The sequence below is a fragment of the Streptomyces sp. NPDC034043 genome (assembly GCF_055575675.1).
This window is the reverse complement of record NZ_JBVISF010000008.1, coordinates 55,537-167,452: the sequence shown is the minus strand read 5'-3', so window position 1 is coordinate 167,452 and position 111,916 is coordinate 55,537. Positions and strand designations below refer to the sequence as shown.

The following is a 111,916-nucleotide window of genomic DNA, read 5'->3' as shown; positions in this document are numbered from 1 at the left end:
GCGGGCTCTCCGACCCGGAGAAGCACCCCGCCGACCCCCGCCCCCCGGAACGGCGGTGACGCGCGGGGCCCGCCCCTGTACGGGGGCGGGCCCCGCGCGGGGCCGGTGCGTCCGGGGGCGGCTCAGCCCGGGATGAGGCCGTCGTCGCTGAGCATCTGCCGCACCTCGTCGAGCGTGGCGTCGGGTGCCGGCAGGATCAGCTCGGAGGGCTCCAGCGCCTCGTCGGGCAGCGGGCTGCCGAGGTGCCGGACGGCGTCGAGCAGCGCGCCCAGCGTGCGCCGGAACCCCTCCTCGTCGCCGCCCTCCATCTCCTCGAGGAGCTCGTCGTCCAGCTTGTTCAGCTCGGCGAGGTGACTGTCGGCCAGGCTGACCTGGCCCTCCCCCATGATGCGGACAATCATGACGGGCCCCTGTCCTACTGCTTGTCGAACCGGTGCTGGCCCTGCTGCGGCTGCGCGGTGCCCGGGGCGCCGCCCTCGATGGCCTGCTGCTGGGCGGACGGGCCGCCGGCCAGCTCGGCCTTCATCCGCTGGAGCTCCAGCTCGACGTCGCTGCCGCCGGAGAGGCGGTCCAGCTCGGCCTGGATGTCGTCCTTGGAGCCGAGGCCGCTCTGGTCGTCCAGGGCGCCGGAGGCCAGCAGCTCGTCGATCGCGCCGGCGCGGGCCTGGAGCTGCGCGGTCTTGTCCTCGGCCCGCTGGATGGCCAGACCGACGTCGCTCATCTCCTCCGAGATGCCGGAGAAGGACTCCGCGATGCGGGTCTGCGCCTGGGCGGCCGTGTAGGTGGCCTTGATGGTCTCCTTCTTCGTACGGAAGGCGTCCACCTTGGCCTGGAGGCGCTGCGAGGCCAGCGTCAGCTTCTCCTCCTCGCCCTGGAGGGTCTGGTGCTGCACCTCCAGGTCGCTGACCTGCTGCTGGAGGGAGGCGCGGCGGGACAGGGCCTCGCGGGCCAGGTCCTCGCGGCCCAGGGCGAGGGCCTTGCGGCCCTGGTCCTCCAGCTTGGCGGACTGGCTCTGGAGCTGGTTCAGCTGCAGTTCCAGCCGCTTGCGGGAGGTCGCCACGTCGGCGACGCCGCGGCGCACCTTCTGGAGCAGCTCCAGCTGCTTCTGGTACGAGTAGTCGAGGGTCTCGCGCGGGTCCTCGGCCCGGTCCAGGGCCTTGTTCGCCTTCGCGCGGAAGATCATCCCCATACGCTTCATGACACCGCTCATGGGCTTCGCGCGCCCCCTTCTAGACGGACTGTGCTCCAGGTCACCGACAAGACCCACAGTACGGGCCCTGTCTCCATTACCGCACTGTTCGAGTACGGATGCGCTCCTCCTCCAGGACGAGTACCCCCGCCGCCGTGTCAGGCGTGAGGAGTAGGTGATCCCCGAGATCCGGCACCCGGGACCGCAAGAGGTGCGCACTCGGTAGACGCCCGCCGTTGCCGGATCGTTCCCCGACGGGGTGGGGACGATGGCCCCGACCACGTACCCTTGGGTTTTGTGTTTGGTAGCCGCTCCTCCAAGGAAGAGAAGGCCTCCGCCACCGACAAGGTGAGCGCCGGACCTTCGCAGCCCCGTGACCCGCAGGCCCCGAAGGGCCGCCCTACGCCGAAGCGTGCTGTGGCCCAGTCGCAGCGCAAGGCCGTGGTGGCCTCGACCGGCAACCGCAAGGAGGACGCCAAGCGAGCCCGCGAACGCCGCCGGGAAGAGATGGTCAGGCAGCGCGAGGCGCTGGCCAACGGCGACGAGCGCTACCTGCCCGTCCGGGACAAGGGGCCGGTGCGCCGGTTCGTCCGCGACTTCGTGGACTCCCGTTTCTCGGTCGCCGAGATGTTCCTGCCGCTGGCCGTGATCATCCTCGTCCTGAGCATGATCCGGGTCCCGTCCATCCAGAACATCGCGCTGATGCTGTGGCTCGGCGTGATCGTCCTGATCGTGCTCGACTCCATCGGCCTGTGGCTCCGGCTGCGCAAGGCGCTGGGCGAGCGCTTCCCGGACGAGCCGCGCCGCGGCGCCGTCGCCTACGGCCTGATGCGCACCCTCCAGATGCGTCGCCTGCGCCTGCCCAAGCCGCAGGTCAAGCGCGGAGAGCGGCCCTGACCGGAGCGGCGCCCGGAGCACCGGGGGCATCGTCGGGGGAGGGCTTCTCCGAAGGAGCCCGGCTGTGGCTGGAGGGCCTGGGCGGACTGCGCAACGCCGTCCGCCAGGAACTCGTCGGCCGGCAGGTCGAGGAACAGATCACGCACCGCTTCCCGGTGGGGCAGCGGCTGCGGGTCCTCGACGTCGGCATGGGCCAGGGCACCCAGGCGCTGCGCCTGGCCCGGGCGGGACACCGCGTCACCGGCCTGGAGCAGGACGCCGCCATGCTGGCCGTCGCGCACGCGGCGCTGGCCGCGGAACCCGCCGGGATCCGCGACCGGGTCGAGCTGGTGGAGGGCGACGGCCGGGAGACCGGCGCGCACTTCGAGCCGGGCAGCTTCGACGTGGTGCTGTGCCACGGGGTGCTGATGTACGTGTCGGAACCCGACCCGATGCTCGCCGGACTGGCCCGGATGCTGGCCCCCGGCGGCCTGCTGTCCCTGCTGGTGCGCAACGGCGACGCGCTCGCCCTGCGGCCCGGACTGTCGGGCGACTGGCCGGGGGCGCTGGCCGCCTTCGACACCGTCGACTACACGAACCGGCTGGGCCTGCGGGTACGGGCCGACCGGCTGGCCGACCTCACGGCCACGCTGTCGGGGATCGGCGCGCCGCTGCACACCTGGTACGGGGTGCGCGTCTTCACCGACGGCACCGAGGCCGCCGCGGAGCTCCCGCCGGACGACGAACTCGAACGCCTGCTGGCCGCCGAGGAGCGGGCCGGCCGCACCGACCCGTACCGCGCGGTCGCCGCGCTGCTGCACCTGTGCGGCGTCCGGGGCTAGGCCGTCTCTTCCGCGTCGGCGCGCCCGTACGTGCGCCAGGAGGACGCCGGAACCCCGGGCATCACCCGGGGTTCCGGCGTTCTTCGAGGCGGGCCCGGCCGGAGCTCAGGCCTCGGTGGCCGCCCGCAGGCTCATCGGGTAGATCTCCGTACCGTCCTCGAACAGGGTCACCCGTTCCGCCCCGCCGTCCAGGAGCTCCTTCCAGACCTCCCCGATCCAGGACTCCGCGTCCCCCTGCGTGGTGAACTCCTCCGGCTCCACCGCCGGGGCCACCTCGCTGCCGTCGGCCGCCTCGAACCGCCACGTCCACGCCATGTCCGCCTCCGTTGCTCGTCCGCGATCTCACGCTTCTCGCCTTGAGTGTGCCCGCAGAGTAGCCGGGCGCGCACCACTACCGGCGACGCGGGAGGATCTCTGTGTGGAACTCACTCTGCTCGGCACCGGTACCCCTGAAGGACTGCCCCGCCCCGGCTGTCCCTGCGCCGCCTGCGCGGTCTCCGTGGGCACCCGGGCCCGCGGCGCGACCTCCGTCCTCGTGGACGGGGCGCTCCTGCTCGACCTGATCCCCGGGGCGGTGCTGGCCGGTGCCCGCGCGGGGCATTCCCTGGCCGGCGTACGGCAGGTGCTGCTGACGCACCCGCACGACGGGCCGGCCGTGGAGCTGCCGCCCGGGCTGCCCGCCGCCGGGCGGGTCCCGGACGGACGGGAGCTCGCGGTGATCAGCGGGCACCGGGTGCGGGCGGTGCCGATGGACGCGCCGGGCACCGGGTACGAGGTCACGGGCCCCGACGGCGGCCGGCTGCTGTACCTCCCGCCGGGCGGGGCCCCGGCCGGCACCGACGCGCGAGCCGCGCGCCGCCCGTACGACGTGGTCCTCGCGGACGTGCTCGGCCGGCCGGAGGCCCTGGCCCGGCTGCGCGCGAACGGCGCCGTGGGCCCGGCCACCGACGTGATCGCCGTGCACCTGGACCACGACACCCCGCCCGGCCCCGAGCTGGAGCGCCGGTGCGCGGCGGCCGGGGCCCGCGCCGTGCCGGACGGCACCACGGTGGTGGCCGGGGAGTACCGCGCGGTACCGGACGTGCCGCGCCGCACCCTGGTGCTGGGCGGGGCCCGCTCCGGCAAGTCCCTCGAGGCGGAACGGCGGCTGGCCGCGTTCCCCGAGGTGCTCTACGTCGCCACCGGCGGCACCCGCGACGGCGACGCCGAGTGGGCCCAGCGGGTCGGCCTGCACCGGGAACGGCGCCCGGCCACCTGGCGGACGGTGGAGACCTGCGAACTCGTACCGCTGCTGGAGCAGGCCGGCCCGCCCCTGCTGATCGACTGCCTCGCGCTGTGGCTCACCGACGCCATGGACCGGGCCGGGGCGTGGGACGACGCGGTGTGGGCCGCCGAGGGCCGCAAGCGGCTGCGCGCGCGGGCCGACGAGCTCGTGGCGGCCCTCCGCGCGAGCCGCCGGCCGGTGGTGCTGGTGAGCAACGAGGTGGGGGCCGGAGTGGTCCCGGCGACCGCGTCGGGGCGGCGGTTCCGCGACGAGCTGGGCCGCCTCAACAGCGCGGTGGCGGGCGAGTGCGAACACGTCCTGCTGGTGGTCGCGGGGCAGGCCCTCGTCCTCAAGGAACAACCGGGGTGAAGCGGAGCCGGTACACCCCCCGAGGGAGGGTCTGGACCGCTGTAATCTCTGGCAGATGACCACGCTGAATCTCGACGACTTCTCCGATCTGATCGAACGCCCCGACGGGGGCGTCCGGCGTGACGCCGAGGAGCGCCGTGAGCGGCTGGCCGTGCCGCCCGGTGCCCTGGGCCGGCTCGACGAGCTCGCGGAATGGCTGGCCGCCGCGCAGGGGCGGGTACCGGTCAGGCCGATCGAGCGGCCGCGCGTCGTCCTGTTCGCCGCCGACCACGGGATCGCCGCCCGGGGCGTCTCCGCCCGGCCCGCGGGCAGCGCCCACGAGCTGGTGCGCGCGGTCCTCGACGGCACCAGCCCGGTGTCCGTGCTGGCCGGCCGGTTCGGCGCGGGCGTGCGCGTCGTGGACGCGGGCCTGGACTGCGACCCCGGGCTGCTGCCCGAGGACGTGGTACGGCACCGCGTACGGCGCGGCAGCGGCCGCATCGACGTCGAGGACGCGCTGACGGCCGAGGAGGCCGAGGACGCGCTGCGCCTCGGCATCCAGATCGCCGACGAGGAGGCCGACTCCGGTACGGACCTCGTCGTCCTCGGCGACCTGAGCGTGGGCGGGACGACGGTGGCGGCCACCCTGGTGGCCGCGCTCTGCGGGACGGACGCGTCCGTGGTCACCGGACGCGGCGGCCTGCCGATCGACGACCTCGCCTGGATGCGCAAGTGCGCCGCCATCCGCGACTCCCTGCGCCGGGCCCGCCCGGTGCTCGGCGACCAGCTGGCGCTGCTGGCCGCGGTGGGCGGCGCGGACGTCGCCGCGATCACCGGCTTCCTGCTCCAGAGCGCGGTGCGGCGTACGCCGGTCATCCTCGACGGGGTCGTCTCGGCGGCCTGCGGGCTGGTGGCCCAGCGGGCCGCCTTCCGCGCCCCCGACTGGTGGCTGGCCGGACAGTCCAGCGGGGAGCCGGGCCAGGCGAAGGCCCTGGACCGGATGGCACTCAACCCGGTGCTCGACCACGGCGTCACAGTAGGGGAAGGAACCGGGGCGCTGCTGGCGCTCCCCCTGGTCCAGGCGGCCGCCGCGCTCGCGGCGGAACTCCCGGAGAGGGCCGCTGCGGAACAGCCGACGGACTGAGACACCGGGCACTACGGGCGGCCTGACCAGTCCGCAGTGCTCGCACTGCACTGCGGACCGGTGACGCCCCATATCATCGCTTTTCATGGGAGAGGTCCGCTTGACCAGCGCAGAAACCGACCGGAGCCCGCTTCAGGCTTCCGGCAAGGGTTCCAACAACAAGAAGGAGCAAGGAGGGGAAACGGCCGCGAAGCCGGAGAGCCGCAGGGGCACTCCCGGGTCGCGGCGCGGTGCCGCCTTCGCGGTCTGGTACCTGCGGGCCGTCACCTTCGTGAACTTCCTCAGCGCGGTGTGGCTCTCGCTCGGCCAGGACCTGCGCCGGCACAACACCGCCGATTTCTACACCCCGTACCTGCTGACGGCCGGCTTCGCCTCCGGCCTGTTCTCCCTGCTGCTCGCGGTCACCATGGGCCGCCGCAAGCGGGCCGCGTGGATCCTGAACCTGGTGGTCAGCGGGATGCTGCTGCTGGCCTTCGCGGTCGCCGCCTTCGCGCCCTGCACGGGCGGCGAACTGAACATGTGCTACCCGGAGTTCCGCCAGCACGCGCAGAACTGGGTGTCGCTCGCCCTCACCGCGGCCTTCGTCGTCGCCCTGCTGCTGGGCCGCCACGAGTTCTACGCGAAGGGCGACCGCTCCAACCCGAAGCTCGCCACCGCCGTGGCCGCCGTCGGCCTGCTGGTCACCTCGTTGATCGCCGCCCTGCTGGTCGGCGCCACCAACACCGACGCCGAACGGGCCGACGCCACCTTCCTCGCGCGCTGGCGGTACGGCGTGATGCGGCTGATCACGCTGGCGCCCGACGACAAGGCCTACCGCGCGATCACCACGCCCGCCTGGGTGGACGTCTTCATCAACGTGATGTCGATGCTGCTGCTGCTCGCCGTGCTGTTCGCGGCCTTCCGCTCGCGGCGCGCCGTCGACCCCCTCACCCCCGAGGACGAGGAGCGGCTGCGGGCACTGCTCGCCAAGCAGGGCGACCGCGACTCGCTCGGCTACTTCGCCCTGCGCCGCGAGAAGTCCGTGATCTGGTCCCCGACCGGCAAGGCCGCCGTCACCTACCGCGTCGTCGGCGGGGTCTCGCTGGCCTCCGGCGACCCCATCGGCGACCCCGAGGCCTGGCCCGGCGCGATCGAGCCGTGGCTGGCCGAGGCCCGCGAGCACGGCTGGGTGCCGGCCGTGATGGGCGCCAGCGAGGAAGCCGGGCAGATCTACGCCCGGCACGGCCTGGACGCCCTGGAACTGGGCGACGAGGCCATCGTGGAGACCGACGAGTTCACGCTGGAGGGCCGCGCCATGCGCACCGTCCGCCAGGCCTACAACCGGGTCAAGCGGGCCGGCTACACCGTCCGCATCCGCCGCCACGCCGACATCCCGGCCGATGAGATGGCCGTGCTCCTGGAGCGGGCCGACGACTGGCGCGACGGCGCGACCGAACGCGGCTTCTCCATGGCGCTCGGCCGGCTGGGCGACCCGGACGACGGCCAGTGCGTGATGCTGGAGTGCACCGACGGCAACGGCGACCTGCGCGCCGTGCTGTCCTTCGTGCCGTGGGGCCCCAAGGGCTTGTCCCTGGACCTGATGCGCCGTGACCGGGACTCCGAGAACGGCCTGATGGAGTTCATGGTCATCGAGCTGCTGGAACGCTCGAAGGAGATCGGCGTCGCACAGGTCTCGCTCAACTTCGCGATGTTCCGTTCCGTCTTCGAGCGGGGGTCCCGGCTCGGCGCGGGTCCGGTACTGCGCATGTGGCGCTCGCTGCTGAGCTTCTTCTCCCGCTGGTGGCAGATCGAGTCCCTCTACCGGGCCAACGCGAAGTACCGCCCGATCTGGGAGCCGAGGTTCATGCTCTTCGAGAAGAGTTCGGACCTCCTGCGGATCGGTATCGCGGCGGGCCGGGCCGAGGGCTTCCTGGAGGCACCCGGTCTGCCCAAGTGGCTGCACCGCAAACACCTGGAGACGATTCGTTGACGTCGCGGAAGACGGAGGTCCGGCGGTTCGCCCGCCGCGAGTGGGCCCCCGCCGCGGACCTCCGTCTTCCAGATCGTGCAGAACACCTCCTGACCGCCGTCGCCGCCCTCGTCGCCCACTCCCCCTGGACCCGCACGGCTCTGGTACGAACCCGTACCGTGTCCGGGTGACGACAGACCTCGGACCCCTCGCCCCCACCCGGCAGTGGATGCGGGCGTATCCGCTCGCCACCGACGGCCTGCTCGCCTTCGGGGCGCTGGTCTCCATGGTCGTCGGCTCCTTCGCCGACCCGCACGGGCCGCACGGGCCCACCTTCGGCACCCGCACGCCCGAGCCGTTCTCCCTGCTGCTGATGCTCCTCGGCGCGGGCGCCCTCGTGCTGCGGCGCCGACGGCCGCGTACGGTACTGGCCGTCACCTGCGGACTGTCGCTGCTGGAGCTGGTCAGCGGTGACCCCCGGGCACCCGTCGCCATGAGCGCGGTGATCGCCCTGTACACGGTCGCCGCGCTCACCGACCGGCCCACCACCTGGCGGATCGGGCTGCTGACGATGACCGGCCTCACCGCGGTGGCGATGCTGGCCGGGCCGATGCCCTGGTACGCCCAGGAGAACATCGGGATCTTCGCCTGGACCGGGATGGCCGCGGCCGCCGGGGACGCGGTGCGCAGCAGGCGGGCCTTCGTCGACGCCATCCGGGAGCGGGCCGAACGGGCCGAGCGGACCCGTGAGGAGGAGGCCCGGCGGCGGGTCGCCGAGGAACGGCTGCGGATCGCCCGGGACCTGCACGACGTGGTGGCCCACCACATCGCCCTGGTCAACGTCCAGGCGGGGGTGGCCGCGCACGTCATGGACAAGCGGCCCGACCAGGCGAAGGAAGCCCTGGCCCACGTACGCGACGCCAGCCGCTCGGCGCTGAACGAGCTCCGCGCCACCGTCGGGCTGCTGCGGCAGTCCGGCGACCCGGAGGCGCCGACGGAACCCGCGCCGGGGCTGGCCGTACTGGACGAACTGCTGGACACCTTCCGGCACGCGGGGCTGCCGGTGACGGCGACCGTCCAGCTCGGAACCGGCACCGCGCCACTGCCGGCGGCGGCGGACCTGGCGGCGTACCGGGTGATCCAGGAGGCGCTGACCAACGTACGCAAACACGCGGGCCCGGGCGCACGGGCCGAGGTCAGCGTGGTGCAGGTCGGGAACTCGGTGGAGGTGACGGTACTGGACGACGGGGGCGACTCGGCGGACTCGGCGCCCCGGCAGAGCGACCCGGGCGGCGGCCACGGCCTGCTCGGCATGCGCGAACGCGCCGGCGCCCTGGGCGGCTCCTGCGACGCGGGCCCCCGCTACGGCGGCGGCTTCCGCGTCCACGCGACCCTGCCGGTGTGAGGGGGCGGGGGGCGGGGGTGCGGCGCGGGTCGACTGTCCGTACCCCCTTGGACGGTCTCAGGGCTGGTTTGGGGGCTTCCCGTCAGTCCCATCGTCCTTCCGGTTAGGCGTCCGACGGCCGTCTGGGGCTGAGCCACCGGCCCATGACCGGGACGCTCCTTTCCATGATCAAGTTCAGGTAGGGTCCAGCTCGCCAAAGAAATCGAAGACTTGGGGGAGCTGGGCGATGAAGCGTTGGATGAAGAAGGCATCCGTCGCGGTGGCGGGGGTTCCCGTGGCGCTCCTGGTGGCGGCCTGTGCCGGGGAGAAGTCCCTGGAGGAAGCCGCGAAGGGTACCTGGGACTGCACGATCACCGCCGGTGCCCGCGGGATGTCCGCGACGGTGACCGTTGGGGACGGGACGTACCAGGTGAGCAAGGGCGGGGGCAAGGGCAGCTCCGGGACGTGGCAGCTTTCCGGAGGCAAGCTGGAGGTAAAGGGTGACGACGGCCCGTACCACGTGAGCGGTGTGCCCGGGGAGACGAAGGACCTGATGGGCATGGAGTTCGGTGAAGGCAGTGGCAAGAAGCTGTCGCCGTGGAGCGTTGGCTGGAAGGGCAACACCGTCACCTTCCCGTACCACGGAGCAAAGGTGACCTGCCAGAAGATGTAGGTCCTGAGGCGCCCGGCTCCATGACCGGTGGCGAGGAACATCGACCCCGGGGACACCAACGGACCGGGGTCGCGCCGGCTTGGGTGCGGAACGAACGGAGAAGACACATCGCAAGCCTTGAGGTCGCTCGCCCCATGTCCCTGGCAGGGCCGCTCGCGGCCGGTTTGGTGCTCGGCCTGCTGGGGCCTGTTTCCGAGAAGTGGGACAACCCCGTAAGTCTGGTCGTGAACGCCGTCTTCTCCGGCGGGTGGTCGTGGGCCTGTTACGCGTTCCTGGTGGGCTACTCCCGCCGGTCCAAAATCGAGTCGGCCCTGCTCGCGTCTTTCGGACTGGCCATCGGAGTGACCGTCTACTACCTGTTCAAGGATCTCAGCATCGCCGATCCCGAGGGGATGGAGGTCGGCGCCTCCGGTGGAGGGTCGCTCTCCAGCATCATGGTGTGGGGAACACTGGCGTTCGTGTTCGGGGCGCCTGTCGGGTTCCTTGGAAACGTGGCGCGGACTCCGGGGCTTGGCGGCCTCTTCTTTCGGCTTCTCATTCCGGTCGTCGCGTTCTACGAGACTTCCATGCGACTGGACGCGGAGGCTCGCGGGCAGAGCGCGGTGGTCCTGAGTGCCTGGCACACCGTTCGGGTCATCGCCGTTGCCGTCGCGTTCGCTCTGGTCGCGCAGGTTGTCCGCAGTTGGTGGCGGGACCGACGCGCGTGAGTCGGCCCGTCAGCACGACTTGCGCCATGGGCCCAGTTCGTACTTCTTCTGTACGGAGCTGAGCTTCAGGCGGCGGGACTGTTTGCAGAAGCGGGAGGTGGGGAGCTCGTACTCCGCGTGGAAGACGGCCTTGCCCGCTTCGATGAAGGGGGTCAGTTCCTCGCACTCGTCGTACTGGGCGCACTGTTCGTTGACCGCGAAGTCGTAGACGCCGACGAGCTCCGGGATCTGGTCGAGGTCGTTCTTGAGGCCGACCGCCAGGCCCCGGTCGTGGGCGAGCCGCGCGATGAGGCGGTTGAACTCCAGTTGGTCCCCGGCGGTGACGGGAAAGCCGGAGTCGTTGCGGTAGGCGTCCATGTTGTCGGGTTCCACGGCGTCGAAGCCCTTGTCGCGGCACATGTCGAAGCGCTTGGCCATCAGCGGTTCCAGGTCGGCGGTGCGGCGGATGTCGAGCCAGCGCTCGCCCTTCCAGCCGTTGCCCTTGCCGAGCGTCGATTCCGGGAAGTCGTCCTTGTCCGGGCGGAAGTCCTCCCAGGCTCCGGCGGAGATGTAGCAAATGGTGCGGCGGCCTTCGGCCTTCAGGGCCGCCACCTGCTCCTTGGTGGTGTTGAACCCGTCGACGTCGTACACCGGCACGTCCACCGACGTGTCCAGCTCGCCGCTGAGCTGCCACTGCCAGGGCGTGCCGGGGCGGGGCTGCCAGCGCTCGCCGGGCGCCTGGGATGGCCAGGGGTCGGGGCCCTGGTCGTCGTCCGGTTCGGCGGTGCAGGCGGTGAGCAGCAGCAGACCGGCCGTGCAGGCCGCGGCCAGGGCGGTGCCGAAGCGCTTCATCCGGCGGCCTCCAGGGCGTACGGGAGGGTGCCCCACGGGTGCGCTCCGGTGCCGGGGACCGCGCAGTGCACCCCCGCGTGGCGCTCGGCCGCGAGCTGCGCGGCGGGCGCGTCCGGCGGGACCGCGTACACGAGGTGGCAGAACCGCTGGGCGGGGTGGTCGGCGGTCCACGACGGCGGGGTCGCGGCCGGGTCGCGGTAGGCGTCCCAGGGGCCCTCGAAGGTGACGAGCAGGTCGGCGAGCCGGGCGTACCCGGGGTGCGGGTGGACGCCGTGGTTCAGGACGAGGGTACGGGCCCCCGCCGCCCTCGCCGCGACGGCGAGCCGCGCGTAGTGCGGCAGCGATTCCGGGTCCGAGGCGGCCTGGTCGAGGAAGACGCCGTCGGCCCCGTACCAGTCGCGGTGGCGCAGCAGGTCCCGGACGACGGCGGCGTGCGGGCGCCTCCCGTAGTCGGTGTCGGTGTAGCCGAGGACGGGCACGCCGGCGTCCCGGAGCCGGGCGGAGACGGCGGCGAACCGTTCGTCGGGGGCCTCGCCGGGCCCGCTGTCGGGGTTGAGCACCACCGAGTGCAGCTGCCCGGCGGAGCGGATGAGCCGCTCCCAGTCCTCGGGCCGGTCGGCGGGGTGCTCGTAGAGCGGCACCAGCAGCATGGGGTCCTTCGTCTTCTCGTACGGGCGGGCGGATGGACAGGGCTCAGCGGTGTGCCGTCGCCCGGCCGAGGAGCAGGCAGACCAGCACGGCCAGGACCGCCGCGGCGGTGCCCGCGACCACGACCTGGACCAGGCGGGGCTGTCCCGTCCCGGCGAGCAGGGCCAGGCTCTGGGCGAAGGCCGCCCCGGCGCAGACCACGGCGGCGGGCCGGACCGCGCCGAAGGACTGCAGGAGCAGCCCGGTCCACATCACGGCGCCGAGCAGCAGCAGGGTGGCGACGCGGAGCCCGGTCAGGCCGGGGGCGTGCGGCCACAGCAGGGTTCCGGTGACGCCCAGGGCGAGCAGCACCGCCAGGTACAGGGCGAGGCACCGGGCCAGGGTGAGGAGCATGCGGCGCCGGAACGCCCGGGGCGAGCGGGCCGCCCGCAGCCCGGCGAGGCTGCCGCTGCGGAAGCGGTGGAGCAGCCATTCGGCGGGGCCCATGCTGAGGGTGAGGGCCACCGCGGAGGGCGCGGCGACCGCCTCGGCGGGGCCTCCGCTGAGCACCTCCCCCAGCGCGGCGTACAGCACGAGCAGGCCGGTGCCGAGGCCGAAGACCCCGTAGGGCACCGAGTCCCCGATGCGGGGCCCGCGGCGGGCGTGGTCCTCCTCGGCGCCGCGCAGCATCCGCCAGCGCACGGGGCCGCGTTCGCCCGGGCGGCGCTCCGCCCAGCGGTGGATCCTGCGCACGCCGGCCCGTACGCCCCGGGCCAGCGGCAGTTCCCGCAGGGCGAGGGTGCACGCGGCCAGCAGGGACACCGCGAGCAGGGTGACGCGTACCGGTACGGGCAGGCCGGTGGAGAGCGCGAGGACCGCCCCGGCGGCCATGGGGGCGAGCGCCGCCAGCAGGACCCGCTCGCGGCCCAGCACCAGCAGCACGGTGGCGGCGCCGACGTACGCGGCCTGCCCGGCGGCGAAGGCGTACGAGAACGGCGGCCCGCCGGGGACGGCGAAGGCGGCGGCGGTGCCGAGCAGCGCCCCGGCGGGGGCTCCGACGAGGAGGGTCCGGCCGGCGGCGGCGCGGTCGCCGAGGCCGAGCCAGGAGTAGGCGCGGTGGGACAGGCTCTGGTCCCAGACCCAGCCGATGAGGGCTCCGGCGAGCAGGGTCAGGGTGCCGGCGGGCAGACCGAGCCGGTCGGGCGGCCCTTCCAGCAGCGGTGCGCCGAGGACGTAGGCGAGGCCGGGCAGGGCGAAGATCAGCCCGCGCAGCAGGCAGGCGGTGAGGGGGACCTTCCAGGGGTCGGGGAGCCGGTCGGGCTCGGGGAAGGAGCGGGGGACGCGGGCGTAGAGCTCCTCGGCGAGGGCGAAGGAGTCCTGGCGGCCGTAGGTGAGCCGGATGTACTCGTCGGTCATCCCGTCGGATTCGAGGATGGCGGCGATCTCGTCGGGGTGGACGGCGGCGGCGACGAACACGTCGATGCGCCGGGCGAGTTCGTCCATGGGGTCGGTGGCCGGCAGCCCGGGCCCGCCGGGGCGGGGCCGGGGCAGGTCGGGCAGGGTGTCGGTGCGGCCGGCGGGGGCCGGGCGGCCGACGTGGACCCAGGAGCCTTCCGGTCCGGGCGGCTTGAGCCAGAGGGATCCGCTCACCAGGTGCTCCCGTCGGCTGCCAGCTCCTTGTTCCAGGGGTCGTTGCACCAGGGGTCGGCGAGCCGCTGGGTCCAGTCGTCGCCCGCGCGGACGGGCGGCACGGGCTGGCCCGCGAGCTCGCGGTAGATGTGCCGGAAGCCGTCCACGGACTGGTGGAGGGTGAACTTCTCGACGACCCTCTTGCGGGACATCCGGCCCAGTTCGGCGCGGCGTTCGTCGTCGCGGAGCAGGGCGAGGGTGGCGCGGGCCATGGTCTCGGGCTCGCGGGGCGGGACGACCAGTCCGGTGTCGCCGACGGCCTCGCGGACGCCTCCGACGTCGGTGGAGACGGTGGTGCGGCCGCAGGACATGGCCTCGATGATGCTGAAGGGGAAGCCCTCGCTGATGCTGGAGAGCATGACGACGGAGCCGGCCGCGTAGGCCTTGGCGACCTGGTCGACGCGGCCCTCGTAGGTGATGCCGTCGCCGACGCCGAGTTCGGCGGCGAGTTTCTCCAGGCGCAGCCGGTAGTCCTCGCAGCCGGCCGGGACCGGGCCGAAGAGGCGCAGGCGCAGGGCGGGCAGCTCCTCGCGCATGAACGCGTAGGCGCGGATCAGGGTTTCGAGGTCCTTGATCGGGTCGATGCGGCCGCACCAGCTGAGGGTGGGCACCTCCGGTTCGGGGCCGGCCTCGGGGAAGGCGTGCGGGTCGACGCCGTTGTAGACGGTGCGGATGCGCTCGGAGTCGGCGCCTCCGCGTTCCTCCCAGCGGCGGTTGTACTGGTTGCACGGGGTGATCAGGTCGGCCTGCCGGTAGCCCTCGGAGTTCAGCTCGCGGTAGAAGCCCAGCATCAGGGCCTTGACGGGCCAGCGCTGGGCGGCGCTGCGGTAGCCGAGGTAGCGCTCGCGCAGGTAGATGCCGTGCTCGGTGAGGAGGAAGGGGACTCCGTCCAGTCGTTTGGCGGCGAGGGCGGGGAGGGTGGCGAGGCCGCTGCTGACGGCGTGGGCGACGGAGTCGGGCGGGATCCGCACCGACAGCGGGCGCAGGGCGTGTTCCAGCAGGTCGGTGGCGGTGAGCGCGTCGTGGATGGTGGGTTCGGCGGCGGCGGTGACCAGGCCGGGGCGGGTCCATAGGGTCATCAGCAGGCGCAGTACCGATTCGGAGCGCAGGGCCGGGGCGAGGCGGCCGGCGCGGGCGAGGCGGGCCAGTTCGCCCAGGGCCTCGGAGAAGCCGCCGTGCCCGGGGTCGAGCAGGGAGAGCAGGAGGTTCTCGTAGGTTTCGGTGAAGCGGCGGCGGGCCCTGCCCCGCAGGGCCGAGCGGCGGGTCCGGGCGGGCGCCGGGCCCCAGAGCGGGACGGCGGTGTGCCGGTAGACGTTGCGCGGCAGTTCCCAGGTGACCGGCTCGCGTCCGGAGCCGGTCAGGGCTATGACGTTGAAGTCGACCTCCGGCATGCCGCGTACCAGTTGGTCGCACCAGGTGCTGACGCCCCCGTGGACGTGCGGGTAGGTGCCTTCGGTGAGCATGGTGACATGGCGCCCATGGCTCATGCGGTGTGTCCCCCCAGGACGGAAAAGGGGCCGGCGCCCGTGGGTGCTTCGCGGAGCGCCGGCTCTCGGTGTTACGTGTGCTGCGAGTCGTACGGGCGGTGCGGTCGGTACGAGTCGTGCGGGTGGTACGGGCGGTGCGCGTCATGCCGGTGGTGCGGGCGGTGCGGTCGGTACGAGCCGTGCCGCCGGTGCAGCCGGGTCAGAGGAGCTTGAGCGTGACCGCCGACTGGAGCGGCTCGGGAGCCGTCCAGGCGGAACGGGTTCCGGCGTAGGCGGTGCCGAAGTCGGTGGTGCCGAGCAGCATCTGCTTCTTCGTCCCGTTGGGCGCGGTGACCGGGGCGACGACGCCCGGCGGCGCCTTCACCACCACGTCCTTGCCGATCTTGTAGGCGCTCACCTTGCCCGCGGCGACCGCCTGGTTCCAGGCCGCGCGGCGCCGGAGCTCGACGCCGGTGTCCTTCATGCTCTGGTTGACGATCGGCGCGCTGGGCGCGTAGAGCGAGCGGTAGGTGTCGAGGACCTGGTTGAGCACCGGGTACAGGGTGCGGTCCTCGGCGAGGTTGGACTGGTGGACGTAGTGCGGACGCGGGTCGTTGGCCAGTACGTGGCGCAGGGCGGTGCGCGCCTCGGCCGGGACGATGTGCTCCAGGTAGCCGGTGCCGGTGTCGAGCGGGGCCGGCAGGCAGGTGGATGTGTCCGGGTTGTCCTCGCAGATGCCGCTGCCGCCGTGGGCGCGGCTGGTGTAGATCCAGTTGTACTCGTCGGCCATCTCCGCGTTGGTGCCCGTGTTGTAGTACACGTTCATCGGGTGGCGGGGGACGGTGAGTGCGGCGCCGAGCGCCCGCTGGTCGGGCTCGCGGGAGTTGTCGCTGCCGGCCCACTTGACGCCGTTGTCGGCGAGGGCGCCGGCCAGGTTGGGGTTGTCCTGCGGCTGCTGCGGGAGGGTCTTGAGACCGGAGTGCTCGCCGGTGACGAGTTCGGAGCGGTCGATGGTGATGCCCCTGGCGAGGGCCCAGTTGTTGTTGTCGCGGATCTGCGCGGAGATCTCGGCGCGGCTCATCCACTTGACGGCGCCCTGGGCGTCCTTCGTGCAGGTCCAGGGGCTGACGCTGGTGTCCTGGACGCAGCCGAGGAAGGGGTGCGTGTAGGTGTGGTTCATCCAGCGGTACTTGGCCCGGTCGGCGACGAGCTGGGCGGTCAGCGCGTCCGTGCCGCCGTTCTCGGCCTTCCACTCCTCGCCGGCGCCCGCGTTGAAGAGCATGTCCAGCTTGAAGTTCTTGGACGTCTGCCACTGCGCCGCGTACTGGGCGTCGGCGGCCGTCATCCGGATGGTGCTCTCCTTGCCCTCGCCGCCCGCGCAGGCGTAGTCGCCGGGCGTGCAGTTGAGCTCCATGCTCCAGCGGGCGTCCGGGGCGAACACGTCGTCGACGTGGACCGCGAAGTAGCTGCGCTCCTGACCGAGGTGGACGCCCTGGGTGAGCCAGTCGACGATGCCCCGCGCCAGCAGCCGGAACTGCCGCTGGTGCTGGTTGTAGCCGAAGGTGACGACCAGTTCGCTGCGGCCGTCGTGGGTGTACTCGCCGACCAGCGAGGCCCGTCCGCCGCCGACGGGGGCGTCGAGGTAGCTGGTGTAGCCGGCGCGGGGCCTGCCCATGAACCCGAAGCTCTCCGGAACCACGGCGGAGTTGTCCTCGAAGGTGACCTGTCCCCCGAGGTAGCCGAAGGGGCCCGCCTTGCCGGCCGCGGTGACGGCGGCCTGGGTGCCGTCGAGCTGCCCGCTGTACCCCCCGTTGTCCGTGTACTCGAGCCCGACCCCCGGATGGGCCCAGGTGTAGGCGTCGACCTGGCGGATCCCGTACGCCGTCTCGTACGCGGTGAGCGCCGCCATCTCGGCGGAGCCCTCGCCGAAGGGGTTCTCGTTGGGCAGGACGACCCCCTGGTACTTGGCCCGGGGCCGGCCGTCGACGGTGTCGGCGAGGAACGCCGCGTTGATGACGGGGCGGCCGGCACTGGTCAGATCGACCCGGGTGTAGGGGACCCCGGTGTCCTTGAGCTGCGCGGTGATCGCCCCCACCGAGCTGCCGCCGTCGTCGACGACGAGCACCTTCAGGTCGATGCGCGGTGTCACGACCGCCGCCCGGGCGGTCGCGGCGGGTACTGCCACGGACATCAGGGCTGCCGCAGCCATCGCCGCGGCGACCCTGTTCATCCGGTTCTTGTTGACCATTTCGGCCTTCCCCCCGCAGGCATCCCTCGACGTCGGCCCGTGGCGGAAGGCCGGGCCGGGGAGGCACTGTGGAAATCATGCAAAAGGACCCCACGTCCCCTTGCGAGAGTGACCCGAGTCTCCAGGACCTCGTCAGGTCTAAAGGGCAAACCTGGAGCAGAGTCCACAGATGGGTGAACCTGGCGTCGTATTGATCGAACAACTTGACAAACCCTGGAGTGACGTACGGGCGAGTACGTACGCGTAGGCTCATTTCCGGCGGCCGCCGGGCCCTAATACGATCGCTGCGGAGCGGCCGGTGACCCCGACGCGACCCAAGCGCCCACTCACACAAACGGAAGCGAGACCTCACCACCGTGACTGCTCTGACTCTCAGCACTGCCGGCGCCGCGACGCTGCGCGCCGACGCCCTCGTGGTCGGCGTGGCGAAGGGCCCGAAGGGGCTCGTCGTGGCCGCCGGCGCGGAGGCCGTGGACAAGGCGTTCGACGGAAAGCTCGCCGCCGTGCTCGACTCGCTGGGCGCCACGGGCGCCGAGGGCGAGACGACCAAGCTGCCCGCCCCGGCCGGCCTCAAGACCCCGGTCGTGCTGGCGGTCGGCCTCGGTACGGCCCCGGAGCAGGACGAGCCCTTCGACGAGGAGGCCCTGCGCCGCGCCGCCGGCTCCGCCTCCCGCGCCCTGCACGGCTCGAAGAAGGCCGCCTTCGCCCTCCCCCTGGACGACGCCTCCGCCGTCACCGCCGTGGCCGAGGGCGCGCTGCTCGGCGCGTACGCCTTCACCGCCTACCAGGGGGGCGAGAAGAAGGCCTCCAAGAACGGCGGCCCCAAGCAGCCGCTGGCCGAGGTGGCCCTGCTCGGCGCCAAGCCGCGCGACAAGGAGCACAAGGCCGCGGCCGAGCGCGCCGTCGTCGTCGCCACCGAGGTCAACGTCGCCCGCGACCTGATCAACACCCCGCCGAACGACCTCACCCCCGAGGCCTTCGCCGCCGTCGCCTCCGCGACCGCGAAGGAGAACGGCGTCAAGGTCCAGATCCTCGACGAGAAGGCCCTGGTCAAGGGCGGCTACGGCGGCATCATGGGCGTCGGCAAGGGCTCCGAGAACCCGCCGCGCCTGGTGAAGCTGTCCTACACCCACGCCAAGGCGGAGAAGACCCTCGCCTTCGTCGGCAAGGGCATCACCTACGACTCGGGTGGCATCTCCCTGAAGCCGGCCGGCCACAACGAGACGATGAAGTGCGACATGGCCGGCGCCGCCGCCGTCTTCGCCGCCGTCATCGCCGCCGCCAAGCTCGGCCTCCAGGTCAACGTCACCGGCTGGCTCGCGCTCGCCGAGAACATGCCCTCCGGCTCCGCCACCAAGCCCGGCGACGTGCTGCGCATGTACAGCGGCAAGACCGTCGAGGTCCTGAACACGGACGCCGAGGGCCGCCTGGTCCTGGGCGACGCCCTGACCAAGGCCTCCGAGGACAACCCGGACGCGATCGTCGACGTCGCCACCCTGACGGGCGCGATGGTGCTGGCGCTGGGCGACCGCACCTTCGGCATCATGGCCAACGACGACGCCTTCCGCACCTCGATCCACGAGATCGCGGAGGAGGTCGGCGAGGCCTCCTGGCCGATGCCGCTCCCCGAGGACCTGCGCAAGACCATGGACTCCCCCACCGCCGACATCGCCAACATGGGCGTGCGGATGGGCGGCGGCCTGGTGGCCGGCCTCTTCCTCCAGGAGTTCGTCGGCGAGGGCATCACCTGGGCCCACCTGGACATCGCCGGCCCGGCCTTCCACGAGGGCTCCCCGTACGGCTACACCCCGAAGGGCGGCACCGGCTCCGCCGTGCGCACCCTGGTGCGGCTGGCCGAGCGCACCGCCACCGGTGACCTGGGCTGACGTACCGCCCCCGTCGCACCGGCGCCCCACGTACCACCCCGTGAGACGCCCCTTGTGACGCACACCGCGCCCCGGGACCGCGATCGCGGTCCCGGGGCGCGTTCGCCCTGGAAGAAACCTAGGGAATCAGTAGGTTTCTACGCAGCGGTAACCCGGATCTCGGGCAGAACCACGGTCCACACCCGGGGCCCGGCGTCCCGCGTCCCCCCGACAAATGCGAAGATGGGTTCTCGGCAGGACAGGGCCCCCACCACAGGGCCGAAGAAACAAGCGGCCGATTACCAGCCGCCGCCCGGTCACAGAGGACCGGTGCCCGGCGCACATGCATGGAGGACGTGACGTGGCGAACGACGCCAGCACCGTTTTCGACCTAGTGATCCTCGGCGGTGGCAGTGGCGGTTACGCCGCGGCGCTCCGCGCATCCCAGCTGGGTCTCGACGTTGCGCTGATCGAGAAGAACAAGCTCGGCGGCACCTGCCTGCACAACGGCTGCATCCCCACGAAGGCTCTGCTGCACGCCGGTGAGATCGCGGACCAGGCGCGCGAAGCCGGACAGTTCGGCATCAAGGCCTCTTTCGAGGGCGTTGACATCGCCGGGGTGCACAAGTACAAGGACGAGGTCATCTCCGGCCTGTACAAGGGCCTGCAGGGGCTGGTCGCCTCCCGCAAGGTGACCTACATCGAGGGTGAGGGCCGCCTCTCCTCCCCGACGTCCGTCGACGTCAACGGCCAGCGCGTCCAGGGCCGCCACGTCCTGCTGGCGACCGGCTCCGTGCCGAAGTCGCTGCCGGGCCTGAACATCGACGGCGACCGCATCATCTCCTCGGACCACGCTCTGGTCCTGGACCGCGTGCCCCAGTCCGCGATCATCCTGGGCGGCGGCGTCATCGGCGTCGAGTTCGCCTCGGCGTGGAAGTCCTTCGGCACCGACGTCACCGTCATCGAGGGCCTCAAGCACCTCGTCCCGGTCGAGGACGAGAACAGCTCGAAGATCCTCGAGCGCGCCTTCCGCAAGCGCGGCATCAAGTTCAACCTCGGCACCTTCTTCGACAAGGCCGAGTACACGGAGACCGGCGTCCGCGTGACGCTGGCCGACGGCAAGACCTTCGAGGCCGAGGTGCTGCTGGTCGCCATCGGCCGCGGTCCGGTGTCCCAGGGCCTGGGCTACGAGGAGCAGGGCGTCGCCATGGACCGCGGCTACGTCCTGGTCGACGAGTACATGCAGACCAACGTGCCGACGATCTCCGCGGTGGGCGACCTCGTCCCCACCCTGCAGCTCGCGCACGTCGGCTTCGCGGAGGGCATCCTCGTCGCGGAGCGCCTGGCCGGTCTGAAGACCGTCCCGATCGACTACGACGGTGTCCCGCGCGTCACGTACTGCCACCCCGAGGTCGCCTCGGTCGGCATCACCGAGGCCAAGGCCAAGGAGATCTACGGCGCGGACAAGGTCGTCGCCCTGAAGTACAACCTGGCGGGCAACGGCAAGAGCAAGATCCTCAAGACCGCGGGCGAGATCAAGCTCGTCCAGGTCAAGGACGGTGCCGTGGTCGGCGTCCACATGGTCGGTGACCGCATGGGCGAGCAGGTGGGCGAAGCCCAGCTGATCTACAACTGGGAGGCCCTGCCGGCCGAGGTCGCGCAGCTCATCCACGCGCACCCGACCCAGAACGAGGCCCTCGGCGAGGCCCACCTGGCCCTGGCCGGCAAGCCGCTTCACGCACACGACTAATCGTCACGGGCGCGACGACCACTTCCGCACTTTCGTTAGGAGCAACTGAAACCATGCCGGTTTCCGTAACCCTTCCGGCGCTCGGCGAGAGCGTCACCGAGGGCACTGTCACCCGTTGGCTCAAGGCCGAGGGCGAGCGCGTCGAGGCCGACGAGCCGCTGCTCGAGGTCTCGACCGACAAGGTCGACACCGAGATCCCCTCCCCCGTCTCCGGCATCCTGGCCTCCATCAAGGTCGCCGAGGACGAGACCGTCGAGGTCGGCGCCGAGCTGGCCGTCATCGACGACGGCTCCGGCGCTCCGGCCGCTGCCGCCGAGCCGGCCGCCGAGCCGGCCGCGGCTGCGGCCCCCGCCGCCGAGGCCCCCGCCGCCGAGGCCCCGGCCGCCCCCGCACCGGCCGAGACCCCGGCTGCCGCCGCTCCGGCCCAGGCCGCCTCCGGCACCGACGTCGTGCTGCCCGCGCTGGGCGAGTCCGTCACCGAGGGCACCGTCACCCGCTGGCTGAAGGAGGTCGGCGAGTCCGTCGAGGCCGACGAGCCGCTGCTCGAGGTCTCCACGGACAAGGTCGACACCGAGATCCCCGCGCCGGTCTCCGGCACCCTGCTGGAGATCCTGGTCGGCGAGGACGAGACCGCCGAGGTCGGCGCCCGTCTGGCCGTCATCGGTGTCGCGGGCGCCGCTCCGGCCGCCGCCCCTGCCGCCGCCGCTCCGGCTCCGGCCGCCGCCCCGGCCGCCCCGGCTCCGGCTGCCGCTCCGGCTCCGGCCGCTCCGGCTCCGGCTCCCGCTGCCGCCCCGGCTGCTCCGGCCGCCGCTCCGGCTGCTCCGGCCCCGGTCGCCGCCCCGGCTCCGGCCCCGGCCGCTCCGGTCGCCGCCCCGGCTCCGGTCGCCGCCCCGGCCGCTCCCGCCGCCGTCTCCGGCGACGAGGGCGCGTACGTGACCCCGCTGGTGCGCAAGCTCGCCTCGGAGTCCGGCGTCAACCTGTCGGCGGTCACGGGCACCGGCGTCGGTGGCCGTATCCGCAAGCAGGACGTCCTGGCCGCCGCCGAGGCCGCCAAGGCCGCCGCTGCGGCTCCGGCTCCGGCCGCCGCCGCTCCGGCCGCCGCCAAGGCTCCGGCCGCGGTGTCCGAGCTGCGTGGCCAGACCGTCAAGATGACCCGCATGCGCAAGGTCATCGGCGACAACATGATGAAGGCCCTGCACTCGCAGGCGCAGCTCAGCTCCGTGGTCGAGGTGGACATCACCAAGATCATGAAGCTGCGCGAGAAGGCCAAGGCCGGCTTCCTCGCCCGCGAGGGCGTCAAGCTGTCCCCGATGCCGTTCTTCGTCAAGGCCGCCGCCCAGGCGCTGAAGGCCCACGCGGTCGTCAACGCCCGGATCAACGACGACGAGGGCACCATCACCTACTTCGACTCGGAGAACATCGGCATCGCCGTGGACTCCGAGAAGGGCCTGATGACCCCGGTCATCAAGGGTGCCGGTGACCTCAACCTGGCGGGCATCTCCAAGGCGACCGCCGACCTGGCCGCCAAGGTCCGCGGCAACAAGATCACCCCGGACGAGCTGTCCGGCGCGACCTTCACCATCAGCAACACCGGCTCGCGCGGTGCGCTGTTCGACACGGTGATCGTGCCGCCGAACCAGGTCGCGATCCTGGGCATCGGTGCCACGGTCAAGCGCCCGGTGGTCATCGAGACCGCCGAGGGCACCAACATCGGCATCCGTGACATGACGTACCTGACCCTGTCCTACGACCACCGCCTGGTGGACGGCGCGGACGCGGCCCGGTACCTGACCGCCGTCAAGGCGATCCTCGAGGCCGGCGAGTTCGAGGTCGAGCTCGGCCTGTAAGGCCCTCGCGCAGCACCGTCTGTCGCATCGCGGCGCCCCCGACCGGGATCTTTCCGGCCGGGGGCGCCGTCGTTGTAACGAGCCTCACCCTGCGTCCCTGACCACGAACCCATCGCAGCGGGCCACGGCGGCCTTATTGTCTAGGCATCAGGCCCCGCGTGCCGCACACACAGGAGTTGAACCCCGATGATCACCCCACCCGTCGTGCACTCGCTGCGCGAACAGATCCGCGAGCACATCGTGGAGGGGATCGTCAGCGGCCGCTGGAAGCCGGGTGAGCGGATCGTCGAGCGGCGGATCGCCGTGGAGCTGGAGGTCAGCCAGACGCCCGTCCGCGAGGCGCTGCGCGAGCTGGAGACGCTGCGGCTGATCGAGTCGGCGCCGAACAAGGGCGTACGGGTGCGGAACCTCTCGGCCGCCGATCTGGAGGAGATCTACCCGGTCCGGGCCGGCCTGGAGCAGATCGCGGCCGAGCTGGCCGCGCCGAAGCTGGCGGGCGACTGCTCGGCGCTGGAGCCGCACGTGGCCGCCCTCTGGGAGGCCGACCGCGCCCAGGACGGCACGGCACAGGTACGGCACACGGTGGGATTCCACCGGGAGATGGTGCGGGCGGCCGGGAACAGCGTGCTGCTGCACACCTGGGAGAGCCTGGGGATCGAGGTGTTCACGGCCCTGTCCATCCGGTGGCTGGGAACCGTCCAGAAGTCCTACGCGGAGGAGCACGAGGCACTCGTCGCGGCCTTCCGCAGCCAGGACCCGGACATCGGGGTGCTGGTGAAGCGGCATGTCCTGGGCTGCGCCCCACGTAGTGCCTGACCTGCGGTTTTGAGCGATCCTCCAGAGGATCGCCAGCCCTTTGTCGTGTACTCATGAAACCGGCACGGCGTGCCTGCGTTCATGGCACCGGGTGCCGACTTTCGTCTCATCGTCGAATATTCGTCACTTTTATTTGATCGATCATCGATCAGGGACTTACAGTCACTGCGGGCCCCACCCGGGCCCATCGACCCTGTCCTGCCCGTCAGGGTTTTCTTCACCACCTCCTCTCCTTTGTCCGGAAGGCGGCGCACACCGATGTCCGACCCCGTAGGAAAGCTTCCGAGCGAGCTCGACCAGCTCCCGGACCGCGACACCGAAGAGACCGCCGAATGGGCGGCCTCCCTCGACGCCGTCGCCAAGGCCGCCGGTACGCGCCGCGCCGAATACCTGCTCCGCCGCACCCTCCAGCACGCCGAGGCCGCCGGCCTCGCCCTGCCGAAGCTGCTGGAGACGGACTACGTCAACACCATCCCCACCTCCGCCGAGCCGGCCTTCCCCGGTGACGAGGAGATGGAGGCCAGGATCACCGCCTGGAACCGCTGGAACGCGGCCGCCATGGTGACCCGCGGCTCCAAGTACGGCGTCGGCGGCCACATCGCCACCTTCGCCTCCGCCGCGTGGCTGTACGAGACCGGCTTCCAGCACTTCTTCCGCGGGAAGGAGGCCGACGGATCGGGCGACCAGCTCTACATCCAGGGCCACGCCTCCCCCGGCATCTACGCCCGCGCCTTCCTCGACGGGCGCGTCTCCGAGCAGCAGCTCGACAACTTCCGCCAGGAGTCCGGCGGCAACGGCCTGCCGTCCTACCCGCACCCGCGGCGCCTGCCGTGGCTGTGGGAGTTCCCCACGGTCTCCATGGGCCTCGGCCCGCTCTCCGCGATCTACCAGGCGCGCTTCAACCGCTACCTGGAGAACCGCCGGATCAAGGACACCTCCAACTCGCACGTCTGGGCCTTCCTCGGCGACGGCGAGATGGACGAGCCCGAGTCGACCGCCGCCCTGGCCCTGGCCTCCCGCGAGCAGCTCGACAACCTGACCTTCGTCATCAACTGCAACCTGCAGCGCCTCGACGGCCCGGTCCGCGCCAACTTCCGCGTGGTCCAGGAGCTGGAGGCCCAGTTCCGCGGCGCCGGCTGGAACGTCATCAAGACCCTGTGGGGCACCGCCTGGGACGAGCTGTTCCAGCTCGACACCACGGGCGCCCTGGTACGCCGTCTGCGCGAGGTACCGGACGCGCAGTTCCAGACGTACGCGACCCGCGACGTGGCCTACATCCGCCAGCACTTCTTCGGCGTCAACGCCGAGCTCGTGCAGCTGGCCGGCGTACTGTCCGACGCGAAGATCGCCGAGTGCTTCCACACCTCCCGCGGCGGCCACGAGCCCCGCAAGGTCTACGCCGCGTACAAGGCCGCCCTGGAGCACAAGGGCGCGCCGACGGTCATCCTCGCGCAGACCGTCAAGGGCTACACGCTGGGCGCCGGGTTCGAGTCGAAGAACGCGAACCACCAGATGAAGAAGCTGACGACCGACGAGTTCAAGGACATGCGCGACCTCCTCGGCCTCCCGATCCCGGACAGCGCCTTCGCCGACGGCCAGGTCCCGTACGGCCACCCGGGCGCGAACAGCCCCGAGGTCCAGTACCTGAACGAGCGCCGCGCGGCCCTCGGCGGCCCGGCCCCGGCCCGCAAGGTCCACCACGTGGCCCTGCCCGCCCCGGCCGAGCGCTCCTTCGCCCCGCTGATCAAGGGCTCCGGCAAGCAGGAGATGGCCACCACCATGGCCTTCGTCCGCCTCGTCAAGGACCTGATGCGGGACAAGGAGACCGGCAAGCGCTGGGTGCCGATCGTCCCCGACGAGGCCCGTACCTTCGGTATGGAGTCCCTCTTCCCGTCGGCCGGCATCTACTCGCCGCTCGGCCAGACGTACGAGCCGGTCGACCGCGACCAGCTGATGTACTACAAGGAGGCCAAGGACGGCCAGATCCTCAACGAGGGGATCACCGAGGCCGGCGCCATGGCCGACTTCATCGCCGCCTGCACGTCGTACGCGACGCACGGCGAGCCGATGATCCCCTTCTACATCTTCTACTCGATGTTCGGCTGGCAGCGCACCGCCGACCAGATGTGGCAGCTCGCCGACCAGCTCGGCAAGGGCTTCATCGTCGGCGCCACCGCCGGCCGCACCACGCTGACCGGTGAGGGCCTCCAGCACGCGGACGGCCACTCGCACCTGATCGCGTCCACGAACCCGGCGTCGCTCAACTACGACCCGGCCTTCGCGTACGAGATCGCGGTGATCGTCAAGGACGGCCTGCGCCGGATGTACGGCGAGCAGCCGGAAGACGTCTTCTACTACCTGACGGTCTACAACGAGCCGAAGGTGCAGCCGGCCATGCCCGAGGGCGTGGAAGAGGGCATCCTCAAGGGCCTGTACCGCTTCAACCAGGCCTCGGACCTGGGCGAGGCCGCGCCGGCCGCCGACGCCCCGAAGATCCAGCTCATGGCCTCGGGCACCGCGATCCACTGGGTCCTGGAGGCGCAGCGACTGCTCGCCGCCGACTGGAACGTGGCCGCCGACGTCTGGTCCGCCACCTCGTGGGGCGAGCTGCGGCGCGACGCGCTGGAGTGCGACGAGGCGCTGCTGCGCGGCGAGGAGCGCACCCCGTACGTGACCCGCGTGCTGGAGGGCGCCCCGGGCCCGGTCCTGGCCGTCTCCGACTGGATGCGCCAGGTCCCGGACCAGATCAGCCAGTGGGTGCCGCAGGACTACACCTCGCTGGGCACGGACGGCTTCGGTCTGTCCGACACCCGCGAGGGCGCGCGCCGCCACTTCGGCGTCGACGCCCAGTCGATCGCGGTGGCCGCGCTGGCCCAGCTCGCCCGCCGCGGCGAGGTCCCGGCGTCCGCCGTCAAGGAGGCCCGGGAGCGCTACGGCCTCTGAGCCGTGTGCCGCTGACGTGCCGGAGGCCGGTGTCCACCCCCACGGGGGGTCGGGCACCGGCCTTTGGCCGTATGAGCGGTGGCGGCGCGGGGGCGCACCCGTGATGCTGGAGCGGTGATGGACGAGACGGAGTTCTGGGAGATCGTCGACCGTACCCGCGAGGCCGCCGAGGGCGACCCCGAGGAACACGCCGAGCTGCTCGTGGAACGGCTGGCGCAGCTCGATCCCGACTCCGTGCTGGACTTCGCGCGGCACTTCGAGTCCCGGTACAACCGGGCGTACACCTGGGACCTGTGGGGCGCGGCCTGGGTGCTGCTCGGCGGGGCGAGCGACGACGCGTTCGACTACTTCCGGTGCTGGCTGATCGGGCAGGGCCGGGAGGTCTTCGAGGGCGCGGTGCACGATCCGGACCGGCTGGCGGAGCTGCTGGACGATTTCGACGAGGAGATCGACGGGGACGGCGAGGAGCTGGGGTACGCGGCCGACGAGGCGTACGAGCAGCTCACCGGGGCGGTGGCGCCGGATCTGGGCATCCCGTTGCAGGCGGAGGAGCCGGAGGGCACCCCGCTGGACTTCGAGAACGAAGCCGTGCTGGCGGAGCGCTTCCCCCGGCTCTGGGAGCGGTTCGGCGGTCAGTAGTGGGTGCCGCCGTCGATGCGGATCTCGGTGCCGGTGATGAAGGCGCCGTCCTCGGAACCCAGCATGGCGACGACCCCGGCGACGGTCTCCGGGCCGGCGAAGCCCTGGCCGAGGGCGGGGGCGAGCTTGGCGAACAGGCTCCAGTCGGTGTCCTCGGGCAGGCCCGGGCCGGCGCCGGTGGTCATGCCGCTCTCGATGGAGCCGGGGGCCACGGAGACGAAGCGCAGGCCCTGCTTGCTGTACTCGGCGGCCAGCGCGTGGGTCATGGACTGGATGCCGCCCTTGCTGGCCGCGTAGGCGGACATGTAGGGGTGGGCGAAGCTCGCCGAGGTGGAGCTGAAGTTGACGACCACGGGCTGCTCGCCCGCGAGCAGTGCCGGGAGCGACTCGCGGATCATCAGGAAGGTGCCGGTCAGGTTGACCGAGATCACCTGGTTCCACAGGTCGAGCGTGGTGCGGTGGGTGTGCGCGGAGCGCAGGATGCCCGCCGCGTTGACCAGTACGTCGATGCCGGTGAGGGCGTCGACGGCGGCGGCGACGCCCGTCCGGACGGCGGCCTCGTCGGATATGTCGAGGACCGCGGTGGTCAGCCGGCCGGCCCGGCCGTCGGCGGCCGCCTGCCCGGCGGTGGCCTTCAGTCCGGCCTCGTTCACGTCGACGGCGTGGACGCGGCCGCCCTCGGAGAGAATGCGGTGGACGGTGGCCCGGCCGATGCCGGAGCCGCCGCCGGTGATGAGGACGCGGCGTCCTTCGTAACGGTTCATGGGGCGAGCGTACCGAGTGGGTGACACGGTTTGCCAGACTGGCAGCCAATGCATTCCACAGCCCGTCCTGGCGTAGGCTGCACCCGTGAGATCTCCCCGCCCGTACTCCCCCCAGAGCGGCCCCGGAGCCCAGTCGCTCACCGAGCGCCGCAAGGCCGCCACCCAGCTCGACATCGCCCGCGCCGCCTGCGAGCTCTTCGCCGCGCACGGCCCCGACCGCACCACCGCGGAGGACATCGCCCACCGGGCCGGAGTCGCCCTGCGCACCTTCTACCGCTACTTCCGCAACAAGCAGGAGGCCGTGGCCCCGCTGCTGGCGGGCGGCGGGGACGCCTGGCGCGCGCTGCTCGCGGAGGAGCAGCCGGGGACTCCCCTCGCGGAGGCCCTGGAGCGTGCGGTGACCCGCTCGCTGAGCGATTCCAAGACCGTCGAGGAGGGGCTGCGGGTCACCCGCGGCCTGCTGCGGGCCGCCGCCTCGGACGAGGCCCTGCGGGCGGTCTGGTACCGGGTCAACCAGGACTCCGAGGAGCGACTGGTCCCCGTGGTGGCCCGGCTGGCCGGTCCGGAGGCGGACCCGATGTCGGTACGCCTCCTCGCGGCGGCCGCCACGGACGCGATCCGCGTCTCCCTGGAGCTCTGGTCCGCCGGCGACGGCCCGGTCTCGGGCCCCGGCTCCCCCGCGGACCTCGCCGTCCGAGCCCTGCGCGAGCTCACCGGCGCGATGCCCCTGCTCCGCTGAGGCGCGGAGCAGGGGCATCGTGAGGACAGTCGGTTGCGTGGGTCAGCCGTGGGTCAGCGCCACCCGCCCCAGTCGTCGTGCCAGTCGTCGTGGTGGTGCCAGCCGGCGTGGTCCCGGTTGCCCCAGTCGTTGTCGTTCCAGCCGCGGTCGTGGCCGTGCCAGCGGCCGTTCCCACCACAGCCGTCGTCCCAGTGGCCGGAGTGACGGTGGTCCGAGCGGGAGTCCCAGCCCCCGTCGTGGGCGGAGGCATTGGTGACGGGCAGCAGACCCAGGGCGAGTCCGGCGGCTCCGGCGACAACGGCTCCAACGATCCTACGGCGCATCTTCATGCACCTCCGAACATGTCGGGCTTATCGGGCTTTTACTTCCTATCAACCGTTGCGCGGGCCGAGCGGCCTGTCAAAAGCAGAAGGCCCCCCGCCGCTCTCCACGGAGAGCGGCGGGGGGCCTTCCATCAGGCACGATCCGCGTTTTTAGAGGTCGAAGTAGAGCTCGAACTCGTGCGGGTGCGGGCGCTGCGCGATCGGGGCGATCTCGTGCGTGCGCTTGTAGTCGATCCAGGTCTCGATCAGGTCCGGGGTGAAGACACCGCCGGCGAGGAGGTACTCGTGGTCCTCCTCCAGGGCCTTGAGGACGTCCTCGAGGCTGGTCGGGACCTGCGGGACGCTCGCGTGCTCGTCGGGCGAGAGCTCGTAGAGGTCCTTGTCGATCGGCTCCATCGGCTCGATCTTGTTCTTGATGCCGTCGAGGCCCGCGAGGAGCAGGGCCGAGAAGGCCAGGTACGGGTTCGAGGACGGGTCCGGCGCGCGGAACTCGACGCGCTTGGCCTTCGGGTTCGAGCCCGTGATCGGGATGCGCATGGCGGCGGAGCGGTTGCGCTGCGAGTACACCATGTTGACCGGCGCCTCGAAGCCCGGCACCAGGCGGTGGTACGAGTTCACCGTCGGGTTGGTGAAGGCGAGCAGCGACGGGGCGTGCTTGAGGATGCCGCCGATGTAGTAGCGGGCGGTGTCCGACAGGCCCGCGTAGCCGGCCTCGTCGTAGAAGAGCGGCTCGCCGCCGGCCCACAGCGACTGGTGCACGTGCATGCCCGAGCCGTTGTCACCGAAGATCGGCTTCGGCATGAAGGTCGCGGTCTTGCCGTTCTTCCAGGCGACGTTCTTCACGATGTACTTGAAGAGCATCAGGTCGTCGGCCGCGGCCAGCAGCGTGTTGAACTTGTAGTTGATCTCGGCCTGGCCACCGGTGCCGACCTCGTGGTGCTGGCGCTCGACCTGGAGGCCCTGGGCGTCCAGCTCGAGGGAGATCTCGGCGCGCAGGTCGGCGAAGTGGTCGACCGGGGCGACCGGGAAGTAACCGCCCTTGTAGCGGACCTTGTAGCCGCGGTTGTTCTCCTCGGAACCGGTGTTCCAGGCGCCGGCCTCGGAGTCGATGTGGTAGAAGCCCTCGTTCGCGGAGGTCGCGAAGCGCACGCTGTCGAACACGTAGAACTCGGCCTCGGGGCCGAAGAACGCGGTGTCGGCGATGCCGGTGGAGGCGAGGTAGGCCTCGGCCTTCTTCGCGATGTTGCGCGGGTCGCGGCTGTAGGCCTCACCCGTGATCGGGTCGTGGATGAAGAAGTTGATGTTGAGCGTCTTGTCCTTGCGGAACGGGTCCAGACGCGCGGTGCTGATGTCGGCACGCAGCGCCATGTCGGACTCGTGGATCGCCTGGAAGCCGCGGATCGAGGAACCGTCGAAGGCAAGCTCCTCCGCCGGGTCGAACGCTCGCGCCGGGATGGTGAAGTGCTGCATCACACCAGGCAGGTCGCAGAAGCGGACGTCGACGAACTTGACGTCGTTCTCCTCGATGTACTGCTTCACTTCGTCGGCGTTCTTGAACATCCAACTCCTCCTACTCCCGGTCCCGGGGCAGGGACGGGCTTTATAGCTCGTGGCGCGTCAGTGCGGTGCCGCACGCTGACCCGACCATAAGCAGACGGGATTTCCCAAGCATGACCCATTTGTTTCGCACAAGTTAACCAGGGTCCGGTCCAGGTCCTCTGGAGGAGCACCGGTACCGTGGTGGAGTGGACAACAGGCAAGCAATCGGTTCCTGGCTCTCCGGCCCGCGCGCGGCCGCCGAGGAGATGGGCGTCGACTTCGGCTATCCGGGCCAGCGGCTCGGCCTGCCCCAGTCGGGCCCCGGCTCCGCGGCCCGCTTCGGACGCCGGCTCGGCGCAGTCGCCATCGACTGGATCGGCTGCCAGCTGATCGCCTACGGGCTCATCACGCACGGAGACCTGGCCGCCGCGGGCAACTGGACGCTCGCGCTCTTCCTGTCCCTGACCCTGCTGACCGTGGCCACCGTGGGATTCACCCCCGGCAAGCGGATCCTCGGACTCCGGGTGATCGGGCAGGACGGCGGCCGCCTCGGCATCCCCCGTGTGGTGCTGCGCACCCTGCTGCTGGCCCTCGTCGTCCCGGCGCTGGTCTGGGACCGTGACGGGCGCGGGCTGCACGACCGCCTCGCGGGCGCCGTCCAGGTCAGGATCTAGCGGTACACCACCGCCGTCGCGTAGAGGTGTTCGCGCGCGGGGGCGGTGGCTCGTATACGCCGCTCGTATACACAAAGGGGCGCCTCCCGGCCATCCGGCCGGGAGGCGCCCCTTTCATGTCCCTCCGCGTCCCTCTGGGTTACGAGGAGACGGTCAGCGCATCTTTCCGCCGCGCGGCATGCGCATGCCCTTGGGCATCGGGCCCTTCGGGACCGGCATGTTGCTCATGAGGTCACCCATGGCCCGGAGCTTGTCGTTGACCTGCGTGATCTGCGGGCCGGACAGGACGCGCGGCAGCTTCAGCAGCGTCGTACGGACCTTCTTGAGCGGCACCTCGCCCTCGCCGGTGCCCACGATGAAGTCGTGGACCGGGATGTCGGGCATGATCCGGGCCAGCTTCTTCTTCTCGGCCGCGAGCAGGGTCTTGACCCGGTTCGGGTTGCCCTCCGCGATCAGGACCACGCCCGCCTTGCCGACGGCCCGGTGGACGATGTCCTGGTTCCGGTTCATCGCGACGGCCGGGGTGGTGGTCCAGCCCCGCCCCACGTTGTCCAGTACGGCCGCGGCAGCGCCCGGCTGCCCCTCCATCTGCCCGAAGGCAGCCCGCTCGGCCCGACGCCCGAAGACGATCGCCATCGCGAGGAACGCCACCAGGAAGCCCAGGATGCCCAGGTAGACCGGGTGGCCGATCAGGAAGCCGATCGCAAGGAAGACACCGAAGGTGACGATTCCCACGCCCGCGACGATGAGACCGACCTTGGGGTCGGCCTTGCGCGTCATTTTGTACGTCAGGGCGATCTGCTTCAGTCGCCCGGGGTTCGCAGCAGTCTCTGCGTTTGACTTCCTCGCCATGAGGCGAGTTTACGTGTCCTGCGGGGTCCGGGTCGCCGCGGCCTCGAGTACGTGCTCGGTTTCCACCCGGTCCTTCGCCCGGCGGCGGTCCTCCAGGACGGCCGCCCAGGCATTGCGCCGGGCACCGCTCATGAGCAGCGATTCCAGGCCCCGGAAGGCCTCGCTGAAGGACGGGATGGCGATGGCGCGGACTGGCGCGGCCTGCATGATGTCGACCCCTACTCTCGCTGCTCGCTCTGTGGCGTGTGCGGTGCGTGGATCCAGCGTCACCGACTGGTGTTACCAGGGCATGGCCGGTCGGTCAAATGTGATGGACACGTTGCAAACAAAGACGCGGCCCGCCGGACTTCTCACACGAAAGAAGCCTAGGGGCCGCGCCGATGCGGTGTTACCGATTGGTAAGCATTGTGCGTGAGTTCACACGCACACAGAGTCAGGAGGACTGCGCTCCGGTCCGGGCGCGCTTCTCCATCGCCTGGTTGTACAGGCGTCCGGCGCGGTACGAGGAGCGGACCAGCGGGCCGGACATCACGCCGGAGTAGCCGATCTCCTCGGCCTCCTTCGCCAGCTCCACGAACTCGGCCGGCTTCACCCAGCGCTCCACGGGGTGGTGCCGCGGCGAGGGCCGCAGGTACTGGGTGATGGTGATGAGCTCGCAGCCGGCCTCGTGGAGGTCCTTCAGCGCCTGGCTGACCTCCTCGCGCTCCTCGCCCATGCCGAGGATCAGGTTCGACTTGGTGACCAGGCCGTACGCGCGGGCCTTGGTGATCACCTCGAGGGAGCGCTCGTACCGGAAGCCGGGGCGGATCCGCTTGAAGATCCGCGGCACCGTCTCGACGTTGTGCGCGAAGACCTCGGGACGGGAGGCGAAGACCTCCTCCAGCAGCTCCGGAACCGCGTTGAAGTCGGGGGCCAGCAGCTCGACCTTGGTGTGCCCGGCCTCGCGGCCGGCCGTCTGCTGGTGGATCTGGCGCACGGTCTCCGCGTACAGCCACGCGCCGCCGTCCGCCAGGTCGTCGCGGGCGACGCCGGTGATGGTGGCGTAGTTCAGGTCCATGGTGACCACGGACTCGCCGACGCGACGCGGCTCGTCCCGGTCGAGGGCCTCGGGCTTGCCCGTGTCGATCTGGCAGAAGTCACAGCGCCGGGTGCACTGGTCGCCACCGATGAGGAAGGTGGCCTCGCGGTCCTCCCAGCATTCGTAGATGTTCGGACAGCCGGCTTCCTGGCACACCGTGTGCAGTCCTTCGCCCTTCACCAGGGCCTGCATCTTGGTGTACTCGGGACCCATCTTCGCCCGGGTCTTGATCCACTCGGGCTTGCGCTCGATGGGGGTCTGACTGTTACGGACCTCCAGGCGCAGCATCTTGCGTCCGTCGGGTGCGACTGCGGACACGACCGGCTCCCTGTGACTTCGATTCTTCGGCGCCCACCAGGGTACGCCCGTAAATTCGTACGCTCTTACGTCCGCCAACCGGGGGCCGGCCGGACGCATTCCCCCGCGGGGTCAGGCCCCGGCGGCTTCGATCTCGCGGGGCCGCAGCTCGGCGTTCTCCAGCACGTCCCTCAGGTGCCGTTCGACGACCGGCAGCACCTCGGCGATGGTGACCTCCCGGCCCAGTTCGTACGAGAGCGAGGTCACACCGGCGTCCCGGATCCCGCAGGGGATGATCCGGTCGAACCAGGTGCTGTCCGGGTTCACGTTCAGGGAGAAGCCGTGCATCGTGACGCCCTTGGCGACGCGGATGCCGATGGCGGCGAGCTTGCGGTCCTCGCGGCGCTGGCCGGCGTTGGACGGGGCGTACTCGGGGCCGTGGAGACGGGCGTCGAACTCGTCGTCGCCCGTACGCGGGTCCGTGGCGGGCACCGTGAAGTCGAGGGAGAGGCCGCCGATCGCCGGGCGCTGCTCCACGGGGTCGCCGAGCACCCAGACGCCGGAACGGCCCTCGATCCGGGTCGTCTCCAGGCCGAAGTCGGCGGCGGTGCGGATGAGGGCTTCCTCGAGGCGGCGCACGTGGGCGACCACGTCGACGGGACGCGGCAGCTTCATGATCGGATAGCCGACCAGCTGGCCAGGGCCGTGCCAGGTGATCTTGCCGCCGCGGTCCACGTCGATGACCGGGGTCCCGTCCAAGGGGCGCTCACTGGGATCCGTGCGCCGGCCGGCGGTGTAGACCGGCTCGTGCTCCACCATCAGGCAGGTGTCGTCGATCTCGTCGGCGAAGCGGGCGGCGTGCACCCGGCGCTGCTCTTCCCAGGCCGCGGTGTACTCGACGGATTCCGGCCCGAAGCCCAGATGGACAAACCGAAGCTCAGTCACCGCAGCGCCTCCTCGTTGAACCTGCTGTGTGTGGAACCTGCCGTGTGCACGTATCGCACCCCGGTCAAGAGTACGGCGGCCCGCGCGCGGCCCCTCAGGCCCCCGGTCCGGACCGTCCCGCGGGCCCGGCGGCGGGCCCGGCGGCCGTCTCGCCCGGCCGGAGGGCCGGCAGCCGGCGGGGCCGCCCGCGGCCCGCGGGCGGCCGGTCGGGATCCTCGTCGGCCCTCGGCAGCCTGCGGTGACCCTCGGAGTGATCGTTGACCCAGCCGCACACCCCGCACGCGTAGCGCCCGTCCAGGCCCGCGATGTAGGTGCCGCAGCGGCGGCACTCCGCCTCGGTGATCTCGGGGGCGGGCAGCGGGGCGGTGGATTCCGCGTACGGATCGGGGCGGTGTGCCTCGTGGGGCCGGCGGGTCATGTGGCGCAGCGTACGCGGACCGAGTGGACCGGTCCGTAAAGAGCCCTACCCATTCTGCACACGATCGGATGAATGTGGGGCAGAGAGGGCGGTCCGAGGAGAGTTGGCCGCTACATTCACGCCGTTCACAGGGCCGGGACCCCGGTCCGTCACGTACGGAAACCGTGGAGCCGATGACCGAACGACCTGCCCAGCGTGTCCCCAACCGGCAGCTCGCGGCACTGATCGCGGAAGCCGGGTTCTCCAACGCCGGGCTCGCCCGGCGTGTCGACCAGCTCGGTCTGGAACACGGTCTGGACCTGCGGTACGACAAGACGTCCGTGACCCGCTGGCTACGCGGCCAGCAGCCCCGCGGCACCACCCCGGCGCTGATCGCGGAGGTCTTCACCCGGCGCCTGGGGCGGCGGCTGTCGGCGCAGGACCTGGGCCTGGACGCGTGCGCCCCCGTGTACGCCGGGCTGGAGTTCGCGGCCACCCCGGAGGAGGCCGTGGACATCGCGAGCGGGCTGTGGCGCAAGGACTCCGGCTCCCACGCCGAGCTGCGCAAGATCGCCTTCACCCCGGCCGGGCTGGTGGTGCCCAGCCGGGACTGGCTCATCGGACGCGCCGACGAACGCGTCGCCCGCGGCGCCGACCCCGCCGCGCACCGGGTCCCGGCCCAGGGCCGCACCACGGTGCCCCGGCAGCGCCAGATCGACCGGGGGCCCGGACAGCGGGTGACCAGCGGGGACATCGCGGCGCTGCGGTCGGTGAGCGAGCTCTTCCGGACCCTGGACCACACCTACGGCGGGGGGCACGCCCGGCAGGCCCTGGTGCGGTACCTGGAGCACGAGGCCGAGCCGATGCTGCGCGGCACCTACGGCGAGACCACCGGCCGCCGCCTGTTCGCCGCCGCCGCCGACCTGACCCGGCTCGCGGGCTGGACCTCGTACGACATCGCCGCGCACGGCCTGGCCCAGCGGTACTTCGTCCAGGCGCTGCGGCTGGCGCAGGCCGCCGGGGACCGGCAGTACGGGTCCTACGTGCTGATCACCATGAGCCGTCAGGCGGTCTACCTCGGGCACGGCCGGGAGGCGGTGCAGCTGGCCCGGGTCGCGCAGCAGGGCGTGGGCTCGGGTCCGCCGCCGGTGGTGCAGTCGCTGCTGCACGCCTCGGAGGCGCGGGGGCACGCGGTCCTCGGCGAGGTGCGGGCGGCGACGGCCTCGCTGGTGCGGGCCGAGCGGGCGCTGGGCGCGGCCCGGCCGGGGGACGACGTACCGCACTGGGCCCGGCTGTTCGACGAAGGGCAGCTGGCGGACGAGTTCGGGCACTGCCACCGCGACCTCCAGCAGTACCGGGCCTCCGCCCAGCACGCGGAGCGCTCGCTCCAGCTGCGGGCACCGGGCTTCGCGCGCTCGCGGCTGTTCTGCCGGGTGGTGCTGGCCACGGCGCGGCTGGGGCTCGGCGAGCTGGACCAGGCGTGCGCGCTGGGGGCGGAGGCGGCGCAGCAGGCGATGGAGATGCGGTCGGTGCGCGCGGTGGAGTACGTACGGGACTTCGAGCGGCGGCTGGAGCCGTACCGGGACGCCTCGGCGGTGCGGACGTACCGGGACCGGGTGTCGGCGCTGTCCTGACGGGTCCCGGCGCGGATGGATGGGCCCGGCCGGATGGATGGGCCCGGCCGGATGGATGGGCCCGGCCGGACGGGCCCGGCCCCGCGCGGGGACCGGGCCCGGTGCTCGGGCGGCCGTGCCGTCAGGCCGCCGCGGGCAGCGCGGACTCCGGCTGGGCCGGCAGCGGGATGCCGAAGTCGCGCAGCAGGGCGGTGGCGGCGCGGCGGGCGGAGTGCAGGGCCCCCTCGACGGTGTTGGAGTCGCGGTGGTCCCCGCACACGTAGAGCCCGGCCAGGACCCGTACCGGCCGCTGCCGGTCGTGCGGCGGGGGCATCGCCGGGACGGCCTCCGGGGTGTGGTGGACGGTCAGCAGCTCCCAGTCCCGCGTCGAGGTGTCGTACAGCCGGGCCAGGCGGGAGGCGACCGTCCGCAGGGGCGGCGGCGGGCCGTGCACGGTGGTGGTGACCAGGCCGCGGGCGGCGGGGGCCCGGGTGGGGTCGACCGCGCTCATCACGGTGGTGTGGGCGAGCGGCCACTTGGGGTCGGCGTCCAGGAGCAGCGAGCCGTCCCAGGGCAGGGGTGCGGGGGTGGCGTGGTGGATGACGGTGACCTCGTGGAAGCCCGGCACGCGCAGCCCCGGGAGCAGTTGGGCGGCGGCCCGGGCGCCGGTGGCGAGCAGGACGGCACGGCAGCCGAACTCCCCGTGCTCCTCGGTGGTGACGAGGTTGGTCGCCACCGACCGCACCCGGATCCCGGTCCGTACCGTGCCGGGCGGCAGGGACGCCGCGAGCAGGCCGGGCAGGGTGGCGGCGCCGCCCTCGGGCACCGCGAGGCGGCCCCTGGCGAAGGTGCGCAGCGCGAGGTCGGCCACGCGGCTGGACGTGGTGAGCTCCGGGTCGCGGAGCAGGGCGGACAGCAGGGGCCGCAGGACGCCGGCCACGGTGCGCGGCGGCAGGCCGCGGGAGCCGAGGGCGGCGAGGGCGGTGCGCTCGGGCCGGGCGAGGACGCGTTCCACGGGCAGCGCCGCGAGCCGCCCGAGCGCGGCGCTGAAGCGGGCCTGGTCGAGGGAGCCGCTGGCCAGCGCGCGGGCGGGGGTCAGGGCCCCGGCCCGCTGCTGCCTGCCGTCGGCGCCGTGCACCAGCACCCCGGGGGCGAAGGGGCGCAGGACCAGCCCCGTGAGGCCCGGGGTGCGGGCCGGTTCGGTGTACGCGGTGCTGAGGAGCTGGCCGACCCGGTCGAGCCGGAACCCGTCGGCCGATTCGGTGGCCATGCGGCCGCCGGGGTCGTCCGCGGTCTCCAGGACGCTGACGGTGACCCCGGCCGCGATCAGGTGGTGCGCGGCCGCGAGTCCTGAGACTCCGGCTCCTACGATGACGACGTCCGCGTGATGTGCGGCATGGTGTGAGCTGCTGAGCACGTGCCCCTCCCCGAGGTCGGCGCGGCTGTGTGGGGATCCTCCTTCCCCCAACGGACTCCGGGAGAACCCCACTTGCGGTGGGGATTCCGTACAACTCCGGTCGCACGACGGTCGCACACGGGTCACGAACGGTCGCACACGATCGGGAGCCTGCGCCGTCTACGGCTTGAGCGCCGCCCTGATCGACTCCTCGATGCCGGGGTACGTGAACTCGAACCCGGCCTCCGTCAGCCGGGCCGGGCGCGCCCGCTGACTGCCCAGCACGTCCTGCGACAGCTCGCCGAGCACGAGGCGCAGGACGGGGGCCGGGACGGCGAACACGGCCGGGCGGCGCAGTACGCGTCCCATCGCGGCGGTGACCTCCCGGTTGGTCAGGGGCTGCGGGGCGGTGAGGTTGAAGGGGCCGGAGAGGCCCGGGGTGTCGATCAGGAACCGCAGGGCGGCGACCTCGTCGTGCAGGGAGATGAACGACCAGTACTGGCGGCCGCTGCCGAGCCGGCCGCCGATCCCGGCCCGGAAGACGGGGAACATCCGCCCCCACGCCCCGCCCCCGGCGGCGACCACCAGGCCGGTGCGGGCGAACACGGTCCGGATCCCGGTCTCCCGGGCGGGGGCGGCGGCGGCCTCCCACTCGGCGCAGACCTCGGGCAGGAACCCGGTGCCGGCGGGAGCGCTCTCGTCGACGGCCCGTTCCCCGGTGTCGCCGTAGTACCCGACGGCGGAGCCGCACACGAGCACGGGCGGCGGGGTGTCGAGGGCGGCCATGGCCCGGGCGACGGCGGCGGTCCCGAGCACCCGGCTGTCGCGGATCTCGCGCTTGTACGCGTCGGTCCAGCGGTGGTCCCCGATGCCGGCCCCGGCGAGGTGCACGACGGCATCGCACCCGCGCAGCCCGTCGGGGTCGACGTATCCGGCCCGGGGATCCCACCGCGCCTCACCGGGGGCGGCGGGGGCGCGGCGCACGAAGCGGACGGTGCGGTGGCCGTCGGCGTGGAGGGAGCGCACGAGGGCCTGGCCGATGAGTCCGGAGGATCCGGTGAGGGCGATACGCATGCGGCCAGTGTCCCTGCCGGGAGGTGTCGTGCGGGGGGTTGTCCGCCGTCCGGCCGCCCGCCTGCCCAATCCAGCCCCGCCGGCGCTTGAGGCGCGGGGTCCGGGGCGGAGCCCCAGGAGGGGGTCCGGGCGCAGCCCGGGGAACGGGCGGAGGGCGGGTGGGGGACTTCGCCCCGCGCAGCGGCGCACCGGCCCGCGAGCGCCCCACCGGCCCCGCAGGGTCAGGCTCCGCCCAGCCAGGTGCCCACCGCGTACGTCACCCCCATCGCGACGCCCCCGCCCACCACGTTCCGCAGCACCGCCCGGGACGCAGCGGCCCCGCCCAGCCGGGCGCTGACCACCCCGCACAGCGCCAGCGCCCCCAGCACCGCCACCACCGTCACCGGCACCCGCCACGACGCCCCCGGCAGGACGACCGCCAGCAGCGGCAGCACCGCCCCCGCCGTGAAGGCCACCAGGCTCGCGAAGGCCGCGTGCCACGGGTTCGCCAGCTCGTCCGGCTCGATCCCCAGTTCCACCCGCGCGTGCGCCCGCAGCGCGTCCCGTTGCGTCAGCTGTTCGGCGGCCTCGCGGGCCACCTCGCGGCTCAGGCCCCGGGCGCCCAGCAGCTCCGTCAGCTCGTCCAGCTCCGCTTCCGGCTCCTCCGCCAGCTCCTTGCGCTCCACCTCCAGCGCCGCCCGTTCGGAGTCCCGCTGTGAGCTGACCGACACGTACTCGCCCGCCGCCATCGACAGCGCCCCCGCCAGCAGCCCGGCCACGCCCGCCGTGAGGATCACGGTGCGCGAGGTGGTGGCGCCGGCGACGCCGACCACGAGGCCCGCGGTGGAGATGATGCCGTCGTTGGCTCCGAGCACCCCGGCCCGCAGCCAGTTCAGCCGGGTGCTGATCGCCGCGCTCCGCACGTCCGTCACGGGACCACTGTCCCCGCCCGCGCCTGCCGGGGCCACCCGGCGTGCGCGGCCGGGGCCGCCGTACCAGGGTGGAGGGGTGAGACGCGGACGGGAGGAGCCGGGCCGGCTGCAGGGGGCCCCGCCGCCGCGCTGGGCCCGGATCGCGCCCGCGGTGGCCATGGTGGCGCTCTGCCTCACCCAGTGGACCACCCGTACGGCGGAGCTGGCCTACTTCCTGGCGGCCCTGCCCGCCGTGGCCGCCTTCGCGTACGGGCCCGCCGGCACGGCCGTCTTCGCCGGGCTCGTGCTCCTCCTGCTGGGCATTCCCGACCTCGGGGTGGGACAGGCCCGCGGCAGCGACCTGGCCACCGTGGCCACCGTCGGACTGCTCAGCGTGATCATCGCCTGGGTGCGGCGGCGCCGGGACACCCAGCTGGTCAGTGTGCGGACGGTCGCCGAGGCCGCCCAGCTGGCGGTGCTGCCGCCGGTCCCGGAGCGGGTCGGCCGGGTGCGCTGCGCCGGGCTGTACCGGGCGGCGCAGCGGGGCACGCTGGTCGGCGGCGACCTGGTCGACGTACGGGCCGGGCCGTACGGGGTGCGGGCGGTGGTCGCGGACGTGCAGGGGCACGGGCTGGCGGCCGTCGGGACGGTGGCGTCGCTGCTCGGCGCGTTCCGCGAGGCGGTCCTGGACGACCCGGCGCTGGCGGCGGTGGCGGCGCGGCTGGACCGGCGGCTGACGGCGGACGCGGCCGCGGAGTCCGCCGCGCATCCGGAGCTGTTCGCGACGGCGCTGCTGCTGGAGTTCCCGCCCGGGCTGCCCGTCGTACGGGTGGTGTCGTGCGGGCATCCGCCGGCGCTGCTGCTACGGGGCTTCGCGGTCACGGAAGTGGCCGTGGAACCGGGGCCCCCGCTCGGTCTGGGGCTGGCCGGGCCGGCCGGCGCGGTGGTGGCCGAGGTCCCGCTGCTGCCGGGCGACCGGCTGCTCGCGCACACCGACGGGGTCACCGAGGCACGGGACGCGGCGGGGAACTTCTACCCGCTGTCCGCCCGGGTGCCGGTGCTGGCGAACGACCCGGCCGGGCTGGTCCCGGCCGTCTGGCGGGACCTCGCCGCCTTCACCCGGGGCGGCCCGCGCGACGATGTCGCGCTGCTGCTGCTGTCCCCGGACCACGAGATCCGTACGGGGCGTCATCGTCCCTGAGGTACGGGAGGAAGCATGTCCATGCTGATCATCAGGGGGACCTTCCGGGCGAAGGGCTTCAAGCCGGACGGTGACACCGTCTCCTTCACCCCGGACGACGTGGCGGACTGGAAGCGGGTGCCCGGCGTCCACCGGATCCTGCCGAAGGCCGACGGCCGCGCCGCCGTCCGATTGGAGGGCGTCGACGCGCTGGAGACCCACTACGGGGACGACGAGTCGGGGGTGCAGCACCAGCCCCTGCCGCTGGCGCACCGGGCCGCGGACGAACTGCTGAAATGGCTCGGCTTCACCGACTTCCACCGCGACGAGGAGGAGACCATCACCTCGACGATCCCCGACGCGGTGCCCGGCTTCGTCCTCACCGGCGGCGCCGACGTCTACGGCCGGTGCGTGGCCCTGGTCGGCCGCAGGAACCCCCCGGCGTTCAACGGGTACGGGATCGACGTCGACGTCGACCAGTTGAAGAAGACCGCCAACCACCACCTGGTCAAGGAGGGCCTGGCCTATCCGACGTTCTACACCGGCTTCCCCGACCACCTGCGCACCGCCCTGGCCGTCGCCGCGAAGGCGGCGAAGGACGCGGTCCCCAGGAAGGGCGTCTGGGCCCAGGACGTGACCACCGACGGCTTCAAGGTCACCGACATGGAGTCGATCACGGCCGACAACGGGGCGGTGATCCTGCCGAAGCTGTTCCGCCGGCTGAAGGACTACCTGGACCTCGACCTGGAGGGCCCGCCCCTGGCCTGCCTCCCCGCCTTCCTCGCCGGAGCCGGCGACCGCTTCTACCTCCAGGGGAAGGCCGACCGGCTCACCGGCCTCCAGCGGATCGTCAAGGTGGACGACGGGACCATGAGGATGACCCGCCCGGTCGAGGAGATCACCTTCGACGAGAAGTGAGCCGGGCCGGCCGGCGCACGGGCCGGCCGGCCGGCATGTCAGCCCCCGTTGGCGACGATGAAGGCGCGGACCATCCGGCAGGTGACATTGGACGGGCGGTGGATCCCCACGCGCACCGCCATCGTCCGTATCTTGCGGTTGGTGGCGCGCTTGGCGTCGTACGTCCCCGTGTCGAGCAGGGAGATGGCCAGGCGCATGGCCTTCAGACGGCGGTTGTGGTTCTCGTACCACTCGCGGGGCAGACCCGCCGGCAGCGGCTTCTTCTTGGGCATCGAAATGATCGCGGCAGCGGCCATCTACAGCCTCCCAAACGGTAGTTGGCTTCCTGTCGTGCTCCTTCGATTTTAGTGGGGGGCACTGACAAAAGCCCTGGCCGCGCGGAGTCTGACTACCCTTGCCGGCATGGAGATCTGGATCAATCCCGCCTGCTCGAAGTGCCGGAGCGCGCTGACCCTGCTGGACGCGGAGGGCGCCGACTACACGGTGCGCCGCTACCTGGAGGACGTACCGTCCGAGGACGAGATCCGGGAGGTGCTCGGCCGGCTCGGGCTGGAGCCGTGGGACATCACGCGCACCTCCGACGCCCTCGCGAAGGAGACCGGCGTACGGGACCTGCCGCGCGAGGAGACCGACGAGGCGCGGGCCCGCTGGATCGCCCACCTCGCCGCCCACCCGAAGCTGATCCAGCGCCCGATCATCACCGCCGAGGACGGCACGGCCGTGGTCGCCCGCTCCGAGGAAGCCGTCCGCGACGCCCTTTCCCGCACGGGCGGGGCCTCCTAGTACGGGAACTGGGCCGGGGCCAGGAGACGGGCGATCTCGGCGGGCGCCGTCAGGGGCAGCGCGTGGTGGGAGACGCCGGGCAGTACGCCGACCCGCGCGCCCGGCAGTGCGGCGCGCGCGGCGCCGGCGGCCCGGCGGGGGTCGTGACAGCGTGCCCGCCCCGCGAAGAGGACCTCAACCGGCAGCCCGCCGAGCCCGGCCGCGTCCGGGCGCGGGCCGGTGACCGGCCGCACGGTGGGGAAGGCGGCCGTCTCCTCCTGGAGCCGCGTCCAGGCGGGGTCGAGCGGCACCCCGCCGGTCTCCCAGGCCAGGAAGGAGCGGATCCGGGCCGGGGTGGGCCGTAGCAGCACGGGCAGCGCGCGCAGGACGTAACCGGGGCGCAGCCCGGCGAAGACCTGGGTCGGGTCGAGCAGGACGAGCCGGCCGAGCCGCCCGGGCCGCCGCGCTGCGGCGTGGGCGGCGACCCAGGCCCCGTATGAGTGCCCGGCCAGCGTGACGGGCCCCCCGTCGAGGCCGCCGAGGTCGCGCAGGCCGTCGAGGAGCGCGTCGAGCCAGTCCGCGAGGTCCGCGACGGTCCGCATCTCCCGCCCGGGCGCCGGGACGCTGAGCCCGGGCTCTCCGACCAGGTCCACGGCGTGCACCCGCCGGCTCCGGGCCGGCCCGGCGGCGACGCAGGCACCCCACACGGTGGAGGTGGCCCCGCCCCCGGGCAGCAGCACGAGCGGCGGCGCCCCGACGGGACCGCAGCTGTTGACGCGGGTCACTCCGTACGGCGTGGGCACGTCGACGGCCTCGACGGGCCGGGGCCACTGGGCGAGCACCTCGCCGTAGGCGGCACGGAAGGACGTCCGGGACATGGCTGGCTCCAATGCCTCGCTGGGCGATAATCTCGCTCAGCGAGAGATCCTAGGCCGGGTCGATGCGGGAGGCAATGTGGACGAGGGCTTGAACCGCGACGAGGGCGATGACGTGGGCGATGACGTGGACGGCAACCTCGAACTGGTGCACCTGCTGCGTGCGGTGGCCGTCGAATTCGGCTTGCGCCAGGCGGAGTTCGCCACTGCCAACGGCATGCACCCGACTGACGTACGGGCCCTGATCTGCCTCCTGGACGCCGCCCGCGCCGCCGAACCCGCCACACCGGGCCTCCTGCGCACCCGGCTCGGCCTCAACTCGGCGGGCACCACCGGCGTGATCGACCGCCTGGAGCGCCTGGGCCACGTGGAACGCGTCCGCGACCCCGAAGACCGCCGCCGCGTCCTGCTCCGGGTCCGGCCGGAGGCGGTCCGACTGGGGCAGGAGTTCTTCGGGCCGGCGATCAACACCCTGCTCGGCGCCCTCACCCCCCTCTCGCCCGCCGAACGCACCACCATCCGCGACTTCCTGACGGCAGCCCGGGAGGCATTCACCCCCTGAGGGCACATTCGGCCCAGACGGTCTTCCCGACCAGCCGGTCCGAAACCCCCCAGGCGGCGGCAACGGCCCCGACGAGCTGGAGCCCGTACCCGCTCCCGCCGGGGCTGGGCCGCCGGTCCCTCCGCCCGTCCGACACCTCGACCCGCACCACCTCACCGAGGCGGCTGACCCGCAGCTCGAAGTCCCGCCCGGGCACCCGCCCGTGCGTCACGGCGTTGGCGGCGAGCTCGGCGATGACGAGCCCGACATCGTCGGAGACCCTGCCGCCGTGCGGAAACCCCCAGGCGTGGAGCTGGACGAGCGCCAGATGCCGGGCCAGCCGCGCACCGCGCGCGGTGGCACTGAACCGCTGCACGAAGACGAGGCCTTGCAGGGCGGCGTCCAGGCCGGTGACCAGATCGGCCCAGGCGCGGTCGAGCTGGGGGAGGACGTTGGCGAGCCATTGAACGTCGTCCTCGGAACCAGCACCCGTCGCGTCATGCATGACATCCCACCATTCGTTCGAGTACTCAATCACGTTGAGTGACAACAGAGTTACGCCAGCGGAGCTACGATCGAAAGCGTCCGAATGACCGACCTGCACCTTGGTCGGAGTGGCATATTCCGACCTGCTCGACCTGGGGGAACGCGTCGGGCCCGGTCGTGACCAACCGCATGGGAACGTGGGAAGGGAGCGCCCGTGGAGCCGGATCCACGCCGCCGATTCGCCGAGGAACTCAAAAGTGCCCGGGAGCTGTACCCGGAGCACCGCCTCTCCCAGACGAATGCGGCCCGTCTGGCGCGCACGTCGAAGAGCACGATCAGCCGTGTGGAATCAGGGGAAGGGCCGGTCCCTCCGGAGCTGCCGGCGGTGCTTGATCAAATCTTTCAGACCGACGGCTTGTTCAAGCGACTGTACGAAGAGACCGTCGCGCAGAGCTTCCCGGCGATACATCGACGCCGCATGAGGCTGGAGCGGGAGGCGATCGCCATCTGGGAATGGTCCCAGCACGTCGTACCTGGGTTGTTGCAGACCTCCGACTACGCGCGTGCCATTCTCTGCAAAGGTGACCCTCGCATCGGCGAGACCGAGATCACGAAGGCCGTACGCGCCCGACTCACTCGTCAGGACATCCTTCGGGGCGCTGCCCCTCCGCAGGTGCGCGTGGTGTTGTGCGAATCCGTACTCCATCGCCACTTGGGGCACCGCGATGTGATGCGAGCTCAACTCGGGGCATTGCTGACGCACATGGAGCACCCCACGATCGGCATCCGCGTGCTGCCCCTCGACGCCGAGGCACACTTGATGATCAACAGTTCAGCAAGCTTCCTCACAGCCCCCAGCCACGTGACCGTGGTCTGCGTGGAGGCGTACCGTACTACCGGAATCATCGATGAGCCGGAGCATGTGCGGGCAGCACAGCGTGCCTTCGAGGACCTGATGGGCGAGGCTCTTTCCGCGCGGCGCAGCGCAGACCTCATCAGAGAACAGATGGAGAAACTGACGTGAAGATGCACCCTGCCCCGGAACAGGACTGGTGGATAAAGTCCAGCCACAGTGGGGCCGACCAAGGCAACTGCATCGAGATTGCCGCCGGTACTGGAACCGTCCGCATCCGGGACTCCAAAGTGACCAGCGGTCCCGAGCTGACAGTGGCCCCCACCACCTGGGCCACCTTCCTGGACGGGATCACGGCGGCCCGCTGAACCTGGGCCGGGTCAGGGCTGGTTTGGGGGTTTCCCGTCAGTCCCATCGTCCTTCCGGTTCGTGCCGGTCCCTCAAGGGCGCTCACTTCGTTCGCGTCGCTTCGCGATGGCCTTCGGCGACCCTTGACCGACCAGCCCGCCCCGGAAAGACAAGGACTGCCGGGAACCCCCCAAAAGAACGGTCACGGGGCAGGAAGGGGAGGGGCGGGTCCCTCATCGACGAGACGAGGGGCCAGGCCTTGGCCATGCCCCGCATTCGGGCCCGTGCGCTGCCCGGCAAGGCCGGGGGCCAGGTTACCCGCACCACCTGCCGATCAGGCCCCGTCCGGGACCGGTGGGCGCGACAGATCGCTACGCGCTCCTCATGGCTTGGCGTCCGGCGACCGTCCGGGGCTGATACCCGCATCAAATGACGAACAGGGCAGCATCCGGGACCGGTGGGCGCAGCAGATCGCTACGCGCTTCCCTCGGTACGGCGTCCGGCGGTCTCGGGTCAGGCGGCCAGGTGCCGGTAGAGCGCCTGGTGGCCTTCAGGGGTGGGGTGTATGCCGTCTATGAGCAGGTCGGGCTTTCCCCGGAGCGGGTCCCACATGTCGACGAAGTCGATGTGGTTGCCCTCGCACCACGTCCGGAGGGATTCCCGGAGGGCCAACGCCCTGTTCTCCGTGAAGCGCAGGCCCTCGTAGTCGCCGGTGCGCTCTTCGTCCAGCCAGACGGGGCCCAGGACGACGAGGCGGGCGTTGTGCGCGTGGGCCGTCGCGGCGAGCGCGTCGAGACCGTCCGTGAGGTTCACGAGTCCGTCGGCGTCCGGCGCGGAGAGCGGTACGGCGGAGTCGTTGATCCCTGCGGCGAGCAGGATGGTGTCGGGAAGGCGAGGGGCCAGCAGGGCGGGCGTCTGCTCGCTGACGGCGGCCAGGGTGCTGCCGGGTATGGCGAGGTTGAAGACCCGGTGGGCCGTCTCGTTCTCGGCGATGTGGGCAGCCGCCAGACGGGCCGCCCAGCCGCCCTGCGGATCACATCGGCCGTAGGCGATGCTGTCGCCCACGATCACGATCCGCGCCGCCGGGCGCAGCGGCTTCGCGTCTAGGTAGGCCCAGGCGCTCTCCCCGGACGAGAGGATGACGCGCCGGCGGGTGTAGTCGTCGACCTCGTAGGCGTCGGCTGCGGCGAGTTCCCGGTCGGTGAGGTGGAGGACGGATCCCTCGACCACGCTGCCGAGCTTGCGCTCCAGGATCAGGTGTACGTCAAGGCCGCTGGCGGCGATCACGTCCGGGTCGGTGATCTTCAGCGGCCTGGTCGCGTACCCGGCCAGCGACGCGGGACGGCTGGGCACGGCCTGGCCGAAGAGGGCCTTCTGAACCTTCGGGTCCATCAGCGTGCCGAAGGAGAACAGGAGGTGGGGGCGCGACTCGCTCACGATGGGGCTTTCTTCAGGAATCGGTCAACTATGTTGATCAAGGTACCCACTCCCCCCTCCTGCCGTCCGTGGTGATCTGTCGCGCCCACCGCTCCCGGATGGGGACCTGATCAACATGTGGTGCAGGTATCAGCCCAAGACGGCTGTCGGACGCCATGCCGGGAGGAGCGCGTAGCGATCTGGCGCGCCCGCCGGTCCCGGACGGGGTCCTGATCGTCATGAGGTGTGGGTAGTCGGGCCCCGGCATGGCCGGGCAGGGCACGGGCCCGGATGCGGGACATGGCTGCGGCCCGGTCCCTCGTCTCTTCGCTGGGGGAGTCACCCCCCTCCTCCTGCGCCGTGACCGTTCCTTCGGGGGCTTCCCGGCAGCCTTTCGGCTTTTCGGGGCGGGTCGGTCGGTCAAGGGTGGAGCGAAGCGACATCGCGTAGCGACGCGAACGAAGTGAGCGCCCTTGACGGGCCGGCACGAACCGGAAGGACGATGGGACTGACGGGAAGCCCCCGGACCCGCCCTGAGACGGGCCCGCCGGACCCCGCTCCCCCACCCCCCGCCCCGGCCTTCACGCCGCCCCCACGCCCCGCCCCGCTAGGGTGGCCCGAGGAGCAAAAGCAGACAAACCGCACCAAAGGACCGGCGCCGTGACGGAGCAGCAACCCGACCCCAGCCCCACCACCAGCCCCCGCTACCCCATCGCGCCGTCCCGGCGCGGGGCCGACTGGATGTTCGGAGGGGTGTACGGGACCGTGCTGGCCAGTGGGCTGCTGGCCGCGCTGGAGCAGCAGGGGGAGGCGTACACCCCCTTCTACGACGCCAGCTGGGTCCTGGTCACCGCCGTCACCGCCGCGCTGGCGCACGGGTACGCGCACCACATGGCCGACCACCGGGCCGGCTCCGCCGCGCACCGGTGGCGGTTGCTGGGCCGGGCCCTGTGGAACGAGTGGCCGATGATCGCGGCCACCCTCCCCACCGTCCTGCTGCTCCTGCTCGCGGGGGTCGCGCACTGGGAGCCGTACGGGGTGACGGCCGCCGGGCTCGGACTGAACACGGCGCTGCTGTTCGGCTGGGGGGCCTTCGTCGCGATCCGGGTCGGCTACCGGATCGCCTCGGCGCTGCTCATCGGCCTGGCCGACGCCGCGATCGGGCTGGCCATCATCGTGGCCAACGCCCTCATCAAGTAGCCAGCTGCCGCTCCGCCTCGGCCAGGATCCACGTCAGCCGGGCCCCGAACTCCGCCCCGCGCGGGTCCGGCACCCCCGTGCGGGCGGCGTCGAGCAGCGCGTCCAGGGCGCGCCCGCAGGCGCCCGGTACGTCGCTCCAGTCCGGCAGCGCGAAGACGCCCTCGGCCCCGCGCAGTTCCAGCCCCACTCCGGCGGCCGCCTGCGGCGCGCTCAGGCTGAGCACGGCGGTGCTGGCGGCACCGGAGGCGTGCCGCAGGGCCAGTTGGACCAGGTCCGACGGGCCCCGGGTGGCGGAGACGGCGGTGACCTCGCCCAGGACCGGGATCAGGACGGACAGGGCATGCGGGCCGACGTCCCACAGCCCGCCCTTGGTCTTGCGCCAGGGCGAGTCGGCGTAAGCGCTGGGTTCGCCGGCGGGCGGGAAGACCGCGCCGAGCCAGTGCGCGGAGGCGGTGAACCACCCGGTGCGTCCGGCCTGTTCGAGGACCCACCCCGCGGTGGGCTCGGCGAAGCGGAGGGTGAGGAAGACGACGGAGGCGACGCCGTGCGCCCCGGCGGCGTCGGCGACGGCCCGGGCGTCCTCCACCGTGGTGGCGACGGGCTTGTCGAGCAGCAGGTGGCAGCCGGCGGCGGCCGCGCGCACGGCGAGCGGGGCCTGGACGTCCGGCGGCAGGGCGAAGGCGGCGACGTCGCAGTCGGCGAACAGCGCGTCGGGGTCTTCGTACACCTTCACCCCGTACGCCTGGGCCAGCTCGGCCGCGGCTTCGGGGCGCCGGCCCCAGACCCCGGCGAATTCGGAGCCGGTGTGCGCGGCGAGGGCGGGGGCGTGGGTGCGGCGGGCCCAGGGGCCGGTACCGAGCAGGCCGACGCGGGGGCGGGGGCGTGCGGGGCCGTCGCCCGCGCCGTCACCGGAGGAGTTCAAATCGTACGAAATGCTCACCCGCTCAGTGTGCCCCACTCGGACGGATGCACAGCCACCGACCCGAACAAGCCACCCGACCTGCGGCGTAAACGCCGGTAACACGGGGTTCACACATGGGCAACCGATGAGAAATCGCCACGGGGCACGCTGCCGTCAACACCGCAGCGATCCGCCGCACCCGCAGAGTCAGGATGGTCCCGTGAGCTACAAGGCTGAATACATCTGGATCGACGGCACCGAGCCGACGGCGAAGCTCCGCTCCAAGACGAAGATCCTGACGGGCGGCACCCCCGCCGACGTCGCGGAGCTGCCGATCTGGGGCTTCGACGGTTCGAGCACGAACCAGGCCGAGGGTCACGCCTCGGACCGGGTCCTCCAGCCGGTCTTCTCCTGCCCGGACCCGATCCGCGGCGGGAACGACATCCTCGTGCTGTGCGAGGTCCTCGACATCGACATGACCCCGCACGCGTCGAACACCCGCGCGCTGCTGCGGCCGGTCGCGGAGAAGTTCGCCGGCCAGGCGCCCGTCTTCGGCATCGAGCAGGAGTACACCTTCTTCGACGGCACCCGCCCGCTCGGCTTCCCGGTGGGCGGCTTCCCGGCGGCGCAGGGCGGCTACTACTGCGGTGTCGGCGCGGACGAGATCTTCGGCCGCGAGATCGTCGAGAAGCACCTGGACCACTGCCTGGCGGCGGGCCTGGAGATCTCCGGCATCAACGCCGAGGTCATGCCCGGCCAGTGGGAGTTCCAGGTCGGCCCGCTCGGCCCGCTGGAGGTCTCGGACCAGCTGTGGATCGCCCGCTGGCTGCTGTACCGCACGGCCGAGGACTTCAACGTGTCGGCGACGCTGAACCCGAAGCCGGTGAAGGGCGACTGGAACGGCGCCGGCGCGCACACCAACTTCTCCACGAAGGCGATGCGCGAGGACTACCGCGCGATCATCTCGGCGTGCGAGGCGCTGGGCGAGGGCAGCAAGCCGCTGGACCACGTCAAGAACTACGGCGCGGGCATCGACGAGCGCCTGACGGGTCTGCACGAGACGGCTCCGTGGAACGAGTTCAGCTACGGCGTCTCCGACCGCGGCGCGTCGGTCCGCATCCCGTGGCAGGTGGAGAAGGACGGCAAGGGCTACATCGAGGACCGCCGCCCGAACGCGAACGTGGACCCGTACGTGGTGACCCGCCTGATCACGGACACCTGCTGCACGGGCCTGGAGAGGGACGGCCTGGTCTGACCGCGGCCTGACGCCCGCGGTCTGAAGCCCGCGGCCTGAGACCGCGGGCACGGCCGCTCAGCGCTCACGGCGGCGCCCGCCTCCCCTCCCGGAGGCGGGCGCCGCCGTCGTTGTCAGTGGCGGGTGCCACGGTGTCCGTATGCATCCCACGCACCCCATCGCGATCCGGCCGGTCAGAGTCCACACCGAGCCGGGCGGCTTCCACGACCTCTCCGGACCCGGCAGCCGCGAGCCGCTGTCCGCGCTCGTGGCGCGCATAGGCGGGGCGGGCGACCGCTTCCTCGTCGTGAACCGGGTCCCGGACGATCCGGACGTCTACGTCCAGGTCTGGCACGAGACCGGCGGCGACTACCAGCTGGAGCACCGCGCCGGCACCCCCGAGCGGCACTTCCAGACGTTCGTCGAGACGGCGGACGAGGTGGTGGAGGTGATGCTCCGCTGGGCGGCCGGGGAGGCGGGCTGGGACCGCGGACCGGTCTGGGAGCGGCTGGACTTCCCGGTGGAGGAGGTGGTGCCGCTGGACCCGGAGGCCGAGGAGGAGCTGACCGGGGCCGTGCGGGGCCGGCTGCGCTGCGGGTACGACGACCGGGCGGCCCTGACGGAGCACGCCGAGGAGTACCTGGTGAACGGTGACGACCGGCCGGTGTCCCGGGCGCAGGCCGCGCAGCTGGTGGACCGGCTCTGGCGGGAGCGGGTCGCCGAGCAGGCCGGGTGGGCGGGTGAGACCGACCCGGAGCGGCTGGCCCGGGCCTTCGGGGCGCTCGACGCGGCCGGGATCACCGCGCGTGAGAACTTCGCCTGCTGCCGCTCCTGCGGCCTCGCGGAGATCCGTGGCGCCGGCGAGGAGGACGCGCGCGGGTTCGTCTTCTTCCACGCGCAGTGCACCGAGGGAGCGGCCGAGGGCGGGAACCTGTACCTGCTCTACGGGGGTTTCGCGTCCGGCGAGGAGCCGACCGTCTCCGTGGGCCGGGAGGTGGTCGCGGCGCTGGACGGGGTGGGGCTGTCGTGGGAGTGGGACGGTTCGGCCCACGATGCGATACGGGTGACCGGGCTCGACTGGCGCAAGCGGCTGTCCGGCTGACGGTTTGTCGGGAATGTGTCAGCCCGACGAAGAGTTGACGACACTATGTGAGATTCCGATCCAGCAAGTGAGATGACGCCTGCCCCGGGCCCCCGTTTCTGCTTCAATGGCGCCCATGGCCAGCCATCCGTACTCCCCGACAGGTCGCAGCGACCTGGAGCCGTTCTGGCCCTCCCGTCAGGACCACGACTTCGACCGGGTGTGTTGCCGCGCCGAGAACGCGCCGGCCCTCTAAAGCTTCCGGGACCTCTCACCAGACCCGCCCGGGGCCTTCGGTCTGCGCGGTACGCAACGACTACGTGCACACGCACACGCACACGTACGTCTTCTGCCGACCACTCCGCGTGAAAGAGCTGACCACTCATGACGAGCACCCGTTCCTTCGCTCCTGCCGCCTCCGCCGCGACCTCCGCCCCCCTGCCCTTCCCGCCCGCTCCGCGCCACCGGCTGCGGGCCGTGGACCGGGACGAGGTGGCCCGGGTCGTGGACCTGCTCCCGCCCGGCGCCACCTGGCTGCCCGCGCCCCAGCACGCCGTTCCCGCGCTGCCGGGCCAGCCGCCGATGGTCGGCTACCTGGTCCTCGTACCGGCCGACCAGCAGCCGATCGCCTTCGCCCCGCAGTCCGTCCCGGCGCCCGTCGCCGGAGCGGCCGCCGGACCGGTCCCGCACTCCGCCCGGCCCGCGCCCGCGTCGCCGCCGGCCGACGGCGACGCGCTCGTGCGGATCGACGCCGCGCAGCGCACGGCCGAGGTCGACGGCGAGCAGCTGGACCTGACCTACCTGGAGTTCGAGCTGCTCGCCCACCTGGTGGCCCACCCGCACCGGGTGCACAGCCGGGACCAGCTGGTGACCACGGTGTGGGGCTACGGGCACGTCGGCGACGGCCGCACGGTCGACGTCCACATCGCCCGGCTGCGCCGCAAGCTGGGCGCGGCGCACCGCGGGGCGATCCAGACCGTCCGCCGCGTGGGCTACAAGTACACGCCCTGACACCGGGAATGACGGTGGGCCCGTACGCGGTCGAGCGCGTACGGGCCCACCTGTGTCCGAGCTCCGCCTACGCGGTCGGCGTCCCGCGCCGGCGCGCGGTGAACCCGGCGGCCAGGTCGATCACGAGGAAGGCCAGCAGGCTGATGCCCAGCAGCGGGACGAACCAGCCGACGACCGCCGTCGCGCAGGCGAACGGCAGCAGCACGGTCACCGGCAGCCTGCGCCAGGCGCCGCGCGGCTGGGCGCGGCCCACCGGGAGCCGGCTCTCCTTGGTGGGGCGGCGCATCCACCACATGCGGTAGCCCCACACGACCAGGAACATCACCGCCACGGCGAGCGCGGCCAGCGCGAGCTGGTTGGCGATGCCGAAGGTCAGGCCCATGTGCAGGTCGATGCCGAAGCGGGTGAGCTGGGCGAGGAGCGGGTAGTCGGCGAAGCGCAGGTCGTCCATGATCCGGCCGTCGGCGGGGTCGACGGCGACCGAGTCGAGGTGTACCGGGAGCGTCTTGTCGTTCTCCTTGACGACGTAGCCCTTGCCCTTGGCGGGCAGGGTCACGCGCAGGCTCTCGGTGACGCCGGCGGCGCGTGCGGCGGCCACGGCCCTGTCGATGCCGATGTCGGTGACGGGGGCCGGCGGGGGCATCTCCATGCCGTCGGTCATGACGTGCCCGGCGTGTTCGTCGCCGGCGTCGGCGCCGGTGCCCGCGGCCGTGCCCGGCTGGAGCGTGGCCGCGACGGCGGGGGTGGCGCCGCCGAGCCGGTCCTGGAGCTGTCCGATGTTCTCACCGGCGTAGTTCGACCAGGTCAGGCCGGTCACGGAGAGGCCGACGAGTCCGGCGGCGGCCCACAGGCCGACGGTTCCGTGCCAGGAGAGGGTCTTGCGGCGGCCGGTGGCCTTGCGGTCGGGAAGGACGAGGTCGGCCTTGCGGCCGCGGCGGCGCCCGATCCACAGGGCGAGGCCGCCGAGCGCGACCACCCAGAGCCAGCTGGCGGCGAGTTCGCTGTAGTTGCGGCCGAACTCCCCGAGCTGGAGGCTCGCGTGGAACTCGCTCAGCCAGGCCCGCAGGGGCAGCGCGTCACCGGAGGTGGTCAGCTGTCCGCGCACGTCGGCGGTGTAGGGGTCGACGAAGACGGTGAGGGTCTCGCCCTCGGCCAGGCCCGGGTCCTCCATGATCACCCGGGTGGTCGCGTCGTCCTGGGGCGCGGGCCACACGCCGAGCACCTTGCCCTGGGGGGCGGCACTCCGGGCGGCCTTCACCTGGGTGCTGAGCGGTACGGCCCGCTCGCCGACGCTGTCGACGGTCAGCTCGTGGGAGTAGAGGATGCGCTCGGCCTGCCAGGAGCCCGCGTACAGCAGGCCGGTGGCGGCCGCGAGGAAGAGGAAGGGGGCTATCAGCAGCCCCGCGTAGAAGTGCACGCGCAGCAGCAGCGGCCGCAGCGCGGCCCAGCCGCCGGCCGTGCGGCGGGCGGGCCCGGCCGGTGTTCCGGAGTCCTGGGCGGGGTTTTCTTGGAGCTCGTCAAGGGACATGTCGGTCCTGGGGTTCGGCGAAACGGGGGACCGGCCCCAGGTCTCGTCCGTCGCCCGGGAACGCGACGGTCAGGCGTGCGCGGGGTGCGGGACGGGTGCCGCCGGAAGGCCTCCGGCCGCCCCGCGGGCGGGGCCGGTGGTGCCCGGTGCGTGCGCGCGCGAAGGGGCGCACCGGCGGCCCGCGGCGACGCGGTGGGCGTACGCGGCGGGGGCCGTCGGCCGGGCGGGGCTCTGGCGGCACGGCCTCGGGGCCGTGGTGCGGGTGTCTCGCCACCCGGGCGGGCCGCGGCGGACCGCGGTGTGGGCGTGTACGGCTCCGCGCAGCCGGCGCGGGCGTTCGTACGGGGGGTGGTGCGCGGGCGGGGCCGGCAGGGGGGCCACCCGGGTCCGCAGCAGCGCGAGCGCGCGGGCGACCGGCCGGGCGGCCAGCAGGGCGGTGGCGCCGAGGGCCCCGGCGAGGCGGAAGACGGCGGCCTCGCCCCAGGCGAGCCAGGCGGCGCAGAAGAGCCCGGCGAGGACGTGCGCGGCGATCATCCCGAGGCCGCCGTGCCCGGCCATGCCCGCCATGTCGCCCATGGCGGCCATGTCGCCCGTGCCGGGGAGCTCAGCCGCGCCCGACACCGCGTCCGTGCCGGCGGTGACCGTGGCGCCGCCCAGGGGGGCGTCCATCGGCATGCCGGGCACGTGGTGGTGACCGGGCATCGGCTCGGGCACCGCGGCCGGCACCGGCGCGGGGGCGGTGTGCCGGCGGCCCGGGGCCTGGCCGGCGGTGAAGGCGAGGTGGAGGACGCCCTGTACGGCGAGCAGTGCGGCGGTGATTCCGGCCGGGCCGCGGCGTCGTCCGGCGGCGGCCCAGGCGAGGGCCCCGGTCAAGGCGAAAGCGACCAGAAGGCCACTGAAAGGGACATCCATCCCGGACATGTACGAATGCCCCATCGCACCCAATGCCACGCACACGGCCGCGAACATCGCGGCTCGCGTGCCGCGCATCGGCGCACGGGAGGGGGATCCAGTCATGTTCCGGTCATGGTCTCACGGGGGCCGCCGCCGCGCGCGGGAGGGCCGTGCCCGATCATGGACCGGTGAACCCATCGCCATGGTCATGGTCAGTGCCGCTGGGAGCGGTCTACGCGGGCGCGGTCCAGCTCGGGGCCCACGCCCTGGACCGGCTGGATCCGGTCGAGCGGGAACGGGTGCTGCGCGGCTGCTCGACGAACGTCGACAACCTCGCCGCCGGCCGCTGGGAGACGCTGCTGAGCAGCGCCTGTGTGGTCGAGGAACCCATGCCGCTGGCGTACGCCCTGCTGCTGGTCGCGGTGCTGGGCTACGCGGAGTACGCGTACGGGGCGTGGTGGACGGCCGCCGTCTTCCTCTTCGGGCACGCCACGGCGACGCTCCTGGTCTACGGGGCCCTGCGCCGCACCGCCGACCGGCAGACCCGCCGGGCCCTGGACGTGGGCACGAGCTACGGGTTCAACGCGGTCCTCGGCGCCCTGACCTCGGCGCTGCCGCGCGGGGCGGTGCGCAACAGCGCCCGGGCGGGCCTGCTGGCGGTCGCCGCGCAGCCGGTGCTGCGGCGCGGGCGGACCTTCACCGACGCGGGCCACCTGGTGGCGCTCGGTCTGGGGATAGGCCTGTCGGTCGCCTTCGATTGTCTTTCCGGTTCGAAGCATCGGAAAATCGCTCACATCTGACCGAATTGTCCCGACCGGGAGGGACGGCGTGCCGCCACACGCACACGCCCCCACCCACCCACCCGAGCACCCACCCGAGTACGCCGCCCCTGCGCACCCCCGAGCACAGCGCCCCGCGCACGCCACTTCCCCCGAGCAAGCCACCCCGCTGGAGCCGCCGCGATGACCGCCACCCCCGCCACCACCGTCGCCAACCTCCGCGATCTCGGGGGCACCCCGCTCGCCGGCGGCCGCACCGTCCGCCCCGGCCTCGTCCTGCGTTCGGGCGCGCTGGACCGGCTCGACCTCGACGCCGACCCGGCGGTGGCGGCGCTGGGGCTGCGGACCGTCATCGACCTGCGCAGCGACGCCGAGCGGGCGGACCACCCGGACCGGATACCCGACGGGGTCCGGCTGCTGGTGCGCGACGTGCTCGCCGACAAGATGAGCGACCACCGGATGCCCGCCGCCACCCAGCTCAAGGACCTCCTCGCCGACCCGATCGTGGCCGAGGAACACCTGGGCGGCGGCAAGGCGCGGGCCCTGTTCGGGTCCGTGTACCGCTCCTTCGTCAGCACCGGCTCCGCGCACACCGCGTACCGCACGCTGCTCACCGAGGCCGCCGACCCCGACGCGGGCCCGCTGCTCTTCCACTGCACGGCGGGCAAGGACCGTACGGGCTGGGGCGCGACGCTGATCCTCGCGCTGCTCGGCGCCGACGAGGACACCCTGATGGCCGAGTACCTGTCGGTGAACCCGGCGGTCAAGCAGGCCTTCGCCCCGCTGATCGAGGGCTTCACCGCCTCGGGCGGCGACCCGGACATCGCGCTGGCGCTGATCGGGGTGTTCCCCTCCTACCTGGAGGCCGGCCTGGACGAGATCCGCGTCCGCTACGGCTCGATGGAGAAGTACGTGCACGAGGGCCTCGGGGTGTCCGAGGAGACGGTCGCGGCGCTGCGCGCCAGGCTGACGGCCTGAGCCGCTCCGGGCGCGGGGCCTCGTACACCTCGGAGCGCGGAATTCACTCGAACGGGCAAGCGAGGGTGGGTGACCATCCGATGATTCGCTCGTTCTGCTGAACGTGACTGCGCCGGATACCGCCACCCGACCCCTGACCCCCGACGTCGAGCAGGCCGAGGCCGCGATCGTCGAGCACTACCCGCGGCTGGTGCGGCTCGCCTACCTGGTGCTGCCGCCCGCGCTCGGCCGCAACCGACGGGTGCTCACCGCCCATTCGCTGACCCAGCGGGCGCTGCCGCGCGGCCGGCGGGGCTCCGACCCGGCAGCCGTGCAGGGCGGGGTACCGGCGCAGCGCGGCGGGCTGGGCGGGCCCGAGTCCGGTTACGCGTACGTCCGGCTGCGCGTGCTGCGCTCCGCCCTGGAGGCGGGGATCCCGCTGACCTTCAAGGCGCTCCCGCTGCGCGGGCAGCTGCCCGCGCTGCTGCCCCAGGTCTGGGGGCTGCGGCTGTTCCCGCGCGCGGGCGGGGCCGAGGAGCTGGCCCTGGACCAGTGGCTGGCCACCCTGAACGGACCGGGCCGGGCCGCCTGCGTGCTGCGGGCGCTGGAGGGGCTGGCCGAGCCGGACGTGCTCCGGGTGCTCGCGGAGGCCGGGGTCGCCGACCCGGCGGCGGCGGTCGCGGAGTCCGGGGACCCGGCGCACGACGGGCTGTTCGCCTCCCCCGAGTTCGACCCGTGCGTGCTCCAGGCCCGGCCCACCGACCTGCTGCGGCGGCGCCGGTTCGCGCGGGCCGGGCTGGCGGCCGCGGCCGCGCTCGCGGTGTGCGGGGCGCTGCTGGCGCTGCCGGGCGGGGGCTGGGGCTCGGACGGCCCCTCCGCTCCGCTGTACGCGCGCAACGCCGCGGCGGAACAGGCCCTGGATCCCGGGCAGCTGGTGCGGGTCGCGCCCACGGTGTGGCGTACGTCCTCCCGTACGGACTACTCCGCCTGGCCGGCGCGCGGCGACCGCGCCCAGGACGCGGAACTGCTGCGCCGGGCGCTCTCGGTGTGGGCCCGGCCCGGCGGGGAGGTGGTGGTCTCGGCGACCCCGGGCACCCCGTCGGGGCCGCCGATGGGGCCGGCGCAGCTGCTGTTCGCCGGTACGGTAGACCAGGCCGTGGTGGTCCTGCTGTACGACGGGCTGCGCGTGGTGCGGTACGCGGAGCCGCGCAACGGGACGGCGGGCGCCGCCCTCGACTTCGCCCGGGCGGACGGGGCGACGGCGGACACCGCGACCGCCCTGGTCCTGAGCCGGGTCGACGGCAACGTCCGCTATCTGACGGCCCCCTGGGTGACCGGCGCCGCCCTGCGCGACCTGCTCAAGCCCGGGGAGCAGGCGGCCCCGCTGAAGCTCACCCCGGACGGGGTCACCCCGCCGGTGCTGGGTCCCGCCCCGAACGGCGACTGCACCAGCTGGAGCGCGCTGTCCCTGACCGGCGACGGCGCCACCCGGCTGGTGACCGACCTGGGCGAACTGACCGCGGCGCGGCTCACCTCGGGCGCGCCGGGCGCCGCGCGGGACGTGACGGAGGCGGCGGAGCTCGGCGAGTGGTCGAAGACGGCGTGCCTGCTGCCGTCGGTGCGCTCGCACGGGGTGCGTTCCGTCAACGCCTGGACGTACGCGAAGCAGCCGCTGCCAGAGGGCGACGGGACGGCCACCTGGCTCTGCACCCGGGCCGAGACCTGGCAGGGCACGACGGACCGGGTGCAGGCCCAGTTCCTGGCGCCGGGGGCGCCGCTGGCGGTCCAGGCGGCCAAGGCGGAGGGGTCCCCGGCGTGCGGGCCCCGGGAGCCGCGGGTGTTGGCGGGCGTGCTGTGGAAGTCCCGGGCGGGGCAGTGGTACGTACTGGCGGCGGGCAGCGCGCAGTTCGCCTCGCTGTCGGCGTCGGGCGCCGGGGTGAGCGGCAGCGCGAACGGCAACCGGCTGGCCCTGAAGGCGCCGGAGGGCGCGCAGGTGGACCTGTCGGGCAAGCTCACGGACGGCAGCAAGGCGGGGGTGCTCCGCTAGGTCCTGTCGTCAAAGTAGCGCCGGTCAGGTCCGCGGCGTCCGGTGCCGTACATCGCAAGGCGGAGGGGCGCCAGCTCACCCCTTGCCTGACCTATCGAAACTCGATAGGTTTCCATCGTGACTCGATGGAAGGACGCGCCATGGGAAAGCTGACAGTGGCCGCACTGCGTGCCGTGCTCGCCGTGGTGCTCACCGGCACCGTGTTCGTCCAGGTGTCCATGGCCTGGGCGCTGGCCGCCGATCCGGAGGACGGGCCGCTCCCGCTGACCCCGCTGCGGGTGATCACGATCCTGGGCATGGTGGCGGCCCAGGTCGCGCTGGTCTGCGTCGGGCGGCTGGTGACGATGGTGCGCCGCGGGACGGTCTTCTCCGACGCCGCCTTCCGGTACGTGGACGCCGTGATCGGCGCGATCGCGGCGGCCGCCCTCCTGTGGTTCGCGGTCACGGCCCTCAACGCGCCGGGCCAGCGGGAGGATCCGGGCGTCACCGTCATCATGGGCGGGGTCGGGGTGGCCATCCTGGGGGTGGCGCTCATCGTGCTCGTCCTGCGGATGCTGCTCGCCCAGGCCGTCGCGCGCGACGTCGAGGCCGCGCGGCTGCGGGCCGAGCTGGACGAGGTGATCTGATGCCGATCACCGTGGACATCGACGTGATGCTGGCCCGGCGGAAGATGTCCGTGGGCGAGCTCGCGGACCGGGTGGGGATCACTCCCGCCAATCTGGCGGTGCTCAAGAACGGGCGCGCCAAGGCGGTGCGCTTCGCGACGCTCGCCGCGCTGTGCGAGGTGCTGGAGTGCCAGCCCGGCGATCTGCTGCGCTGGGAGGCCGAGGACACCGGGGGCGGATGACCCACCCCGGGCCCACCCCGGGCCCACCCCCGGGGGCGTACCCGGGCGGGGCGATCCGGGGACGCAGAGGGGTTTTCCTGACGGGTACCCATCAGTACATTGACGCCATGTCTAATAGGCCGCCCGCCCCCGCCCCCGCCCCCGCCCCCGTGGCGTCGGAACACACGGACCTCGCGCCCCGCAACGTCTCCTTCTCCTGGGAGGACACCCCGCTGCACTGGCTGCCCGGCGAGCCCTTCGCCGGGCACACCATCAACGTGCTGCACCTGCTGCTGCCCGCCGGCGAGCGCTGGTTCGTGCACGTCTACAAGCAGGCCCTCCCCCACATCGAGGACGAGCGGCTGCGGGCGGACGTCATCGGCTTCATCGGGCAGGAGGCGATACACGCCGCCGCGCACGACGACGTCCTCCCCCACCTCAGGCGCCTCGGCCTCGACCCGACCCCGTACACCGCCCAGGTGGACTGGCTCTTCGAGAAGCTCCTCGGCGACCGGACCCTGCCCCCGGGCCGGGCCCGCGCGTGGTGGCTCAAGGAGCGGGTCGCGATGATCGCCGCGATCGAGCACTACACCGCGTTCCTGGGCGACTGGGTGCTCAACGCGAAGGAACTGGACCGGCGCGGCGCCGACCCGATGATGCTGGACCTGCTGCGCTGGCACGGCGCGGAGGAGGTCGAGCACCGGTCGGTCGCCTTCGACCTCTTCATGCACCTCGACGGCAACTACCGCCGCCGGGTGCGGACCTGGGCCACCGGCTTCGCCGCCCTGCTCTTCCTCTGGCAGCGCGGCGCCCGCTTCTTCATGGAGAACGACCCCCACCTTCCGGGCGCCAAGGCCTCCTACGGGCAGTTCCTGCGGGCCGGCCGCAAGGGCGTCCTCCCCTCGGCGCGGGCGATGGCCCGCTCCATCCCGACCTACCTCTCCCGTACGTACCACCCCTCGCAGGAAGGCTCGACCGCCCAGGCGCAGGCCTACCTGGCCTCCTCGCCCGGCGCCAACGGCGGGGTGCGGCCGTGAGGCGGGCGCTGGCCGTCACGGCGGTGGCGGGGGCCGCCGTCCTGGCCCGGCGCGCGCTGCTCAGGCGGATCGGCCGCTCCCCCCTGTGGCCCCTGCCCGCGCTGGAGAACCCGGTGTCGGGGTACTCCCCGCGCCGGGCACTGCACGCCGTGGTCGTCTCCCGCACCGAGCCCGCCGAGGGGGTGCTGCGGCTGGTGCTGGAGTCGGAGGAACTGCCGTCCTGGACCCCGGGCGCGCACGTGGACCTGACCCTGCCCTCGGGGCTGGTGCGCCAGTACTCGCTGTGCGGGGACCCCGCCGAGGCGGGGCGCTGGACGATCGCCGTCCGGCTCGTCGAGGACGGCCGCGGCGGCTCGCGCGAGGTGCACGAGCGGCTGGTGGAGGGCACCCGGCTGCAACTGCGGCCGCCGCGCAACCGGTTCGAGCTGGAGCCCGCGGACTCGTACGCCTTCGTCGCGGGCGGCATCGGCATCACCCCGGTCCTGCCGATGCTCCGCGCGGCGACCGCCGCCGGCGCCGACTGGACCCTGCTGTACGGCGGCCGCTCGCGCGCCTCGATGCCGTTCCTGCCCGAACTGGCGGCCTACGGGGACCGGGTGACGGTCACCGCCGAGGACGAGGCGGGCCTGCCCGACCTGAGCCCGCTGGCCGGGATGCGGCCCGGCACCCTGGTCTACTGCTGCGGCCCGGAGCCCCTGATGCGGGCGGTCACCGCGGCCGTCCCGGACCCGGGCGCGGTCCGGCTGGAGCGCTTCGCGGCGGCGCCGCCGGCCGAGGCGAAGCCCTTCACGGTGGAACTCGCCCGCACGGGCGGCACCGTCGAGGTCGGCCCCGACGAGTCCACGCTCACGGCGGTGCGCCGGGTCCTGCCCGACACCCCGTACTCCTGCGGGCAGGGCTTCTGCGGAACCTGCCGGCACCGGGTCCTGGCGGGCCGGGTGGACCACCGGGACGGACTCCTCACCGACGGGGAGCGCGCCGGCTCGATGCTGCTGTGCGTCTCCCGCGCGGCCTCGGACCGGCTCGTACTGGACCTGTAGCGGCGGGGACCTCACCCGTACGGCCCACCCCCGCACGGGAAGTAGGGTGTCGGCATGACAACCGGGGTGCGACGCAGGATGGGTGTCGAGGAGCGGCGGCAACAGCTGATCGGGGTGGCCCTGGAGCTGTTCAGCCACCGCTCCCCCGACGACGTGTCGATCGACGAGATCGCGGCGGCCGCCGGGATATCCCGCCCGCTCGTCTACCACTACTTCCCGGGCAAGCTCAGCCTGTACGAGGCCGCGCTGCGGCGGGCCGCCGACGAGCTGGCGCAGCGTTTCGTCGAACCGCAGGAGGGCCCGCTGGGGCTCCGGCTGCTGCGGGTGATGGGGCGGTACTTCGCCTTCGTCGACGAACACGGGCCCGGCTTCTCGGCGTTGCTGCGCGGCGGTCCCGCGGCGGGCAGCAGCCGGGCCAACGCGATGATCGACGAGGTGCGGCAGGCCGCGTACGAGCAGATCCTCGTCCACATCGGCGTACAGGACCCGCCGGCCCGGCTGGAGCTCGTCGTGCGGTCCTGGGTCTCGCTGGCCGAGTCCACGGCGCTGCTGTGGCTGGACGGGCGCCGCATCCCCCGGGGCGAACTGGAACTCCAGCTGGTGCACGACTTCGCCGCGCTGGCGGCGGTGAGCGCCGCGTACGACGCGGAGATGGCGGGGATCCTCGTACGGATCCTGGCGGACGAGCCGGCCGACGGGCCCTTCGGGGAACTGGTCGGGCGGCTGGCGGCGCTGGTGCCGGGACCCCGCCGGGGCGAGTGAACGCCGCTGGCGATAATGCCAGGCGTGATCATTGACGACGGGATGTTGTTCCGGCCGGCCGCGGAGAAGGACGCCGGCACGCTGGTGAAGCTGTACGACCAGGCCGCCCGGTGGATGCTCGGGCGGGGGATCGACCAGTGGAAGCCGGGAGAGAAGGACGCCGAACACTTCCGCGCGCGCATGCGCGACGGTGAGGTCTGGCTCGCCGAGGACGCCGACGGGCGCGTCGTGGGCGCCTACGAGCTCTGGTGGTCCGACGAGGAGGCCTGGGGCGTACAGCCCCCGGTCGCGGGATACGTGCACCGGCTGATGGTGGAGCGGAAGGCCGCACCGGCCGGGGCGGGGATGCGGATCCTGGAGCACGCCGAGCACCGGATCGCCCGGACGGGCCGGGAGCGGGCGCGCCTGGACTGCGTGTCGAGCAACCCGAGGCTGCTGGCGTACTACCGGAGCGCGGGCTACCGGGTGGTCGGCGAGTTCCCCTCGAAGCAGGCCAAGGACGGGCGGGTGTACGGGGTGGTCCTGCTGGAGCGGCGCCTCGACGTCTGAACCGGCCGCCCGGGACGCGGAACGGCGGTGTCGGAGGAACTCCGGCACCGCCGTCCTGTCGTGCGCGGGTGGTGGTCAGGCCCGCTTGAACACCGCGACCGTGCGCGCCGGGGCGGTGAACTCCCCCGTCGCCGGGTCGTACGCCGACCGCTTCACCGCCGGGTCCGAGCCGCCCGCCTGCACCGGGTGCAGGGCGTAGCCGGTGCCCGCGAGGGCGGGGACGCGCTGGTGCTGGTCGGCGGGTGTGGCGTTGAAGACCACCACCAGGTCGCCGAGGGCCATGGTGAGGACGCCCGGGGTCTCCTGCGGCCCGGAGAGCGGGAAGGACAGCCGCTGCTGCACCGCCTCGGCGGTGGTGAGGGCGAACGCGTTTTCCGTCGTACGGATCCGCAGCAGGTCGCGGTAGGCGGCCGAGGCGCCCCGGATCTCCGCGCAGCCGGGGACCGGGCCGCTCAGCAAGGGCTTCGCGTAGGGCCACTTGGCGCGGTTGTCGGCGGCGGGCGGCAGCCCGAGGCCGAAGCCGTTGCCGTCGCGGCAGTCCCAGTGCAGGGCGTTGAACCAGTCGCCGCTGTCGTAGGAGTTGCGGTCCAGCGACTTCGAGCGGAGCAGGTCGGTGCCCGCCTGGGAGAGGGCCGGGCCCTGGGAGAGCGCGGCCGTGGCCATGGCCAGGACCTGCATGCGCGCCCGGTCGGCGGTGGAGGTGGCGGCGGGCAGCTTGTAGGCGAGGGCGTCGTACAGGGACTCGTTGTCGTGGGCGTCGGCGTAGGCGAGGGCGTCTCCGGGAGCCGCCGCGTAGCCGGCCGGGGCGCCGTTGTAGTCGACCTCGGAGCCCTTGGTGCGGCGGCCCGCGGAGTCGGTGAAGGCGTACCCGGCGAGGTTGCCGGAGAGGCCGACCTTCAGCAGGTCCTGGGCGTGCAGCAGGCGGGTGCGCTGCTCGGCGGGGGTGCCGTTGGCCGGGGAGCCGTTGGGGTCGGTGAACAGGCCGGAGGCGAAGCCCTGGACGCGGGGGTCCTCGTCGAAGGGGCCGCCGCCGCGCACGGCGTCGCGGGCGCGGTCGGAGAAGGTGGCGATGCCGGTGCCGGCCATGTTCTTCTGCGTGGCCTGGACGAAGCGGGCGTCGTCGGCGACCTCGCCGAAGTTCCAGCCCTCCCCGTAGAGGACGATCTTCTTGCCGTCGACCCCGTCCTTGGCGGGCGTCAGCTCGTCGAGGGCCTTGCGGACGGCGAGGATGTTGGCCTTCGGGTGGTGGCCCATCAGGTCGAAGCGGAAGCCGTCGACCTTGTACTGCTTGGCCCAGGTGACGACGGAGTCCACGACGAGACGGCCCATCATGGCGTTCTCGGGCGCGGTGTTGGCGCAGCAGGTGGAGGTGGCGACGGTCCCGTCGGGCAGGAGGCGCTGGTAGTAGCCGGGGACGATGCGGTCGAGGACCGACTTGTCCGACTGGCCGGAGGCCACGGTGTGGTTGTAGACCACGTCCATGACGGTGCGCAGGCCGGCGCCGTTCAGGGACTGGACCATCCTGCGGAACTCGACGGTGCGCGCGGTGCCGTTCGGGTCGCTGGCGTACGAGCCCTCGGGGACGGTGTAGTGCAGCGGGTCGTAGCCCCAGTTGTAGGCGTCCTTCGCGGCGGCGGCGGCCACGCAGGCCTGCTGTTCCTCGGAGTCCGGTGCGTACGCCTTGAGGTCGCAGGCGGGCTTGGTGCGGTCCTCGGGGTCCTCGGGGATGGTGCCGATGTCGAAGGCGGGCAGGAGGTGGACGTACGAGGTGCCGGCGGCGGCGAGCTCGCGCAGGTGCCGCATGCCGGCCGAGCCGGTGTCGGTGAAGGCCAGGTACTGGCCGGGGTGTCCGCTGGTGGCGTCCGCGACGGAGAAGTCACGGATGTGCAGTTCCTGGATCTGGGCGCCGGTGAAGGGGACGGGCGCGGGCTTGCGCAGGTCCTTCCAGCCGGGCGGGGCGAGCCGGGGGTCGGCCAGGTCGACGGCCAGGCTGTGGGTGGAGTCGGTGGTCAGGGCGGTGGAGTAGGGGTCGGTGACCAGGTTGCGGACGATCTGGCGGGTGCTGGGGGCCCAGACGGTGACGGCGTAGCGGTAGGGCTTGCCGGTCCAGGAACGTTCGCCTCGCACCGACCAGATGCCGGTGGTGTCGTCGCGGCGCATCGGGACGGTGCGGCCGTCGATCTCCAGGGAGACCTGCTGGGCGGTGGGGGCCCAGACGGAGAGGGTGGGGCGGCCGTCCTTGAAGACGGGGCCGAGGGCCTTGCCGCCGGCGTTCGCCGCGTAGAGGTCGTCGAGGACTCCGGCGAGCTGGACGCCGGTGGCGGCGAGCACCGCCCCGTTCGCTGTGCGGGCGCTCGCGACGAGCTGGCCGCGCAGGGCTTCGCGTACCCGGTCGCGGTCGCGGGGGTCAACGGTGAGGGCGGTGTACGCCGCCAGGTGCGGGAACTTCTGCTTCTGGGCGGGGGTGAGCTGGGAGCGGACCAGCCGCAGCCACTGGGCGCCGTTCTCGCTCAGGATGCCGTTCTGCGCGGTGATCCGGCCGTCGCGGGAGGCGAGGAGCTGGAGGGAGGCGGCCGCCGGCGGGGCGTTCCAGGCGAGGGTGTCGCGGTCGATCCAGACGGCCTCCGCCTTGGTGAGGTCCAGGGCGGCGGCGGAGCCCGCGGGCTGCGGGAGGAGGTACTTCTCGCGGCCGCCCAGCATCCACACCTCGTGGCCGGTGGCCTTCAGGTCGAGGGACTGGTCGGCGGGGAGGTCCTTCTGGTCGCCGTTGTGGAGGATGTAGCTGAGGCTGGTGGCGCCGGGGGCGAGGGGGACCTCGTAGACGGCGCCGTAGGAGTCGGTGCGCGCCGGGAGCAGCGGCTTGGACCAGTCGGTGGGGTTGGCTGCGCCGGTCCACACGTGCAGGCCCCAGCCGTCGTAGGCGCCGTCGGGGCGCTGGTAGTGCAGGACGGCCTTGGTCGGGTCCTGGGGCGGCTGGGCGGGGCGGTCGGTGCGGACGGCTTCCTTGCCCTGTTCCAGCCAGATCTCGCCGGTCTTGGTGACGTCGAGGGTGCGGTCGGTGGCGACGTCCTTGTTGCCGTCCTTGTCGATGACGAGGTAGCCGATGGAGGAGGCGCCGGGCTTGAGGCGGACGTACGCGAAGGCGCCGTGGGCGTCACGGCCGGTGAAGGGGTGTCCCTCGGGCCAGGGGGTGGCTTCGCCTTCGGCAATGTCGCCCCAGGCGTAGAGCCGCCAGCCGGTGTAGTCGCCGTCGGGGCGGTTGTAGTGGACGACGGCGTAGTCGCGCTGGGTGGCGGTGGGGACGGTGGGCGGCGGGGTCTGCCCGGTGGCGGACGCGGCGAGGGCGGCGGCGGTACGGCCGGCGGAGTCGACGGCGACGGCCTTGTAGCGCAGGGGGGTGCCGGCCGGGGTGGCCGGGTCGATGGGATGGGTGACCTTGTAGGGGGCGTGGTCGGCGGAGCCGAGGACCTCCCAGCGACCGGTGCCGGTCTGGGCGGCGAACACGACGCGGGTGAGGGCGCCGGGACCGCCGCCGGTGACGTCGGCGGACAGCTCGACGGTGCCGGTGGCGCCGGGGGCGGGGGCCTTGAGGGTCAGGGCGGGCCGGGCGGCCGGGGCGGGCAGGGGGGCGGTGGCCTGGAGGACGACGGCGCCGAGGGCGGGCAGGTTCACGGTGAGCTTGCCGGCGGGCGAGGCGGTGACCGGGGCGGGGCCCGCGTAGGGGGTGCCGCCGGGGCCGGTGGCTCCGTACAGGGGGCGGTAGCGGGCGCCGGGCGGGGCGTCGATGTCGACGGTGCGGGCGGTGCCGCTGTTGTTGGTGGCGACCAGGTACTCGGTGCGGCTCTTGGGGTCGGTGCGGGCGAAGGCGTAGGCGGAGCCGTCGGCGAGGCGCTCGCTCTGGATGCCGTCGCGCAGGGCCGGGTGGGCCTTGGTCAGCTTCGAAAGAGCACTGATCTGTGTGTAGAGCGGGTGCTCCGGATCGTAGGCGTCGCTCCCGTGCGTGCGCGCCGTTCCGAGCTGGTCGTCGTCCAGGTAGTCGGCGACGCGGGTGGCGAACAGGGGTGCGCGGGCGTCCTTGTCACCGCCGGAGCCGGTGAAGCCCTGCTCGTCGCCGGAGTAGATCACCGGGTTGCCGCGGGAGAGGAACATCAGCTCGTTGGCGAGCCGGTAGCGGTCGAGCAGCTCCCGCTCCCCCGCCGCGGGCCGGTCCTGCTTCAGGAAGTGGGCGAAGCGGCCCATGTCGTGGTTGCCGAGGAAGGTCACCTGCTCGTAGGCGTTGGCCTTGTCGGTGGTGTACCGGTAGTCCTCGGCGAGTACGGAGCCCAGCCGGCCGGCGGGCGCGCCCTGGGAGGCGTACGCGCGGATGGCGTCCTGGAGCGGGAAGTCGAGGGTGGCGTCGAGGCGGCCGCGGGTGACGTACGGGGAGGTGACGGCGGTGTCGGCGGAGTACACCTCGCCGAACATGAAGAAGTCCTCACGGCCGCGCTTGGCGGCGTACGCGTCGAGGGCGGTGGCCCACTGGGTCCAGAAGGAGGTGTTGACGTGCTTGACCGTGTCGATGCGGAAGCCGTCGATCTCGTAGTCCCTGACCCACTTCTCGTAGATCTTCTCCATCCCGCTGACGACCTCCGGGCGCTCGGTCCACAGGTCGTCGAGGCCGGAGAAGTCGCCGTGTCCGGAGGATTCCCCGGCGAAGGTGGAGTCGCCCCGGTTGTGGTACATCGCCGGATCGTTGAGCCAGGCGGGGACCTTGAGGTCCTTCTTCGCGTCGGGCACGAAGGGGGTGCGGGGGAAGGAGCCCGGTCCGGTGGCGGGGAACTTCTTCTTCCCGTCGGCGTAGTCCGCGTCGTCGAAGGGGACCCCGTCCTTGGTCAGGTAGGGGAAGGCCCCCTTCGACAGGTACTCGTGCGAACCCTCGCGGTAGTCGACGACGTCGGCGGTGTGGTTGGTGATGACGTCGAAGAAGACCTTCATCCCCTTCCCGTGCGCCTTGTCGATGAGCCGTTCCAGGTCGGCGTTGGTGCCGAAGTGCGGGTCGACCTGGGTGAAGTCGGTGATCCAGTAGCCGTGGTAGCCGGCGGAAGCGTCGGCGCCCGCGCCCTGCACGGGCTGGTTCTTGAAGATCGGCGCCAGCCAGATGGCGGTGGTGCCGAGCCCCTTGATGTAGTCGAGCCGGTCGGTGAGCCCCTTGAGGTCCCCGCCCTGGTAGAAGCCCTTGTCCGTGGGGTCCAGGCCGGTTTCCAGCCGGCCTCCGGTCAGCCCGCCCCGGTCGTTGCGCGGGTCGCCGTTCGCGAACCGGTCCGGGAGCACGAAGTAGAACTGCTCCCGGGTCAGGTCGTGGCGGGCGGACTCCGCGGCGAGTCTGGCGTCCGAGGGCGGTGCCGGGGCCTGCGCGGCGGCGGCCGCGGGGAGGGCGGGCAGGAGCGTCACGGCCAGGGCGGCGGCGAGGGCTCCTGCGGCGGGGCGTGTCAAGGGGTCTCCTTGGGGTCGGGCTGAGGTGCCGGGAGGGGTCAGTTGCGCCAGGTGTCGGTCAGCGTGACCTTGCCGTTGGCGGGGACGGTGGCGTTGCGGTTGGCCCCGCTCTCCCAGGTGACGTTCCCGGAGGCGTCCTTGCGGACGTACTTGTAGGCGAAGGAGGTCCCGGCCGGGAGGGCCACGTCGAGCTTCCACACGGGGTAGGCGGCCGGGTCGAGCTTGAGGGCGGCGGCCGTGTTCCAGCCGCCGAGCTCGGGGCGGTCGCCGGTGACGTAGACGTTCTGGCCGGGGACGGTGGTGGCGTTGACGGCGAACGAGGCGCCGGTTCCGGCGGCCGGCGGGGTCCCGGTGCACGTCTTGGCGTTGACGTGCAGGGCGAGGGCGGTGCCGGCTCCGAGGGTGGCGGTGAACCGGCCGGCGGAGTCCACGGTCACGGCGCGGCCGCTCTGCACGTCGCAGTAGGTGCCGGCGGGGAGGGAGCTCTGGAAGGTGCGGGTCAGCGCGCCCGTCTCGTGGTTGACGGCGACGTACGCCTTGGAGCCGCGTCCGAAGGCGATCTGGTCGCCGCCGTTGTCCCACCAGTCGGTGACGCCCTGCCCGCGGGCGGTGTTGCGGAAGCCGACCATGGAGGAGATCTCCGGCCAGGCGTGCTGGCACTTCCACCCGTCGGAGTAGCAGGCCTTGACGGTGCCGCCGTTGGGCGGGCCGGCGTCCTTGTCGGTCCACTCGTAGCCGGAGTGCACGTCCGGGGAGCCGTAGGGCCAGGCCAGCATGAAGACATTGGCGAGGGTGTACGGGGAGCCGTTCTTGTAGGTGAGGGTCTCGCCGTTGCGTTCGGTGTCGTGGTTGTCGACGAACACCCCGGACTTGCCGGAGGCCATGTACCCCCAGCCCTCCCCGAAGTTCTTCAGGTGGGCGAGGTTCTCGTTCTGGAAGACGCGCTTGAGGTCCCGGGCGTAGCGGAACTCCTGCACGTCCCCGTTGCCGAGGTACTCGGACGGCGATACGGCCTCCCCGGCGCCGAATATCGCCTCCTGCTTCCAGTAGACGGACGGGTTGGCCAGCCGGGACTTGATGTCGGCGAGGTCGGCGGCGGGCATGTGCTTGGCGGCGTCGATCCGGAAGCCGTCGACGCCGAGGGAGAGCAGGTCGTTCAGGTACGCGGCGATCCGCCCGCGCACGTACTCCTCGCCGGTGTCGAGGTCGGCGAGCTTGACCAGCTCGCAGCTCTGGACGTTGCCCTTGTCCTGGTAGTTCGAGATCTCCGCCCGGCAGTCGTCCATGTCGGCGCCGGAGTAGAGACCGGGGTAGGCGTACTTGCCGTACGTCGACCCGCCGGTGCCCGTGAGGGTGGCGCCGGCGTCGGCCGGGCCGGCCATGTGGTTGATGACGGCGTCGGCGACGACCTTCACGCCGGCGGCGTGGCAGGTGTCGACCATGCTCTTGAAGGCGGCGCGGTCACCCAGCCGCCCGGCGATCTTGTAGCTGACGGGCTGGTACGAGGTCCACCACTGCGAGCCCTGGACGTGCTCCTGCGGCGGCGAGACCTGGACGTACCCGTACCCGGCGGGCCCGAGGGAGGCCGTACAGGCCGTGGCGACGTCGGCGAAGCGCCACTCGAACAGCACGGCGGTCACGTCCTTCTCCCCGGGCGGGGCCGCGGAGGCCTGCGGTGCCTGCGCGGTGAGGGAGGCGGCGGCCAGCGCGGCCGCGGCCAGGGCGGCTCTGGCGGCGCGCGCGGATACGGATCGAGCCATGTGGGGGTCCTCCTGGCGGGAAGGTGGGGATTGCACGCGACCGTAGGGGGCGCCCAGGAGTGTTGCAAGAGTTTGCGCAAGAGATTGCAGAATTGTTTCCGGCCGTCACCCGGCCGGGGTGGTTCCGGACGCGGACCCGGCGGTCTCCGGGAGGGTTCGGGACGGTCCCCCGGCGCTGACACGAGAGAGGCGGGCCCGGCGCCCGTACGGGCCGGTACCCGCACCGGAGGCGACCGCAAGGGCCGCGGCAGCCGGTGCGGGACAGCCCCTAGCGGGCGAGGAAGGGGAGGAGCGCCGCGGTGAGTTCGGCGGGGGCGTCCAGGGCGATGAGGTGGGCGGCGTCGGGGAATTCGACCAGCGTCGCGCCCGGGATCCCGGCTGCGTAGCGCCGGCCGATGTCCTGGAAGTCGGCGACGTCGAGCTTGCCCGTCCCCACGAGGGTGGGGACGGAAATGTCCGCGAGGTCCCCGGCTCCGGGCCCCTGGGCGTGCTCGTCGCGGACCGCCATGTTCACGAGCGAGGTACGCATGGGCTCACGGACCCGGTCGGCCAGGCCGGGGGCGACGTCCTCCCAGCCGCGGGCCGGTCCGCGCAGCCACATGTCCAGGTTGACGCCGGTGGCGGCGTCCACGTCGCCGGCGGCCATCGCGGCCGTTTCCGCCGCGTCGTACGCGTGCATCTCCGCGGACCAGTCGTAGCCCGGCCACGGCGCGGCGAACAGCGCCAGGGAGTGCACCCGGCCGGGGTGGGCCAGGGTGAAGTCCACGGCCACGCGGCCGCCCCAGGACGCGCCGACGAGGCGTACGCGCGCGTGACCGAGGTGGTCGAGGAGGCGGCGCAGATCGTCGGTGTCGCTGTACGGGCCGGTCGGCGGGGCGGATTCACCGAAGCCGCGCAGGTCGTAACGGATGACGGTGTACCGCTCCGCCAGACCGGGCACGACGGCGTCCCACATGCGGTGGTCGGCGACGCCGGCGTGCACGAGGACGAGCGGCGGTCCGTCACCGGTGACGACGTAGGAGAGGTGGCCGAGGTCATCGGCAAGTGTGATCATCCGCAGATGCTTGCACGGGCCACGCGGCAAGGAAACAGCCGGGCGGACGGGGGCCTCGCCGCCGAAACGATTCAGCTACCGGCATTGGAGTGAACGCCCGTTCCCAACAGCGCCCTTGGACGGTTGGACCGGCCGACGCGCAGATCAGCCGGCGCGTCCGTCCAGTGATCCTTAGGGGAGTCATGCGTATTCGTTCTGCTGTCACCGCGTCCGTCCTGGCTGCCGGCATCCTGCTCGGCGGGGCCGGTGCCGCCTCGGCCGACGGGGTCGAAATCGACTACTTCGACGGCGGCCGCAAGGCCTACTCGTCGACCTGCTCGACGTTCGCCGCGATCCCCCACAACCTCCCGGCGTTCGCCGGCCCGGTCTACAACTCGACCTGTGTCAAGGAAGGCGCGAAGGAGTGGGCGGAGGGCTCCCACCTGGGCGCCTGATCCCCAACGCTTGACCCCGTGGGGGCGGCCCGGCAGCAACGTCGGCCGCCCCTTCGGCGTTACCGCAGCGTGAGCTGCCCACCGCGCTCCCGGGGCGCCCACCCGTGTTCGCGCAGCGCCCGGCGGACGGTCGCCGCGACGAGCCCGGGGCCGATCACGACTCCGTGCTCGAACCACCTCACCAGGCGCTGCCCGTTCACGTCACCGTGCACGACGACGAGGGCCAGCCCCGGCTCGTCATCGGGCGCGACCACCCAGCGGTAACGGTCCCCGTCCACGACGATCGTCCGGGTGCCCTTCTTCGCGATGCTCACGCGGCGCAGACTCTCACGGCGAGCCGGCCCCCGGCCGGCCGGGCCCCGCCCCCTACTCCCGGGCCGTGCCCGTCGAGCCGCGGACCACCAGCTCCGGCTGGAAGACGTACTCCGTGCGCTGGACCGGGGTGCCGGCCACCGCCTCCAGGAGGGCGCCCACCGCGGCCGTGGCCATGGCGCGGACCGGCTGGCGGATCGTCGTCAGCGGGGGGTCCGTGAAGGCGATCAGCGGGGAGTCGTCGAAGCCGACCACCGAGACGTCCTCCGGCACGCGCAGCCCCCTCTCCCGCGCGGCGCGGATCACGCCGAGCGCCATCATGTCGCTGGCGCAGACCACCCCCGTGCAGCCCCGGTCGAGCAGGGCGCCGCCCGCCGCGTGGCCGCCCTCGACGGTGAACAGGGTGCGCTGGACGAGCCCTTCCTCCGCCGCCCCGGGCCGCGCCGCCAGGAAGCCCTGCTCCTTGCGCGCCGAGGGGACGTAGCGGGTCGGCCCGATGGCCAGGCCGATGCGCCGGTGTCCCAGTTCCTCGAGGTGGCGTACGGCCATGTCGGCGGCCGCCCGGTCGTCCGGGGAGACGAAGGGAGCGCTGATGGCCTCGTTGAAGCCGTTGATGAGGACGAACGGCAGCCCCCGGGCCGCGAGCCGCTGGTAGCGGGACGGGTCCTGGGAGGCGTCGGCGTGCAGGCCGGAGAGGAAGACGATCCCGGTGACGCCGCGTTCCTCCAGCTGCTCGACCAGCTCGTCCTCGGTGGCCCCGCCCGGGGTCTGCGTGCACAGCACCGGCGTGTAGCCGTGCCCGGCCAAGGCCTGCTCGATGACCTGGGCGAACGCCGGGAAGATCGGGTTCGTCAGCTCGGGTATCAGCAGCCCCACCAGCCCGTTGCTGCGGCGTTTGAGCCTGACCGGGCGTTCGTAGCCGAGCAGGTCCATGGCGGCCAGCACCCGGTGCCGGGTGCCGGCCGCCACGCCCGCCTTGCCGTTGAGCACACGGCTGACGGTCGCCTCGCTGACCTTGGCCTGCGCGGCGATGTCCGTCAGCCGGAGGGGGGAGGTCACCCCTGCCACCACACCGCCGTGTCGCCGGGCAGGACGTCGGGGTCGGCCAGCGCGCCGCTCGCCAGGAGCACGGAACCCGGCGCGGGTATGCGTACGGCTTCGCCCGTGGTGTTGACGGTGCACACGAAGGCGCCCCTGCGGAACACGAGGACCCCCTGCGGGGCGTCCAGCCACTCCACCGCGTCGCCCGCGCCGAGGTCCGTGTGCTCGCGCCGGATCCGCAGGGCGGTGCGGTACAGCTCGAGCGTCGACTGCGGGTCACCGGTCTGCGCGGCGACGCTCAGCCCGGCCCACTCCGGCGGCTGCGGGAGCCAGCTGCCACCGCCGCCGAAGCCGTACGGGGCCTCGTCGCCCGACCACGGGAGCGGTACGCGGCATCCGTCGCGCAGCCCTTCCTGCCCGTTCTCCTTGAAGAACGAGGGGTCCTGGCGCACCTCGTCCGGGAGGTCGGTGACCTCGGGCAGGCCGAGCTCCTCGCCCTGGTAGACGTACGCGGACCCGGGCAGGGCCAGCATCAGCAGCGCGGCCGCCCGCGCCCGGTCCAGGCTGCCGAACCGGGTGCGGTGGCGGACCACGTCGTGGTTGGACAGCACCCACGTCGTGGGGGCTCCGACGGGCCGCATCGCGTCGAGGGAGTCGTCGATGGCGGCGCGCAGCGCGGCCGCGTCCCAGCCGGTGCTGAGGTAGTGGAAGTTGAAGGCCTGGTGGAGCTCGTCGGGGCGCAGGTAGAGCGCGGTCCGGTCGGCGCTCGGCGTCCAGGCTTCGGCGACGCCGATGCGGTCACCGGCGTACTCGTCGAGCACCGTCCGCCAGGACCGGTAGATCTCGTGGACGCCGTCCTGGTCGAAGAAGGGCAGCACCTGGTTGCCGAGCAGCTTCAGCTGTTCGTCGCGCCCGAGGTCCGGCAGGCCGGGGGCCTTGACCAGCCCGTGGGCGACGTCGATGCGGAACCCGTCGACGCCGAGGTCGAGCCAGAAGCGCAGGACGGAGCGGAACTCGTCCTGGACGGCCGGGTGTTCCCAGTTGAAGTCGGGCTGTTCGGGGGCGAAGAGGTGCAGGTACCACTCGCCGTCCGCCACGCGCGTCCACGCCGGGCCGCCGAAGATGGACTCCCAGTCGTTGGGCGGGAGTTCGCCGTTCGCGCCCTTGCCGGGCCGGAAGTGGAAGCGTTCGCGCAGGGTGCTGCCGGGGCCTTCCCGCAGTGCCTGCTTGAACCATTCGTGCTGGTCGGAGCAGTGGTTGGGGACGAGGTCGACGATGATCCGCATGCCGAGCGCGTGCGCTTCGCGGATGACGGCGTCGGCGTCGTGCAGGGTGCCGAACATGGGGTCGATGGCCCGGTAGTCGGCGACGTCGTAGCCGGCGTCGGCCTGCGGGGAGGCGTAGAAGGGGCTGAGCCACACGGCGTCGACGCCCAGGTCGCGCAGGTAGGGCAGGCGGCTCCGGATGCCTTCGAGGTCCCCCATGCCGTCGCCGTTCGAGTCGGCGAAGCTGCGCGGATAGACCTGGTAGATCACCGCGTCTCTCCACCAGCCGGGCTGGGTCCCGGTCGGGGTGGGGAGCGCGTCGGCGAGGTGCTGGGTCATGGTGTCCTTGGAGAGATCGGGCCGGTGGAGCGGGGCGGGCGCGGGTGGTCAGCCCTTGGTGGCGCCCGCCGTCATGCCGGCGACGAGGTGACGCTGGGCGAAGAGGAAGAAGACCGCCGCCGGGATCGCGATGAGGACGGATGCCGCGCTCATGGCGCCCCAGTTGGAGGTGTACTGCGTGACGAAGGTCTGCAGCCCGCCCGCGAGGGTCAGGTTCTCCTCACCGACCATGAAGGCGGAGGCGTACGCGACCTCGCCCCAGGCGGTGATGAAGGCGTAGAAGCCGGTCACGGCGAGGCCGGGCTTGGCGAGCGGCAGGATCAGGCGCCAGAAGGTGCCGAAGGGGTTGAGTCCGTCGACGCGGCCGGATTCGTCGATCTCGACCGGGATGGTGTCGAAGAAGCCCTTCATCATCCAGGCGCAGAACGGCACGGCGATGGTGAGGTACGTGATGATCAGGCCGAGCGGCTGGTTCAGCAGCCCGAGCTCTCCCATCAGGTTGTAGAGCGGGACGATCAGGATGGCCATCGGGAACATCTGCGTGATGAGCAGGGTCCACATCAGCGGCTTCATGCCCGGGAACTTGAAGCGGCTGACCGCGTAGCCGGTGGTGGCGGCGATGAACACGCCGAGCACGGTGGTGACGCCGGCGACCAGCACGGAGTTCGCGAACCAGCTGAGGAAGTGGCTGGACTCCAGCAGGTACGCGTAGTTCGAGAGCGTGGGCTCCTTCACGAAGTCCGTGGTGATCGCGTGCTCGGCCGGCTTGAGCGAGGTCAGCAGGATCCACAGCACGGGGAAGACGGCGATCACGGACGCGACGACGAGCGTGGCGTGCAGGCCGAAGGAGGCGAGCGGGGAGCGGCTGCCGCGCGGGCGGGCGGCGGCACGCTGCCGGCCGGCGGCGGTCTGCTTGGCGGAGGTCACGGTCACCACACCTCTCCCTGCTTGCGCAGCGAGCGCCGGTAGACCAGCGCGAAGATCATGAGCAGGGCGAGGATGAGCACGCCCCAGGTCGCCGAGCCGGCGAAGTCGCGCGGGCTCGCGATGAAGGCCTCGCGGAACGCCTGGGTCACCAGGATCTCGGTGGAGTCGCCGGGTCCGCCCCGGGTCAGCAGGAAGATCACCGGGAACATGTTGAAGGTCCAGATGGTGGAGAGCAGGATCACCGTCATGCTCACGGCGCGCAGTCCGGGCAGGGTGATGTGCCGGAACCGCTGCCAGGGTCCGGCGCCGTCCATCTCGGCGGCCTCGTACAGCTCGCCGGGGATCGACTGCAGACCGCCGAGCAGGGCGACCATCATGAAGGGGATGCCGAGCCAGACGTTGACGGCGACGACGGCGAGCTTGGCCCAGGTGGGGTCGTCGAGCCACGGGACGGCCGCGATGCCGCCCCCGTCGAGGATCTTGTTGAGGATGCCGTTGTCGCGGTTGAAGAGGAACCGCCAGGCGAAGACCGAGACGAAGCCGGGCACGGCCCACGGCAGGATGAGCGCCATCCGGTAGGCGGCGCGGCCCCGGAACCGCCGGTTGAGCATGGTGGCCAGACCCAGGCCGAGGGCGAAGGTGATGGACACGCAGGCGACGGTCCACACCACCGTCCACACCAGCCGCTGCCAGAAGAGGGGGTCGCCGAGGACCGCCGCGTAGTTGTCGAGCCCGACGAACTCGTACGTGGCCTCGATGTGGCGCACGCCGATGGTGCGGGCGACGTTGCGCTCGTTGGCGTCGGTCAGCGACAGGTAGACGCCGCGTACGAGCGGCCAGCCGACGATCACGCCGAGGACGAGCACGACCGGGGCGACCATGGCCCAGGCGTACCAGTGCGTGGCGAGGGCGCGGGCGAAACCGCCGCGCGGGCTTCCGGGGGCAGTCGTGCGGCTGGGGCCGCGGGGGGCGAGGTCCTTCTCGCCGCCCGCGGCCTTCGCCACCGACCGGCTGGTGTCAGCAGCCATCGTCCGTACTACTTCCAGCCCTTGAGGATCTTGCGGAACTCGACGCCGGCCGCCTTGGCCGCGTCCTCGGGGGTCGAGGCGCCGGTGACGGCCTTGGTGTACTCGACCTTCAGCGGCTCGAAGAGGGAGCCGTTCTCCGGGATCCAGGCCCGCTCGACGGCCTTGTCGACGGCCGGCTTGAAGAACTGGACCATCTCGCTGCTCTTGACGTCCGGCTGCTCGTAGGCGGCGGTGCGCGTCGGCAGCAGGCTCAGGTCCTTGGCGGCCTGGACCTGGACGTCCTGGGAGGTCATGTACTCGACGAAGGCGTGCGCGGCGGCGGTGTTCTTGGAGCCGGCGTACACGGCGAGGTCGTGGCCGCCCTGCGGGGCGCCGGCCTTGGCGGAGCCGGCCGGGACGGGGGCGACGCCGAGGTTGGACTTGTCCTTGAACTGGTCGCCCGCGTAGCTGTCCGCGACGGCCCAGGGACCGTTGATCATCATCGCCACCTCCCCGGACTTGAAGGCGGTCTGCATGTTGGTCCAGCCGTCCGTGGCGTTGGTGACCGCCGCGCCGGAGGTGATCAGGTCGCGGGCGGCCTTGAAGCCCTTGACGCCGGCCGCGTTGTCGACGGTGACCGTCTTGGTCTTGGCGTCGACGAGGTCGCCGCCCTCGCCGTAGATGAACGGCAGGAACCAGTAGGAGTCGTCGCCGCGCAGGTAGAGGCCGGTCTTGCCGGTCTTGGCCTTGATGGCGGTGGCGGCGGTCTTCAGCTCTTCGAGCGTCTTGGGCGGCTGGACGCCGGCGTCGGCGAGCATCTTCTTGTTGTAGAAGAGGCCGAGGCTGTCGATGACCTGCGGGACGGCGTAGGTCTTGCCCTCGAACTTGCCACTGGCCGCGGCCTGCGGCAGGAACTCGGCGTCGATCTTCTTCGCGGTCTCGGCCGGGACCTCGTCGAGGTAGCCGAGCGAGGCGAAGTCGGCGACCCAGCCGACGTCGGCACGGATCACGTCGGGCGCGTCGGCGCCGCTGCTGAAGGCGTTCTTGACCTTGTTCTGGGCGTCACCGTAGGGCACGTTGACGTACTTGACCGTCACCTTCGGGTGTTTCGCGGTGAACGCCTCGGCGATCTTCTGGAAGCTCGCCTTCTCGGCGTCGTTCGAGGTGTCCCACCAGGTGACGGTGCCGGACAGCTCGCCGCCGGCCTTCGTCTCGCCACCGTCGCCCTTGGTGTCACCGCCGCAAGCCGTCGCCGCGAGCGCCAGGGTCGCGACCAGCGCGGTGGCCGCTATGCCACGCCGCATATGAACTCCTTCGATGATCCCGGCCGCGCCCTCGCGGTCCCGAGTTGCGAGGAACGTAACAAGCCTGAAAGCCGACGGAAAGGCCTTGCGGCAATTTTCTGCAAGCGGAGGCGATCGTTACATCCGTGTGTCCCTACGGTTGCCGACGCTTGCTGTTGGTTCGAGTGCGCTTCTCTTCCACGGGCCCGCAACCACGGGGCGTGCACGCGCGTTGACTCCGGTATGAACCACGAGTTGACGGCCGTCCCGCTTGCAAGAGCTTCCAGCGACCCGACCGTGACCGGCGGCTGGTGGCGCGATGCCGTCATCTACCAGGTGTACGTCCGCTCCTTCGCGGACAGTGACGGCGACGGCGTCGGGGACCTGCGCGGGGTGCGGGAGCGGCTCCCCCACCTGGCCCGGCTCGGGGTGGACGCCGTGTGGCTGACCCCCTTCTACGTCTCCCCGCAGGCGGACGGCGGCTACGACGTCGCCGACTACCGGGCCGTCGACCCCCTCTTCGGCGACCTCGCCGACGCCGACGACCTCGTCCGGGCCGCGCACGCGCTGGGCCTGCGGGTGATCGTGGACGTGGTGCCGAACCACACCTCCGAGGCACACCCCTGGTTCCGGGACGCCCTCGCGGGGGTGCCCGGCGCCCGTGATCGGTACCTGTTCCGCCCGGGGCGCGGCGCGGACGGGTCGCTGCCGCCGAACGACTGGGAGTCCGTCTTCGGAGGCCCGGCCTGGACCCGCGTCCCGGACGGCGACTGGTACCTGCACCTCTTCGCCCCCGAGCAGCCCGACCTGGACTGGGAGCACCCGGAGGTCGCGGAGGAGTTCGCCTCGGTGCTGCGCTTCTGGCTCGACCTGGGCGTCGACGGCTTCCGCGTGGACGTCGCCCACGGCATGGTCAAGGCCCCGGGCCTGCCCGACATCGGCCGCGGCGCGCAGGCCACGCTGATCGGCACCGAGCCGCTGCCCTTCTTCGACCAGGACGGGGTCCACGAGATCCACCGCTCCTGGCGGCGCCTGCTGGACTCGTACGAGGGCCAGCGCATCGGGGTCGCGGAGGCCTGGGCGCCGACCTCGGAGCGGCTCGCGCTGTACGTACGGCCCGACGAACTGCACCAGGCCTTCAACTTCAGGTTCCTGAACTGCCCCTGGGACCCGGCGGCGATGCGGACCGTCATCGACGAGTCCCTGGCCGCCACCGCCTCGGTGGGCGCCCCGACGACCTGGGTGCTGTCCAACCACGACGTCGTGCGGCACGTCACCCGGTACGGGGGCGGGGCGCGGGGCCTGGCCCGGGCGCGGGCGGCGGCACTGCTGATGCTGGCGCTGCCCGGGTCGGCGTACGTCTACCAGGGCGAGGAGCTCGGCCTGCCGGAGGTGACCGACCTCCCGGACGGGGCCCGCCAGGACCCGGCGTTCCGCCGCGGCCGGCGGCGGGCGGAGGCGGCCGGGGGCGGCGCGGGGGCGGGGGCGGCGGGGGCCGGACTCGGGGCCGAGCCGGTGGCCGTGGCTTCGACCGGGCTCGGGGCCGAGCCGGTGGCCGTGGCTTCGACCGGGCTCGGGGCCGAGCCGGTGGCCGTGGCTTCGACCGGGCTCGGGGCCGAGGCGGTGGCCGTGGCTTCGACCGGGCTCGGGGCCGAGCCGGTGGCCGTGGCCGAGGCGGTGGCGGTTGCCGTGACCGGGCTCGGAGCCGAGGCGGTGGCGGTGGCCGAAGCCGTTGCCGTGGCCGAGGCGGAGGGGCAGGACGGGCTGCGCGACGGGTGCCGCGTTCCGCTCCCCTGGTCCGGCGACGCGCCCCCGTACGGCTTCGGCCCCGGCGACAGCTGGCTCCCGCAGCCCGCCGACTGGGCGGGTCTGACCGTCGCCGCCCAGACCGGCGACCCGCACTCCACGCTGGAGCTGTACCGCGCCGCGCTGGAGCTGCGCCGGGCCATGCCGGGCCTGGGCGCGCCGGAGTCGGGGCAGGGCGGGTGCCGCGAGGAGTGGCCCGGGACGGGGGCGGGACCTGCGGTGTTCGCGCGGGGCATGCGCTGGCGGCCCGCACCCGACGGGGTCCTCCTCTTCACCCGCCCCGGCTTCGCCTGCACCCTCAACACCCGGCCCGAGCCGGTGACGATGCCCTCCCCCGGCCGGCCGGTGCTCTCCAGCGCCCCGGTGGAGACCGACGGCCGCACGGTCCGTCTTCCCCCTGATTCCTGCACGTGGTGGGCGATGTGAGGCCGCTACCGGTACAGTCCAATCCCGTGACCGCACGGCTAGCCGACATCGCAGCCCAGGCGGGGGTCAGCGAAGCCACAGTCAGCCGCGTGCTCAACGGCAAGCCCGGTGTGGCCGCAGGCACCCGCGAGTCCGTGCTGGCCGCGCTCGACGTGCTCGGCTACGAGCGGCCCGTACGGCTGCGCCAGCGCAGCGCGGGCCTCGTCGGACTGATAACCCCCGAGCTGGACAACCCCATCTTCCCGGCACTGGCGCAGGTCATCGGCCAGGCGCTGACCCGGCAGGGATACACGCCGGTGCTGGCGACGCAGACGCCCGGCGGATCCACCGAGGACGAGCTGACCGAGATGCTGGTGGACCGCGGGGTCTCCGGGATCATCTTCGTCTCGGGGCTGCACGCCGACACCACCGCCGACATGGGCCGCTACGACCAACTCCGCGGCCAGGGCGTCCCGTACGTCCTCATCAACGGTTTCTCCGACAAGGTGCGGGCCCCCTTCGTCTCCCCCGACGACCGGGCCGCGATGCAGCTCGCCGTGACCCACCTGACGGCGCTGGGGCACACCCGGATCGGCCTCGCGGTCGGCCCGAAGCGGTTCGTGCCGGTCGTCCGCAAGATCGAGGGCTTCCGGGCCGCGATGCGGGAGCGGCTCGGGCTCACCGAGGCCGAGACGGAGGAGCTGGTCCAGCACTCCCTGTACTCCCTGGAGGGCGGCCAGGCCGCCGCGGCCGCGCTCATCGGGCGGGGCTGCACGGCGGTGGTGTGCGCGAGCGACATGATGGCGCTCGGCGCGATCCGGGCCGCCCGGCAGCAGGGGCTGCGGGTGCCGCAGGACGTGTCGGTGGTCGGCTTCGACGACTCCCCGCTCATAGCGTTCACCGATCCGCCGCTGACCACCATCCGGCAGCCGGTGCAGGCCATGGGGCAGGCCGCGGTACGGACCCTGCTGGAGGAGATCGGCGGGACTCCGGCCCCGCACAGCGAGTTCGTGTTCCTGCCCGAGCTGGTGGTCCGCGGCTCCACCGCCTCCGGGCCGGCGCAGCGGCGTACCCCCTAGGGGTTTCGCGGTAGTCCGCAGGGCTGAGCGGAGGCGCCGAAGACCGTCCGGAGGGATGATCGGAGGCGGGAAGGCATCTGGCAGACTCTCTGCCCATGGGTGAAGCGAGCGTGAAGACACTGGAAACCCGGACGGACGTCTCGTCACCCCTCGTGACGGAGCAGGAGACCCGTCCGGCGCCGGAGCGCACGCTGCTGCACCGGCTGCGGGCCCCGCGACGGCCGCGGATCTGGTTCGAGATCCTGCTGATCGCCGTCAGCTACTGGACGTACTCGCTGATCCGCAACGCCGTGCCCGAGCAGAAGGCGGCCGCGCTCGCGAACGCCGACTGGATCTGGGCCGTGGAGCACGGGCTCGGCATCGCCGTGGAGCGGTCCGTCAACCACGCCGTGAACTCGGTGACGTGGCTGATCGTCGGCATGAACTACTACTACGCCACGCTGCACTTCATCGTGACGATCGGCGTGCTGGTGTGGATCTACCGCTTCCATCCCGGGCGTTACGCCGCCACCCGCCTCGTCCTCTTCGCCACCACGGGCGTCGCCCTGGTCGGTTACTACCTCTACCCGCTCGCGCCGCCCCGGCTGATGAACGGGGAGACCTTCATCGACACCGTGCTGGTGCACCACACCTGGGGTTCCATGGCCTCGGGGAACCTGAAGAACATGTCGAACCAGTACGCCGCGATGCCCTCCATGCACATAGGGTGGTCGCTCTGGTGCGGGCTGACGATCTTCGCGGTGGCCTCCGCGCCCTGGGCGCGGATCCTGGGACTGCTGTACCCGGCGGCGACCCTCGTCGTGATCGTGGCCACCGCCAACCACTTCTGGCTCGACGCCGTCGGCGGCATGCTGTGCCTGGCCTTCGGGTACGCCGTCTCCCGCGCCTGGTACGGATCGCTGCCGCACCGGCTGCCGCGCCGGCCGGTGCACACCGGTCCGCATCCGGCGTCGGAGCTGCTGAACCGCTTCCGCCGGGCGTAGGGCCGTCGCGCGGTTCCGCTAGAGCCCGTCGTGGGTGATCCGGCCGCCTGACACGGTCAGGCGTACGGGTGCCTCCGCGAGCTCGTCGGGGGCGGCGGTGACCGGGTCGAGGGCGAGGGCCGTCAGGTCCGCGCGGCAGCCCGGGGCGATCCGGCCCGCGACGGCCTGCTCCCCCGCCGCGAGCGCGGCGTGGGAGGTCATGCCCTCCAGTGCCATCAGCCCGGTCAGGGAGCGGCCGCCGGATGCCGCGCCGCGGGGGCGCAGGGCGGTGGCGAGGACCTGGCGGGCGTCGTGGTGGGCGACGGGCCAGTCCGAGCCGAGGGCCAGGACCGCGCCCGCGTCGCGCAGGTCCCGGCAGCGCCAGGCACGGCGGGCCCGTTCGTCCCCGAGCCGCCTGGACCACTCGTCGGTGTGGTCGGCGCGGGTGTGGGCGGTGTGCGGGGGCTGCATGGAGGCGATCACCCCGAGCTCGGCGAACCGCTTGAGCTGGTCGTCGGGGACGGTCTCGATGTGCTCGATCCGGTGTCGCATGCGGGCGGGTCCGCCCAGGGCCGCGACCGTGTCCAGCACGTGCCGGACGGCGGCGTCGCCGATGGCGTGGGTGGCGGTGCGGACCCCGGCCGCGTCGAGGACCCGTACGGCCCGGGCGTACGCGCGCGGGTCGGGCCAGAAGGCCTCGGTGCCCCGGCCGTGGCAGTCGGCGTGCTCCAGCCAGGCGGTGCCGCCCTCGACGGTGCCGTCCATGAAGAACTTGACGCCGCCGACCTGCCAGTGGCGTCCGCGTACGCCCTGGAGGCCGATCAGTCCGTCCAGGGTGGCGGCGTCGGCCCCGGGCATGCACCAGGGTGACAGCCGCAGCCGCAGGGGCAGGTCCGTCTCGTACTCGACGGTGGCGAGCAGGGCCGGTACGTCTCCGTCGCCGAGGTCCATGACGTGCGCGCCGGTGAGTCCGGTGGCGGCCATGGCGTCGAGCACGGCGAGCAGGCGGGAGCGGCGCTCCGCGGGGCGGGGCCGGGGGGTCAGGGCGCCGACCAGGGACATCGCGGCGTGCTCGACGAGGTGCCCGGTGGGGCGGCCGTCGCCGTCGCAGACGATCTCGGAGCGCTGGTCGAAGGCGCGCGGGCCGGTGATGCCGGCTGCGGCGAGGGCCGGGCCGGTGGCGAGGGCGGAGTGGCCGTCGTAGAGGCGCAGGTAGGCGGGGGTCCCGTCGAGGACGTCCTCGACGAGGTCCCGGTCGACGGGGCGGCCGCCGAAGGCGTTGTGGTCGAGGCCGAAGCCGAGGACCCAGCCGCCGGTGCGGCCGGCGGTGCGCAGGACGGCCCGCAGCCGGTCGAGGTCCCGGACGGCCGAGAGGTCGGTTCCGGTGGCCGCCTCGGCGCCCCAGACGGGGTGGCTGTGGGCGTCGGTGAGGCCGGGGGTGAGGGTGGCTCCGCCGAGGTCGAGGACGCGGGTGCCGGGGCCGCGCCAGTCGCGTACGTCGGCCTCCTCCCCGACGGCCACGATCTCGCCGCCGCGCAGGGCCACGGCGCCGGCGCGGGGGCGGCCGGGGTCGAGGGTGCGGACGCGGGCTCCGGTCAGGACGGTGTCGGCGGCGGGCACGGGGCTGTCTCTCCTCGGGTCGGCGGCGGGTGCCGTCGGGGCGTGCCGCTGTCGCTACGCGCCGTAGAACAGGTCGTCCACGACCGCGCGGGCGCGGCGGGTGGTGCGCCGGTAGTCGTCCAGTACCTCGCCGACCCTGCCCTCCGGGTAGCCCAGGTAGCGGCCGACGGCGGCCAGTTCGCGGGCGTCCGAGGGGAAGGTGTCCCCGGCGCGGCCGCGGACCAGCATCACGGCGTTGCGGACGCGGGTGGCCAGGACCCAGGCGTCGTCGAGGGTCTGGGCCTCCTCGGTGGTGAGCAGTCCGGCGGCGTGGGCGGCGGCCAGGGCGTGGCGGGTGCGGGTGGTGCGCAGGCCGGGTTCGGCCCAGGCGTGCCGCATCTGGAGCAGCTGGACGGTCCACTCGACGTCGCTGAGCCCGCCGCGGCCGAGTTTGGTGTGCAGGGTGGGGTCGGCGCCGCGCGGCATGCGTTCGGACTCCATGCGCGCCTTGAGGCGGCGGATCTCGCGGACCGCGTCCTCGCCGAGGCCTTCGACGGGGTAGCGCAGCGGGTCGATCAGCTCGATGAAGCGGCGGCCCAGGTCGACGTCCCCGGCGACGGGCTCGGCGCGCAGCAGGGCCTGGCTCTCCCAGGTCAGGGACCAGCGCCGGTAGTAGGCGGCGTAGGAGGAGAGGGTGCGCACGAGGGGCCCTGAGCGGCCCTCGGGACGCAGGTCGGCGTCGATGAGCAGCGGCGGGTCGGCGGTCGGCAGCTGGAGCAGCCTGCGCATCTCGGCGACGACGGTCTGGGCGGCCTTGGCGGCTTCCTGTTCGTCGACGCCCTCGCGGGGTTCGTGGACGAAGAGCACGTCGGCGTCGGAGCCGTAGCCCAGTTCGTGCCCGCCGAAGCGGCCGACGCCGATGACGGCGAAGCGGGTGGGGAGGGTATCGCCCCACTGCTCGCGCACGGCGGCGCGCAGGGCTCCGGCGATGGTGGCGGCGGTGAGGTCGGAGACGGCGTCGCCGACCCGGTCGACGAGGGCGCCGCAGTCCTTCTCCGCGGGGTTTTCCTCGGTGCCGTAGGAGGCGATGATGTCGGCGGCGGCGGTGCGGAACAGTTCGCGGCGGCGGACCCCTCGGGCGGCGGCGACGGCGGCCTCCGCGCTGTCGGCGCGCCCGACGGCGGCGAGCACCTCCTGTTCGAGGGCTTCGTGCGTACGGGGCTGCAGGCCTTCGGGGTCGCCAAGCAGGGCCACGGCCTCGGGGGCGCGCATGAGGAGGTCGGGGGCGAGGCGTCCGGCGGAGAGCACGCGGGCGAGGTTCTCGGCGGCGGCGCCCTCGTCGCGCAGCAGGCGCAGGTACCAGGGGGTCTTGCCGAGGGCGTCGGAGACCTTGCGGAAGCCCAGGAGTCCGGCGTCCGGGTCGGCGGAGTCGGCGAACCAGCCGAGTAGGACCGGCAGCAGGGTGCGCTGGATGGCGGCCTTGCGGCTGACGCCGGAGGCGAGGGCCTCCAGGTGGCGCAGGGCGGAGGCCGGGTCGGCGTAGCCGAGGGCTTCGAGGCGCTGGCCGGCGGCGCGCGGGGAGAGCCGGGCCTCGCCCGGGGCGAGCTGGGCCACGGCGTCGAGCAGGGGCCGGTAGAAGAGCTTCTCGTGCAGGCGGCGCACGACGGAGGCGTGCCGGCGCCAGGCCTTGTTGAGCTCGGCGACCGGTTCGGTGCGCAGGCCCATGGAGCGGCCGAGGCGGCGCAGGTCGGCCTCGTCCTCGGGGACGAGGTGGGTGCGGCGCAGCCGGTAGAGCTGGATGCGGTGCTCCATGGCGCGCAGGAAGCGGTACGCGTCGTGCAGCTGGGCGGCGTCGGCGCGGCCGACGTAGCCGCCGGCGGCGAGGGCGTGCAGGGCGTCGAGGGTGGTGCCGGAGTGGAGGGTGGCGTCGCTGCGGCCGTGGACGAGCTGGAGCAGCTGGACGGCGAACTCGACGTCGCGCAGGCCGCCGGGGCCGAGTTTGAGTTCGCGGTCGACCTGGGCGGCGGGGATGTTGTCGACGACGCGGCGGCGCATCTTCTGAACGTCGGCGACGAAGTTCTCGCGTTCGGCGGCCTGCCAGACGAGGGGGGTTATGGCCTCGACGTACTGGGCCCCGAGGTCGGGGTCGCCGGCGACGGCGCGGGCTTTGAGCAGGGCCTGGAACTCCCAGGTCTTGGCCCAGCGCTGGTAGTAGGCGAGGTGGGAGGAGAGGGTGCGGACGAGGGGGCCGTTGCGGCCCTCGGGGCGGAGGTTGGCGTCGACGGGCCAGATGGTGCCCTCGACGGTGGTCTCGGAGCAGATCCGCATGAGGTGGGAGGCGAGGCGGGTGGCGGCCTGGAGGGCCTTGTGCTCATCGGCGCCGCTGGCGGCCTCCCCGACGAAGATCACGTCGACGTCGGAGACGTAGTTGAGTTCGTTGCCGCCGCACTTGCCCATGGCGATCACCGCGAGGCGGCACTGGGCGGCGTCCTCGGGGGCGGCGGCGGTCGCCATGCGCAGGGCCGCGCGGAGGGTGGCGGTGGCGAGGTCGGCGAGTTCGGCGGCGGTCTGGGCGACGTCGGTGGTGCCGCAGACGTCGCGGGCGGCGATGGAGAGCAGGCAGCGGCGGTAGGCGACGCGCAGGGCGACGGGGTCGTGGGCGTCGGCGAGGCCCTGCTCGAACTCGGCGAGGCCGGGGTGCAGGTCGGCGGCCTCGTAGGTGACGAGGGCCTGCCAGTCGCGGGGGTGGCGGGCGAGGTGGTCGGCGAGGGCTTCGGAGGCGCCGAGCACGCCGAGGAGGCGGTCGCGCAGGGGTTTGGCGCTGACGAGGGTGTCGAGGAGCCGGGGCAGCTCCTCGGGGGTCTGGGCCTCGGCGAGGCGCACCAGCCCGTGCAGGGCGAGGTCGGGGTCGGCGGTGGCGCCGAGGGCGTCGAGGAGGACCGGGTCGGCGCGTACGGCGGCCAGCGCGTCGGCGTCGAGGAGCCGGGCGGCGTGCGTGGGGTCGGTGAACCCGCTGCGCAGCAGCCTGATGAAGGTGCTGCTCCTGCGTCCCGGGACTGTCATCCCGCCGCCTCCCGAGTGTGTCGCTGCCGATGGGGTGTGGCCGGCCTGGGAGCGAGCCTAGCCGGAGCAGGCGTTCGACTCACCGGGCACCGTGACCAATACCATGAGGCGGATTATCGGATTATCTGCTTACTTGTTAGATCTATGTGCCAGGGGGCCCGGTCCCCACCCGACCGGCCGCGAGGAGCCCCCATGTCCGACGGACCCGCCAGCTCCGCCGCGACCCCGCCCTCCTCGCGCGCCCCCGAGCCGTCCTCGATCCCCGCTGTACGGGTCCCCCGGCAGCGCGGTACCTCCGCCGCCCCGGCGCAGGGGGCGGGCCGCGCGGACGCCGGGGCTGGTGGCGGGGGCGGTGGTGCGCTGGCGGAGGACCGCGCTCCTGAGCGTCACGCGCCTGCCGAGCGCGGCGCGGACGACGGCATGGGCACCGGTGCCGGTAGCGGGCCCGACGCCGGGTCGCGGGCCCGCGTACCCGCCCCGGCGACGAGCCCGGAGGCCGCCGGGGGCGGGGCGGAAGCCGCCGGGGGCGGGGCGGACGGCGCGGCGAGCGGGCCCGACGCAGGCTCGGGCAGCGCGCGCGGCACCCGGGAGGGCCACGGCGCGGCCCCCCGGCATCCGGTCGCACGGAGGATCGTCAAGGCCGTCGGGCTCCTCGCCGCCACCGCCGCAGGCAGCATGCTCGTGCTCCGCGGCAACGAGGCCCTCGCCGCCCTCGGCACGCCCGTCACCGCCGATTCCCGGGCCACCACCGCCACCACCGTGGACGCCCCCGACCCCGGCCGCGTCCTCCAGATCGTCGCCCACCCCGATGACGACCTGTACTTCATGAACCCGGACCTGCGGTACTCCATAGCCGCCGGCCACCCCGTCACCTCCGTCTACCTCACCTCCGGCGAAGCCGACGGCATCAACGCGGGCGCCGCCAAGCAGGCCTCCACCCCGCCCGACAAGCCCGCCTACGCCGAGGCCCGCCAGAACGGCATCCGCGCCGCCTACGCCAAGATGGCCACCGGCGACCGCAGCAGCGCCTGGAAGCGCACCGTGGTCCCGACCGAGGGCGGCGGGTACGCCGAGGTCGACGTCCTCGTCGCGAAGCCCGAGATCAACCTCGTCTGGCTGCAGCTGCGCGAGGCCGGCCACGTCCACGCGGACGTCCCCGACAGCCTCCACGGCCTGTGGGACGGCAAGGTCCCGCACCTGGAGTCGGTGCTCGCGTCCGGCTCCCCGGTCAAGCACGGGTTCACGTACACCAAGGACCAGGTCGTCCGGACCATCGAAGGCATCCTGGAGCGGTACCGGCCCACCACCATCCGCGTCCAGGACCCGACCCCCGGCCGGTTCCCCGACACGAAGCGGTACACCGACCACCAGGACCACCTCTACGGCGCCCGCTTCGCGCAGCTGGCCACCGACGCCTACGCGCGCGAGGTCAAGGACCGCCCCCACTTCGCGGTGCAGAACTACATCGGCTACTTCAACGGCTCCCTCCCCAGCACCCTCGACCCCGGCGAGGCGAAGGAGAAGCTGGACATCCTGGGCACCTACGCCTGGCTCGACCGGGAGAACCACTGCGGCAGCGAGGCCGGCTGCGGCGACCTCAAGGTCGCCGACCGCCCCTCGGGCAACCGCTGGACGCAGACCGTCAACTACGCGCGCGGCACCAGCACTTCCTGGCTCACCTCCGACGGCGCGCACGGCCTGTGGGCGTTCAAGGTGCTCGACGGCCAGGTCGCCGTCTGGCACCGCACCGGCCTGATCGGCAGCTGGAGCGGCCCCCGCCTGCTCCCCGGCACCGGCATGGACCAGGGCATCTCCACCGTCACCCTGCGGGACGGCCGGATAGCCGCCTTCGGCACCCGCACCTCCTTCGGCGACGAACCCGCCGACTACCTGCGCGAGGTCGTGTACGCGGTCCAGCGCGCCCCCGGCTCCGAGGAGTTCGGCCCCTGGGAGTCGCTCGGCACCCCGGAGACCGCCGACGACACCTGGACCTCCGACATCAGCGCGCCCGCCGTGTCCGTCGACGGCACCGGGGCACTCGCCGTGTACGTGCGCGACGGCGCCTCCACCCTGCGCGGCCGCGTCCAGCACCCCGGCGGGGAGTGGGGCCCGTGGGAGGGCCTCGGCGGCTCCGACCTGCACGGCACCCCGGCCACCGCGACCGACGGGGCCGGACGGCGGATGGTCTTCGCCGCCACCACGAAGACGGTGACGGGCTGGGCGCAGCCGGAGCCCGGCGCCCCGCTGGGCCCGGCCACCCCCACCGGGCTGCCGGAGACCACGCTGCCCCTGACGGCGCAGGGGCGCGAGGGCGGGGTGCGGCTGCTGTTCCGCAAGCCGGGGTCGGGCAACGTGCGTTCCGCGCTGGTGACGGCCGAGGGCGGGCTGCGGGTGAACGGCCTGACCGACCTGGGCGGGCTCCAGGGCTTCGGGCCGGTGACGGCGAGCGGGCACGTGCTGGCGGGCCGCTCGGCGGGCGGACAGCTGGGCGCGGACGTCGGGCCGAGCGGGGCGTGGCAGCGCTCGCCGCTGATGTTCGTGGGGGCACCGTCCAGCACGATGACGGGGAAGAACCTGGTCAGCCTGGCCGTGGTCGGCCTCGACGCGCGGCTGTACGTCACCTCGTCGGCGGACGACACGGACGCGCACCTGGCTCCGTGGCAGCCGGTGGGGCCGCGCAACACCCGCGCCGGCGGGCGGTAAGCCGGACCGGCAGGACCGCGCCAACGCGCGTACGGGGCGCCCGGGCGGCGTGGAGACCACCTCAACCGCGTCCACGATCCGGTCGGTTCGGCGCCGGAGCGCGGCACCGGCACCGGCACCGGCACCGGCAGGGCAGGGCAGGGCACAATCACATCCGGTCGTTTTTTCGGAAAAGCGTGCGTCATCGTCGGAATCGGTGAACCAACTGCCCCGATTCGGCCTCTCAGTGACCGCACAGCGGTTCTTCCTGCCCGAAGCGACCTCAAGAGGCCGTGACCATGCCCCTTTCCCGCCGCCGTCTCCTCCTCGCGGCCGTGCTTCCCGTGCTCACCGTGGGTGCCTCCGGCGTCCTCGCCGTCACCTCCGGCCAGCAGACGGCGGCCGAGACCGGCGAGGGGAAGGCCCCGGCCGCCGCCCTGCCCGCCAGCGCGACCTCCGGCACGGTCGTCCAGGTCGTCGCGCACCCCGACGACGACCTGTTCTTCATGAACCCCGACCTCAGCCGCTCCCTGCTGGCCGGACTGCCCGTCACCACGGCCTACCTCACCTCCGGCGAGGCCGACGGCCGCAACGAAGCGCGCGGCGGAGAGGCCAAGGACCCGGAGCAGCCCGCCGACCGCGCCCGGTACGCGGAGGCCCGGCAGAACGGCATACGCGCCGCCTACGCCGAGATGGCCACCGGCGACCGCGCCGGCGCCTGGAAACGTACGGTCATACCCACGGCCGGCGGCGGACAGGCCGAGCTCGACGTCCTCGTCGCCCGCCCGCAGGTCAACCTGGTCTGGCTCCAGCTGCGCGAGGCCCGCAACCCGGCCGCGGACAACCCGGACAGCCTGCGCGGCCTGTGGAACGGCCGGATACCGGCGCTGGGTTCCCAGCTCACCACGGGCACCCCGGTCAAGCAGGAGTTCTCGTACACCAAGGACCAGGTGATCGAGTCCATAGCCGGGATCCTGGAGCGGTACCGGCCGACGACGATACGGATGCAGGACCCGACGCCGAACCGGTACGCAGCCACCGGGAGGTACACCGACCACCAGGACCACATGTACGGCGCCCGCTTCGTGCAGGCCGCCACCGCGCTGTACGCGGAACGGGTCGCGGACCGGCCTCGGTTCTCGGTCCAGAGCTACCTCGGCTACCACAACGGCAGCCTCCCGCACGCGCTGGACCCGCAGACCGCCGAGACGAAGACCGGCTTCCTGAAGACGTACGCCTGGCACGACCGGGCCGACTACTGCGGTTCCCCCTCCGGCTGCGGCGACCGCAAGGTGGCGGGCAGCCCCACCGGCCGCCACTGGGCCCAGTCGCTGCGCTACGCCCGCGCCGACACCACCTCCTGGCTCACCGAGGGCACCCCCGGCCGGCTCTGGGCCTTCGCCGCGCTGGACGGGCGGATGGCCGTCTGGACGCGCGACCGGGCCGGGACCTGGACGGGGCCCGTCCTGCTCCCCGGCACCGGCATCGACCCGGGCGCCACCGCCGTCCGCCTCCCCGGCGGCCGCGTCGCGGTCCTCGCCACCCGCACCGTGCTCGGGCCCCGCCCGGCCGACTACCGGCGCGAGGTGGTGTACGCGGTCCAGTCCGCGCCCGACGGCCCGTTCGGGGCGTGGGCCTCCCTCGGCACCCCCGAGCCGGACGACGAGCCCGGCACCTCGGCCATCAGCACCCCCTCGGCCGCCGTCGACGCCGAGGGCCGCCTCACCGTCTACCTCCGCGATTCGCGCCGCACCCTGCGCGCCCGCGCCCAGCAGCCGTCGGGAGCCTTCACCGACTGGGAGCAGCTGGGCGGCGAGGACCTCCAGAGCGACCCGGTCGCGGTGGTCGACGCCGCCGGCCGGCGTCACGTGTACGCCGCCACCACCGCGTCCGTGCTGGCCTGGACGCAGCCCGCACCCGGCGCCCCGCTCGCCGGGCCGCACCCCACCGGGCTGCCCGCCACCACGGTCCCCCTCTCGGCGGCCCGGGACGGCGCGGGCATCCGCCTCTACTTCCGCCGCCCCGACTCCGGGGTGGTCCGCAGCGCGCTCGTCACGGCGGGGGCGGGTGCCCCGCGGGTCTCCGGCGTCTCGGAGTCCGGCGGCCGGGCCGGCTACGGCGCGGTCGGCGCCGCGGGCCGCACGGTGACGGGCCGGGCGGACACCGGCACCGTCGCCGCGGCGACCCTGGGCGGGCCGCCCGCCTGGACGGAGTCCGGGATGCTGTACGCGGGCGCCCCTGCGGCCGTACTCGGCCCGGCCGGAACCACGACCACGGCCGTCCTGGGCCTGGACGCCCGGCTCCACACCACGACCACCCGCCCCGCCGGCCCCCGCCCCACCTGGCACCCGGCGGTCCGGACGCCCCCCGCCTGACCCGCCGCCGCGCAGGCGGGCGCCGGCCGACCGCCGATATCCTGGGAGGAGCATCGAGCATCGGGGGCATCCCGCCCGGAGGGCAGCACGATGAACCAGCACCGCTTCCTCACACTCCTCGCCGCCCCGCTCCTCGCCTCCTCGGCCGTCCTCACCCCGGCCGCGGCCGCCCCGGCGGCCGCGCCCGCCGTCGGCTCCTGCGAGCTGGTGGCGACCGGGGAGGGCAAGGACACCTCGTACGACCTCGTGCTGGAGGGATTCGAGCCGGGCCAGTCCGTCACGATCAACGGCCCGCGGACGAACCAGCGCGCCCGGGTGGACGACGAGGGCGCACTCGACAAGCACGACGTCCGCTACGGCAAGTACACCGTCAGCTCCATGGGCAGCCGCATCGGCTGCACCACACCGCCCCGGGGCCAGCAGGACGGCGGCAAGCAGGGAAAGGTCAAGGTCACCAAGGTCGAGGTCGTCACCCTCACCAAACCCGGCACCGTGGTCGACTGCTCCAAGCCGAGCAGGGCCGAGTTCGACGGCCGGATCACCGGCACGGGCAAGGGCGACGTCGACTACTACTGGACCTTCGCCTCCAGCGCCGACCCCTACGCCAAGGGCAAGGCCCACTTCGAACCCGGCATCCAAAGCCACTCGCTCCTCCAGGTGGTCAACCTCCCGGCGACCGTCAACGGCGTCTCCCCGAGCGTCTTCATGACCCTCCACGTGCCGTCAGCGGGCCTGAGCGCCCGCAGCGACCAGGTCACCCTCACCTGCGCCAAGCCGTAGCCCCCGCCAGCCCGCCGAAACACAGACGGGCCGCCGGTCCCCGACCGACGGCCCGCCCGGACGGAGCCAAGCCCTACAGCACCGGGAGGTTCTTCCGCAGCTCGAAGGCGGTGACCTCGGAGCGGTATTCCTCCCACTCCTGCTTCTTGTTGCGCAGGAAGAAGTCGAAGACGTGTTCGCCGAGGGTTTCGGCGACCAGTTCGCTGCGCTCCATCAGGGAGATGGCCTCGCCCAGGTTCTGCGGGAGGGGTTCGATGCCCATCGCGCGGCGTTCGGCGTCGGAGAGGGCCCAGACGTCGTCATCGGCGCCCGCCGGGAGTTCGTAGCCCTCCTCGATGCCCTTGAGGCCCGCCGCCAGGAGTACGGCGTACGTCAGGTAGGGGTTGGCGCCGGAGTCGATCGAGCGGACCTCCACCCGGGAGGAACCCGTCTTGCCCGGCTTGTACATCGGGACGCGGATCAGCGCCGAGCGGTTGTTGTGGCCCCAGCAGATGTACGAGGGGGCCTCGCCGCCGGAGCCGGCGGTGCGGGAGGAGCCGCCCCAGATGCGCTTGTAGGAGTTGACCCACTGGTTGGTGACGGCAGCCGTCTCCGCGGCGTGCTTCAGGAGGCCCGCGATGAAGGAGCGGCCCACCTTCGAGAGCTGGTACTCGGCACCCGATTCGTAGAAGGCGTTGCGGTCGCCCTCGAAGAGGGACAGGTGGGTGTGCATGCCGGAGCCCGGGTATTCGGAGAAGGGCTTCGGCATGAACGTGGCCTGGACGCCCTGTTCGAGGGCGACCTGCTTCATGACCAGGCGGAACGTCATGATGTTGTCGGCGGTCGAGAGGGCGTCGGCGTAGCGGAGGTCGATCTCCTGCTGGCCCGGGGCGCCCTCGTGGTGGCTGAACTCCACCGAGATGCCCATGGATTCGAGCATGGTGATCGCCTGGCGGCGGAAGTCCATGCCCACGTTCTGCGGCGTGTGGTCGAAGTAGCCGGAGTTGTCGGCCGGGACGGGGCGGGTGCCGTCCAGCGGCTTGTCCTTCAGCAGGAAGAACTCGATCTCCGGGTGGGTGTAGAAGGTGAAGCCCAGGTCGGACGTCTTGGCCAGGATGCGCTTGAGGACGTAGCGCGGGTCCGCGAACGAGGGGGAGCCGTCCGGCATCAGGATGTCGCAGAACATCCGGGCCGTCCCGGGGGCCTCGGCGCGCCACGGCAGTATCTGGAAGGTCCCGGGGTCCGGCTTGGCGATCATGTCGGACTCGTAGACCCGGGCGAAGCCCTCGATCGCCGAGCCGTCGAAGCCGATGCCCTCGTCGAAGGCCTGCTCCAGCTCGGCGGGGGCGACCGCGACGGACTTCAGGAAGCCCAGCACATCGGTGAACCACAGGCGCACGAAGCGGATGTCGCGCTCCTCGAGCGTCCGGAGGACGAATTCCTGCTGCTTGTCCATGCCTTCATCCTCGCAGTTCAGACGATCCGTGCACCACCACCCCAAAAGGGCGGAGGGGCGCGGTCGGGCCCGTCCAGTATCGCCAGTGGTGGTTTCCGCCACATTACGCACCCCCCAGAGCCGATGGCACCCCCGCTCCGACCGCGCACAAGTCATGAGCATTACCATCGGCGCCCATGGGGGGCTGGGAGTACACGGGGAGCGGACGCCGCGGGCGTCCCTTCCGGCGCGCCTTCCTCGTGCTGCTGATCGCGGCCGGGGTGGCGGCCGGCGTGGCGTTCCTGTGCGTGCGGCCCGCGGCGGAGCCCGGACGGGTGCACGCCGGGCACGGCGGGCACGCCGCGCACGCCACCTGTGTGTCCCCGTACGACCCTCCGGGCTGTTCCCCCCTCTCCCACGTCACCCCGGCCGTGCTGCCCGCCCCGCCGCCCGCCGTGGCCCTGCCCCGGAGCGGGCCGGTGCCCGCCGCCCGCCCGGGCGCGGCCGCGGGGCCGGTGCGGCCGCCCGGGACCCTCGCGCGCGCGCCCGGCCTGCACGTCCTGCAAGTGCTGCGGACCTGAGCGCTCCGGCGCACCGGACGGCACCACCGGCTCCACCCCCACACCCCCTCAGCAGAAGGAACAGGGCACATGGCCAGCAGGACGTCACAGCAGAACTCCCGCCAGCAGCGCATAGCCGAGATGCGCCGCGCCGAGCAGGCGCGCGAGCGGCGCAACAAGATCCTCGCGATCAGCGTCTCCACGGCGATCGTCGCCGGTCTCGTCGGATTCGGCGCCTGGGTGCTGATCGACCAGAAGCAGAAGGAGAAGGACGCGGAGGCGGCGCGCAAGGCGCCGGTCTCGGGCGAGCAGACCTGGGACGCGAAGAAGCTCGGCCGCAACCACGTCGAGACCGCGGTCAAGTACGAGATGAACCCGCCCGTCGGCGGCGACCACCACCCCCGCTGGATGAACTGCGACGGCGACGTCTACAAGAACCCGATCCCCGAGGTGAACGCCGTCCACTCGCTGGAGCACGGCGCGGTCTGGGTGACGTACAACGACAAGGCCGACAAGGCCGAGGTCGACAAGCTCGCCGAGAAGGTCGGCAAGACCCCGTACACGCTGCTCAGCCCCGTCAAGGAGCAGGCCGGCGCGATCATGCTCAGCGCCTGGGGCAAGCAGCTGACGGTGGACAAGGCGGACGACCCGCGCGTGGCGCAGTTCTTCACCAAGTACGTGCAGGGCCAGCAGACCCCCGAGCCGGGCGCGGCCTGCACCAACGGGGTGGGCGAGAAGTGACCCGTACGTACTGGGCGGCGGGCGCGGCCGTCGTGCTCGCCGTGCTGTTCGCGGTGGGGGCCACGGTCGCCACCGCGAACGGCCCGGACGGTGACGGCGGGCGCTCCCCGTCCGCCGCCGCGCCGGCCCTGTACTCGCCGGACGCGGGCTTCGCCCGGGACATGGCGGTGCACCACCAGCAGGCGGTGGAGATGTCCTTCATCGTCCGCGACCGCACCCAGGACGAGCCCGTGCGCACCCTCGCGTACGACATCGCGAACACGCAGGCCAACCAGCGCGGCATGCTGCTGGGCTGGCTGGACCTGTGGGGGCTGCCGAAGGTGGTGGCGGACGAGCCGCCGATGTCGTGGATGTCCTCGCAGGAGGGCCACGGCGGGTCCGGGGGCCACGCGGGGCACGCCGGCGCCAAGCCCGGGGCGCTGATGCCCGGGATGGCGACGAAGGAGGAGCTCTCGCGGCTCGGCGCGGCGAACGGCCGGGACGCCGAGGTGCTGTACCTCCAGCTGATGACCGACCACCACAAGGGCGGCGTCGCCATGGCCGAGGGCTGTGCCCGCCAGTGCGCCACCCCGGCGGAGCGGGCGCTGGCCCAGGGCATGGTCGAGGCACAGCAGTCGGAGCTGACGCTGATGGCGGACATGCTGCGCGGGCGCGGGGCGGCGCCGCGGTAGCCCGCCCCCGCCCGGCCCGGCGGCTACCCGCGGGCGTGCAGGACCGCCCGCGCCACCTGGTGCGGGCGGTCCAGCATGACCAGGTGTCCGGCCGGCTCGGCGACCTCGAAGCGGGCGCCGAGCACCTCGGCGAGGGCCGCCTGGCGGCCGAGCCAGCGCCGGGCGGCGTCGCCCGGTGAGCCGTCGTGGCCGGCCAGGACGGTGGCGGGCGCCGTCAGCGGGTGCTCCGCGCGCAGGGCGAGCAGCTCGGCGGCGGTGTCGGGGTAGCGGGAGTTCTCCAGGAGGGCCCCGCGCCAGACCCGGCCCGTGCGGTAGCAGCGGCGTACGAGGTCCCGTGCGGCCGGATCCGCGGCCCGGCCGGCCCGGGAGGCGCGTACGGCCCCGCCGCGCAGCGCGGGCCCCAGCGCGGCCGGGAGCCCGGCGGCGGTCACGGCCCGGCCGAGCGCGCGGGCGGCGCCGGTGCGCAGCGCGGCGGGCAGCACCGTACGGGGCGCCTCCTCGACGCTGGAGTCGACCAGGACGAGGGCGGCGGTGCGCTCCGGGTACAGGCGGGCGAAGGCCTCGGCGTGGAACCCGGCGATGGAGTGCCCGACGACGGTGACGGGCGTGCCGCCCAGGCCCAGCCCGTCCAGCAGGCCCGCGATCCGGCGGGCCTCCCCGGCGGCGCCGGGCGGCTCGGTCGCCGGGGCGCTCAGCCCGTGCCCCGGCCGGTCGAAGCGGATCACGGTCCGGTCCCGGGCCGCGAGCAGGGCCGCGACCGGGTCCCAGTCGAACCAGGCCATGGCGAGCCCGGCGCTCAGCACCACGGGCGGCCCGGCGCCCTCAAGGACGACGTGCAGCGGGATCCCGTACACGCGGACGAAACGGGGCGGGGGGTTCACGTACGGCGCTCCTCGTGGACGGAGCGGGCCAGCAGCCCCAGCCAGAGCGCGACCAGCAGCACCTGGAGCCGCTGTCCCGCGCCGAGCGCCCAGGTGCCGTGCCCGGCGGTGAACAGGGCGATGGCGGTCAGCGTCCAGGCGGTGGCGAGCAGCTCCATGGTGACGAGGGCGGGGCCGTAGCGGGCGAGGGGCGCGAGGCGCCCGTACCGCCGGGCGGCGACGGTGAGCGCCACCGTCCCGATGAGGGCGCCGGTCATGGCGAGGCTGCTGCTGATGGCGTGGGCCTGATGGGTGGCCGGGACGAGTCCGGCGGTCTCGCGGGCGGCGCATTCGGGGTCGGCGGTGGGCCGGCAGCTGAGCGGCAGCCAGGCGTCGGCGGCGGTGGCCGCGCCGAAGAGGGTGATCCCGCACCAGCCGGCGACGGCCCAGATGCCCCGGGACGGGGGGTGGCGGACCAGGCGCGCCAGGGCGAGCAGCCCGCCGAGGAGGACGAGCAGGCCCGCGGTGAAGTCGGTGGCCCGGAAGAGGCCGCCGAGGGGCTGGTCCTGGGCGGCGAGTTCGCTGACGTAGGTCTCGATGGGGTTGAGGCCGGTGGAGAGGACGACTTCGAGCACCCAGGCGGTGTACGCGGCCGCGCCGAGGCCGATGAGGAGGGCGACGGGCCTGGTGCTCGGGGGTGCGACTCCTGCGGGGCGGTGCGGACGTTTCGGGCGTTCTGTACGCATGGGGTGAATGATCCTCAGCAGATCCGGCATCGGCGTGCGGCGCCCCCGGGCGGTGCCGCGGCCGGGATCGCCGGGATGCGCGCCCAGGGCCATCCGGCCCAGTCCCGCACGGGGAGAACGTGCGCGCCGCCTGCCGCGTTCCCCGGGCCGGAGTCCGGATTCCGGCACTTCGGCCGATTCCGCTCCCGGGCCGGGGCGCGGGGGCCGAATCCGCTTGGAGGGTGCCGGGGGGCATGGCAGGCTGCCCGCATCGTCCGTACACCGCGTTCCGCGCCCCGTACGCCGCACACTCCAAGGACGCCTCAGGCATGAGTACGCCCCCGAACCCGCCCGGGACCCCGTCCGGTCCGCCGCCCGAGCCCGCGGACGCGCCCATACCCGGGGCGGAGAAGCCGTCACTGGAGAAGCCGTCACTGGAGGAGCCGCGGACGGACACCGCCGCGTCCGCGCCGGAGCCGGCGGCCCCCGTCTCCGCCCCCGAGCCGGTGCGGCCGTCGCTGACGAAGACCCCGCCGGCGGACGCCCCGCCGGCCGAGGCCCCGCCGGCGGACGCCGCGCCGGCCGACGCGCCGCCCGCCGACGCCCCGCCCGCACAGGCCCAGCCCGCCCAGACCCCTCCTGCCGACGCACCCCCCGCCGACATCCCGCCCGCCCCGGCCCCGACGCCCCCGCCCGGGGAGTTCGACCCGTGGGCCGCGCCCGCCCCCGGAGCGGCCCCGCCGCAGTTCCCGCCGAGCGCCTCCGCCCCGCCCACCGGTGCCTGGGGCCAGCCCGCGCCGCCCACCGGCGCCTGGGGCCACGTCGGCCCGCCGCCGGCGCCGCCCTACGCCGCGTACCCCGGCTACGCCGCCCATCCCGGCTTCCGGCCCGCGCCCGTCGCACCCTCCAACGGGATGGCCGTCGCCGCGCTGGTCCTGGGCCTGGTGGCCGTCCCGGTGGCCATCGTCCCGTTCGTGTTCTGGATCGGCGCGCTCCTCGGCATGACCGCCCTCGGCCTCGGCATCGCCGCCCTCGTGCGCGCCCTGGCCGGCGCCCCGCGCAAGGTGATGTCCCTCGTGGGCGCCGGCCTCGGCCTGCTCAGCCTGGGCGCCTGCGTCGGCGGCTGGTTCCTCACCGTCGCCGTCGTCGACCGGGCCGTCGAGCGCGCCGGCCGCGAGATCACCGTGGATCCGGAGTGGGACGAGGAGTGGGACCAGGAGTGGGACGAGGACGACCTGGTCGAAGGTGACGAGGACGCCGCCCTGCCCCCGTCGGGCCCCGGCATCACGACCCCGCTCGACTTCGGCCGTACGTACACGTACCCCAGCGGGATCCAGGTGCGCATCGCCGAACCCCGGAAGTACACCACCAGCAGCAAGTGGATCGAGGTGGGCAACGCGGTGCGGGTGGACTTCACCATCACCAACACCTCCGACCGGCCCCACCGCGTCATCCACGCGATTCCCGCGGTCGTCGACGACCAGGGCCGGCCCGGCAAGCTCGTCTTCGACGGCCGGATGCCCAAGCGCGTCGAGACGGTGATCGAGCCGGGCCACTCGGCGTCCGGCAGTGCCGCCTTCGAGGTGCCGGAGGGCACGAAGTCCATCAGCGCGGACCTCTCCCCCGGCGTCCTGCTGCCCCCGGCGAAGTTCACGGGGCCGGTCCGCTGAACCGTCCGCCGAACCATCCGCCGAACCGTCCGCCGGGCCCCGGAAACGACGGCGTCACGGCCCGGCCCAGGACATCGCGTCAGAAAGACGATTAGACTGGGCCCGTGCCTCAACTACGCCTCGCTCTGAATCAGATCGACTCGCAGGTCGGCAACATCGCCGCCAACTCCGACTCGGTCGTGCACTGGACGCGGCACTCCGCCGAGCAGGGCGCCCACCTCGTGGCGTTCCCGGAGATGACGCTGACGGGCTACCCCGTCGAGGACCTGGCCCTGCGGGCCTCCTTCGTGGAAGCGTCCCGCACCGCGCTGGCCGCGCTGGCCCGGCGGCTGGCGGACGAGGGGCTCGGCGGGCTCCCCGTCGTCGTCGGCTACCTCGACCGCAGCGAGCGGGCCGCCCCCCGGCTGGGGCGCCCCGCGGGATCCCCGGAGAACGCGGCCGCCGTGCTGTACCGCGGCCGGGTCGTCCTGCGGTTCGCCAAGCACCACCTGCCCAACTACGGGGTCTTCGACGAGTTCCGGTACTTCGTGCCGGGAGAGACCCAGCCCGTCATCCGGGTGCACGGCGTCGACGTGGCCCTGGCCATCTGCGAGGACCTCTGGCAGGAGGGCGGCCGCGTCCCGGCCACCCGCGCCGCCGGGGCCGGGCTGCTGATCTCCGTCAACGCGTCCCCGTACGAGCGCAACAAGGACGACGTACGCCTCGAACTGGTCCGCAAGCGCGCCCAGGAGGCCGGCTGCACCCTCGCCTACGTGGCGATGATGGGCGGCCAGGACGAGCTGGTCTTCGACGGCGACTCGATCGTCGTGGACGCGTCCGGCGAGGTCATCGCCCGCGCCCCGCAGTTCTCCGAGGGCTGCGTCCTGGTCGACCTGGACCTGCCGGCCGCTCGGGCGGACGCCCCCGAGGGGGTGGTGGACGACGGCCTGCGCATCGACCGCGTGATCCTCTCCGAGGAGCCGGTGGAGGCGTACGAGCCGGTCGTGACCGGTGGCTACGCCGAGCGCCTGGACGACGACGAGGAGGTGTACGACGCGCTGGTCGTGGGCCTGCGCGCGTACGTCAGGAAGAACGGCTTCCGTTCCGTCCTGATCGGGCTCTCCGGGGGCATCGACTCGGCGCTCGTCGCGGCCATCGCCTGCGACGCGGTCGGGGCGCAGAACGTGTACGGCATCGCCATGCCCTCGAAGTACTCCTCGGAGCACTCCAAGGGCGACGCCGCCGATCTGGCGGAACGGACCGGGCTGAACTTCCGCACCGTCTCGATCGAGCCGATGTTCGACGCCTACATGGGCTCGCTGGGCCTGACCGGCCTGGCCGAGGAGAACCTCCAGTCCCGGCTGCGCGGCACCCTGCTGATGGCGGTGTCCAACCAGGAGGGGCACATCGTGCTGGCCCCGGGCAACAAGTCCGAGCTGGCCGTCGGCTACTCCACCCTCTACGGGGACTCCGTCGGCGCCTACGGGCCGATCAAGGACGTCTACAAGAGCGACGTCTTCCGGCTCGCCCGGTACCGCAACCGGGCCGCCGTCGAGCGGGGCGAGACCCCTCCCATCCCGGAGAACTCGATCGTGAAGCCGCCGAGCGCCGAGCTGCGCCCTGGTCAGGTGGACACGGACTCGCTGCCGGACTACCCGGTGCTCGACGCGATCCTGGACCTGTACGTGGACCGGGACCAGGGCCTGGAGGAGATCGTCGCGGCCGGCTTCGACCGGCAGCTGGTGGCCCGGACCCTGCGGATGGTGGACACGGCCGAGTACAAGCGCCGCCAGTACCCGCCGGGCACCAAGATCTCCGCGAAGGGCTTCGGCAAGGACCGCCGGCTGCCCATCACCAACGGCTGGCGCGAGCGCGCGTAGCCGCCGCAGCCGGCCCGACGGGGAAGCCAGGGGGCCCGCCGCGTGAGCGGCGGGCCCCCTGGCTTCGCGCGGGCGGCGCGCCGCTCACCTGCGTACGGTCACCCGGGCGGCCACCGGGAGGTGGTCGCTGCCCGTGCGGGGCAGGGTCCAGGAGGCCTCCGGCTTCGCCCCGCGCACCATGATCTGGTCGATCCGGGCCATCGGGAACTGCGCCGGCCAGCTGAAGCCGAAGCCGTCGCCGGCCGCGCCCTGGGTGGAACGCATCTGCGAGGTCACCTCGGACAGGGCGCGGTCGTTCATGGTGCCGTTGAGGTCGCCGAGCAGGATGACGTTCTTCAGCGGTTCGGCGGCGAGGGCCGCCCCGAGCGCGTCGGCGCTGTTGTCGCGCTGGTTGGCGGTGAAGCCGGCGTTGAGCTTGACCCGGACCGAGGGGAGGTGGGCGACGTACACGCCGATCTCGCCGAAGGGGCTCGCGACGGTGGTGCGCATGGCGCGGGTCCAGCCGAGCCGGATGTCCACGGGCTTGCTGGAGGTCAGCGGGTATTTGCTCCACACGCCGACCGTGCCCTCGACCGCGTGGTACTTGTACGCGCCTCCGAGGGCCTTCTCGTAGACGGGGACGGCGCTCGCCTTGAGCTCGGTCAGGGCCAGCACGTCCGCCCGCGAGGTGGCGAGCGCCTCGCCGGTGCCGCGCGGGTCGGGGTTGTCGGCGTCGACGTTGTGGGCGGCGACCATCAGGTTGCCGCGGGAGCCCGACTTGTCGGTGACCAGGCCGCCGAAGAGGTTCACCCAGACCGCGGCCGTCAGCAGTATCGCGATCAGGGCCGTCGCGGACCTGCGGATCACGGCGATGGCCAGCAGGACCGGCACGGCCAGCCCCAGCCAGGGCAGGAAGGTCTCGACGAGGCTGCCGAGGTTGCCCACGTCGTTGGAGAGCTCGGCGTGGAAGATCATCACCAGCGAGATCAGGGCGGCGACCCCGGCGGTGACGATGCCGCGCTTCCAAATGCCGCGGTCGCCCCGCAGCTCGGCCAGGAGGCGCTTCAGTCCGGATCCGGGGGGCCCGGGCTCGGAGCCGCCGTTCCCCGTCTCCGTCATGTACGCCTGTGCCATGCCATGTCCTCGCTGCCGTGCTCGCGCTCCGTCCCCGTGCCTTGACCCTAGGCGATGTCGGGAGCCTTCCGTGCCGTCCTCGCGGCCGTACAACCGGGAGGACGAACGGCCGTGCGGCAAGGGTTCCGCTTGTCACGAAACGCGCACATTGGCTCCGGCGCGCCTGGAGACGGGCCAGGAGTGTGACGGACCGGTCAGCGCGCCGCGGCCCTCCCACTTCCGTCCACGGCCGGACGGGTGCCACCATGGTGGGTGAGTCCGGGGACGCCGTAAGGGTGCCTCGAGATGACACAAGGAGCAGTTGCAATGACGCATGCCGTTTCGCCTGCCCGCGAAGCCGCCTCCCCCACCCTGTACGGGGGCACGGGCAACCGGCGGATCACCGTCCGCGACCTCAACCTCGCCAAGGAGCGCGGCGAGAAGTGGCCCATGCTCACCGCCTACGACGCCATGACGGCGTCCGTGTTCGACGAGGCCGGGATCCCGGTGATCCTCGTCGGTGACTCCATGGGCAACTGTCACCTCGGTTACGACACCACCGTCCCCGTGACGATGGACGAGATGACCCTGCTGTCGGCGGCCGTCGTACGGGGCACCAGCCGGGCCCTGGTCGTCGGCGACCTGCCGTTCGGCTCCTACCAGGAAGGCGCCGTGCAGGCGCTGCGCAGCGCGACCCGACTGGTGAAGGAGGCCGGTGTCGGGGCGGTCAAGCTGGAGGGCGGGGAGCGCTCGCTGCACCAGACCGAGCTGATCGTCCAGTCCGGCATCCCGGTCATGTCCCACCTGGGTCTGACCCCGCAGTCCGTGAACGCCATGGGCTACCGGGTGCAGGGCCGCACCGACGAGGCCGCGCACCAGCTGCTGCGCGACGCGAAGGCCGCGCAGGACGCGGGTGCCTTCGCGGTGGTCCTGGAGCTGGTCCCGGCCGAGCTGGCCGCCGAGGTCACCCGGTCGCTGCACATCCCGACCGTCGGCATCGGTGCGGGCTCGGAGTGCGACGCGCAGGTGCTCGTGTGGACCGACATGATGGGCCTGACCGGCGGGAAGATGCCGCGCTTCGTCAAGCAGTACGCGGACCTGCGCCGGACCATGGGCGACGCGGCGAAGGCCTTCGCCGAGGACGTGGTGGGCGGAACGTTCCCGCAGGAGGAGCACGCCTTCCACTAGTCCCCGTCGTCCAAGTCGCCGTTGACCGACAGCCCGCCGGCAGGCCCGCCGGCGGGCTGTCGGCTGCGTGTGGGATGGCTGTCGGAGGCCTGTCGGAGCTTTGTCAGTGACGGCTGGTCCCATGGTGGACATGACGCGAAACGACAAGAACTCCCACGCCGTGGAAGTGCGGGGGCTGGTCAAGCACTACGGCGAGACCAAGGCCCTGGACGGGGTCGACCTGGACGTCCGCGAGGGCACCGTGCTCGGCGTGCTGGGACCGAACGGCGCCGGCAAGACCACCCTGGTCCGCTGCCTGTCCACCCTGATCGTCCCCGACGCGGGCACCGCCACGGTCGCCGGCTTCGACGTGGTCCGCCAGCCCCGCCAGCTGCGCCGCACCATCGGCCTCACCGGCCAGTACGCCTCGGTCGACGAGAAGCTCTCCGGCTGGGAGAACCTCTACATGATCGGCCGGCTGCTGGACCTGTCCCGCAAGGACGCCCGGGCCCGCGCGGACGAGCTGCTGGAGCGGTTCTCCCTGACCGAGGCGGCGAAGAAGGCGGCGATGCACTACTCCGGCGGGATGCGCCGCCGGCTGGACCTGGCCGCCTCGATGATCGGCCGCCCGGCGGTGCTCTACCTGGACGAGCCGACCACCGGTCTGGACCCCCGTACCCGCAACGAGGTGTGGGACGAGGTGCAGCGGATGGTCGCCGAGGGCGCCACCGTGCTGCTCACCACCCAGTACATGGAGGAGGCCGAGCAGCTCGCGAACGAGCTCACGGTCATCGACCGCGGCAAGGTCATCGCCAAGGGCAGGGTCGACGAGCTGAAGGCCCGCGTCGGGGGCCGCACCCTGCGGATCCGGCCGGTGCACCCGTCCGACCTGCCGGACATCGCCCGCTCGCTGGCGGAGGCCGGTCTGGACGGGGTGGCCGGCTCCCAGGCGGTGCCGGACGAGGGCGTGCTGCTGGTGCCGATCCTGAGCGACGGGCAGCTGACCGCGGTGGTCGGCCTGCTGGCCGCCCGCGGATACGCGATCGCCGACCTCGGCACGTACCTGCCCAGCCTGGACGAGGTGTTCCTGTCCATCACCGGCCAGAAGCCGGCGACGGCCGAGGACGCCGCGCCCACCCGCAAGACCGAGCCGAACCAGGAGGTCGCGGCATGAGCACCGCCACCACGACGAAGCCCAGCACCACCGCGGCCGTCACGGCCGCGTCCCGCCCGCCCTCCGAGGGCCGGATCGGCCTGCGGGCCAACCTGCGCCACATCGGCGCGCTCGTCCGGCGCAACGCCCTCCAGATCAAGCAGGACCCGGAGTCGATGTTCGACGTCCTGTTCATGCCGATCATCTTCACGCTGCTGTTCGTGTTCGTCTTCGGCGGCGCGATCTCCGGCAAGGGCAACCAGGGCGAGTACGTCAACTACGTGGTCCCGGGCCTGATGGCGATGATGGGCATGAACATCGCGATGGGGGTCGGCACCGGCGTCAACGACGACTTCAAGAAGGGCGTGATGGACCGCTTCCGGTCCATGCCCATCGCCCGGTCCTCGGTCCTCGTCGCGAAGATCGTGGTCGAGCTCGGCCGGATGATGGTCGCCATCGCCATCCTGCTCACCGTGGGCTTCATCCTGGGTCTGTCCATCAAGTCCTCGGTGCTGGACCTGTTCCTCGCCATCGGGCTGTCGGCCGTCTTCGGCGCCTCCCTGATGTGGATCTTCATCCTGCTGGGTCTGACCCTGAAGACCGCGCAGGCCGTCCAGGGCATGGCGATGCTGGTCCTGATGCCGCTGCAGTTCGGCAGCTCGATCTTCGCCCCGCCGACGACGATGCCGGGCTGGCTGCAGTCCTTCACGGACTACAACCCGCTCTCCAACCTGGCCGACGCCGCCCGCGGCCTGATCAACGGCACCCCGCTGGGGAACTCCGTGTGGGTCACGCTGGCCTGGTCGGTCGCCATCACGGCGGTCACCATGCCGGTCGCGGTCCGCAAGTTCCGCCAGAAGACCTGATCCCCGGCCGGCCGGTCCGTCAGGATCGCGTCCCGGACGGCACCGCACGGGGGGCCGGCCGGATCAGATGAGGGCGGTGGCCTCCTCCAGGGTGAGGCCGCCGCCTTCGGCGTACGCCGCCTCGTACGCGGCGTCCCCCAGCGCCGCCCGCGCCCGTTCCCCGGCGAGGGCGGCGTCCTCGCGTTCGGAGGAGACCGGGACGTGCCCGGCCGGCAGGTGGGCGCGGTAGGCGCCGAGCAGCCGCGCGCTCTCGTACGCCTGCCCCGTGCCGCCCAGCCCGGTCCGGGCCACCGCGGCCGTCAGCAGGTACAGGGCGGGCATCTGCGGGGCGACCATCATCGCCAGCGGGTGCCGGACGGCTCCCGCCGCCTCCCGGGCCAGCCGCAGGGCGTCCTCGTACTTGCCCTCCTGGTTGTCCAGCCAGGCCGTGGTCGCGAGGAGGAACACGTCGAAGACGGCGAAGGCGCCGAGGGCGAACTCCTCGCGCAGCGTCCGGATCTGGTCACGGGCCTCGGCGATGCGGCCGGTGCGGCCGTAGACGCCCGCGAGGAACATCCGGGCGGCGGGCATGGCCTCGTTCCCGAACCGGTCCAGAGTGGTGAGGCTCTCCGTGAGGATCCGCTCGGCCTCCTCGATCCGGCCGCTCTCCACGAGGGACCCGGCCATCCGTACCCGCAGCACCGTCACCTGCGCCTTGGCGCCGAGGCGTTCGGCGTACTCGATCGCCTCGCGGTAGTCCCGGGCGGACAGGGCGTGGTCCCCGCGCTTCTCGCGGGACTCGGCGCGGGCCGACAGGGCCTCGGCGCAGCCCCAGTGGTCGCCGAGTTCACGGAAGAGCGCCAGGCTCTCGTCGGCGTCGCGGGAGGCGTCGCCGGCCCAGTCGGCGCGGTTGGCGAGGATGTTGGCCCGCAGCTGGAGGGCGGAGGCGAGCTCCCAGCGGTAGCCGAGCTCGCGGGCGGTGTCGACGGTGGCGTCCACGACCCGCTTGAGCAGCCCGGCGTCGCCCGCGATCATCACGGCGTAGATCCACAGGGAGGCCGGGGTCCGGCAGGTCTGCGGGAGCCCGGGCCGGTAGGTGGCGAGCACGCCCGCCACCTGCTCGCGGACCTCGGGGCTGTCCCAGTCGGTGCTGGTCTGGTCCCGGGAGGCCAGCCGCACCAGGTGCAGGGCGCGCCAGCCCTCGGTGAGCACCTCGCCGGAGTAGGGCGGGGGCGAGTCGACGAGCCGTTCGTAGACGGGCCCGGCGGGGACGTGGGGCGGCCGGAACGGGTCGGGGCCCAGTTCGGCGGCGGCCTCGGACCAGTGCCGGGATTCGGCGCGGAGGTCCTGCATGTGCCAGTACCAGCCGAGCGAGTGGACGAGGCACAGCACTTCGCCGGTGTCGCGGGCGGCGACGGCCCGGCGCAGGGCGGTACGGAGGTTCTCGTACTCGGTGGCGATCCGGTCGGCGGCCGCCCGCTGGCCGTGGCCGCGGAGCAGGGGTTCGGTGGTGCGGGCGAGTTCGCGGTAGTGGACGAGGTGGCGGTGCTCGGTGGCTTCGCGGTCCTTTCCCGCGCTGGCCTCGGCGAGGCGCTCGGCGGCGTATTCGCCGACGGTCTCCAGGAGGCGGTAGCGCATGTCGCCGGCGGGGCCGGGCGCGGCCACGACGAGGGACTTGTCGACGAGGGCGGCCATGGCATCGGCGACGTCGGTGTCCGGGCCGGCGTCCGGGTCCGCGCAGACGGCTTCGGCGGCCTCCAGGTCGCAGCCGCCCGCGAAGACGGACAGCCGTCCGAGGACGGCCCGTTCCGGCTCGTCCAGCAGGTCCCAGGACCAGTCGACGACGGCGCGCAGGGTCTGCTGGCGGGGCAGGACGGTGCGGGCGCCGCCGGTCAGCAGGCGGAAACGGTCGTCGAGCCGGTCGGCGATCTGGCGCGGGGTGAGGAGCCGCAGCCGGGCGGCGGCCAGCTCGATGGCGAGCGGCAGCCCGTCGAGGCGGCGGCAGATCTCGGCCGCGGCGGCCGGGTCGTCGGTGACCCGGAACCCGGGCCGGGCGGCGGCGCCCCGGTCGCCGAGCAGCCGCAGGGCGACCGGGTCGGGCAGCGGTTCGACGGGGCGCAGGAACTCCCCGGGCACGCCGAGGGGTTCCCGGCTGGTGGCGAGGATCCGCACGCCGGGGCAGTGGGTCAGGAGCCGCTCGGCGAGTACCGCGGCGGCGCCGATGACGTGCTCGCAGTTGTCGAGGAGCAGCAGCAGCCGGCGGCGGGAGCAGTGCTCGGTGAGCCGGTCGAGGGGGTCGTCCCCGGCCCGGTCGGTCAGTGCGCGCAGCTCCTCGGCGGCGGCCCCGCGCAGCTTGGTCTCGCGGGCGCCGAGTGCGGCGAGGGCCGCCTCGGGGACGTCCTCCGGGTCCTCCACGGGCGCCAGCTCGACGAACCACACCCCGTCGGGCCAGGCGTCGGCGGCGGCGCGGGCGTGCGTCTCGGCGGCCTCCTGCGAGAGCCGGGTCTTCCCGGCCCCGCCGGGGCCCAGGAGCGTGACGAGCCGGGCCCGGGCGAGGTCGTCGCCGATGACGCGGATGTCGTCCTCCCGCCCGACGAAGGTGGTGAGCCGCGCCCGGAGGTTCCCGTGGGGCCCGGCGTCGTGCCGGGCGGCGTCGTGCCGGGCGGCGGGGGCGGTGGGGAGCGGGATGGGGGCCGGGGCGGGGGGCGTGCCCGGCGGGGGCGGGGAGAGGAGCTCCGAGTGGAGGGCGCGCAGCGCGGGGCCCGGGTCCGTGCCGAGGCGGGCGGCGAGGTCCTGACGGACGGTCTCGTACGCGGCCAGCGCCTCCGCCGGGCGGCCCGCCGCACGCAGGGCCCGGATCCGCAGCACCTGCGAGGGTTCGTCCAGCGGCTGCCGCGCACACAGCTCGGTCAGCTCCGGCAGTGCCTGTTCCGCCTCGCCCAGCGCCAGCGCCGCGCCCAGGCGGCCCCGGCGCGCGTCCGTCCGTACGGCCTCCCAGCGCGCGGACTCGGCCGCCGCATCGGGGAGGGAGGCCAGCGCCGGCCCCCGCCACAGCGCGAGCCCCTCGTCGTACAGGGCCGCCGCCCGGGCCGGGTCCGGCTCGGCCGCGGCGGCGCGCACCAGCCGCTCGAAGCGGTACAGGTCGACGTCGTCCCGCTCCGCCTCCAGCCGGTAGCCGCCCTCCACGGACCGCACGGCCGCGTGCCCGAGCGTCCGCCGCAGCCGCCCCACCAGCGCCTGGAGCGCCGCGACGGCGTCGGCCGGCGGGGCCGCGTCCCACACCTCGGCGACCAGCAGCCCCGCCGGCACCGCACGGCCCGGCCGCAGGGCGAGCGCGGTCAGGAGGGCGCGCAGGCGCGCTCCGCCGACGGCGACGGTGGTCCCGTCGTCGCGGATGGCCTGGGCGGTGCCGAGAATCGCGTAGCGCACCTGCCCATTCTCTCCGGCACCGCGCCCCCGGCCGCGCCGAGCCCGGGGTAGGTTTCGCGGCATGGTTCATCAGGGCGTCCGCAGCGAGCGGCAGATCAGTTCCGTGTTCCTCGGCATCGTCGCCGTCATGGCCGTGACCGGCTGGGCGGTGTGGACGGACTACGCGGCGAGCACGGGGCTGGCCGTGTTCCTCTTCGTCACGTGCGCGTGGGTGGTCTCCCTGTGCCTGCACGAGTACGCGCACGCCCGGACGGCGCTGCACGGCGGTGACATCACGGTCGGCGCCAAGGGCTACCTCACCCTGAACCCGCTGAAGTACACGCATCCGCTGCTCAGCATCGTCCTGCCGGTGGTGTTCGTGATCCTGGGCGGGCTGGGCCTGCCCGGCGGGGCCGTGTACATCGAGCTCGACCGGATCCGGGACCGCTGGAAGCACAGCCTCGTCTCGGCGGCGGGGCCGCTGACGAACGTGGCCTTCGCGGTGGTCTGCACCGCCCCGTTCTGGCTGGGCGCCCTCGACGGGGTCCCGCTCCCCTTCCGTTTCGCGCTCGCCTTCCTGGCGCTGCTCCAGGTCTCGGCGGCGATCCTGAACTTCCTGCCGGTGCCGGGCCTGGACGGCTACGGGATCATCGAGCCCTGGCTCCCCCACCGCGTCCGCCGCGAGCTGGCCCCGCTGGCGCCGTTCGCGCTGATCGGGGTGTTCGTCCTGCTGTGGATCCCGGAGGTGAACGCCGTCTTCTTCGACGCGGTCCGGGGGGTCCTGCGCGGGCTCGGCGTCTCGGACCTGGAGACGTACTGCGGCCGCGACCTGTACCGCTTCTGGCAGGACTCGGACGGGTTCTTCTGCACGGCCCCGCAGGACTAGTACGCGTCCTGCGGGCCGGCGGGGGCACGACGGCCCCGGCCGGGCCGGTCAGGCGGCCCGCTGCTGCTTCTCGGCCTTGGCCTTGCGTACGTAGAACCAGGCCATGTTGGACGTGACGCCGGCCAGCAGCACCCACACGATCCCGAGGAAGCTGCCCTCCACGAAGGCGACCACGGCCGCGGCCACGGCAAGGACGCAGACGACAAGGGCGAACACGGCAAGGCGGGGCATCGGGAACAGCTCCTCGGGGGCACGTAAGGGGGTCGAACCCCTCCAGTGTCCCCCATCCCGCCCGGGCCCCCGCCGCCGGCGCGGGTCCGGGAGCGGCGCGGGCCCCGGGGGCGGGGCGGTCAGACGTCGGTGAGGCGCAGGCCGGCGTGGGCCTTGTAGCGGCGGTTGGTGGAGATGAGGTTGGCCACCATCGCCTCGACCTGGTGGGCGTTGCGCAGGCGGCCCGCGAAGACGCCGCGCATGCCCGGGATGCGGGCGGCGAGGGCCTGGACGAGGTCGGTGTCGGCGCGGGATTCGCCGAGGACCATCACGTCGGTGTCGATCTCCTCGACCGAGGCGTCCTGGAGGAGGACGGCGGAGAGGTGGTGGAAGGCGGCGGTGACGCGCGAGTCGGGGAGCAGGGCGGCGGCCTGCTGGGCGGCGCTGCCCTCTTCGACCTGGAGGGCGTAGGCGCCCTGCTTGTCGAAGCCGAGGGGGTTCACGCAGTCCACGACGAGCTTGCCCGCGAGGTCCTCGCGCAGCGCTTCGAGGGTCTTGGCGTGGCCCTCCCACGGCACCGCGATGATCACGATGTCGCTGCGGCGGGCGCATTCGGCGTTGTCGGCGCCCTCGACGCCGAGGCCGAGCTCTTCGGCCGCGCCGCGCGCGCGGTCGGCGGCACGGGAGCCGATGATCACCTTCTGGCCCGCGCGGGCGAGCCGGTAGGCCAGGCCCCGGCCCTGGTCGCCGGTGCCGCCGAGGACGCCGACGACGAGGCCGGAGACGTCCGGGAGGTCCCAGGGGTCCTTGGCCGGGGGCTTCTGGGTGCTGTCTGAGGAAGTCATGGGGGCGAGGGTACTGCCGAGTAGGCCGGACGAGGAGAGTCCGATGGTGCAGGATGCCGCCATGGATGCCGTGAGGGTGGCGCTGCTGCGCGAGGTGCTCGCCGGGACCGGGTGGCCGGACGAGGCCCGGCGCTTCGCGGGCTCGCTGCGGCGGTCGGTGGCGCCGTGCGGGGGCAGCCTGCTGCTGGTGGGCACCGAGCGGTACGAGCCCTGGCACCTGGCGGCGCACCTGGTGGACGAGGCCGCCTGGTCGGGTCAGCCGGAGCTGGCGCCGACGCTGGTGCGCCACCACGTGCGGCCGGGTGAGCCGCCGCACCTGTCGGTGGGGCTGAGCCGGCTGGAGGCGGCCCGGCGCGGGCACACGCTGCTGGTGGTGGCGCCGGAGCGGCCCGGCGCGGGGCTGCTGGAGCGGGTGCACGACGCCCGGCGCGCGGGGGCGACCGTACTGTCCCTGGACGGCGGGGACCCCGACCTGGGCACCCTCGCCCACGACGCCCTGTCGGTGCCGCCGGCCACCTCCGAGCTGGATCTGGACACCGTGCAGCACCTGGTCAGCGCGGCGGCCGGGGAGAACGGCCCGCCGGAGCGGCGGGGGCCGCGGCGGCTGCGCGACCGGCTGGCCGGGCTGGCCGAGCGGCTGACCGCTCCCCCGCCCAGCCGCTGGTAGGCCGCGCCGGCGCGGACGGCCCGGTCAGGGGGTGGCGCCGCCGCCTTCCCCGTCCTCGCGGGTCTTGTCGTTCCACTTGGGGTCGTTCTGCCATTCGAGGTTGCGTTCCTGCGCGGTCTCCATGGCGTGGGCGGCCTCTTCACGGGTGGTGTAGGGGCCGAAGCGGTCCTTGGCCGGGCACTCGGGACCTTCCTCGACCTTGCTGTGGACCAGGCAGTAGTACCACTCGCCCGGTTTTCCCACCTGACGCTTCTTGAACAGGGCCATCGCCTCGGGGCTCCTCTCGACGCCGGCTGTCCGGTACCGCCGCTCGATACCGTTCGATACCGCTCCTCGTCGCCATGCTGCCCCATCGCCGCTGGATACACTCGCTTGCATGTCTGGCCAGTCGCTGCTCGTACCAGGCGAGCTCTCTCCCGTCCGTTCCGTCCCCGGCAACATCCGCCGGCCCGAGTACGTGGGCAAGCCCGCGCCCGCTCCGTACACCGGACCGGAGGTGCAGTCGGCCGAGACGATCGAGGCCATGCGCATCGCCGGCCGGATCGCCGCGCAGGCGATGGAGGAGGCCGCGAAGCACATCGCGCCCGGGGTGACCA

At 73.1% G+C, this 111,916-nt stretch carries 100 protein-coding genes (2 of these 100 running past the window's edge); 55 read left to right on the top strand and 45 right to left on the bottom strand.

Annotated elements, in window-relative coordinates; genetic code table 11:
• A protein-coding gene (locus ACZ51S_RS20885) for a hypothetical protein (RefSeq protein ID WP_468477228.1) crosses the window boundary here: on the top strand, positions 1 to 59 show its end. It extends 718 nt beyond the left edge of the window; only the last 59 of its 777 coding nucleotides appear in the window; its start codon lies off the left edge, out of view; its stop codon occupies positions 57 to 59.
• Between the two features lie 63 nt (positions 60 to 122).
• Here ACZ51S_RS20885 and pspAA read toward each other — a convergent pair whose 3' ends face one another.
• Together pspAA and ACZ51S_RS20875 are read right to left on the bottom strand one after the other, a co-directional pair.
• Positions 123 to 401 carry a PspA-associated protein PspAA gene (gene pspAA, locus ACZ51S_RS20880; protein WP_468477229.1) on the bottom strand — a complete coding sequence of 93 codons (279 nt, stop codon included), beginning with the start codon at positions 399 to 401 and terminating at the stop codon, positions 123 to 125.
• Positions 402 to 415: 14 nt separating this feature from the next.
• Positions 416 to 1,210, bottom strand: a complete 795-nt coding sequence (locus ACZ51S_RS20875) for a PspA/IM30 family protein (RefSeq protein ID WP_388935662.1) — start codon at positions 1,208 to 1,210, stop codon at positions 416 to 418.
• Positions 1,211 to 1,477: 267 nt separating this feature from the next.
• Between ACZ51S_RS20875 and ACZ51S_RS20870 the strand changes: the two genes are divergently transcribed.
• Together ACZ51S_RS20870 and ACZ51S_RS20865 are read left to right on the top strand one after the other, a co-directional pair.
• Positions 1,478 to 2,086, top strand: coding sequence for a DUF3043 domain-containing protein (locus tag ACZ51S_RS20870; protein ID WP_388935665.1), 609 nt, complete (start codon positions 1,478 to 1,480; stop codon positions 2,084 to 2,086).
• A 62-nt stretch (positions 2,087 to 2,148) separates the two neighbouring features.
• The gene (locus ACZ51S_RS20865; protein WP_468477273.1) at positions 2,149 to 2,907 is read left to right on the top strand and encodes a methyltransferase domain-containing protein; all 759 of its coding nucleotides are present in this window, start codon (positions 2,149 to 2,151) and stop codon (positions 2,905 to 2,907) included.
• A 105-nt stretch (positions 2,908 to 3,012) separates the two neighbouring features.
• Here the strand turns inward: ACZ51S_RS20865 and ACZ51S_RS20860 are convergent, their stop codons facing one another.
• Positions 3,013 to 3,222, bottom strand: coding sequence for a hypothetical protein (locus tag ACZ51S_RS20860; RefSeq protein WP_388935669.1), 210 nt, complete (start codon positions 3,220 to 3,222; stop codon positions 3,013 to 3,015).
• Positions 3,223 to 3,325: 103 nt separating this feature from the next.
• Between ACZ51S_RS20860 and ACZ51S_RS20855 the strand changes: the two genes are divergently transcribed.
• The 6 genes from ACZ51S_RS20855 to ACZ51S_RS20830 all read left to right on the top strand — a co-directional run bounded on the left by ACZ51S_RS20855 (position 3,326) and on the right by ACZ51S_RS20830 (position 10,375).
• Positions 3,326 to 4,540, top strand: a complete 1,215-nt coding sequence (locus tag ACZ51S_RS20855) for a bifunctional adenosylcobinamide kinase/adenosylcobinamide-phosphate guanylyltransferase (RefSeq protein ID WP_468477230.1) — start codon at positions 3,326 to 3,328, stop codon at positions 4,538 to 4,540.
• A gap of 55 nt (positions 4,541 to 4,595) precedes the next feature.
• Entirely contained in the window at positions 4,596 to 5,663 is a 1,068-nt protein-coding gene (gene cobT, locus ACZ51S_RS20850) for a nicotinate-nucleotide--dimethylbenzimidazole phosphoribosyltransferase (protein WP_388935675.1), read from the top strand.
• Positions 5,664 to 5,748: 85 nt separating this feature from the next.
• Positions 5,749 to 7,632, top strand: a complete 1,884-nt coding sequence (locus ACZ51S_RS20845; protein ID WP_388935678.1) for a phosphatidylglycerol lysyltransferase domain-containing protein — start codon at positions 5,749 to 5,751, stop codon at positions 7,630 to 7,632.
• Positions 7,633 to 7,840: 208 nt separating this feature from the next.
• The gene (locus ACZ51S_RS20840) at positions 7,841 to 9,016 is read left to right on the top strand and encodes a sensor histidine kinase (RefSeq protein ID WP_468477274.1); all 1,176 of its coding nucleotides are present in this window, start codon (positions 7,841 to 7,843) and stop codon (positions 9,014 to 9,016) included.
• Positions 9,017 to 9,254: 238 nt separating this feature from the next.
• Complete coding sequence (locus tag ACZ51S_RS20835) at positions 9,255 to 9,668, top strand: hypothetical protein (protein ID WP_468477231.1); 414 nt, start codon at positions 9,255 to 9,257, stop codon at positions 9,666 to 9,668.
• A gap of 134 nt (positions 9,669 to 9,802) precedes the next feature.
• Positions 9,803 to 10,375: a hypothetical protein gene (locus tag ACZ51S_RS20830; RefSeq protein WP_468477232.1), complete on the top strand. Its 573-nt coding sequence runs from the start codon at positions 9,803 to 9,805 to the stop codon at positions 10,373 to 10,375.
• Positions 10,376 to 10,384: 9 nt separating this feature from the next.
• Here the strand turns inward: ACZ51S_RS20830 and ACZ51S_RS20825 are convergent, their stop codons facing one another.
• The 5 genes from ACZ51S_RS20825 to ACZ51S_RS20805 form a co-directional block, all read right to left on the bottom strand.
• Positions 10,385 to 11,206 carry an endo alpha-1,4 polygalactosaminidase gene (locus ACZ51S_RS20825; RefSeq protein WP_468477233.1) on the bottom strand — a complete coding sequence of 274 codons (822 nt, stop codon included), beginning with the start codon at positions 11,204 to 11,206 and terminating at the stop codon, positions 10,385 to 10,387.
• The gene (locus ACZ51S_RS20820; protein ID WP_468477234.1) at positions 11,203 to 11,856 is read right to left on the bottom strand and encodes a spherulation-specific family 4 protein; all 654 of its coding nucleotides are present in this window, start codon (positions 11,854 to 11,856) and stop codon (positions 11,203 to 11,205) included. The genes ACZ51S_RS20825 and ACZ51S_RS20820 overlap by 4 nt, the downstream gene beginning before the upstream one ends.
• A 43-nt stretch (positions 11,857 to 11,899) precedes the next feature.
• Positions 11,900 to 13,483, bottom strand: a complete 1,584-nt coding sequence (locus ACZ51S_RS20815) for a hypothetical protein (RefSeq protein WP_468477235.1) — start codon at positions 13,481 to 13,483, stop codon at positions 11,900 to 11,902.
• Complete coding sequence (gene pelF / locus ACZ51S_RS20810; protein WP_468477236.1) at positions 13,480 to 15,009, bottom strand: GT4 family glycosyltransferase PelF; 1,530 nt, start codon at positions 15,007 to 15,009, stop codon at positions 13,480 to 13,482. Before pelF ends, ACZ51S_RS20815 begins: the two co-directional genes overlap by 4 nt.
• Positions 15,010 to 15,208: 199 nt before the next feature.
• Complete coding sequence (locus tag ACZ51S_RS20805; RefSeq protein ID WP_468961662.1) at positions 15,209 to 17,236, bottom strand: hypothetical protein; 2,028 nt, start codon at positions 17,234 to 17,236, stop codon at positions 15,209 to 15,211.
• 356 nt (positions 17,237 to 17,592) lie between these two features.
• Here ACZ51S_RS20805 and ACZ51S_RS20800 point away from each other — a divergent pair, with 356 nt between their 5' ends.
• The 6 genes from ACZ51S_RS20800 to ACZ51S_RS20775 all read left to right on the top strand — a co-directional run bounded on the left by ACZ51S_RS20800 (position 17,593) and on the right by ACZ51S_RS20775 (position 27,096).
• Positions 17,593 to 19,122 (top strand): leucyl aminopeptidase, encoded by a 1,530-nt coding sequence (locus ACZ51S_RS20800; RefSeq protein WP_468477238.1) that lies wholly within the window; start codon positions 17,593 to 17,595, stop codon positions 19,120 to 19,122.
• Positions 19,123 to 19,462: 340 nt separating this feature from the next.
• Complete coding sequence (gene lpdA / locus ACZ51S_RS20795) at positions 19,463 to 20,851, top strand: dihydrolipoyl dehydrogenase (RefSeq protein ID WP_388935700.1); 1,389 nt, start codon at positions 19,463 to 19,465, stop codon at positions 20,849 to 20,851.
• A 53-nt stretch (positions 20,852 to 20,904) separates the two neighbouring features.
• A complete protein-coding gene (sucB, locus tag ACZ51S_RS20790) occupies positions 20,905 to 22,698 on the top strand; it encodes a 2-oxoglutarate dehydrogenase, E2 component, dihydrolipoamide succinyltransferase (RefSeq protein ID WP_468961660.1) in 1,794 nt (597 codons plus the stop codon).
• A 189-nt stretch (positions 22,699 to 22,887) separates the two neighbouring features.
• Complete coding sequence (locus ACZ51S_RS20785) at positions 22,888 to 23,514, top strand: GntR family transcriptional regulator (RefSeq protein WP_468477275.1); 627 nt, start codon at positions 22,888 to 22,890, stop codon at positions 23,512 to 23,514.
• A 258-nt stretch (positions 23,515 to 23,772) separates the two neighbouring features.
• Positions 23,773 to 26,457, top strand: coding sequence for a pyruvate dehydrogenase (acetyl-transferring), homodimeric type (gene aceE, locus ACZ51S_RS20780; protein ID WP_468477240.1), 2,685 nt, complete (start codon positions 23,773 to 23,775; stop codon positions 26,455 to 26,457).
• Positions 26,458 to 26,574: 117 nt separating this feature from the next.
• Complete coding sequence (locus tag ACZ51S_RS20775; protein WP_468883824.1) at positions 26,575 to 27,096, top strand: DUF4240 domain-containing protein; 522 nt, start codon at positions 26,575 to 26,577, stop codon at positions 27,094 to 27,096.
• Here ACZ51S_RS20775 and ACZ51S_RS20770 read toward each other — a convergent pair.
• Positions 27,090 to 27,860: an SDR family NAD(P)-dependent oxidoreductase gene (locus tag ACZ51S_RS20770; RefSeq protein WP_468802188.1), complete on the bottom strand. Its 771-nt coding sequence runs from the start codon at positions 27,858 to 27,860 to the stop codon at positions 27,090 to 27,092. The genes ACZ51S_RS20775 and ACZ51S_RS20770 overlap by 7 nt on opposite strands.
• An 85-nt stretch (positions 27,861 to 27,945) precedes the next feature.
• On the opposite strand from ACZ51S_RS20770, the gene ACZ51S_RS20765 reads away from it, so the two are divergent.
• The gene (locus ACZ51S_RS20765; RefSeq protein WP_468477242.1) at positions 27,946 to 28,599 is read left to right on the top strand and encodes a TetR/AcrR family transcriptional regulator; all 654 of its coding nucleotides are present in this window, start codon (positions 27,946 to 27,948) and stop codon (positions 28,597 to 28,599) included.
• Positions 28,600 to 28,652: 53 nt separating this feature from the next.
• On the opposite strand, the gene ACZ51S_RS20760 is transcribed toward ACZ51S_RS20765, so the two are convergent.
• Both ACZ51S_RS20760 and glnA read right to left on the bottom strand, forming a co-directional pair.
• Entirely contained in the window at positions 28,653 to 28,922 is a 270-nt protein-coding gene (locus tag ACZ51S_RS20760) for a hypothetical protein (RefSeq protein ID WP_468961658.1), read from the bottom strand.
• A 150-nt stretch (positions 28,923 to 29,072) separates the two neighbouring features.
• Positions 29,073 to 30,482, bottom strand: a complete 1,410-nt coding sequence (gene glnA, locus ACZ51S_RS20755) for a type I glutamate--ammonia ligase (RefSeq protein WP_388935722.1) — start codon at positions 30,480 to 30,482, stop codon at positions 29,073 to 29,075.
• 185 nt (positions 30,483 to 30,667) lie between these two features.
• On the opposite strand from glnA, the gene ACZ51S_RS20750 reads away from it, so the two are divergent.
• Positions 30,668 to 31,135: an RDD family protein gene (locus tag ACZ51S_RS20750; RefSeq protein WP_388935725.1), complete on the top strand. Its 468-nt coding sequence runs from the start codon at positions 30,668 to 30,670 to the stop codon at positions 31,133 to 31,135.
• Between the two features lie 153 nt (positions 31,136 to 31,288).
• Here ACZ51S_RS20750 and ACZ51S_RS20745 read toward each other — a convergent pair whose 3' ends face one another.
• The 5 genes from ACZ51S_RS20745 to ACZ51S_RS20725 form a co-directional block, all read right to left on the bottom strand.
• Positions 31,289 to 31,987 carry a DUF4191 domain-containing protein gene (locus tag ACZ51S_RS20745; protein WP_388935728.1) on the bottom strand — a complete coding sequence of 233 codons (699 nt, stop codon included), beginning with the start codon at positions 31,985 to 31,987 and terminating at the stop codon, positions 31,289 to 31,291.
• A gap of 9 nt (positions 31,988 to 31,996) precedes the next feature.
• Positions 31,997 to 32,194, bottom strand: coding sequence for an SCO2195 family GlnR-regulated protein (locus ACZ51S_RS20740; protein WP_362470288.1), 198 nt, complete (start codon positions 32,192 to 32,194; stop codon positions 31,997 to 31,999).
• A 226-nt stretch (positions 32,195 to 32,420) separates the two neighbouring features.
• Positions 32,421 to 33,383: a lipoyl synthase gene (gene lipA, locus ACZ51S_RS20735; protein ID WP_388935732.1), complete on the bottom strand. Its 963-nt coding sequence runs from the start codon at positions 33,381 to 33,383 to the stop codon at positions 32,421 to 32,423.
• A 111-nt stretch (positions 33,384 to 33,494) separates the two neighbouring features.
• A complete protein-coding gene (gene lipB / locus ACZ51S_RS20730) occupies positions 33,495 to 34,307 on the bottom strand; it encodes a lipoyl(octanoyl) transferase LipB (RefSeq protein WP_388935736.1) in 813 nt (270 codons plus the stop codon).
• Between the two features lie 94 nt (positions 34,308 to 34,401).
• Positions 34,402 to 34,725, bottom strand: coding sequence for a hypothetical protein (locus tag ACZ51S_RS20725; RefSeq protein WP_468477243.1), 324 nt, complete (start codon positions 34,723 to 34,725; stop codon positions 34,402 to 34,404).
• Positions 34,726 to 34,898: 173 nt separating this feature from the next.
• Here ACZ51S_RS20725 and ACZ51S_RS20720 point away from each other — a divergent pair, with 173 nt between their 5' ends.
• Positions 34,899 to 36,338 carry a regulator gene (locus ACZ51S_RS20720; protein WP_388935742.1) on the top strand — a complete coding sequence of 480 codons (1,440 nt, stop codon included), beginning with the start codon at positions 34,899 to 34,901 and terminating at the stop codon, positions 36,336 to 36,338.
• A 121-nt stretch (positions 36,339 to 36,459) separates the two neighbouring features.
• On the opposite strand, the gene ACZ51S_RS20715 is transcribed toward ACZ51S_RS20720, so the two are convergent.
• From ACZ51S_RS20715 to ACZ51S_RS20705, 3 genes are all read right to left on the bottom strand, one after another.
• Positions 36,460 to 37,734, bottom strand: a complete 1,275-nt coding sequence (locus ACZ51S_RS20715; RefSeq protein ID WP_468802189.1) for an FAD-dependent oxidoreductase — start codon at positions 37,732 to 37,734, stop codon at positions 36,460 to 36,462.
• A 159-nt stretch (positions 37,735 to 37,893) separates the two neighbouring features.
• On the bottom strand, positions 37,894 to 38,787 hold the full coding sequence (locus ACZ51S_RS20710) for a TIGR01777 family oxidoreductase (RefSeq protein WP_468961656.1): 894 nt from the start codon (positions 38,785 to 38,787) through the stop codon (positions 37,894 to 37,896).
• Between the two features lie 221 nt (positions 38,788 to 39,008).
• The gene (locus ACZ51S_RS20705; RefSeq protein ID WP_388935750.1) at positions 39,009 to 39,698 is read right to left on the bottom strand and encodes a VIT1/CCC1 transporter family protein; all 690 of its coding nucleotides are present in this window, start codon (positions 39,696 to 39,698) and stop codon (positions 39,009 to 39,011) included.
• Positions 39,699 to 39,774: 76 nt separating this feature from the next.
• Here ACZ51S_RS20705 and ACZ51S_RS20700 point away from each other — a divergent pair, with 76 nt between their 5' ends.
• Both ACZ51S_RS20700 and ACZ51S_RS20695 read left to right on the top strand, forming a co-directional pair.
• A complete protein-coding gene (locus tag ACZ51S_RS20700) occupies positions 39,775 to 40,878 on the top strand; it encodes a PP2C family protein-serine/threonine phosphatase (RefSeq protein ID WP_468477246.1) in 1,104 nt (367 codons plus the stop codon).
• Between the two features lie 15 nt (positions 40,879 to 40,893).
• On the top strand, positions 40,894 to 41,775 hold the full coding sequence (locus tag ACZ51S_RS20695; RefSeq protein WP_468477247.1) for a nuclease: 882 nt from the start codon (positions 40,894 to 40,896) through the stop codon (positions 41,773 to 41,775).
• Between the two features lie 38 nt (positions 41,776 to 41,813).
• Here ACZ51S_RS20695 and ACZ51S_RS20690 read toward each other — a convergent pair whose 3' ends face one another.
• Complete coding sequence (locus ACZ51S_RS20690; RefSeq protein ID WP_007263742.1) at positions 41,814 to 42,071, bottom strand: hypothetical protein; 258 nt, start codon at positions 42,069 to 42,071, stop codon at positions 41,814 to 41,816.
• Positions 42,072 to 42,177: 106 nt separating this feature from the next.
• Between ACZ51S_RS20690 and ACZ51S_RS20685 the strand changes: the two genes are divergently transcribed.
• On the top strand, positions 42,178 to 42,558 hold the full coding sequence (locus ACZ51S_RS20685) for an ArsC/Spx/MgsR family protein (protein WP_467893232.1): 381 nt from the start codon (positions 42,178 to 42,180) through the stop codon (positions 42,556 to 42,558).
• On the opposite strand, the gene ACZ51S_RS20680 is transcribed toward ACZ51S_RS20685, so the two are convergent.
• Complete coding sequence (locus ACZ51S_RS20680; RefSeq protein WP_468802192.1) at positions 42,555 to 43,415, bottom strand: alpha/beta hydrolase; 861 nt, start codon at positions 43,413 to 43,415, stop codon at positions 42,555 to 42,557. The two genes, ACZ51S_RS20685 and ACZ51S_RS20680, sit on opposite strands and share 4 nt — an antisense overlap.
• Positions 43,416 to 43,491: 76 nt before the next feature.
• Here ACZ51S_RS20680 and ACZ51S_RS20675 point away from each other — a divergent pair, with 76 nt between their 5' ends.
• Positions 43,492 to 43,974: a MarR family winged helix-turn-helix transcriptional regulator gene (locus ACZ51S_RS20675; RefSeq protein WP_468961654.1), complete on the top strand. Its 483-nt coding sequence runs from the start codon at positions 43,492 to 43,494 to the stop codon at positions 43,972 to 43,974.
• Here ACZ51S_RS20675 and ACZ51S_RS20670 read toward each other — a convergent pair.
• Complete coding sequence (locus ACZ51S_RS20670) at positions 43,964 to 44,458, bottom strand: ATP-binding protein (protein ID WP_468477250.1); 495 nt, start codon at positions 44,456 to 44,458, stop codon at positions 43,964 to 43,966. The two genes, ACZ51S_RS20675 and ACZ51S_RS20670, sit on opposite strands and share 11 nt — an antisense overlap.
• A gap of 195 nt (positions 44,459 to 44,653) precedes the next feature.
• On the opposite strand from ACZ51S_RS20670, the gene ACZ51S_RS20665 reads away from it, so the two are divergent.
• On the top strand, positions 44,654 to 45,463 hold the full coding sequence (locus ACZ51S_RS20665; RefSeq protein WP_468477251.1) for a helix-turn-helix domain-containing protein: 810 nt from the start codon (positions 44,654 to 44,656) through the stop codon (positions 45,461 to 45,463).
• A 2-nt stretch (positions 45,464 to 45,465) separates the two neighbouring features.
• A complete protein-coding gene (locus ACZ51S_RS20660; protein WP_468477276.1) occupies positions 45,466 to 45,660 on the top strand; it encodes a DUF397 domain-containing protein in 195 nt (64 codons plus the stop codon).
• Between the two features lie 493 nt (positions 45,661 to 46,153).
• Here ACZ51S_RS20660 and ACZ51S_RS20655 read toward each other — a convergent pair whose 3' ends face one another.
• Positions 46,154 to 47,077, bottom strand: coding sequence for a GDSL-type esterase/lipase family protein (locus ACZ51S_RS20655; RefSeq protein ID WP_468477252.1), 924 nt, complete (start codon positions 47,075 to 47,077; stop codon positions 46,154 to 46,156).
• A gap of 639 nt (positions 47,078 to 47,716) precedes the next feature.
• Here ACZ51S_RS20655 and ACZ51S_RS20650 point away from each other — a divergent pair.
• On the top strand, positions 47,717 to 48,256 hold the full coding sequence (locus ACZ51S_RS20650; protein WP_468477253.1) for a hypothetical protein: 540 nt from the start codon (positions 47,717 to 47,719) through the stop codon (positions 48,254 to 48,256).
• On the opposite strand, the gene ACZ51S_RS20645 is transcribed toward ACZ51S_RS20650, so the two are convergent.
• The gene (locus ACZ51S_RS20645) at positions 48,249 to 49,190 is read right to left on the bottom strand and encodes a Gfo/Idh/MocA family protein (RefSeq protein WP_468477277.1); all 942 of its coding nucleotides are present in this window, start codon (positions 49,188 to 49,190) and stop codon (positions 48,249 to 48,251) included. The genes ACZ51S_RS20650 and ACZ51S_RS20645 overlap by 8 nt on opposite strands.
• A 187-nt stretch (positions 49,191 to 49,377) precedes the next feature.
• Here ACZ51S_RS20645 and glnII point away from each other — a divergent pair, with 187 nt between their 5' ends.
• The 3 genes from glnII to ACZ51S_RS20630 all read left to right on the top strand — a co-directional run bounded on the left by glnII (position 49,378) and on the right by ACZ51S_RS20630 (position 52,483).
• Entirely contained in the window at positions 49,378 to 50,412 is a 1,035-nt protein-coding gene (gene glnII / locus ACZ51S_RS20640) for a glutamine synthetase (protein ID WP_468477254.1), read from the top strand.
• 139 nt (positions 50,413 to 50,551) lie between these two features.
• Positions 50,552 to 51,493 (top strand): DUF6891 domain-containing protein, encoded by a 942-nt coding sequence (locus ACZ51S_RS20635; protein WP_468961652.1) that lies wholly within the window; start codon positions 50,552 to 50,554, stop codon positions 51,491 to 51,493.
• Between the two features lie 363 nt (positions 51,494 to 51,856).
• On the top strand, positions 51,857 to 52,483 hold the full coding sequence (locus ACZ51S_RS20630) for a winged helix-turn-helix domain-containing protein (RefSeq protein WP_468477256.1): 627 nt from the start codon (positions 51,857 to 51,859) through the stop codon (positions 52,481 to 52,483).
• 67 nt (positions 52,484 to 52,550) lie between these two features.
• Here the strand turns inward: ACZ51S_RS20630 and ACZ51S_RS20625 are convergent, their stop codons facing one another.
• Together ACZ51S_RS20625 and ACZ51S_RS20620 are read right to left on the bottom strand one after the other, a co-directional pair.
• Entirely contained in the window at positions 52,551 to 54,011 is a 1,461-nt protein-coding gene (locus ACZ51S_RS20625; protein ID WP_468477257.1) for a PepSY-associated TM helix domain-containing protein, read from the bottom strand.
• 69 nt (positions 54,012 to 54,080) lie between these two features.
• Positions 54,081 to 54,884: a hypothetical protein gene (locus ACZ51S_RS20620; protein ID WP_468477258.1), complete on the bottom strand. Its 804-nt coding sequence runs from the start codon at positions 54,882 to 54,884 to the stop codon at positions 54,081 to 54,083.
• A gap of 236 nt (positions 54,885 to 55,120) precedes the next feature.
• Between ACZ51S_RS20620 and ACZ51S_RS20615 the strand changes: the two genes are divergently transcribed.
• From ACZ51S_RS20615 to ACZ51S_RS20575, 9 genes are all read left to right on the top strand, one after another.
• Positions 55,121 to 55,705, top strand: a complete 585-nt coding sequence (locus ACZ51S_RS20615; RefSeq protein ID WP_468477259.1) for a rhomboid-like protein — start codon at positions 55,121 to 55,123, stop codon at positions 55,703 to 55,705.
• 162 nt (positions 55,706 to 55,867) lie between these two features.
• Positions 55,868 to 56,662 carry a tyrosine-protein phosphatase gene (locus ACZ51S_RS20610; RefSeq protein ID WP_468802197.1) on the top strand — a complete coding sequence of 265 codons (795 nt, stop codon included), beginning with the start codon at positions 55,868 to 55,870 and terminating at the stop codon, positions 56,660 to 56,662.
• A 103-nt stretch (positions 56,663 to 56,765) separates the two neighbouring features.
• Positions 56,766 to 58,688 (top strand): hypothetical protein, encoded by a 1,923-nt coding sequence (locus tag ACZ51S_RS20605; protein WP_468477261.1) that lies wholly within the window; start codon positions 56,766 to 56,768, stop codon positions 58,686 to 58,688.
• 140 nt (positions 58,689 to 58,828) lie between these two features.
• A complete protein-coding gene (locus tag ACZ51S_RS20600; protein ID WP_468961650.1) occupies positions 58,829 to 59,314 on the top strand; it encodes a DUF2975 domain-containing protein in 486 nt (161 codons plus the stop codon).
• Positions 59,314 to 59,535, top strand: a complete 222-nt coding sequence (locus ACZ51S_RS20595) for a helix-turn-helix domain-containing protein (protein WP_467893210.1) — start codon at positions 59,314 to 59,316, stop codon at positions 59,533 to 59,535. The genes ACZ51S_RS20600 and ACZ51S_RS20595 overlap by 1 nt, the downstream gene beginning before the upstream one ends.
• A 107-nt stretch (positions 59,536 to 59,642) precedes the next feature.
• Positions 59,643 to 60,551 (top strand): metal-dependent hydrolase, encoded by a 909-nt coding sequence (locus ACZ51S_RS20590; protein ID WP_468961648.1) that lies wholly within the window; start codon positions 59,643 to 59,645, stop codon positions 60,549 to 60,551.
• Positions 60,548 to 61,591 (top strand): PDR/VanB family oxidoreductase, encoded by a 1,044-nt coding sequence (locus ACZ51S_RS20585; RefSeq protein ID WP_468961646.1) that lies wholly within the window; start codon positions 60,548 to 60,550, stop codon positions 61,589 to 61,591. Before ACZ51S_RS20590 ends, ACZ51S_RS20585 begins: the two co-directional genes overlap by 4 nt.
• Positions 61,592 to 61,645: 54 nt before the next feature.
• On the top strand, positions 61,646 to 62,353 hold the full coding sequence (locus tag ACZ51S_RS20580; protein ID WP_467893204.1) for a TetR/AcrR family transcriptional regulator: 708 nt from the start codon (positions 61,646 to 61,648) through the stop codon (positions 62,351 to 62,353).
• 24 nt (positions 62,354 to 62,377) lie between these two features.
• Positions 62,378 to 62,902 carry a GNAT family N-acetyltransferase gene (locus ACZ51S_RS20575; protein WP_468477265.1) on the top strand — a complete coding sequence of 175 codons (525 nt, stop codon included), beginning with the start codon at positions 62,378 to 62,380 and terminating at the stop codon, positions 62,900 to 62,902.
• A gap of 75 nt (positions 62,903 to 62,977) precedes the next feature.
• Here the strand turns inward: ACZ51S_RS20575 and pulA are convergent, their stop codons facing one another.
• The 3 genes from pulA to ACZ51S_RS20560 all read right to left on the bottom strand — a co-directional run bounded on the left by pulA (position 62,978) and on the right by ACZ51S_RS20560 (position 71,188).
• Positions 62,978 to 68,374 carry a pullulanase-type alpha-1,6-glucosidase gene (gene pulA, locus ACZ51S_RS20570; RefSeq protein ID WP_468961644.1) on the bottom strand — a complete coding sequence of 1,799 codons (5,397 nt, stop codon included), beginning with the start codon at positions 68,372 to 68,374 and terminating at the stop codon, positions 62,978 to 62,980.
• A 38-nt stretch (positions 68,375 to 68,412) separates the two neighbouring features.
• Positions 68,413 to 70,134 carry a carbohydrate-binding module family 20 domain-containing protein gene (locus ACZ51S_RS20565; protein ID WP_468802201.1) on the bottom strand — a complete coding sequence of 574 codons (1,722 nt, stop codon included), beginning with the start codon at positions 70,132 to 70,134 and terminating at the stop codon, positions 68,413 to 68,415.
• 268 nt (positions 70,135 to 70,402) lie between these two features.
• A complete protein-coding gene (locus ACZ51S_RS20560) occupies positions 70,403 to 71,188 on the bottom strand; it encodes an alpha/beta fold hydrolase (RefSeq protein WP_468802202.1) in 786 nt (261 codons plus the stop codon).
• A gap of 182 nt (positions 71,189 to 71,370) precedes the next feature.
• Between ACZ51S_RS20560 and ACZ51S_RS20555 the strand changes: the two genes are divergently transcribed.
• Positions 71,371 to 71,622, top strand: coding sequence for a hypothetical protein (locus ACZ51S_RS20555; RefSeq protein WP_468477269.1), 252 nt, complete (start codon positions 71,371 to 71,373; stop codon positions 71,620 to 71,622).
• Positions 71,623 to 71,681: 59 nt separating this feature from the next.
• Here ACZ51S_RS20555 and ACZ51S_RS20550 read toward each other — a convergent pair whose 3' ends face one another.
• Genes ACZ51S_RS20550 through ACZ51S_RS20525 form a run of 6 tightly spaced genes read right to left on the bottom strand, consistent with a single transcriptional unit; the run spans position 71,682 to position 77,817 of the window.
• On the bottom strand, positions 71,682 to 71,936 hold the full coding sequence (locus ACZ51S_RS20550; protein WP_468883858.1) for a hypothetical protein: 255 nt from the start codon (positions 71,934 to 71,936) through the stop codon (positions 71,682 to 71,684).
• 52 nt (positions 71,937 to 71,988) lie between these two features.
• On the bottom strand, positions 71,989 to 73,002 hold the full coding sequence (locus ACZ51S_RS20545; RefSeq protein ID WP_468802203.1) for a LacI family DNA-binding transcriptional regulator: 1,014 nt from the start codon (positions 73,000 to 73,002) through the stop codon (positions 71,989 to 71,991).
• Positions 72,990 to 74,579, bottom strand: coding sequence for a glycoside hydrolase family 13 protein (locus ACZ51S_RS20540; protein WP_468477598.1), 1,590 nt, complete (start codon positions 74,577 to 74,579; stop codon positions 72,990 to 72,992). The genes ACZ51S_RS20545 and ACZ51S_RS20540 overlap by 13 nt, the downstream gene beginning before the upstream one ends.
• Before the next feature lie 48 nt (positions 74,580 to 74,627).
• Positions 74,628 to 75,512: a sugar ABC transporter permease gene (locus ACZ51S_RS20535; protein WP_468477599.1), complete on the bottom strand. Its 885-nt coding sequence runs from the start codon at positions 75,510 to 75,512 to the stop codon at positions 74,628 to 74,630.
• Positions 75,509 to 76,534, bottom strand: a complete 1,026-nt coding sequence (locus tag ACZ51S_RS20530) for a carbohydrate ABC transporter permease (RefSeq protein ID WP_468477600.1) — start codon at positions 76,532 to 76,534, stop codon at positions 75,509 to 75,511. Before ACZ51S_RS20530 ends, ACZ51S_RS20535 begins: the two co-directional genes overlap by 4 nt.
• Before the next feature lie 8 nt (positions 76,535 to 76,542).
• A complete protein-coding gene (locus ACZ51S_RS20525; protein ID WP_468477601.1) occupies positions 76,543 to 77,817 on the bottom strand; it encodes an extracellular solute-binding protein in 1,275 nt (424 codons plus the stop codon).
• Positions 77,818 to 78,039: 222 nt separating this feature from the next.
• Between ACZ51S_RS20525 and ACZ51S_RS20520 the strand changes: the two genes are divergently transcribed.
• The 3 genes from ACZ51S_RS20520 (at position 78,040) to ACZ51S_RS20510 (ending at position 82,069) form a co-directional block, all read left to right on the top strand.
• Complete coding sequence (locus tag ACZ51S_RS20520) at positions 78,040 to 80,028, top strand: glycoside hydrolase family 13 protein (protein ID WP_468961641.1); 1,989 nt, start codon at positions 78,040 to 78,042, stop codon at positions 80,026 to 80,028.
• A gap of 26 nt (positions 80,029 to 80,054) precedes the next feature.
• The gene (locus ACZ51S_RS20515; RefSeq protein WP_388935848.1) at positions 80,055 to 81,086 is read left to right on the top strand and encodes a LacI family DNA-binding transcriptional regulator; all 1,032 of its coding nucleotides are present in this window, start codon (positions 80,055 to 80,057) and stop codon (positions 81,084 to 81,086) included.
• A gap of 95 nt (positions 81,087 to 81,181) precedes the next feature.
• Positions 81,182 to 82,069, top strand: coding sequence for a phosphatase PAP2 family protein (locus tag ACZ51S_RS20510; RefSeq protein WP_468477604.1), 888 nt, complete (start codon positions 81,182 to 81,184; stop codon positions 82,067 to 82,069).
• 18 nt (positions 82,070 to 82,087) lie between these two features.
• Here ACZ51S_RS20510 and ACZ51S_RS20505 read toward each other — a convergent pair whose 3' ends face one another.
• Complete coding sequence (locus ACZ51S_RS20505) at positions 82,088 to 83,668, bottom strand: amidohydrolase (protein WP_468961639.1); 1,581 nt, start codon at positions 83,666 to 83,668, stop codon at positions 82,088 to 82,090.
• 54 nt (positions 83,669 to 83,722) lie between these two features.
• Positions 83,723 to 86,710: a bifunctional [glutamine synthetase] adenylyltransferase/[glutamine synthetase]-adenylyl-L-tyrosine phosphorylase gene (locus ACZ51S_RS20500; protein ID WP_468477606.1), complete on the bottom strand. Its 2,988-nt coding sequence runs from the start codon at positions 86,708 to 86,710 to the stop codon at positions 83,723 to 83,725.
• 192 nt (positions 86,711 to 86,902) lie between these two features.
• On the opposite strand from ACZ51S_RS20500, the gene ACZ51S_RS20495 reads away from it, so the two are divergent.
• From ACZ51S_RS20495 to ACZ51S_RS20485, 3 genes are all read left to right on the top strand, one after another.
• On the top strand, positions 86,903 to 89,413 hold the full coding sequence (locus ACZ51S_RS20495) for a PIG-L family deacetylase (RefSeq protein ID WP_468961637.1): 2,511 nt from the start codon (positions 86,903 to 86,905) through the stop codon (positions 89,411 to 89,413).
• A 278-nt stretch (positions 89,414 to 89,691) separates the two neighbouring features.
• Positions 89,692 to 91,767, top strand: coding sequence for a PIG-L family deacetylase (locus ACZ51S_RS20490; RefSeq protein WP_468961635.1), 2,076 nt, complete (start codon positions 89,692 to 89,694; stop codon positions 91,765 to 91,767).
• A 90-nt stretch (positions 91,768 to 91,857) separates the two neighbouring features.
• Positions 91,858 to 92,547: a hypothetical protein gene (locus ACZ51S_RS20485; protein WP_468961633.1), complete on the top strand. Its 690-nt coding sequence runs from the start codon at positions 91,858 to 91,860 to the stop codon at positions 92,545 to 92,547.
• A 73-nt stretch (positions 92,548 to 92,620) separates the two neighbouring features.
• Here the strand turns inward: ACZ51S_RS20485 and ACZ51S_RS20480 are convergent, their stop codons facing one another.
• Complete coding sequence (locus ACZ51S_RS20480) at positions 92,621 to 93,982, bottom strand: glutamine synthetase family protein (protein WP_344153501.1); 1,362 nt, start codon at positions 93,980 to 93,982, stop codon at positions 92,621 to 92,623.
• 176 nt (positions 93,983 to 94,158) lie between these two features.
• Between ACZ51S_RS20480 and ACZ51S_RS20475 the strand changes: the two genes are divergently transcribed.
• From ACZ51S_RS20475 to ACZ51S_RS20465, 3 genes are all read left to right on the top strand, one after another.
• Positions 94,159 to 94,542 (top strand): hypothetical protein, encoded by a 384-nt coding sequence (locus ACZ51S_RS20475; RefSeq protein ID WP_468477610.1) that lies wholly within the window; start codon positions 94,159 to 94,161, stop codon positions 94,540 to 94,542.
• 69 nt (positions 94,543 to 94,611) lie between these two features.
• Positions 94,612 to 95,262: a DUF3105 domain-containing protein gene (locus ACZ51S_RS20470; RefSeq protein ID WP_388935874.1), complete on the top strand. Its 651-nt coding sequence runs from the start codon at positions 94,612 to 94,614 to the stop codon at positions 95,260 to 95,262.
• Entirely contained in the window at positions 95,259 to 95,933 is a 675-nt protein-coding gene (locus ACZ51S_RS20465; RefSeq protein WP_468477611.1) for a DUF305 domain-containing protein, read from the top strand. The genes ACZ51S_RS20470 and ACZ51S_RS20465 overlap by 4 nt, the downstream gene beginning before the upstream one ends.
• 23 nt (positions 95,934 to 95,956) lie before the next feature.
• On the opposite strand, the gene ACZ51S_RS20460 is transcribed toward ACZ51S_RS20465, so the two are convergent.
• Positions 95,957 to 96,814: an alpha/beta fold hydrolase gene (locus ACZ51S_RS20460; protein ID WP_468961631.1), complete on the bottom strand. Its 858-nt coding sequence runs from the start codon at positions 96,812 to 96,814 to the stop codon at positions 95,957 to 95,959.
• The gene (locus ACZ51S_RS20455; protein WP_468477613.1) at positions 96,811 to 97,539 is read right to left on the bottom strand and encodes a DUF998 domain-containing protein; all 729 of its coding nucleotides are present in this window, start codon (positions 97,537 to 97,539) and stop codon (positions 96,811 to 96,813) included. Before ACZ51S_RS20455 ends, ACZ51S_RS20460 begins: the two co-directional genes overlap by 4 nt.
• 308 nt (positions 97,540 to 97,847) lie before the next feature.
• Between ACZ51S_RS20455 and ACZ51S_RS20450 the strand changes: the two genes are divergently transcribed.
• Both ACZ51S_RS20450 and ACZ51S_RS20445 read left to right on the top strand, forming a co-directional pair.
• Positions 97,848 to 99,188: a hypothetical protein gene (locus ACZ51S_RS20450; RefSeq protein WP_468961629.1), complete on the top strand. Its 1,341-nt coding sequence runs from the start codon at positions 97,848 to 97,850 to the stop codon at positions 99,186 to 99,188.
• A gap of 104 nt (positions 99,189 to 99,292) precedes the next feature.
• Positions 99,293 to 101,047, top strand: coding sequence for an NAD+ synthase (locus tag ACZ51S_RS20445; protein ID WP_468883879.1), 1,755 nt, complete (start codon positions 99,293 to 99,295; stop codon positions 101,045 to 101,047).
• Positions 101,048 to 101,131: 84 nt separating this feature from the next.
• Here ACZ51S_RS20445 and ACZ51S_RS20440 read toward each other — a convergent pair whose 3' ends face one another.
• A complete protein-coding gene (locus tag ACZ51S_RS20440) occupies positions 101,132 to 102,160 on the bottom strand; it encodes an endonuclease/exonuclease/phosphatase family protein (protein ID WP_468477616.1) in 1,029 nt (342 codons plus the stop codon).
• A gap of 306 nt (positions 102,161 to 102,466) precedes the next feature.
• On the opposite strand from ACZ51S_RS20440, the gene panB reads away from it, so the two are divergent.
• The 3 genes from panB (at position 102,467) to ACZ51S_RS20425 (ending at position 105,325) form a co-directional block, all read left to right on the top strand.
• Positions 102,467 to 103,327, top strand: coding sequence for a 3-methyl-2-oxobutanoate hydroxymethyltransferase (gene panB, locus ACZ51S_RS20435; RefSeq protein WP_388935894.1), 861 nt, complete (start codon positions 102,467 to 102,469; stop codon positions 103,325 to 103,327).
• A gap of 121 nt (positions 103,328 to 103,448) precedes the next feature.
• Positions 103,449 to 104,480 carry an ATP-binding cassette domain-containing protein gene (locus tag ACZ51S_RS20430; protein ID WP_468961627.1) on the top strand — a complete coding sequence of 344 codons (1,032 nt, stop codon included), beginning with the start codon at positions 103,449 to 103,451 and terminating at the stop codon, positions 104,478 to 104,480.
• Complete coding sequence (locus ACZ51S_RS20425) at positions 104,477 to 105,325, top strand: ABC transporter permease (protein WP_468477618.1); 849 nt, start codon at positions 104,477 to 104,479, stop codon at positions 105,323 to 105,325. Before ACZ51S_RS20430 ends, ACZ51S_RS20425 begins: the two co-directional genes overlap by 4 nt.
• 63 nt (positions 105,326 to 105,388) lie before the next feature.
• Here ACZ51S_RS20425 and ACZ51S_RS20420 read toward each other — a convergent pair whose 3' ends face one another.
• Positions 105,389 to 108,733: an AfsR/SARP family transcriptional regulator gene (locus ACZ51S_RS20420; RefSeq protein ID WP_468961625.1), complete on the bottom strand. Its 3,345-nt coding sequence runs from the start codon at positions 108,731 to 108,733 to the stop codon at positions 105,389 to 105,391.
• Between the two features lie 61 nt (positions 108,734 to 108,794).
• Here ACZ51S_RS20420 and ACZ51S_RS20415 point away from each other — a divergent pair, with 61 nt between their 5' ends.
• Positions 108,795 to 109,598, top strand: a complete 804-nt coding sequence (locus tag ACZ51S_RS20415; protein ID WP_468477620.1) for a site-2 protease family protein — start codon at positions 108,795 to 108,797, stop codon at positions 109,596 to 109,598.
• Between the two features lie 48 nt (positions 109,599 to 109,646).
• On the opposite strand, the gene ACZ51S_RS20410 is transcribed toward ACZ51S_RS20415, so the two are convergent.
• Together ACZ51S_RS20410 and npdG are read right to left on the bottom strand one after the other, a co-directional pair.
• Positions 109,647 to 109,829 (bottom strand): hypothetical protein, encoded by a 183-nt coding sequence (locus ACZ51S_RS20410; RefSeq protein WP_388935910.1) that lies wholly within the window; start codon positions 109,827 to 109,829, stop codon positions 109,647 to 109,649.
• A gap of 119 nt (positions 109,830 to 109,948) precedes the next feature.
• Positions 109,949 to 110,653 (bottom strand): NADPH-dependent F420 reductase, encoded by a 705-nt coding sequence (gene npdG / locus ACZ51S_RS20405; protein ID WP_388935912.1) that lies wholly within the window; start codon positions 110,651 to 110,653, stop codon positions 109,949 to 109,951.
• Between the two features lie 61 nt (positions 110,654 to 110,714).
• On the opposite strand from npdG, the gene ACZ51S_RS20400 reads away from it, so the two are divergent.
• Positions 110,715 to 111,320, top strand: coding sequence for a hypothetical protein (locus tag ACZ51S_RS20400; protein ID WP_388935915.1), 606 nt, complete (start codon positions 110,715 to 110,717; stop codon positions 111,318 to 111,320).
• Between the two features lie 24 nt (positions 111,321 to 111,344).
• On the opposite strand, the gene ACZ51S_RS20395 is transcribed toward ACZ51S_RS20400, so the two are convergent.
• Complete coding sequence (locus ACZ51S_RS20395) at positions 111,345 to 111,587, bottom strand: hypothetical protein (RefSeq protein ID WP_468477621.1); 243 nt, start codon at positions 111,585 to 111,587, stop codon at positions 111,345 to 111,347.
• A 109-nt stretch (positions 111,588 to 111,696) separates the two neighbouring features.
• Here ACZ51S_RS20395 and map point away from each other — a divergent pair, with 109 nt between their 5' ends.
• Positions 111,697 to 111,916 carry the start of a type I methionyl aminopeptidase gene (gene map, locus ACZ51S_RS20390; RefSeq protein ID WP_007263801.1) on the top strand. Its footprint extends 638 nt past the window's final position, so the window shows 220 of its 858 coding nt (coding positions 1–220); the start codon lies at positions 111,697 to 111,699; its stop codon lies beyond the right edge, outside the window.

Excerpts from the sequence above, each read along its gene's own strand:
- pspAA (WP_468477229.1), bottom strand. The coding sequence starts at position 401 with ATGATTGTCCGCATCATGGGGGAGGGCCAGGTCAGCCTGGCCGACAGT.
- ACZ51S_RS20875 (WP_388935662.1), bottom strand. The coding sequence starts at position 1,210 with ATGAGCGGTGTCATGAAGCGTATGGGGATGATCTTCCGCGCGAAGGCG.
- ACZ51S_RS20860 (WP_388935669.1), bottom strand. The coding sequence starts at position 3,222 with ATGGCGTGGACGTGGCGGTTCGAGGCGGCCGACGGCAGCGAGGTGGCC.
- cobT (WP_388935675.1), top strand. The coding sequence starts at position 4,596 with ATGACCACGCTGAATCTCGACGACTTCTCCGATCTGATCGAACGCCCC.
- ACZ51S_RS20845 (WP_388935678.1), top strand. The coding sequence starts at position 5,749 with ATGGGAGAGGTCCGCTTGACCAGCGCAGAAACCGACCGGAGCCCGCTT.
- ACZ51S_RS20840 (WP_468477274.1), top strand. The coding sequence starts at position 7,841 with ATGCGGGCGTATCCGCTCGCCACCGACGGCCTGCTCGCCTTCGGGGCG.
- ACZ51S_RS20835 (WP_468477231.1), top strand. The coding sequence starts at position 9,255 with ATGAAGAAGGCATCCGTCGCGGTGGCGGGGGTTCCCGTGGCGCTCCTG.
- ACZ51S_RS20830 (WP_468477232.1), top strand. The coding sequence starts at position 9,803 with ATGTCCCTGGCAGGGCCGCTCGCGGCCGGTTTGGTGCTCGGCCTGCTG.
- ACZ51S_RS20825 (WP_468477233.1), bottom strand. The coding sequence starts at position 11,206 with ATGAAGCGCTTCGGCACCGCCCTGGCCGCGGCCTGCACGGCCGGTCTG.
- ACZ51S_RS20820 (WP_468477234.1), bottom strand. The coding sequence starts at position 11,856 with ATGCTGCTGGTGCCGCTCTACGAGCACCCCGCCGACCGGCCCGAGGAC.
- pelF (WP_468477236.1), bottom strand. The coding sequence starts at position 15,009 with ATGAGCCATGGGCGCCATGTCACCATGCTCACCGAAGGCACCTACCCG.
- ACZ51S_RS20805 (WP_468961662.1), bottom strand. The coding sequence starts at position 17,236 with ATGGTCAACAAGAACCGGATGAACAGGGTCGCCGCGGCGATGGCTGCG.
- sucB (WP_468961660.1), top strand. The coding sequence starts at position 20,905 with ATGCCGGTTTCCGTAACCCTTCCGGCGCTCGGCGAGAGCGTCACCGAG.
- aceE (WP_468477240.1), top strand. The coding sequence starts at position 23,773 with ATGTCCGACCCCGTAGGAAAGCTTCCGAGCGAGCTCGACCAGCTCCCG.
- ACZ51S_RS20775 (WP_468883824.1), top strand. The coding sequence starts at position 26,575 with ATGGACGAGACGGAGTTCTGGGAGATCGTCGACCGTACCCGCGAGGCC.
- ACZ51S_RS20770 (WP_468802188.1), bottom strand. The coding sequence starts at position 27,860 with ATGAACCGTTACGAAGGACGCCGCGTCCTCATCACCGGCGGCGGCTCC.
- ACZ51S_RS20760 (WP_468961658.1), bottom strand. The coding sequence starts at position 28,922 with ATGCGCCGTAGGATCGTTGGAGCCGTTGTCGCCGGAGCCGCCGGACTC.
- glnA (WP_388935722.1), bottom strand. The coding sequence starts at position 30,482 with ATGTTCAAGAACGCCGACGAAGTGAAGCAGTACATCGAGGAGAACGAC.
- ACZ51S_RS20745 (WP_388935728.1), bottom strand. The coding sequence starts at position 31,987 with ATGGCGAGGAAGTCAAACGCAGAGACTGCTGCGAACCCCGGGCGACTG.
- ACZ51S_RS20740 (WP_362470288.1), bottom strand. The coding sequence starts at position 32,194 with ATGCAGGCCGCGCCAGTCCGCGCCATCGCCATCCCGTCCTTCAGCGAG.
- ACZ51S_RS20725 (WP_468477243.1), bottom strand. The coding sequence starts at position 34,725 with ATGACCCGCCGGCCCCACGAGGCACACCGCCCCGATCCGTACGCGGAA.
- ACZ51S_RS20720 (WP_388935742.1), top strand. The coding sequence starts at position 34,899 with ATGACCGAACGACCTGCCCAGCGTGTCCCCAACCGGCAGCTCGCGGCA.
- ACZ51S_RS20710 (WP_468961656.1), bottom strand. The coding sequence starts at position 38,787 with ATGCGTATCGCCCTCACCGGATCCTCCGGACTCATCGGCCAGGCCCTC.
- ACZ51S_RS20695 (WP_468477247.1), top strand. The coding sequence starts at position 40,894 with ATGTCCATGCTGATCATCAGGGGGACCTTCCGGGCGAAGGGCTTCAAG.
- ACZ51S_RS20690 (WP_007263742.1), bottom strand. The coding sequence starts at position 42,071 with ATGGCCGCTGCCGCGATCATTTCGATGCCCAAGAAGAAGCCGCTGCCG.
- ACZ51S_RS20685 (WP_467893232.1), top strand. The coding sequence starts at position 42,178 with ATGGAGATCTGGATCAATCCCGCCTGCTCGAAGTGCCGGAGCGCGCTG.
- ACZ51S_RS20680 (WP_468802192.1), bottom strand. The coding sequence starts at position 43,415 with ATGTCCCGGACGTCCTTCCGTGCCGCCTACGGCGAGGTGCTCGCCCAG.
- ACZ51S_RS20670 (WP_468477250.1), bottom strand. The coding sequence starts at position 44,458 with ATGCATGACGCGACGGGTGCTGGTTCCGAGGACGACGTTCAATGGCTC.
- ACZ51S_RS20660 (WP_468477276.1), top strand. The coding sequence starts at position 45,466 with ATGCACCCTGCCCCGGAACAGGACTGGTGGATAAAGTCCAGCCACAGT.
- ACZ51S_RS20635 (WP_468961652.1), top strand. The coding sequence starts at position 50,552 with ATGCATCCCACGCACCCCATCGCGATCCGGCCGGTCAGAGTCCACACC.
- ACZ51S_RS20630 (WP_468477256.1), top strand. The coding sequence starts at position 51,857 with ATGACGAGCACCCGTTCCTTCGCTCCTGCCGCCTCCGCCGCGACCTCC.
- ACZ51S_RS20625 (WP_468477257.1), bottom strand. The coding sequence starts at position 54,011 with ATGTCCCTTGACGAGCTCCAAGAAAACCCCGCCCAGGACTCCGGAACA.
- ACZ51S_RS20610 (WP_468802197.1), top strand. The coding sequence starts at position 55,868 with ATGACCGCCACCCCCGCCACCACCGTCGCCAACCTCCGCGATCTCGGG.
- ACZ51S_RS20600 (WP_468961650.1), top strand. The coding sequence starts at position 58,829 with ATGGGAAAGCTGACAGTGGCCGCACTGCGTGCCGTGCTCGCCGTGGTG.
- ACZ51S_RS20595 (WP_467893210.1), top strand. The coding sequence starts at position 59,314 with ATGCCGATCACCGTGGACATCGACGTGATGCTGGCCCGGCGGAAGATG.
- ACZ51S_RS20590 (WP_468961648.1), top strand. The coding sequence starts at position 59,643 with ATGTCTAATAGGCCGCCCGCCCCCGCCCCCGCCCCCGCCCCCGTGGCG.
- ACZ51S_RS20580 (WP_467893204.1), top strand. The coding sequence starts at position 61,646 with ATGACAACCGGGGTGCGACGCAGGATGGGTGTCGAGGAGCGGCGGCAA.
- ACZ51S_RS20565 (WP_468802201.1), bottom strand. The coding sequence starts at position 70,134 with ATGGCTCGATCCGTATCCGCGCGCGCCGCCAGAGCCGCCCTGGCCGCG.
- ACZ51S_RS20560 (WP_468802202.1), bottom strand. The coding sequence starts at position 71,188 with ATGATCACACTTGCCGATGACCTCGGCCACCTCTCCTACGTCGTCACC.
- ACZ51S_RS20555 (WP_468477269.1), top strand. The coding sequence starts at position 71,371 with ATGCGTATTCGTTCTGCTGTCACCGCGTCCGTCCTGGCTGCCGGCATC.
- ACZ51S_RS20540 (WP_468477598.1), bottom strand. The coding sequence starts at position 74,579 with ATGACCCAGCACCTCGCCGACGCGCTCCCCACCCCGACCGGGACCCAG.
- ACZ51S_RS20530 (WP_468477600.1), bottom strand. The coding sequence starts at position 76,534 with ATGGCTGCTGACACCAGCCGGTCGGTGGCGAAGGCCGCGGGCGGCGAG.
- ACZ51S_RS20525 (WP_468477601.1), bottom strand. The coding sequence starts at position 77,817 with ATGCGGCGTGGCATAGCGGCCACCGCGCTGGTCGCGACCCTGGCGCTC.
- ACZ51S_RS20520 (WP_468961641.1), top strand. The coding sequence starts at position 78,040 with ATGAACCACGAGTTGACGGCCGTCCCGCTTGCAAGAGCTTCCAGCGAC.
- ACZ51S_RS20510 (WP_468477604.1), top strand. The coding sequence starts at position 81,182 with ATGGGTGAAGCGAGCGTGAAGACACTGGAAACCCGGACGGACGTCTCG.
- ACZ51S_RS20500 (WP_468477606.1), bottom strand. The coding sequence starts at position 86,710 with ATGACAGTCCCGGGACGCAGGAGCAGCACCTTCATCAGGCTGCTGCGC.
- ACZ51S_RS20495 (WP_468961637.1), top strand. The coding sequence starts at position 86,903 with ATGTCCGACGGACCCGCCAGCTCCGCCGCGACCCCGCCCTCCTCGCGC.
- ACZ51S_RS20490 (WP_468961635.1), top strand. The coding sequence starts at position 89,692 with ATGCCCCTTTCCCGCCGCCGTCTCCTCCTCGCGGCCGTGCTTCCCGTG.
- ACZ51S_RS20485 (WP_468961633.1), top strand. The coding sequence starts at position 91,858 with ATGAACCAGCACCGCTTCCTCACACTCCTCGCCGCCCCGCTCCTCGCC.
- ACZ51S_RS20480 (WP_344153501.1), bottom strand. The coding sequence starts at position 93,982 with ATGGACAAGCAGCAGGAATTCGTCCTCCGGACGCTCGAGGAGCGCGAC.
- ACZ51S_RS20475 (WP_468477610.1), top strand. The coding sequence starts at position 94,159 with ATGGGGGGCTGGGAGTACACGGGGAGCGGACGCCGCGGGCGTCCCTTC.
- ACZ51S_RS20470 (WP_388935874.1), top strand. The coding sequence starts at position 94,612 with ATGGCCAGCAGGACGTCACAGCAGAACTCCCGCCAGCAGCGCATAGCC.
- ACZ51S_RS20455 (WP_468477613.1), bottom strand. The coding sequence starts at position 97,539 with ATGCGTACAGAACGCCCGAAACGTCCGCACCGCCCCGCAGGAGTCGCA.
- ACZ51S_RS20450 (WP_468961629.1), top strand. The coding sequence starts at position 97,848 with ATGAGTACGCCCCCGAACCCGCCCGGGACCCCGTCCGGTCCGCCGCCC.
- ACZ51S_RS20440 (WP_468477616.1), bottom strand. The coding sequence starts at position 102,160 with ATGGCACAGGCGTACATGACGGAGACGGGGAACGGCGGCTCCGAGCCC.
- panB (WP_388935894.1), top strand. The coding sequence starts at position 102,467 with ATGACGCATGCCGTTTCGCCTGCCCGCGAAGCCGCCTCCCCCACCCTG.
- ACZ51S_RS20430 (WP_468961627.1), top strand. The coding sequence starts at position 103,449 with ATGGTGGACATGACGCGAAACGACAAGAACTCCCACGCCGTGGAAGTG.
- ACZ51S_RS20425 (WP_468477618.1), top strand. The coding sequence starts at position 104,477 with ATGAGCACCGCCACCACGACGAAGCCCAGCACCACCGCGGCCGTCACG.
- ACZ51S_RS20415 (WP_468477620.1), top strand. The coding sequence starts at position 108,795 with ATGGTTCATCAGGGCGTCCGCAGCGAGCGGCAGATCAGTTCCGTGTTC.
- ACZ51S_RS20410 (WP_388935910.1), bottom strand. The coding sequence starts at position 109,829 with ATGCCCCGCCTTGCCGTGTTCGCCCTTGTCGTCTGCGTCCTTGCCGTG.
- npdG (WP_388935912.1), bottom strand. The coding sequence starts at position 110,653 with ATGACTTCCTCAGACAGCACCCAGAAGCCCCCGGCCAAGGACCCCTGG.
- ACZ51S_RS20400 (WP_388935915.1), top strand. The coding sequence starts at position 110,715 with ATGGATGCCGTGAGGGTGGCGCTGCTGCGCGAGGTGCTCGCCGGGACC.
- ACZ51S_RS20395 (WP_468477621.1), bottom strand. The coding sequence starts at position 111,587 with ATGGCCCTGTTCAAGAAGCGTCAGGTGGGAAAACCGGGCGAGTGGTAC.